The sequence below is a fragment of the Kitasatospora griseola genome, from assembly GCF_044999035.1.
GTDB lineage: Bacteria > Actinomycetota > Actinomycetes > Streptomycetales > Streptomycetaceae > Kitasatospora > Kitasatospora griseola.
In genome coordinates, this window is sequence record NZ_CP173360.1 from 4495513 (window position 1) to 4607221 (window position 111709).

Below are 111709 nucleotides of genomic sequence, written 5' to 3' on the forward strand. Positions count from 1 at the left end.
GGTTGCGCCGCAGCATGGTGGACGAGTCGCGGACGGCAAGGGCGAACGAGCTCATCGGGCGGCCTCCTCGGCGGAACCGGCCGCGACGGCCGGGGCAGTGGACAGGGTGGACGGGGCGGACTGGTGGGGGACGGCCGGGGCGCCGGTCAGGGCGAAGAACACGTCGTCCAGGTCGGGGGTGTGCACGGTCAGCGACTCGGCCTCGACACTCGCGGCGTCCAGCCGGTCGAGCACCGAGCGCAGCGCGCGCTGGCTGCCGTCGCTGGGGACCAGCAGGGTCAGCGACTCGTCGTCGCGGGCGCCCTCGGGGAGGGCGTCGGCGGCGGACCGGTACGCCGCCGGGTCGGTGAAGCGGAGTCGGACGTGGCCGCCCGGGACGAGCCGCTTGAGCTCCTCGGCGGTGCCTTCGGCGGCGATCACGCCGTTGTGCAGGACGGCGATGCGGTCGGCGAGCTCGTCCGCCTCGTCCAGGTACTGGGTGGTGAGGAAGACGGTGACGCCGCCGGTGACCAGCTCCCTGATGATCTGCCACATACCGTGCCGGCTGCGGGGGTCGAGGCCGGTGGTCGGCTCGTCCAGGAAGATGATCCGCGGGTTGCCGACCAGGGTCATCGCGATGTCGAGGCGGCGCTTCATGCCGCCGGAGTAGGTGGAGGCGGGCTTCTTCGCGGCCTCGGTGAGATCGAAGCGGGCGAGCAGGTCGGCGGCGACCCGGCGGCCCTCCGCCTTGGGCAGGTGGTGCAGGTCCGCCATCAGCAGCATGTTCTCCTCGCCGGTGATCAGCCCGTCGACGGCGGAGAACTGGCCGGTGACGCCGATCGCGGCGCGCACCGCCTGCGGGTCGGTGGCCAGGTCGTGCCCGCCGATCCGGATCGGCCCGCTGCCCCGGCCGGCCCGGACGAGGGTGGAGAGGATCTTGACCGCGGTGGTCTTGCCGGCCCCGTTCGGGCCGAGCAGGGCGAAGACGGTCCCTTCCGGGACGGACAGGTCGACACCGTCGAGGACGGTCTTGTCCCCGTAGGACTTGCGCAGCCCCTGTGCCGCGATGGCCAGGCCGGTCATGGGAGAACTCCTTCTACAACGGGGCGGGTTGGTGCCGGAGGTGGCCGCCGCCGGGCGGCGGCCGTGCGGTGCGGGGTGGAGCCGTGCGGTGTGGTGCGAGGTGGTGCGAGGTGGAGCCGTGCGGTCTGGTGCAGCGGTCAGACGGTGCGGGCGGTGATGTCGCCGTTGGAGGTGGTGGCGCGGATGGTCACCGCGGGCACGTCGTCCGCGTTGCGCAGCGCGTTGTGGATGCGGCCGTAGGAGGTGCCGGCGTCCAGCGACGCGGAGACGCCGCGGGCGGCGCCGACGGTGATCGAACCGGACTGGGTGGTGAGCACCAGGTCGCCGCGGACCGCCTCGTTGACGGTGAGGTCGCCGCGCTGGGTGTCGAGCCGGGCCGACCCGGTGAGGCGGCCGACCTCGATGCTGCCGTCCTGCAGGACGAATCGGCCGCCGGCCGCCTCGTCGACCTTGACCGGGCCCCGGGCGCTCTCGAAGGCGACCTCGCCGAGCCGTCCGACGCCGCGCAGGTCGGCGTCGGCGGCCTTCGCCTCGACCCGCGAGCCGCTCGGCAGCTGGACGGTCACCTCCAGCGCGCCGGTCGGACCGATCAGACGGTGGTTCGCGTCGGAGGTGACGATCCGCAGCACCCCGTCGGCGAGGACCACCTCGGTCTGCTCGGCGGCCTTCACGTCGCGGCTCTTCGACGGGTTCGCGGGGAGCACCTCGACGACGGTGTCGGTGCGGTCGGCGGCGATCAGGCGGAGGTGGCCGGCCGGGATGTCGATGACGGCGGTGATGGCGGTGGGGGTGGCGAACTTCTGCATCGTGGACTCCTCGTGCGCTTCGTTTCTGATGATGGAAACGCTACGTTGCGTTCAAGGGGTTGGCAACGCTGTTGTTGCAATCAAATGGCATCAGTGCAGGTGGGAGGCAATAAATCGTTGCAATGGAGAGCTGGATAACGCAACGTCAGGGTGATGGCCGTTGCAATGAAATGGGGGTGAACGCTATGCTGGGGGCGCACCGAGTACGCCGACGAAGGAGACCGCGATGCCGGGAGGCAGGCTCACCCAGCAGGAACGCCAGCAGATCGCGCTGGGACTGGCCGAGGACCTCGCGTACGCCGAGATCGCCCGCCGCCTCGACCGGCCGACCTCGACCGTCACCCGCGAGGTCATGCGCAACGGCGGCCCGGGCGGCTACCGGGCCGACCTCGCCCACCGCGCCACCGAGCACCGCGCCCAGCGCCGCTCGGCCCTGCCGCGTGACCCGTACGCCGACCGGCCCGCCGACGGGCGCGACCCGGACGCGGTGCGCGCCTACGAGGAGACCGTCACCACGGTCTTCATGCACTCCGGCATGAGCCGGATGCCCGCCCGGGTGCTGGCCGCCCTGATGGTCACCGACGAAGGCGTCCTCTCCGCGGCCGAACTCGCCCAGCGCCTCCAGGTCAGCCCGGCGTCCATCTCCAAGGCGGTCGCCTTCCTGGACGAGCAGACCATGATCCGTCGCGAGCGCGACGACCGCCGGCGCGAGCGGTACGTGATCGACGACGACATCTGGTACCAGGCCACCATTGCCAGCGCCCGCGCCAACGCCGCCGTGGTCGCCACCGTCCGCGAGGGCGTCCCCGTACTCGGCCCGGGCACCCCGGCCGCAGCCCGGCTGGAGAACATCGCGCGGTTCCTCGACTTCGTCTCCGACGGGCTGTTCCGGATGGCCGAGCAGGCCCGCGAGATCCTTTACGTCAAGCCCGAGGCGGAGGCCGACGCCGCCGAAGCCGCCGCAGCGCCCGAGGGCGGGGACGACGGCGGCAAGAGCTGAACTGAAGTGCTCTGTCAGGCCGTTGGTCGGGCCGGGCGGCGTCGCCCGGCAGTCCTCAGCGGTCGAACAGCTCCGCGAAGGTGACCGGCTCCGCGCGCGGCGGCAGCACCCGGTGCAGCACGAGCGCGTGGACCTCCGGGTCCGGGTCGGCGGTGCCGTCGGACAGGACGTGCAGGCGGTAGTCGCGGTCGGACGCGTCCAGAGCGGTGGACAGGACGGCGCCGCCGGTGGTGAGGCCGGCGACGATCAGGGCGTCGATGCCGCGGGCGCGCAGCCGCCGGTCGAGGTCGGTGCCGGACAGCGCGGAGACGCGGGTCTTGCGAGCCACCAAGTCGCTTTCGCGCGGGGCAAGTTGCGGGTGGAAGGCGGTGGCCGGGTCCTCGTGGTGCAGGGCGCGGTGCCGGGCGACCGCCGCGAACACGGCGTTGCCGGCGGGGACGGCCGCCCAGTCGGCCTCGGTGAACGCGGTCCGCACGTGGGCCACCGTGCCGCCCCTCGCGCGGGTCGCGGCGACGGCCCGCTCCAGGCGGTCGAGCAGCGGCCCGGCGTCGGGCAGGGCGGACAGGACGGCGGGCTGGCAGTCCAGCAGGAGCAGCGCGGTGTTCCGCACGGTGGTGTCCTCGCTCTCGGTGGGGTTGGTCAGGCGCGGCTGTCGAGCAGCGCGGGCAGGTGCGGCGGCGCCGGTTCGCGGCGGGGGAGCAACAGCGGGGTGCCCAGGGCGAGCAGCCCGGCGACGGCCAGGGCGGTGCGCGGGCCGGTCAGGTCGGCGAGCAGGCCGCCGAGCGCGGTGAGGACGGCGATGGCGCCCTGCTGGCCGATCGACCAGGCCGTCAGGGTGCGGGCGACCAGGTGCTGCGGGGTGCGTTCCAGCCGGTAGGTGGCGAGCACCGGCGTGAACAGGCTCATGTTCACGATGATCGCCAGCTCGACGGCCATCACCGTGACCAGCCCGATCACTCCGGGCCGGACGAAGACCAGTCCGATCAGCCAGATCGCGCGCAGCGTGCCGACCGTCCGGAACACCCACGCCCGCCCGTACCGCGCCACCACCCGCCGGGCCAGCCGGGAGCCGACCAGCCCGCCCAGGCACGGGGCGGCGAACGCCAGGCCGTACTGCCAGGCGGGGAAGTGGAGTTGGCGCAGCAGCAGGACGGCCAGCACCGGTTCGGTGGCCATGATCAGGCCGGACACCAGCAGGTTGTTCAGGTACAGCGCGCGCAGCCCGGGGTCGCCGAACAGGTGCCGCCAGCCGTCGAGGAGCGATCCGGTCCGCCCTGCGCTCCGGGGCTGCGGCGCCTCCTCCCGGTCGCGGATCGCCGCCAGGCCGAGCGCCGAGAGCAGGTAGCTGCCCGCGTCCGCCAGCACCGTGCTGACCGGTCCGAACACACCGATCGCGGCCCCGCCGAGCGGCGGCCCGATCGCGATCGAACTCCAGTTGGTCGACTCGAAACGGGCGTTGGCGACCAGCAGGTCGTCCGGCCGGACCAGTGCCTTCAGGTACGCGCCACTGGCCGCGCCGAACGCGATCTTCGCCGCGGCGACCACCGCCGACACCGCGAACAGCTGGCCGAACCCGAGCACCCCGAACACGTACGCGAGCGGGATCGACGCCATCGCGGCGAACCGCACCAGGTCGGCCGCGACCATCACCGGCCGCTTGCGCCGGAACTCCACCCACGGCGCGAGCGGCACCGCCAGCAGCGCCCCCACCGCCGGGCCCACCGCCGACAGCGCCGACACCTCGGCCGGGCCGGCGTGCAGCACCAGCACCGCGATCAGCGGCAGCGCCCCGAACCCCAGCCCCGACCCGTACGCGCTCACCGCGTACGACGCCCACAGCCACCCGAACTGCCGCCCCAAGGGACGTCGCCTGCCCACCCTGCCCCCTGCCCTGCACAAAGCCGCGTTGACCAGGCAGAGCAAACCGGGCTGCCGAGCCGCAGGTCAAACAACCGTCGCAGGCCCAACGCACAACCAGCGGTTGTTCACTAAGGTGGGTCGGCGTGGACCTCGAAGCCGTACGCACCTACCTCGCCGTCGCCGAGGCGGGCCAGTTCCAGAAGGCCGCCGTCGACCTGGCGATCACCCAGCAGGCCGTCTCCAAGCGCATCGCCGCCCTCGAACGCGACCTCGGGGTACGGCTGTTCACCCGCACCCCGCGGGGCGCCGAGACCACCATCGACGGCCAGGCGTTCCTGCCGCACGCCCGCGAGCTGCTGCGGGTCGCCGACCGGGCCGTCGCCTCCGTGCACACCGCTCGCCGCCCCCTGCGGGTGGACGTGATCAACCTGCGCGGCGCCGCCTCCGGGCTGCTGCGCGACTTCCACCGCACCCACCCCGGGATCGAACTCGACGTGGTGAAGCTGCTGGACATCGACGAGGCCGTCCGCGCCGTCCGGTCCGGCGCCATCGACGCCACCTTCCGCGCCGTCGCCGCCCCCGGCCGGCCGCTGCCCGACGACCTGCTCTCCGCCCGGGTGATCGACGAACAGCTCCAGCTGCTCACCGGTCCTGCCCACGCCCTGGCCGGGGCCCATTCGGTGACGCTGCGTCAACTCGCCGGCCACCGGATCTGGATGCCGGGCATCCTCCCCGGCTCCGAGTGGGCGGCCTACTACGACGACCTGGTCGCCGAGTTCGGCCTCACCATCGAGGCCGCCGGCCCCAACTTCGGCTCCGACGCCCTGCTCGACACCGTCGCCGACACCCCGGCGCTGGCCACCTTCCTGAGCGACGGCACCCGCCTGGTCTGGCCGGCGAGCCACGGCCTGCGCCGGATCCCGCTCACCGATCCGACCCCCGTCTACCCGCACTCCCTGGTGTGGCACCGCGACAACCCGCACCCGGCGCTGGCCGCCCTGCGCGCGCACCTGGCCGCCACCAGGGCCGCCCACGACGCCCCCGGCACCTGGACGCCCGCCTGGGTGCACCGGGACTGACGGCCACTCAGAGCAGCGCGCGCAGGAACGCCTCGAACGCGGCCGGTGCCGACAGCATCGGATAGTGGTCCGCCCCCGGCAGCACCGTCAGGTCCGCGTCCGGTGCCTGCGCGGCCACCCGCCGGGCCCACAGCCGGGTGCTGGCCAGGTCGTGGCCGCCGACCAGGACGCTGACGGGGACGGCGAGTTCGGCGAACCGGGTGTTGACGGGCGGGTCCGGCTCGCGACCGAGGTACTCCTCGTCCGGCAGCGTGACCCAGTGCGAGTTCGCCACCTCCAGGCCGATCATCAGCCGCCGCTGGTCCGGCCCGAGCGCCGAACCCCACGCGTCGACGTCCACCGCCGCCGAGGCGTGCAGCCCCTCGGCCGCCCTGACCTCCGCGATCCGTGCGAACAGCGCCAGCAGCTCGGGGCGGGAGGCCGCCTCCCCCGCGTTCGGTTCGGGGAACGCCCCGAACGTGCCGCCCACGGCCACCACCCGGTCCACCCGCTCCGGGTACCGGTGCGCGAACGCCAGCGCGCGCCGCGCCCCGTCCGAGACGCCCACCAGCAGCGCGTCCGTCACCCCGGCCGCGTCGAACACCGCCGCGATGTCCTCGACCTCGCTGTACGGCTCCGTCCCCGCCGAGGACAAGCCGGTGTCGCGGTAGTCGAAGGTCGTCACCCGGGCCGCCCCGGCCAGCCACGGGAGCGTCGACCCCCACATCCGCAGGTCCGCCGCACCCGCGTTGCACAGCACCACGTCCCGGCCGGCGCCGACCGTCCGGCAGTGCAGGTAACCGCCGGGAACCTCAACGTACTTCGCCCTATGATCGTCCATCAGCATGTCCGAACTGTCGCAACGCCCGTCGGCTGCGGGGGAGCTGTGAGGCCGTGGGCCTCATAGCGACAAAACGCCCACCGGGCCCGCACCGGGGGAGACGCCCGTGATCGAACTCGTCCTCGACGTCCCCGACCTGGCCCGGACCAGCTTCAGCATCTCGCCGCTGGAACAGCTCCTGATCGGCTCCCTCGCCGTCTCCGCACACCGCCGCACCGGCCCGAGAGGCCGCTGGTGGCGGCGCATCCGCACCCGCGTCCCGCACCGCGCCGCACCCCTGCTCGACCTGCTCGCCGCCAGCCCGCGCGGCGTCCCCGACTTCCTGCTCGCCGACAGCACCGCCTACCTGCGCGGTTTCGCCGACGAACTCGACAGCGTGCTGACCGCCGCCGACGACCGCATCCGCGCCGAGCTGGACCACTGCTACGACCGCACCGCACCACCCGTCGTCCAGCGCCTGCGCGAGGACGGCGCCCGCGCGCTGCGGCCCGTGCTGCTGCCCGCCGGAGAGCTGCCCCGGCAGGTGGTCGAGCCGCCCGGACAGGCCGACCCGCTCGACCACCGCCGCCGGCTGCTTGCGGTGCGGCCGCCGACCCGCCAACCGGAGCGGCAGCTCGATGTTCTGCAGCACCGTCAGCGCCGGGAGCAGATTGAACGACTGGAACACGAACCCGATCCGGTCCCGCCGCAGCTTCGTCAACCGCACCTCGTCCCGCCCCGCGAGGTCGGTCCCCCCGACCAGCACCCGCCCCGAACTCGGCTTCACCAGCCCCGCCGCACAGTGCAGGAAGGTGCTCTTCCCCCTGCACCTGCACCGCGCAACCCTCCACCCGCCCGGTCACGCACCTCGCGTGAACACGCGACCAACGCCAGGAACGGCGGCCGACCGGCACACTGGCATTCCCTGGCGTCCACGAAGTAGAGATTTCTCCACCTCCCCGGCTTCGGAGCAGGCGGCGGTCAGGCGAAGGCGGCCGCCCAACGCTCGACGCCGAACCCGCCGCCCGGCCCCCGCCGAACCTCCAACGCGCCCGCCCTGCCGACGTGGAGGCGGCTTCACGCCCCGCCCGCAAGGTCGCGCAGCGTCGCCTCGGCCTTCGGGGTCGGGGTGAGCGGGCCGCTTCCGGTCGTCCACACGGCCTGGACGTCCAGGCGGCGCAGGCGCCAGCCGTCCGGGGTGCGGACCGCCTCGCCGGTGAAGGTGCCGCCGACGTCGAAGTGGCCGCCGGGGTCCTCGCCGCGGGCCTGCTGGGTGGTGGCGAGATGGACGTGGGTCATGAGGGCGTTCCAGCGCACCGCGGCCCGGTCGCCGTCCAGGTCGATCAGGTAGTTGGCGCCGACGTGCTGAGTCCGCTCGAACTTTCCGAGCGTGACCTGCTCGGCCTCGGCCAGCCCCGCGATCCCCTCGTGCTGCCCCACCGGCGTGCTGATCCGCACGTCGGACGTGAAGTACCGCCGCGCCCAGGCCTCGTCGAAGCGGCCGCCGCCCCGGGGCACCGTGTCGAGACTGATCAGATAACCGTCGATGAGCCCGGTGATCTCGGCGCGATCGGTCAGCACCCCGACCCGCCGCTCCAGAGCGGCGAACGCCTCCGTGCCGATGGTCATGTCGTGACTCCCCGGGTCGCGCGGCCAGTCGCGGCCGACCGGCCGCGTGGCACCGAGGCTAGAACCTCAAGCCCACTTGAGATCAAGACCTCGTCCGCCGACGCTCAGCCGCGCACGTGCAGCCCGAACCCCGTGCGGCCCGCGGGCTCCAGCCCCTCCTTCAGCTGCAGCGACGGGAGCTCGTAGTCGCCGAAGTTCTGCCGACGGAACGCGATCGGCTCGGTCGACTCCAGCGTGAGCAGACGCTGCTCCCAGGCCTCGGCGACGGCCGGGTAGTCCTCGTCGGTCATCCGGTCGGCGCCGTACAGCACGAACGGCGGCAGCACCTCGACGCCCGGGTAGTAGAGGATCCCGTGCTGGAACGGGAACAGCAGATCGTCGATCGGGCCGTTGATCCCGCGCGCCGCGTAGTGCGACTCCGGGCCGCCGACGGTCACCGACAGCAGCGCCCGCCGGCCCGCGAGAGTGCCCTCGCCGAAGCGCTCGCCGTACTTGGCAGCGCTGTGCTCGCCGACCCCGTACGCGAAGCGGTACGTGAACACCCGGTCCACCCAGCCCTTGAGGATCGCGGGCATCGTGTACCACCACAGCGGGAACTGGAAGACGATCGTGTCCGCCCACAGCAGCTTCTCCTGCTCGGCGCGCACGTCCGGCGAGAGCGCCCCCGTCTCGAACGCCCGCCCCGAGTCCAGCGCGACCTTCAACGGACTCGACGCCTCCGGGCCGTAGTCCGCGGCATCCACGCCGGCCTTCCAGTTCATCGCGTACAGGTCGCTCACCCGCACCTCGTGCCCGGCGCCCTCCAAGGTGGACACCGCGAGGTCCTTCAGCGAACCGTTGAGCGACCTCGGCTCCGGGTGGGCATGGACGATCAGCGTCTTCACAGCAGGACTCCCTCTCCAACGGATCGAACGCCTCCGATCCTGGCCGCCGCAACGCCCGGCGTTCAGGGGCTCCTCGTCCGTCGGACCGGACTTCCTGGTACTGACAGGGCCACTCTCAACCGCACCGACCGCGGCCATACTGACCGGCATGGACGATCTCGCGGGCTTCCTGCGGACCAGGCGTTCCCGGGTCGACCCGGCCGCTGCCGGCATCCCCACCGACAGCCGTCGCCGGGTCGACGGGCTCCGCCGCGAAGAGGTCGCCCACCTGTCCGGCGTCAGCGTCGACTACTACGTCCGTCTGGAACAGGGCCGCGCCACCCAGCCCTCCGAGCAGGTGCTCGACGCACTCGCCCGGGTCCTCGACCTCGGCGAGACCGAACGCGAACACCTCTACCGCCTCGCCCGGCAACGCCGCCGTCCCGCGAAGGCCCCGGCCACCCGGATCCGCCCCGAACTCCTGCGCGTCCTCGATCTGGTCCCCGACGCCCCCGCGCTGATCATCAACCACCGCCTGGACGTCCTCGCCACGAACCGGCTCGCCGCCCTCCTGCTCGGCCGCACCGCCCCCGGCCTCAACACGGCCCGCCACATCTTCCTCGACGAAGCCGAACGCGGCCTCTACGCCGACTGGGAAAGCTGCACCCTCGACGTCGTCGGCCACCTCCGCCTGGCCGCCGGCCAGTACCCCGACGACCCCCGCCTCGCCTCCCTCATCGGCGAACTCGCCATGGGCAGCGAACGCTTCCGCCGCCTCTGGGCCCGCGCCGACGTCCGCGCCCGCACCCACGGCCGCAAGGCCTACCACCACCCCCTGGTCGGCCCCCTCGAGCTCCACCAGGAGAACTTCGCCCTCCCCGACGAATCCGGCCTCGAACTCCTCGTCCTCTCCGCACCCCCGGGCACCCCCGCCGCCGACGGCCTCCGCCTCCTCGCCCGCCTGGCGACGGACCCGGACACCGGCACCGCACAGCCGCCGGCGGTCCCCCGAGTCTCCTGAGCGTCGTGCGCCTCGACCGGAGTCACGGGCCTCGCCGCGGGCGGCAAGATCGCGTCGGGCTCGCGGCTACCGGTTGTGCGCCCGGGACTTGGCGCCGCCCGAGCCGTCGGCGGTCGGGCGGGTGCGGGGGGCGGAGGCCGGGCGGCCGTAACGGTTCCGGCCGGTGGAGCGGTTGTGGCGGGGCCGCTCGACGACGGGGTCGGGGATCGTGACGGGCACGCCGGTGGGGACGCGGGCACCGGTGATCCGGGTGAGTTCCTCGTCGCCGGCCCGGACCGTGGTGGTGACGGGGGTGATGCCGGCCGTGGACATCATTCGGGCGGTCCCGCGGCGCTGGTTGGGGAGGACCAGCGTGACGACGGTGCCGGACTCGCCGGCCCGGGCGGTGCGTCCGCCGCGGTGCAGGTAGTCCTTGTGGTCTGCGGGCGGGTCCAGGTTGACGACCAGGTCGAGGCCGTCGATGTGGATGCCCCGGGCGGCGACGTCGGTCGCGACGAGCGCGGCCACCTGACCGGTGCGGAACTGCTCCAGGGTGCGGGTGCGCTGCGGCTGGGACTTGCCCCCGTGCAGGGCCGCGGCCTTCACGCCGCTCGCCAGCAGGGTCTCGACCAGCCGGTCCGCGCCGCTCTTGGTGTCGATGAACATGATCACCCTGCCGTCGCGGGAGGCGATGTGGGCGATCGTGGCGGTCTTGTCGTAGTTCTGCACGTGCAGCACGTGGTGCTCCATCGTGCTGACCGCTCCCGCGGACGGATCCACCGAGTGCGTGACCGGGTCCTTCAGGAAACGCCGCACCAGGCTGTCGACGTTGCGGTCCAGGGTGGCGGAGAACAGCATCGTCTGGCCGCCCTCGGCGACCTGTTCGAGGAGCGCGGTGACATCGGGCAGGAAGCCCATGTCGGTCATCTGGTCGGCTTCGTCGAGGACGGTGATACCGACCCGGTCCAGGCGGCAGAGCCTGCGCTCGATCAGGTCCCCCAGCCGCCCGGGTGTGGCCACCACGATCTCCGCACCGCGGTTCAGCACCTGCGCCTGGCGGCGGACCGGCACCCCGCCGACCACGGTGGCCATCCGCAGACGCGCCGCGTGGGCGTACGGCGTGAGGGCTTCGGTGACCTGCTGGGCGAGCTCGCGGGTGGGGACCAGGACCAGCGCGAGCGGGCACCGCGGCTCGGCCTGCTGCCCGGTGGTGCGGGCGAGCACGGCGAGACCGAACGCGAGCGTCTTGCCGGAGCCGGTGCGTCCCCGTCCCAGCACGTCGCGGCCGGCCAGCGAGTTCGGCAGCGTCGCGGCCTGGATCGGGAAGGGGGTGGTGACGCCCCGCCGCGCCAGGATCGTCAGCAGCTCCCTCGGCAGGTCCAGTTCCTCGAAGGAACCGACGGGGGGCAGGGCCGGCACGGTACTCACCGGCACCGAGAACTCCCGCCGGGAGGCGGGTCCCGCGCTGCTGCCCGATGCGGAGCCGGAACCGGTGCGTCGGCGCGGAGGGCGGCTGGAACGGTTCAATGCGGGAGACCCTTCTTCAAAAAAGCCGAGGGGCCCGCACCGGGCACCATGTGCGCGGCGCGGGCCCCTCGCTGCCAGGCGATTGCCAGGGCAGTGGGAACTACAGCGGGCGGATGTTCTCGGCCTGCGGGCCCTTCTGGCCCTGCGTGACGTCGAACTCGACCTTCTGGCCCTCGAGCAGCTCGCGGAAGCCGCTGGCGTTGATGTTCGAGTAGTGGGCGAACACGTCCGGGCCGCCACCCTCCTGCTCGATGAAGCCGAAGCCCTTTTCCGCGTTGAACCACTTCACGGTGCCATTAGCCATGTAAAAATCTCCTTCAAGGGACCTTCCGGAACCCGCACGATACGGGCACCGAGTCACCGCGATGAGCGCCCGCCCGGAAAACTTCCGGGAAACAGAAATGCGCCTGCGATACATCAGCAGGCGCACACAAAGTTCATGGGAACCACTACTGCAACTCCTTCGACTGTAGCAGCCCCGAGCCCGCAACGGGGGGACATTTCGACCCCGGTTTCGGTGGACGTCACCCCGGCGCCGGCGGTCCGGAGCCGCCCTGTACGCCAACATCGCCGCTGATCGGGGCGGTTGGCCCGACCGGTGCGCGGCGGCCCGGCGCGGCGGCCGGTTCGCGGCGCCCCTCCGGGCTCGCGCGCCCGGGAAAGCGCCGTTCGATGAACCCGGCATTTCAGGCATCCAGGATTCGGGCCGTCAGAAAGGGTCGCTGCGGCGGTCCGAGGAGCATACTGGCCTGGATGAGAAAGCCTGAAGCAGTTCGCCGACACCTGCCCACCAGCCCCTTCAAGGCCAAGGCCGAAGCGCCGCGCAAGCACTTCGCCCTCGGCGACCGTGTGACTCACGACGCCTACGGCCTCGGCCGGGTCATCGGAGTCGAAGGCGACACCGCGGTACTGGTCGACTTCGGATCACGGCAGGAGCGCATCTCCGAGCCGTACCGCGGGATGTTCAACCTCTGACCCGCCCGCCACCGGCGCCGTGACCCGCTCCGGTGCCGCGAGCACCCCGGCCGCCGGAGGAGCTCGGCGGCGCCGGAGCGGGTCGGACGCCGGGCGGCGGCGTCAGGTCGAAGCGCGAGACGACGTCGGGCAGGGCGGGCAGCCCGAACCCGAGCCCGTATTCGGCGGCGAGCGCCGGTACCGCGTCCTCCGGCTGCGGCGGTCCGTCGGCGAGCACCTCGGCCGGCTCGCGGAAGAAGTGCTCGAACCCGGCCGGACCGGTGATCTCGATCGTTCGCGCCGGTGCCGGGCCGGCGTTCCCCATGGTGTGGAGTTCCCCGCGCGGCCAAGAGATCCGCAAAACGCGCCGAGGACGTGGAACGGACGCGGCAGCGCATCGTCGACGCCGCCGTGGACCCGCACGGCACCGCGGGCCCGGCGTCGACCGGCATCGCGGCCGTCGCCGAGCGCGTCGGCGTCACCCGACTGACGCGCCGGGGGCACCCGATGGATCGTCCACCGGCACTTCCCGGACGGGACGGCGCTGTTCGAGGCGCGCTCGGGGCACTGGCTGTCGCAGCAGAAGCCGCCCCGCCCCGAGGAGTGGGGCGCGATCGAGAACCCCCTTGAGCGGCCGGCGGTCGGGCTCGCCGACAACTACCGCTTCCACCGCGCGGGCGAGCAGATGCTGACGCTGGTCGTCCGCGACCAGCACGCTGTGCCCGCGCCGGTCCGCGAGGCTCGGGAGGCCCGGGAGGTCCGCGAGGCCCGGGAGGCCCGGGAGGCCCGGGAGGAGACGACCAGGCAGGACGTCGAGATGCTGACCGGTGCCTGGCCGGAGGCCGGCGACCCGGCCCGGCGGGCGGCGATCGGCCACGCCGCGGCGTTCTCGACCTGGCGCCCCCTGTGCCGGGAGCAAGGGCTCACCGACCGCGAGGCGGTCGAGCTCATGGTCGCGCCGGCGGGAGCGGTCGGGGTCGAGTGCTGACACCGGGGCTCGGCGCGTCCCCGCACTGCCCGTGTTCGGCCGTGCCGTCCTCGTCCGGCAGGAGTTCGACGACGATCTCGATGCCGAGCGCGTAGGCCGGCGTGCCCGAGGTGATGAGCGCGGTCTCGGCGACCCCGATGAGGTCGGCGATGCCGGCGCCCGCGTGGAGTGCTCCCCGGGCGTGGATCCGGGCCGGTTCCGCTCGGCCGAGAGCCAGCAACTGCCCGAAGTGGACCAGCTGTTGCACCCGACCGCCGAGCGGGCTGTCGGCCAGCACGATGTGGCGCAGCGCCGTGAACGCCTCCTCCGTGGGGAGCCGGTCGAAGGCCCGGGCCACCCGCAGACGGTCCTCCACTGCGCGAGGGACGGCCCCGAGCGTCGTGCGGTAGCGATCCCGCAGGGCTTCGGAACGCTCCGCGAAGGCGTGCTCGGTCATGACGCGACCCGGGCGATCGAGGCCCGGACCGCCTCCAGCGCGCCCTCGGGGAAGTCCACCGCCCCGCCGATCGCCGCAGCGGCGATCTCGGCCTCGGCGCTCTCCTCGATCGCCACCACGAGGTGGGCGGCAGCCGCCGCGTCCGGCCCGAACACCAGCAACCCGTGGTTGGCCAGGAGGACCGCGGCCGTCGTCGGCCGTCGCTCCAGCACGTCGGCGATGCCCCGGACCGACACGTCCGACCCGCGCGGCCCCCACGGCACCACCGGTACGTCCTCGGGCTGTCCGAAGCGCAGCATCGGCTCGGTGCGGCACGGCAGCGGCCGGTGGGCCACCGCGAAGGCTGTCGCGGACGGCGAGTGGGTGTGGATGATCGCGCCCACGTGCGGGCGAGCGCGGTAGACGACGCTGTGCATGGTGATGATCTCGGCGCTGACGGAGCGCAGTTCACCCTCCAGCACCCGCCCGTCGAGCCCGACGATCGCCAACTGGTGGGGCTCCAGGTCACGGACGAACCCCGGGGTCAGCAGGAAGCGCTCGGCGTCGAGCCTGACGCTCAGGTTGGCGTGCCCGGAGTGCGACATCACCCCCGCCGCGAACAGCTGCCGGGCAGCCTCGACGAGCTGGTGTTCTGGTGCGCCTGCCATCTCTTCATCTCCCAATTCCCTGTCGGCGGTGGCCGGTTCGCCGCCGCCGCACGTGCCTGCCACTCTGCGACTTGAACTAAGGTTCAAGTCAAGCGTCGGGCCGGCCGGGTGAGAGGGAGCGAAGGATGCGCATGACGATCGGTCAGCTCGCCGAGCTCACCAACGTCCCCGCGTCGGCCATCCGCTTCTGGGAACGCCACGGCCTGCTTCCCGCACCCGAACGCCGGAGCGGGCAGCGGCGCTATCCGCCACAGGCCGCAGACCGGATCGTGCTGCTGCGCAAGTTCCAGCAGGCCGGCCTGAGCCTGGCCGAGGTCAGGGAGTTCCAACAGGACCAGCCGCAGCGGCAGGCGATGATCCGCGCCAAGGTCGCCGAGATCGAACAGCGCATGCTCGACCTCGACCACGCCCACCAACTCCTGACCCACGCCCTCCAGTGCAGCAGGACCGACATCGTCACCTGCCCGACCTTCCGCGACCGGATGGCAACGTGGAGCCACTCCGACTGACGCCCATCGACGGGCGACGCAGCTGACGAAGGCCTGGTCAGGACTTCGCGTCGTGGTGGGTGCGGCCGGCCTTCCCCCGAGTCGTGCGCCAGCGTGACCGGGCCTGTTGCAGGACCGCAGCCCATTGCCGGCGCACCTCGTTGTCCGGCGGGCGTTCGCCCCGACCGATCCGGGCGATCTCGACGCGCACTTCGTTGCCGATCGCCGTCGAGGCGACGATCGTGAGCATGGCCCCGAAGAGAGCGGAGAGCATCGCGAAGACCGCCCCGACCGCGCCGTAGCGGTTCGCGTAGGAGTCGAACAGGCGGGGCAGGTAGGCAGTCATGGCCACCGAGTAGCCGGTCAGCGCGACGGCGCAGACGACGGCGAACGGCATCAAGTCGCGTCCGGGGATCCGGTGGGCGGACAGCAGGCGGCCGCTCCACAGCAGGAACGCCAAGGTCAGGGGCGCTTCCACCAGGGCCGCTCCCAGTTCACGGCGGCTGAACGTCGCGTGGGCGAGTCCGCTCAGCGCGACGTACGCGGCGAGCAGCAGGATCCATCTGAGCCCGTTGACGGTGTTGCGGACACTCAGCGGCGGCAGGTCCCAGCCCTGCTCGAAGAGCCGCTGTGCGGCGCGCGCGAGGCTCAGGACAGAGATCAGGAGGAAGACGCCGCCGAACAACCCCAGCGTGGTCCAGTCGCTCGACTCCGGGAGGAGCCGACGCACGGCCTCGGCGCCGTCACCGGTGAGGCCGTAGCGCTCGACGACGCGTTCCGCGATGTCCTTGGCCCCGAGTCGGGCTGCCAGGCCGCCGCACAGCAGGGCCAGCGGAATCAGCGCCGTCAGCGCGGCGGAGGCCAAGGCCATCGAGCGGTCGAAACCGACGAGGCGTTGGAACCGGCTGTAGACGCGCAGCGCGAACGCCGGGCGGAGCCAGAACGTCACCGACCGAGCGATGGTGTGGCGGTTGACCCGGGCCGTGTGCCCCTCCGGACGTAGCTGATGCGAGCCGGTGCACCAGGCAGGCGCGGGACCACGCTGGGCGGCTGCTGCGGGTCGTGGGGTCCCGGCGCGCAGGACGAGGTCGAACTGCCGCCTCGGGCCGCACATCGTTGACATATCCGAAGGGCCCTGGGAAGTGCCGCCGCGTGGGGGCACAAGCCGATCGTGTGGGTGTTGACTGTCGGAAGCCGTCGCGACGTTCATCGCAACCTGTAGGCGTCGCGCACCGCCGAGTTCGATCGTTCCCGGTCCACGAGCCGGACTCGGAACATCGGACCCGGACCGGACGGGGGTGGACGTGCCCAGCATCGAACTGAGCCACAGCTACGACATCGCGGCAACGCCCGCCGCAGTACTCGCACATCTGGCAGACCCCGAGAACTACATCGGGCTCTCCCCGCTGCTCGTGGACGTGCGGGACGTGCAGTACGAGGCCGGGGTCACGCACTACGTGGCCGTCGAGCGCTTCCGGTTCCTCGGACTGGTCCAGCACGACAACGTCATCCGGGTCAGCCTGCGCATCGAGGACGCCGGGCTGCCGGCCGAGGCGACGGTCAGCGGCAAGGTGGTCAGCCCGGGCGGTGTGCGGATGGACTACCGCTTCGCCGTCACCGCCCGAGGCGCCGACGGCTCCCTGGTGGTCGATCGACTGCGGCTCCACGCGCCGTTCGGCCTGCTCCGCTACGCGGCCGGGAAGGCCGGAGCAGTGCAGGCCGAACGCGGCCGAGTCCTGGCCCGGCGGCTGGGCGGCGGCAACTGACGCGGGCGGAGCCGCGAAGCCACCGACAGGTCCGTCGAGACTGCAGATGAGCCGGTGAACGACGAAGGCCCGGGCCGCTGTCGCGGTCCGGGCCTTCGATCGAGGCGGAGGATACGAGATTCGAACTCGTGAGGGGTTGCCCCCAACACGCCTTCCAATTCTCCTCACCCAGGTCCGCCGGGGTTCAAGGCCGTTCTGACCTGCGGCAGAGCAAATCGGTGGACAGTGCCTGAAGCCGGTTGGACGGAGGTGGATGAGGCCAAAACTGAGACCAGGCCCTGTCCGCCGGCGTTCGTCCTTGCCGGCTCAGGTTCTCCCGGCGTGTGTGGACAGGTCAGACCTTCATCACCACGATGTGGTCCGGCAGCAGTCTCTCCAGGTCCTCCGGATCGGAGGTGAAGACCGTCACTTGGCCCCGCTGCCGCATCGCCACCACCGCGAGCACGGCGTCGATCGCGTACTTGTGTCCGTGCAGGCCGGCGTCCGCCAGTAGCCGACGTGCCTGTCGCGCCTCGTCCTTACCCAGTGCGGCGACGTTCACCCGCGACAGGACCCAGTCCCAGCGCTGCTCCGTGGTGCGCGCGTCGTACGCCTCGACCAAGGTCATCGGCGAGGTGACGATCTCCGCCTCGCCGCGGGCGGCGAGATCGAGCCGAGCGATCATCATCCGGTCGCCGCGAACCGCGAGCGACAGTGCCTCGCTGTCCAGCACGAAGATGCGCAGCCGCCGGTCTTCCGCAGCGCGCTTCTTCACGCGGCCGCCCCGCTGCTCTTGTCACGGGCCGCGCGACGCCGGTCGTGTTCCGCGTCGAGGTCGTCCAGTTCCGAGTAGGCGGCAGCCCGTTCGTCGCTGCTGACCGGCCCGTGTTCTTCCTCCAGCCAGACGACCAGCTCCTGCAGACGGTCGCGGTCGCGCTTGGCCCGGAGCGCGTCGGCGACGTAGGCGGAGAGGCCGCGGTCGGCACTGTCCGCGCGGATCTCGTCCAGCAGTTCCTCGGGGAGCGTGACGGTGACCTTCTTGGATGCCATACATGCCACCATACTTGCCATATCGCAGGGTGGCCTGGCTTCTCGGGAAACGACGAAGGCCCGGGCCGCTGAGCGGTCCGGGCCTTCAATCAAGGCGGAGGATGCGAGATTCGAACTCATGAGGGGTTGCCCCCAACACGCTTTCCAATTCTTCCCGGCACCGTCCGCCGGGGTTCGCTCCTGTCCTGAACTGCAACGGAGCAAGCCGTTGGGTGGTGGCCGTACCTGGTTGGACGGCGATGAATGAGACCAAAACTGAGACCACGCTGCCTGGCACCTGCGGCCGGATCGCCCATCTTGCTCAGGGTCAGCTATCCGTGTCCTTGGGGTGCCGAGGCGAGGCGTAGACGAGATGGACGGTCCGCCCCGGCTCGTCGACGAGGTAGCGCACGCGCCCGCCGGCAGTCACCTCGTACTCCCACTGCGGTAGCTCGTCCCCGCCGAGAACGCGCGTCGCCAGGCGGCCTCGGAGCCGGTGCTGTCGATCGGGGTCACGCGTGGACAGGGGGTCGGCGCGGAGCGCTTCGAAGCAACGACGAGTGTTCCCCGGCACCTCCGTGCAGAGGTCGCCCCACCCCTTGGCGGCCTCGCTGGTGGCGAATCGAAGCCGCCACTCGTCATCGATCGGTGGCGGCGGGACGTCGTCTCCACGCTTGGGGCTCACGGGACGAGTACCTCGCCGTGGTCATCGCCCGGGAGCGGTCCGGTGAGCTGGGCGCTCAGTTCGGGGTCCGCCAGGATCCTGGCGGTGGCCCGCCACTCGACGATCACACGGTGCAGGTTGGCGTGAACGTCCAATTCCACCACGTCGCGGGTGGCGTTCACGAGGTCGACGACGAACTCGCGTACCTCCTCGGCCGACAGGTGCCGGGTCCAGGGGAAGACCTCGGGGAGGGCGAGGAGAACCGCGCGCGCACCCTCATCACTGGTGATCAGCGCTGCGAACAGCCGCGCGGTGACGTCGGCGGTTTCCTCACGCTGGCGGTCGTGGCGCTCGGTGGTGAGGTACAGGTCCTCGCCGTCGCGACGGGTGACGTGAACGCGGTGCGCCTGCTCGACGGTGTCCGCGACACGCTTCGAGTTCTTCGACAGGTCGGAGAACGACACGGTGAGAGTGGACATGGCTCGACGCTACTTCGGAATATGTTCCGAAGTCAATGCCGCCGGTCTGATCGCACGTCCGATCAGACGCTGTGCGGTGCGTACGAACGACGAAGGCCCGGACCGTGCGAGACGGTCCGGGCCTTCGATCAAGGCGAAGGATGCGAGATTCGAACTCGTGAGGGGTTGCCCCCAATGCGCTTTCCAGATGTTCGTCCGGCTGTCCGGGCGTAGCCGTGTGCGCCCTGACCTGCGGCGGAGTGTCTCGTTGGCCGGAGGCTGAACACCCCCGAACGGAGGTGAATGCAACCAGAACTGCAACCACAGCTGGTTGCCTCATGCATCTCCCGCGCGGTTGGGCCCATCTCAGTCGCCATCAGTCCTGCGCGCGAACCTCCCGCCACCGCGCGGCGGTGGTCTCGCTCACCGTGTAGTAGAACTCGGACTTGAAGTCGGCGCCATCACTGGGAGCCTCTACCCAGGTCATGGGCCAGTTTCGTCGACCGTAGTGCTTGTGCACGACGCGGGTGAAGGCGGACAGGACGCCTCGTAGGCGCTTTCGGTCCACGCTGAGCAGTTCTACGAGAGACGTGTAGCTCACTCGCTGACCGGGCTGCTTGGCCAAGATGTCGAGTACGCCGGTGACTACCTGCACGGAGTCCAGTGAGTCCTGCGTCAGCTTGCGCAGGTCTTGCAGGCTCCACTCGACGAAGGGCCATTCGCCGTCGTCCAGCGGAGTGGCGGCAGCCTCAGCCGAGGGAGCTGTTGTGATGCCGGCGAGTTCCGCGAGGAGCGCGTACACCTGCGTGACGTGCTGGCTCGGAACCGGTACCGAGATGAACTGCTGTTCCTGAGACATGCCATTCCCTCCCATGCTTCAGACGTCTGGCGGACATCTGAATACTTGCACGCCGCATGTTCAGGTGTCTAGGTGCTAGTGGGTGCTACTAGTCCACCTTTATTGCCCTGTCTTGCGTTAGCTGCTTCGAGGGTCAGGTGCGGGGCGCTGCCGCAGCGCGAGCACCGGGCTTCACCTCACTCCGGTCCAGCCCTCCGCGTGGCGGGCTGGACCGGCCGCACTGGCGCGAGGATGTCCTCGGTGTCTTCGATGCCGACAGGGCTGTTCCCGCTCTTCCGCGTGGTGTGCAGGACCTCGCTCAGCACCTCCTGTCGCCGTTCAGCGGCAGTCCAGGTTGTTCCAGGGAGTTCCCTGTCCTCGACCGCCATGAGGACGGCGACCTCTCACGGCATGAGCGCTGTGCGGGCATGCCGGACGACGGCCCGGGCAAGCTCCCGCGCTGCGATCGTGGCGAGCACGGCTGGAACGGTGACGGACCTGACGGCAGCCATGTTCTTCGTGCAGTCCAACAGAGCGCGCAGGGATATGGCGATCCGGGGTGCACAGACGCGGGTCGATCACCGGGAAGCACGCGATATCACGGTGGCCATGGAGGTTCTCGACGGGCTGGAGGACTCGATGAGGCTGCGGAGGTGCACGGAGAGCTGGTCTTGAGGCTCATTACCCGCCGGTCCATCCCGCCGGAGCCTCCTGAGTCGTAACAGCGGATCATCACTGCCGACCTCGACGCAGTGCGGCTGGAGTATTAGGCCGCGGAGCGTCCACCTGCTTGCCGGTGGGCTGATTGTGGCGGGTGCATCCACTTGGGCTTCCGCAGCCCCGAACTGTGCGATGGAGGGCAAGCCGTAGAGCGCCGATCGGTGCGAGCTCAGCGAGATGGTCGAGTGGCATGGGGCGCCCATCACCCAGCTGAAGTTGTCGCATGCAGGTGCCGGGCTGCCCGGGGCGGGTCGGCGAGGTGCGACTGCAACCAGAACTGCAATTACAGAACGACGAAGGCCCGGGCCGCTGTTGCGGTCCGGGCCTTCGATCGAGGCGGAGGATACGAGATTCGAACTCGTGAGGGGTTGCCCCCAACACGCTTTCCAAGCGTGCGCCCTAGGCCTCTAGGCGAATCCTCCGTGGGAGAGCTTAGTACATGTTGAGGGGTGGTTGCGACCACGGTCTCGCAGGTGGGTGGCGGGGGTGGCCTGCGGATCGGAGATCGGGGTGGGTGGGGGGAGTGGGGGCCGGGATCCGCTACTCTTGGGGCAGCCCCTCGTGTGGCGTCATCTCTCTGAACCCCCCCAGGGCCGGAAGGCAGCAAGGGTAGGAGGGCTCTGGCGGGTGCGCGAGGGGTCCTTGCGTTTCCGGGGGCGTGGTGGGTGGGGGAGCCACGTTTGTCCGTTGGTCCCGATATCGTCGGTGGCGTGTCCCTAGCCCTGTACCGCCGCTACCGCCCCGAGACCTTCGCGGAGGTCATCGGGCAGGAGCACGTGACCGTCCCGCTCCAGCAGGCCCTGCGAAACAACCGGGTCAACCATGCGTACCTGTTCAGCGGGCCGCGGGGGTGTGGAAAGACGACCAGTGCCCGCATCCTGGCCCGCTGCCTGAACTGTGAGCAGGGGCCGACCCCCGAGCCGTGCGGGGAGTGTCAGTCGTGTCGTGATCTGGCGACCGGCGGGCCGGGGTCGATCGATGTGATCGAGATCGACGCGGCGTCGCACGGTGGTGTGGACGACGCGCGTGAGCTGCGGGAGCGGGCGTTCTTCGCGCCGGTGCACAGCCGCTACAAGATTTTCATCCTGGACGAGGCGCACATGGTGACCTCGGCCGGCTTCAACGCGCTGCTGAAGGTGGTGGAGGAGCCGCCGGAGCACCTGAAGTTCATCTTCGCCACCACCGAGCCGGAGAAGGTGATCGGGACGATCCGGTCCCGCACCCACCACTACCCGTTCCGGCTGGTGCCTCCCGGCACGCTGCGCGACTACCTGGCACAGGTGTGCGGGCGCGAGGGCATTCAGGTCGAGGACTCGGTGTTCCCGTTGGTGGTGCGGGCCGGCGCCGGGTCGGTGCGTGACTCGATGTCGGTGATGGACCAGCTGCTGGCGGGTGCCGGCGAGGCTGGCGTGACGTACCAGATGGCGACCGCGCTGCTCGGGTACACCGACTCCTCGCTGCTGGACGAGGTGGTGGACGCGTTCGCGGCGCAGGACGGCGCGACGGTGTTCCAGGTGGTCGACCGGGTGGTCGAGGGCGGGCACGACCCGCGGCGTTTCGTCACGGACCTGCTGGAGCGGCTGCGCGACCTGGTGATCCTGGCCACAGTGCCGGACGCGGGGGAGAAGGGCCTGATCGACGCCCCGGCCGACCGGGTCGCGGTGATGCAGGCGCAGGCCGACCGCTTCGGCCGGGCCGAGCTGAGCCGTGCCGCCGACCTGGTCAACACCGGCCTGACGGAGATGCGCGGCAACGCCGCCCCCCGGCTGCAGCTGGAGCTGATCTGCGCCCGGGTGATGCTGCCCGGCGCGTACGGGGACGAGCTGTCGACGCAGGCCCGGCTGGACAAGCTGGAGCGCCGGGCCGCCACCGGCGGGTTCGCCGCACCGATGGCGTTCCAGCCCGCGCCGGTGGAGACGCCGGTGCAGCAGCCGGTCGTCCCGCAGGCCCAGCCTCCCGTGCAACCGGTGCCGGCCCCCGTGCAGCAGGCCCCGGCACCGGCTGCCGCCCCCGCTCCCGCATCGTCGGGCCCGGCGCCGGGCGCCTGGCCGATCCCGCGCAGCTTCCCCTCGGCGGACCAGACCCCGCCGCCCGCCCCGACCCCGCAGCCGCAGGCCCAGCAGGCGCAGCCGGTCCAGCAGCCCCCGCAAGCACAGCCGCAGCCGCCGCAGGCCCCGGCCCCGCAGCCGGCCGCCGCGCCGCCCACCGGCCAGCCCACGGCGGCCGCGCAGCAGGGCGCGGCGCAGATCCGGCAGATGTGGCCGCAGATCCTGGAGGCGGTGAAGAACCGCCGCCGGTTCACCTGGATCCTGCTCAGCCAGAACGGCCAGGTGGCGGGCTTCGACGGCAGCACGCTGCAGGTGTCGTTCGTGAACGCGGGCGCCCGGGACAGCTTCGTCGGCAGCCACAGCGACGAGGTGCTGCGGCAGGCGCTGACGGACGCGCTGGGCGTGGACTGGCGGGTCGAGTGCATCGTCGACCCGTCCGGTGGCACTTCCTCGCCGTCCGGACAGTCCGCATCGGCCTCGTACGCGCCCCCGGCCCCGCCGGCCGGTGGCGGCTGGGGCGCCCCGGCGCGGGCCCCGCAGCCCGCCGCGCCCGCTCCGGCCCCGCAGCCGTCGGCACCTGTCGCGCCGCCCGTCCAGCAGGCCCCGGTCGCCCCGGCGGCACCGGCTCCGCAGCCGTCGGCGCCCACGCCGCCCGCCGCGGCGCCGTCCGCGCCGCCCGCTCCGCCGGTGCAGGCCGCGCCTGCGGTCGCGCCGGAGGACGACATCCCGGAGGAGGACGACCCGGACCTGAACGAGGAGGCGTTCTCGGCGCGAGACCTGATCGTCCGCGAGCTGGGGGCGACGGTGCTGGAGGAGATCCACCACCGTCCGGGCTGAGTCGTCGCCGGTGGCGGCCTTGCGGAACTGACGTGGGGCCGACGGGCGGCCGCGTAGGCTCGGGGGCAGGTGCCGGCGCGGGTGCTTGCGGTGGTTCGCGTCGGCCGTGTGAGTGCCGATGGATCGAGGAGAGTGCCGTGTTCCCTGGTGGCCAGCCGAACATGCAGCAGTTGCTGAAGCAGGCGCAGAAGATGCAGGAGGAGCTCGGCCGGGCTCAGAAGGAGCTCGCCGAGACCGTGGTCCGCGGCTCCGCGGGCGGCGGTCTGGTGGAGGTCACGGTGACGGGCGCCGGCGAGCTGACGTCGGTGACCATCTCCCCGGAGGCGGTCGACCCGGAGGACACCGAGACCCTGGGCGACCTGGTGCTGGCCGCGGTGCGCGACGCCAACGCGGCGGCGCAGAAGCTCCAGGCGGAGCGGATGGGCCCGCTGGCCCAGGGCCTGGGCGGCGCGGGCATCCCGGGCCTCCCGTTCTGAACGCCCACAGCAACTGGGCCGCCCACGGCAACTGGGCCGCCCACGGCAACTGGGCCGCGCACAGCAACTGAACTGCACGCGGTGACCGCGCACAGCAGCCGAGACGCACGTGGCAGCCGAGCCGCGCACAGCCGCCGAGCGGCACGTGGCAGCCGAGCCGCACAAGGCAGCCGAGCCGCACAAAGCGGCCGAGCCGCCCGCGGCCCTGCCGCGCGTGACACCGAGCAACGCTGAACAACTCTGAGCAGTGGCCCGGCAGTTCCTGAACGCTTGCTGGCAATGAGTTGTGTGATTTATGAGCCAGTAGGGCGTCGGGCGGTGTGTCCGGCGCCCGATTCGTTGGATGATGGCACCGGAGTGCGAACCCCGGTCGAAGGAAGGCGTGGCGGTGTACGAGGGCGTGGTGCAGGACCTGATCGACGAGCTGGGCAGGCTGCCCGGAGTCGGTCCGAAGAGCGCCCAGCGGATCGCCTTCCACATCCTGCAGTCCGATCCGGTGGACGTGCGGCGGCTGGCGTATGCGCTGCAGCAGGTGAAGGAGAAGGTGCGGTTCTGCGTGGTCTGCGGCAACGTCGCGGAGTCCGAGCAGTGCCGGGTCTGCCTGGATCCGCGTCGCGACCTCGCGGTGATCTGCGTGGTGGAGGAGCCCAAGGACGTGGTGGCGATCGAGCGGACGCGTGAGTTCCGCGGCCGATACCACGTGCTGGGCGGGGCGATCAGCCCGATCGAGGGGGTCGGCCCGGACGATCTGCGGATCCGTGAGCTGATGACCAGGCTCGCGGACGGCACGGTCACCGAGCTGATCCTGGCCACCGACCCCAATCTGGAGGGGGAGGCGACCGCGACCTACCTGGCCCGGCTGTGCAAGCCGATGGGCCTCAAGGTCACCCGGCTGGCGAGCGGACTGCCCGTCGGCGGGGACTTGGAGTACGCCGACGAGGTCACCCTCGGCCGGGCGTTCGAAGGGAGACGACTGCTCGATGTCTGACCGAACCGACACCGCTGACCGAACCCACCCGTCGGACCCGTCCCGGCTGCTGGGCCGGACCGAGGCCCCGGACGACTTCGCGGTGCAGATCGCGGACTCGGTGGAGAGCTTCGTGCTGGCCGTCACCGAGGTCGCCAAGGGCGACGAGCCGGGCAGTGCGATCTCGCTGCTGCTGCTGGAGGTGTCGCAGCTGCTGCTGGCCGGCGGTCGGCTGGGCGCCATCGAGGACGTGCTGCCGGAGGACCGCTTCGAGCCGGACGCCGGCCCGGAGCCGGACGGGGTGGAGCTGCGCGAGCGGCTCGCCGAGCTGCTGGCGCCGATCGACGTCTACCACGAGGTGTTCGACCCGTACGGCCCGCCGGAGAAGCCGAGCGCGTTCCGGATCTCGGACGACCTGGCGGGGGTGGTCAGCGAGCTGCGGCACGGCCTGACGCACTACCGCGAGGGCCGGGTGTCGGAGGCGCTGTGGTGGTGGCAGTTCTCGTACCTGTCCAACTGGGGTTCGACCTGCACGGCGGTGCTGCGGGCGCTGCAGTCGCTGATCGCGCACGTCCGGCTGGACTCGCCGCTGGGTGCGGTGCCGGACGGGGCGGACACCGACGACGACGGGCTGACGGACGAGCAGCTGGAGCAGCAGGCGGGCGACCTGATGGCGGCCGAGCTCGGTCTGTAGCCGCACACCGGGCGCGGCAGCGCCCGACGGGGGAGTGTGACGCACCAGTCACCCGTGGGCCGGAGGAGAAGATTCCGGACGCGGAGACGGTGCGTGGGCGGCGATTCTTCGGATCGGGTGGCCGGAGCCCGCAGACCTGACGGTCCGCGGTGATCAGAGTTCGATATTCGTATCTCACGATGTGGAAGACGTCGGTCGGGACATCCCTGCTCGTTAGACTGGCGGCGACCTACCACCCCAAGTCGAGGAGCCCCCGTGGGCCTTGTCGTGCAGAAGTACGGCGGCTCATCCGTCGCGGATGCCGAAGGCATCAAGCGCGTCGCCCGCCGAATCGTGGACACCCGGAAGGCCGGCCATGAGGTCGTCGTCGTGGTCTCCGCGATGGGTGACACCACGGACGAGCTCATCGAACTCGCGGAACAGGTGACGCCTATTCCGTCCGGCCGTGAGTTCGACATGCTGCTGACCGCCGGAGAGCGCATCTCCATGGCGCTGCTGGCGATGGCGATCAAAACGCTGGGCTTCGACGCCCAGTCGTTCACCGGCAGCCAGGCCGGTGTGATCACCGACGCGACGCACAACAAGGCGCGGATCATCGACGTGACGCCGGGTCGGATCCGCAACGCCCTGGACGAGGGCAACGTCGCGATCGTGGCCGGCTTCCAGGGTGTCTCGCAGGTCTCCAAGGACATCACCACGCTGGGCCGCGGCGGCTCCGACACCACTGCGGTGGCGCTGGCGGCCGCGCTGGGCGCCGAGGTGTGCGAGATCTACACCGACGTGGACGGCGTGTTCACCGCCGACCCGCGGGTGGTCAAGAAGGCCCGGAAGATCGACTGGATCGCCTTCGAGGACATGCTGGAGCTGGCCTCGTCCGGCTCCAAGGTGCTGCTCGACCGCTGTGTGGAGTACGCCCGGCGCTACAACATCCCGATTCACGTACGATCCTCGTTCTCCGGTCTGCCGGGGACTATCGTCAGCGGCACCAACCCGAACCAGCCCGAAGGGGGCGAGATGGAGCAGGCCATCATCTCCGGAGTCGCCCACGACACGTCGGAGGCCAAGGTCACCGTCGTCGGCGTGCCGGACAAGCCGGGCGAGGCGGCCCGGATCTTCCGCGCCATCGCGGACGCCGAGGTCAACATCGACATGGTGGTGCAGAACGTCTCCGCCGCCGCCACCGGCCTCACCGACATCTCCTTCACCCTGCCCAGCACCGAGGGCCAGAAGGCCATCGACGCGCTGAACCGGGTCAAGGCGGGCATCGGCTACGAGTCGCTGCGCTACGACGACGCGATCGGCAAGATCTCGCTGGTCGGCGCCGGCATGCGCTCCAACCCGGGCGTCACCGCGACGTTCTTCGAGGCGCTGTCCGAGGCGGGCGTGAACATCGAGCTGATCTCCACCTCGGAGATCCGGATCTCGGTGGTCACCCGCGCCGAGGACGTGCCGGAGGCGGTCCGCGCCGTGCACACCGCCTTCGGGCTGGACAGCTCCGGCGACGAGGCGGTCGTCTACGGCGGCACCGGCCGCTGACCCCCGACAGGATCCCCCGCGCACAGCGCAGAGGTTGTGTGCGGGACGGGTGAAGCGGACCCTGATCGTCCGCCGGGTCTGCCAGAATCCCCCTTCGGAGCGACGTGCTCCGGAGGGGATTCCCGCTCTGCGGAAGAACTCCCCCGACGTGGGGCAACCAGGACAGGGGATCGGGTGTCCAACCAGCGTGATGAACGTGACAGGGGCGGCGGTGGCGATCACCCTGCCCGGGGCGGCCCGGCGGGCCGGTAGTCGGATGGGCTTTGCTGCGGCGGCAGCGGACGCGACCGGGGCCAGCGTCGACCAGCTCACCGACACCTACCGGGCCCACTACCGTTCCCTGCTGCGGCTCGCCGCACTGCTGCTGGACGACATGTCCTCCTGCGAGGACGTCGTGCAGGAGGCGTTCATCCGGGTGCACGCCGCCCGGCGTCGGGTCCGTGACCCCGAGAAGACCCTGGCGTACCTGCGGCAGACCGTGGTCAACCTGTCCCGCTCCACGCTGCGCCGCCGGCTGCTCGGCCTGCGCCTGCTGCCCAAGCCGATGCCTGACATGGCCAGTGCAGAAGAGGGGGCATACGATGCGCTGGAGCGCGATGCACTGAAGGCCGCGCTACGGGGGTTGCAACGCCGTCAGCGGGAGGTGCTGGTGCTGCGCTACTACGCCGATCTGACGGAGGCACAGGTCGCGGAGGTGCTCGGCATCTCCATCGGCTCGGTCAAGGCCTACGGGTCGCGCGGACTGGCCGCCCTGCGGGTGCGGCTGGGGACCGACGATGACTGACCAGCACCGACCCCACCCGCTCGGCGAACTGACCGAGGATCAGCTCCGCGACCTGCTGCACCGCGCCGTCGCCGACGTCCAGCCCGAACCCGGGGCGCTGCCCCGGCTGCGCACCGCGGTGCCCCGCCGCCGGGCCGCCCGGCGGCGCGCCCTGGGCGGCGCGGCGGTGCTGGCCGCCGCCGTCGCCGTGCTGCCCGTGGTGCACGCCGCCCAGCCGTTCCACCTGTCCGGCGACCCCACCGGCGGTCAGGCCGCGCCCGACGGCCACGCGGTCGGCCCGGGCAACTCCGCGGCCGCCCCGGGCGTCCCGCACAGCGCCGCCACCGCGACCGTCGCCGGGCGCGACGGCACCGGCCCCGAGGCCTCCGTCGGCCCGAGCGCCGACAGCAGCCCGGGCGCCTCGCCCGCCGCCGTGCCGCAGTGCACCCGCGCCGACCTCGGCCGGGCCCAGGCCCAGCAGGGCGACGCCGCCCCGGCCGACGGCCGGATCTACGGCTCGTTCCGGCTCACCAACATCGCCGGCCACCCGTGCCGGGCCACCGACCCGGGCACCCTCCAACTCGGCTCCGGCGCCGTCGGCGTCCGCCTGACCGCCCACACCGTCGGCGACCAGGCCGGCGGGCTGCCCGACCCGGCCGGGCTGCCGCACGAGCTGCTGCTCGGGCCCGGAGCCTCCTTCCTGGTCCGGTTCGCCTGGGTGCCCACCCACTGCGCCACCCCCTCGCCGTCCCCCACCGCCACCGGCCTGCCGCCCGCCGTCGGCACCGCCGAACTTCCCGCCGCCGCCGCCGTCGACGGCCCGGCCGGCAGCGCCCCCGCGATCGCCGCGGTCGCCGACTCCAGCCCCACCGCCGAGCCCACCCCCGCCGTCCCCCCGGCGGCCGCCACCTTCGCGCTCGGCTACGCCCTCGACCCGAACGCCGGGCCCGTCGCCACCACCGTCCTCCCCGCCGGCTGCGGCGGCACGGTCTACCACACCGCCCCCGAACCGGCCCCCGCCACCGGCAGCGGCCCGACCCCGTCGCCGAGCGCCACCCCCTGAGCGGCGGTCAGGCCTGACGGGTCGGCAGCACCACCACGTGGCGCAGGTTGACGTGCCGCGGGCGGCCGACGACGTACCCGACCAGGTCGGCGACGTCGGCGGGGGAGAGCGCGCCGATCGCGTCGAACATCGCGCCGAGCTGGCCGTCCGGGCCGAGCGCGGGGTTGTCGATGTGGCTGCCCAGCTCGGTGTCGGTCAGCCCGGGCTCGACGGTGGTGACCCGCACGTCGCGCGGGCCGTACTCGGAGCGCAGCGCCGCCGACAGCTGGGTGACGGCGGCCTTGGTGGCGCCGTACACCGCGTAGTTCGGGAACACCACGTGGGCGCCGATCGAGGAGACGTTCAGCAGGTCGGCGGTGGCCCCGGCGGCCGCGGTGGCCACCAGGTCCGGGCCGAAGGCGCGGACGACGTGCAGCACGCCCGTCAGGTTGGTGTCGATCATGCGGGTCCACTCGTCGATCCGGCCGTCGTCCACCGGGTTGGGCAGCATCACGCCGGCCGCGTTCACCACCAGGTCCACCCGGCCGAGGGCGGTGTGCACCTGCTGCCGGGCGGCGTCCACCGAGGCCGGGTCGGTGACGTCGGCGGGCACCGCCAGCGCGTTCGGGCCGAGTTCGGCGGCCAGCCGCTCCAGGCGGTCCTTGCGGCGGGCGAGCAGCGCCACCCGGGCGCCGTCCGCGACGAGCTGCCGGGCGACGGCCTCGCCGATGCCGCTGGCCGCGCCGGTGACGACGGCGGTCCGGCCGTTCGGGGTCGGGTGTGCCATGGGATCCACGCTCCTGTCGGGTCTGCTGCGGTGACGTCCACGAGTCTCGGCGCCCGCCGTCCGCCGACCCAGGGGCGGGCTTTTCCTGGGTCTGCGAGAACCACCTTCGGGTCCGGCCGCCCGACGTATCGTCAGGGCATGAGCGAAGTGGGGGAGTTCCTGCGCCTGCGCCGGGCCCGGATCCGGCCGTCCGACGTCGGACTGCCGGAGTTCGGTCGGCGGCGCCGGGTGCCGGGGCTGCGCCGCGAGGAGGTCGCGCAGCTCGCCGGGGTGAGCGTCGACTACTACGTGCGGCTCGAACAGGGCCGCGGCGACGGCGTCTCGGCGGAGGTGCTGGACGCGGTGGCCCGGGTGCTGCGCCTGGACCGGACCGAGCGGCAGCACCTGCACGACCTGGCCCGGCCGCCGCGCGAGGCCGCCCGGCGCAGCCCGCGGCAGCTGCGGGGCGGTCTGCGGCTGGTGCTGGACGCGCTGGACGCGCCCGCGTTCGTGCTCGGCCGGTGCCTGGACGTGGTGGCCTGGAACGCGCCGGGCGACGCCGTGATGGGGTTCTCCGCGATGCCTCCCGGGCAGTGCAACGTGGCCCGGCACGCGTTCCTGTCGGCGGCCGGGCGCCGGCTCTACCCCGAGTTCGAGCGGGTCGCCGCCGAGACCGCGGCGTTCCTGCGGGTGGACGCCGCCCGGCACCCGGACGACCCGGAGCTGGCGGCGCTGCTCGCCGACCTCGCCGCCGACCCGCTGTTCGCCGAGCTGTGGGCGCGGCACGGCGTCCGGGAGAAGACCAGCGGCCGCAAGCTGCTGCTGCACCCGCGGGTGGGCGAGCTGGACGTCGGCTACGAGACGCTCACCCCGCCCGGCGAGAGCGGGCTGCAGCTGGTCGTCTACACCGCGGAGCCCGGCTCGCCCACCGCCGAGCGGCTGGCGCTGCTGGCGGACGCCGCCCGGCTCTGAGCCGGAGCGTCAGATGCCGAGCGACTCGGCGCGGGCCTCGGCGCGCAGCAGCAGGGCGTGCACCTCGGCCTGCCGGCGGCCCGGGCGGTCGTTCCACAGGTCGGGCGAGGCGGCCGGTCGGCCGGTGGCGTGCAGCACCTCCATGACCTGGGTGCGGGCCCGGCGCACCGTGTACGCGGTGCCGTAGCCGTGCGCGAGGACGGCGGTCTGCGCGCCGAGCAGGCAGACCCGGCCGGCCGCGTCCCACATCGCGCCCTGGATCCAGCCGGCCTCGGCGAGGTAGCGGGAGGTCAGCCGCAGGTGCCCGGCGACGGTGATCGCCACCGGGCGGGCGGGGCGGCGGACCAGCCGGTCCAGCAGGGTGCGGCGCGGCAGCGGGTACCCGAAGTTCCAGGCCTGTCGGGCGGAGCCGTACGGCCCGCCGTCCAGGTCGGGCTCCACCGCGGGCTGCGCGGGCAGCGGGAGCAGCGGCAGCCGCTCGGGGGCGGGGAGCCCGGCCAGGTACTGCTCGATCTCCTCGACCAGGCCGAGGTGCTGGGCGAGGACGGGCAGGTCGAGCCGGTCGAGCCGGTCGAACGGCGGCGCGGACGCGGGCATGGCACAACTCCTCCGGTCGGTATGTCGTATTTGTACCTCTTCCGCTGATCGTCCGTCGGTCGCCGCACCGCAGCCGTTCCGTGTCCTCATCGTTCGTCGCCACCGTTCCGTTCACCGCCCGGAATCGGGTTGGATGAGGGTATGAACGAGCAGACGAATGTCGTTCCGGCGTGGGAGCAGCGGTTCCGGGCAGCGCGGGTCTCGCTGCCCGACTGGGCGGACGAGGCACCGGAGCGGGCGCTGTACGTGTCCAACGCGACCGGCACCTACGAGGTGTACGCGTGGGACCGCGCCACCGACGAGCACCGCCGGGTCACCGACCGCCCCAATGGCACCACCGACGCCGAGCTCAGCCCGGACGGCGAGTGGATCTGGTGGTTCGACGACACCGACGGCGACGAGTTCGGCGTCTGGCGCCGCCAGCCGTTCGCCGGCGGCCCCGACCAGGAGGCCGTGCCCGGCGTCCCCGCCGCCTACGAGGCGGGCCTGGCGTTCGGCCGCGACGGCACCGTGGTGGTCGGCACCTCCACCGACGACGAGGGCACCACCCTGTACCTGCGCCGCCCCGGCGCCACCGAGCCCGAGGTGGTCTACCACCACGCCGAGTACGGCGGCGTCGGCGACCTGTCCCACGACAGCTCCCTGCTGGCCGTCGACCACACCGAGCACGGCGACGCCATGCACGGGGCGATCCGGGTGCTGCGGCTGTCCGACGGCGCCACCGTCGCCCAGCTCGACGAGGTCACCGGCCGCGCCGAGCCGCGCGGCGTGTCCTGCCTCGGCTTCGCGCCCGCCGCCGGCGACACCCGGCTGCTGGTCGCCCACCAGCGCACCGGCCGCTGGGAGCCGATGCTGTGGGACGTCGCCACCGGCACCGAGACCGAACTGGCCCTCCGCGACGAGCAGGGCCGCCCGTTCCCCGGCGACCTGTCCGCGCAGTGGCGGCCCGACGCCCGCTCGCTGCTGATCGAGCACGAGTACGAGGCCCGCTCCGAACTGTTCTCGTACCAGTTGGAGACCGGCGAGCTGACCCGGCTGGACACCCCGCGCGGCACCGTCGCCGGGGCCACCGCCCGCCCCGACGGCACGGTCGAGTTCCTGTGGTCCTCGGCCGCCGAGCCGTCCGCGGTGCGCTCCACCGCCGGCACCGTGGTGCTGCGCGCGCCCGGCCCGGTGCCGCCGGCCTCGGTCCCGGTCGAGGACGTCTGGGTGGACGGCCCCGGCGGCCGGGTGCACGCCCTGGTGCAGCGCCCCACCGGCGAAGGCCCGTACCCGACGGTGTTCGAGGTGCACGGCGGCCCCACCCACCACGACAGCGACTCCTTCGCGGCCGGCCCCGCCGCCTGGCTCGACCACGGCTTCGCGGTGGTCCGGGTCAACTACCGCGGCTCCACCGGCTACGGCCAGGCCTGGACCGACGCGCTCACCGAACGCGTCGGCCTGATCGAGCTGGAGGACATCGCCGCGGTCCGCGACTGGGCGGTCGCCTCCGGCCTGGCCGACGCCGACCGGCTGGTGCTGTCCGGCGGCTCCTGGGGCGGCTACCTGACCCTGCTCGGCCTCGGCACCCAGCCCGACCTGTGGACCCTCGGCCTGGCCGCTGTCCCGGTCGCCGACTACCTCACCGCGTACGCGGACGAGATGGAGGCACTGAAGTCGCTGGACCGGACGCTGTTCGGCGGCACCCCCGAGGAGGTCCCCGAGCGCTGGCACGCCTCCTCGCCGCTGTCGTACGTCGAGCAGGTCAAGGCCCCGGTCTACATCAGCGCCGGCGTCAACGACCCGCGCTGCCCGATCCGGCAGATCGACAACTACGTCCAGCGGCTGGCGGAGCTCGGCAAGGTCCACGAGGTGTACCGCTACGATGCCGGGCACGGTTCGCTGGTCGTCGACGAGCGGATCAAGCAGCTTCGTCTGGAGATCGACTTCGTCCGGCGACACCTGGCCCCCGGCACCGTCCGGTGACCCGGTAGACCCGGTCGGCTGGGGGGACAACCGATGGGTGGACGCGCCGCGCTGGCCGTCGCCGCGGTCGGCGCGATCGTGCTGACCGCGGCCGGCTGCTCGACGAACAGTCAGAAGTACGACTGCGTGGAGGCCGCCGCGCCCGCGCGCGCGGACACCGGCATCGACCTGCACGTCCTCGCCAAGGGGAAGAGCGGCAGCCGCAGCTCCAAGGGCTCCAGCGGCTCCAAGGGGTCGAGCGGCTCCAGCGGGTCCGGCGGGTCCGGCGTCTCGCCCCACACGGGCGGCGGCGGCACCCGAGTGGTCCACCACCACTACCACCACCGGCCGGGCTCCACCCGCAGCGACGACTACGTCGACGAGTGCGGCAACCCGTCGCCCGCACCGGGCTCGGGCTTCGGCGACTTCGACCCCGGCGGCTGCGCCGGGGCGAACCGGCTGCCCGCCGCGACCCCCGTCACCGGCTCGCCCTCGGCGTCGGCCGGGGCGGCGTCGCCGAGCGCCGCCGCCCCGCCGGCGCCCTGCCCGAGCGCCTCGCCGTCCGGGAGCGCCGCGGCCTCGCCGTCCGCCCTCCCGTCGGCGAAGGCGACGCCGTCCGCCTCGCGGTCCGGGACGCGCTGACGCTCCGGGAGAGCGGTGGGAGGTCAGTCCAGGGCCGGGTCCAGTCCGAGGGCCCGGTCCTGGGCGGCCTCGGCCTCGCGGCGCACCAGCCGGAACCACATGAAGACCACGAACCCGGCGAAGACGAACCACTCCAACGTGTAGCCCAGGTTCTGGAACGCCCGCAGGCTCAGCCCGTCGCCGCCCTGCGGCTGCACCGTCGGCACCGCCGTCAGCCCCGCCGGGACGTCGTCGGCCGCCACCCAGCCGTCGTACACCGGGTACGGCAGCACGTTCACCAGCGTCGCCGGGCTGATCGTGCCCAGCTGCCCGGCCGGCAGGCCGCCCGCCACCGCGCCGCCGCTGCCGCTGTTCTCCGGGGCCTGCAGCCGGCCGGTGACGCTGACCTGCCCGGACGGCACCTCCGGCGCCGCCCCCGGGGAGCCCGCCACCCAGCCGCGCACCACGGGCACCGCCGGGCCGCCGTCGGTGCGCAGCGGCGTGAGCACGTAGTAGCCCGAGCGGCCGTCCACCGTGCGGTTCGGCACCAGCAGCTGGTGCGCGGCGTCGTACGAGCCCGTGAAGCTCACCGTCCGGCCCAGGGTGTCGGTGCCGACCTTCGCCGCGGTGTCCGGCAGGATCTCGGAAAGCGGGCGGGCCCGGCTCTCGGCGGAGACCGCCTTGTTGATCTCCTGGTGCGTCGACACCCGGCTCTCGAACCGGCCCAACTGCCAGGAGCCGAGCATCAGGCAGACCCCGATCGCCGCCACCGCGACCACCGTGCCGACAAGCCAACGCGGGCTGAACAGGAACCGGTACACCCCACCACGGTAACCATTCCTGACATCGCCCCCGACCGCCGGGTGCGCCCGTCGTAGGGTGGCGCGGTGACCGTGCTCATCGCCCCGCTGGCCGCCGACCATCTCCACGCCCGCTCCGAGGCCCTCGCCGACCTGCTGCTGGACGCCGTGGACGACGGCGCCTCGGTCGGCTTCCTGGCCGGCACCGGCCGCGACGAGGCGGCCGCCTGGTGGCGGACCCTGCACCCGTCCGTCGCCGACGGCAGCCGACTGCTGTGGACGGCGTCCGGCCCCGACGGCCGCCTGCTGGGCACCGTGGCCCTGGTCCGCGAGACCCGGCCGAACGGCACGCACCGCGCCGAGGTCTCCAAGCTGCTGGTGCACCGCGACGCCCGCGGCGCGGGCCTGGGGCGGCGGCTGCTGACCACCGCAGAGCAGGCCGCCCGGGACGCCGGCGCCACCCTGCTGCTGCTCGACACCCAGACCGGCAGCGCCGCCGAACACCTCTACCGCGGCGCCGGCTGGACGGCCTTCGGCACCGTCCCCGGCCATGCCGCCACTCCGGACGGGGTCCTCGCCGACACCACCTACTACTACAAGCAGCTCATCGGCTGACTGGCCGCTGCCTGCTCAGACGGAGCTGTCCGGCCGGAGGAACTCGGGCTGGTCCAGCAGCCGCAGCCAGCTGCCGTCCGGCTGCTGCCGCACCACCTGGGCGCGGGCCCCGGCGCCGTCCTTCGGCGGCGTGGCGGTCAGCGCGATGCCGTCCGCGGCCAGCGTCGGCAGCGGCGGCTCCGGGGTGAACCGCGGACGGTTCGTCAGCACCCGCTCCCACAGCGCCCGGATCGCCTCCCGGCCGACCGTGAGCTGCCCCGGCGGGTACGCCACCACGGCGTGCTCCTCGTACAGCGCGGCGACCCCGGCGGCGTCGCCCGCGTTGGAGCGCTCCACGAACAGCCGGGTCAGGTCCTCCGGGCGCATCGCCTTCTCGTACTCGCTCATCACGGCCTCCTCATCGTCGTCGTGCCTCCAGCTTTCCGTGGGCCCTACCAGAAGTCCAACAGCTTGTTCTGTTCAGAACTAGAATCTGTGGTTATGGAACTCAGGCAGCTGGAGTACTTCCTTGCCGTCGCCGAGGAGCGCAACTTCACCCGCGCCGCCGAGCGGGTGCACATCAGCCAGTCCGGGGTCAGCGCCCAGATCCGGCAGCTGGAACGCGAACTCGGCGCCGAACTCTTCGACCGCTCGACCCGCACCGTCACCCTCACCGTGGCCGGCAAGGCCGCCCTCGAACACGCCCGGCAGGCGGTGGCCGCCGCCCGCGCCGTCGGCCAGGCGGTCGGCGAGGTCAGCGACCTGATCCGCGGCAGCCTCACCGTCGGCATGGTGGCCGGCTGCACCCTCACCCCGCTCTTCGACGGCCTGGCCGCCTTCCACCGCGCCCATCCCGGCGTCGAACTCGCCCTGCTGGAGGACGACTCCGACCACCTCGCCGACGCCGTCCGCACCGGCGCCCTCGACCTCGCACTGATCGGCTGCGCCGGCACCGCCCCCGACGGCCTGGACGCGCACACCCTGATCCGCGAACCCCTGGTCGCCGCCGTCCCGCCCGGCCACCCGCTCGCCCGGCCCGCCGTCACCCTCGCCGAACTGCTCGCCCACCCGCTGATCTGCCTGCCGCCCGGCACCGGCGTCCGCACCGTCCTCGACCGCGACTGCGCCGCCGCCGGACTCGCCCCGCGGATCGCCCTGCAGGCCTCCGCCGCCTCCGCGATCGCCGACCTCGCCGCCCGCGGCCTCGGCGTCGCCGTGCTCAGCCGCTCCATGGCCGAGGCCTTCCCCGCCCTGGTGCCGGTCGCCGTCACCGACCTCACCACCCCGGGCCTGCTCGCCCTGGTCTCCCGCCCCGGCCCCGCCCCCGCGCTGCGCGCGCTGCTCACCGAACTGCGCCGGGCGTTCAGCGGCTGAACGCCCGGCTCCAGGCCGTTGAACGCCCGGCGGGGGTCGGTCAGTTCACGAACGCCAGCTCGTGCGGCGTCCCGTTGAACCGCAGGCCGCCGTCCTCCGTCACCGTCACGATGTCCTCGATCCGGACGCCGAACCGGCCCGGCAGGTAGACGCCCGGCTCGATGGAGAAGCACATCCCCGGCACCAGCGGCCGGGTCTCGCCCTCGATCATGTACGGCGGCTCGTGCGTGGTCAGGCCGATGCCGTGGCCGGTGCGGTGGATGAAGTACTCGCCGTACCCGCCCTCGGTGATCACCGCCCGGGCCACCCGGTCGATCTCCTGGCACGTCACCCCCGGCGCCACCGCGTCGAACGCGGCCTGCTGGGCCCGCCGCACCAGGTCGTGCACCTCCTGCACCTCCTTGGGCGGCTCGATGCCGACGAACACCGTGCGGGTGGTGTCCGAGCCGTAGCCGTCCTTCAGCCCGCCGAAGTCCAGCACCACCGTGTCACCGCGCTGGATCACCCGGTCCCCGGCCTCGTGGTGCGGGTTCGCCCCGTTCGGACCGGAACCCACCACCGTGAAGTCCACCTGGCTGTGCCCGTGCTCGATCAGCAGCGCCGCCAGGTCCGCGGCCACCTCCCGCTCGGTGCGGCCCGCGAACGGCACGCCCAGGATCGCCCCGTACGTCAGGTCCGCCGCCGCGCCCGCCGCCGCCAACCGGGCCAGCTCGTCCGGCTCCTTCACCGCCCGCAGCATCGGCAGCACCGACGTCAACGAGGCGTACGAGGTGCCCGGTAGCGTCTCCTGGAAGCCCAGCAGGTGCATCGCCCAGGCGTTGTCGGAGATCCCGTACCGGCCAGCCGGGTCCAGATTCGGCGCCAGCACCGCGTACGGGTCCTGGCCGTCGATCCAATCGGCCATCCGGACCGCCTCCGCACCCGCCGCGCGCTCCGCGTCCGGGCGCTCCAGCTTCGGCACCAGCAGCACCGGCTCGGCGCCCGGCGCGACCACCAGCGCGGTCAGCCGCTCGGTGCCCACCGGGAGATAGCCCGTCAGATACGTCAGATCGGGACCGGGCGTGACGACCAGTCCGGCCAGTCCCGCATCGGCGGCGGCCGTCGCGGCACGGGCCATCCGGGCCTGGAAATCGGCCGTGGTGAACGGCTCGGGCATCAGGATCCCCTCCCTCGGGGTCAGCGGCCGGCGGCCGCGTAGTGACGCAGGAACAGCGCCTCGACCAGGGCCATGTGCTCGATCTCGCCCGGGTCGACGCTCTCATTGGGCGCGTGGATCAGCGAACGGGGCTCCTCCACACCCATCAGGATGATCTCCGACTCCGGGTACTGCGCGGCAAGAGCGCTGCACAGCGGAATCGAACCGCCCTGCCCGAGGAACGACAGCGGCCGGCCGTACGCCTCCCGCGCCGCCAGGTCCAACGCCGCGTACGCCTTCCCGTCCGTCGCCGCCCGGAACGGCGAACCCTTCGCCTCCGGCTCCACCTCCACCCGCGCACCCCACGGCGCGGCCGCCACCAGATGCGCCGTCAACGCCCGCTGCGCCGCCTCCGGATCCATCCCCGGCGGCACCCGCAGACTCACCCGCGCCCGGGCCTCCGCCGGCACCGCCGACGCCGAACCCACCACCGGCGCACAGTCGATGCCCAGCACCGTCACCGCCGGACGGGCCCACAGCCGGTCCGCGACCGTCCCCGACCCCGTCAGCCCGACGCCGTCCAACACCCCGGCGTCCGACCTGAACTGCTGCTCGTCGTACCCCACGCCCTCCCAGCTGCCGTCCGCCGGGAGACCCTCGATCCGCGTCCCGCCGTGCACATCGCGCAGCGAGTCCAGGATCCGGATCAACGCCGCGAGGGCGTCCGGGGCCGGGCCGCCGAACATCCCCGAATGCAGATCCGACTCCAGCGTCCGTACCGTCACCACCACGTTCGCCATCCCGCGCAACGAGACGGTGGCCGTCGGCACTCCCACCGCCGCGTTGCCGGTGTCGCAGATCAGCAGCGCATCGGCGTGCAACTCGTCCGGATGCTCCGCCAGATACGCCTCCAGACCGCCCGTCCCCTGCTCCTCCGAGCCCTCGACCACCAGCTTCACCCCCACCGGCAAGTCGTCCCCCAACGCCCGCAACGCCGTCAGGTGCATCACCACATTGCCCTTGCAGTCCGCCGCACCCCGCCCGAACCACCTCCCCTCCCGCTCCGTCAGCTCGAACGGGGGCGACACCCACGCCGCGTCGTCCAACGGCGGCTGCACGTCGTAGTGGCAGTACAGCAACACCGTCGGAGCCCCCGGCGGCGGCGGACGGTGCCCCAGCACCGCGAAGCTCCCGTCCGGCGTCTCCACCAACCGCACGTCCCGCAGCCCCACCTCCGCGAACGCCGCAGCCACCCACTCCGCAGCCTCCCGACACCGCTCCACCGGCTGCTGCCGCGGATCCGCCACCGACGGAATCGCCACCAACTCCGCCAAGTCCCCCCAGGCCCGCCCCATCAACCCGGCCACCCGCCCGGCCAACCCGTCGTCCACCACACCCGTCCCCTTCGCCACACCCGACCCGACCCACCGATCATGCCCCGCCCGACGAACGGACGGCCCGACGACACCGGCGAACCCCGACGACGGCCACGCTCCCGAAGTTCTCCCGAGAACGCCCAAAACGCAGTCAGGGCCGGTGACTCTTACGAGTCACCGGCCCTGAGCTGGTGTTACGAAGTCGGGGTAGCGGGATTTGAACCCACGGCCTCTTCGTCCCGAACGAAGCGCGCTACCAAGCTGCGCTATACCCCGGTCCTGCTTTGTTGCTTTCCGTCTCCGGTGCAACGAGTAGAACTCTACAGGAGGTGGGGCCAGACACGAAATCCGGTTTAGGGGCTGGTCAGCGAGGGGCGGGGGTGAGGGTGAGGAGGGTGGCTTCGGGGGGGCAGGCGAAGCGGATGGGGGTGTAGCGGTTGGTGCCGCAGCCGGCGGAGACGTGGAGGTGGGAGCGGTGGCCAGCGGCGGTGTGGGTGGAGAGGCCCTTGACGCGGTCGGTGTCGAGGTCGCAGTTGGTGACGAGGGCGCCGTAGAAGGGGATGCAGAGCTGGCCGCCGTGGGTGTGGCCGGCCAGGATCAAGGGGTAGCCGTCGGCGGTGAAGGCGTCGAGGGTGCGCAGGTAGGGGGCGTGGACGACGGCGAGGGAGAGGTCGGCGTCGGGGGAGGGGCCGCCGGCCACCGCGGCGTAGTCGTCGAGGCGGATGTGCGGGTCGTCGAGGCCGGTGAACTCGATGTCGAGGCCGGCGACGGTGAGGCGGCCGCGGGCGTTGTTGAGGTCGAGCCAGCCGGCCCGGTCGAAGCCGTCGCGGAGTTTCTGCCAGGGGTTGTGGACGGCGCCGCTGATGCCGCGGCGGCCGCTGCCGTCGGGGTTGTTGAGGCCGTGGACGCCGCTGCGCAGGGCCTTGAGGTAGCGGGTGGGCGACTTTCGGGCGGGGCCGTAGTAGTCGTTGGAGCCGAAGACGTAGACGCCGGGGAAGTCCATCAGCGGGCCGAGCGCGTCCAGCGTGGCGGGGACGCCGAGCGGGTCGGAGAGGTTGTCGCCGGTGTTGACGACCAGGTCGGGGCGGAGCCCGGCGAGGCTCTGCAGCCAGCGCTGCTTCTTGGTCTGTCCGGTGACCATGTGGATGTCGGACACCTGGAGGATCCGGATCGGCCGCGCCCCGGCGGGCAGGATCGGAACCTCCACGCGGCGCAGGCGGAACGAGCGGACCTCGTACCCGGCGGCGTAGACGAGACAGGCGGCGCCGGTGGCGGCGACACCGAGCGGGACGGAGTACAGCGGTCGCATCGGTCCATGGTCGCAGACTGTTCGAAAAGTCGGGCAAGCGCCCGGGGGTCGGCGGAGGATGACGGGCCGTCAGCACGAACCGGCAGGTAAAGGTGCGGCGGCGGGGCGGGACAGGTGTCAGAATCGGCGGCATGACGACGCTCAAGGAGCAGCTGCACGAGGACCTGACGGCTGCCATCAAGGCACGGGACGAGCTGCGCTCGTCCACCCTTCGGTTGACGCTGGCCTCGGTGACGAGCGCCGAGGTGGCGGGCAAGCAGAAGCGCGAGCTGTCCGACGCCGAGGTGCTTCAGGTGATCGGCAAGGAGGCGAAGAAGCGGCGGGAGGCCGCGGAGGCGTTCGAGGGTGCCGGTCGTACGGAGCAGGCGGCGCGCGAGCGGGCAGAGGGCGAGCTGCTGGACGCGTACCTGCCGAAGCAGCTGACGGACGAGGAGCTGGCCGCGATCGTGGCCGCCGCGGTGGCGGAGTCCGGGGCGAGCGGCCCGCAGGGCATGGGCGCCGTGATGAAGCTGGTGCGTCCGAAGGTCGAGGGCAAGGCGGAGGGCGGCCGGGTGGCCGCCGCGGTGAAGGCCGCCCTGGCCGGCTGACGCCGGTCGCCCCGCCCGGAGACGCACCGACACAGGCAGAACAAGCGGATACAGCTGAAGCCGCCCGCCCGGAGAGGATCTCCGGGCGGGCGGCTTCAGCTGTACGAGTGGCGTCGGTCAGCGGTGGCCGGGCTTGCCGGAGTTGCCGCCGGTGGGCGGGAAGGTGAAGCCTCCGGTCCCGCCGGTCGGCCAGCCGGGGTTCCCGCCGCCGTTGCCGCCGCCGTTGTTCCCACCGCCGTTGCCGCCGCCGGCGTTGTCACCGGAGGGGTCGCCGGGGTTGTCGGTGGCCGGCGGGGTGGTGGTGGTCGGCGGGGCGATGTTGACGACCTGGAAGGTGCTCTTGGAGGTGCCGTCCAGTGCGTCGTTCATGGCCATCTGCCAGATCGGGCCGGGGCCGTCGGCGCCGTAGACGGAGCTGAAGTACTTGCCGCCGATGGTGATGTCCTTCATCGACACGTTGCCGCCGACGCCGCCGAGCCAGACCGAGGTGGCGAGGTCGGGGGTGTAGCCGGTGAACCAGGCGGCGTACCGGTAGTCGGTGGTACCGGTCTTGCCGGCGATCTGGCGGCCGTCGTCGAGGCCGAGGGAGGAGCCGGTGCCCTTCTCGGTCACGCCGAGCAGCAGGGTGTTGACGCCGTCCGCGGTGCTCTCGGACATCGCCGGGCCGCAGTTGGCCTTCGGCACGTCGAGCTTCTTGTTGTCGCTGGTGACCACGGAGGTCAGCGCGATTGGGGTGCAGTAGGTGCCGCGGGCGGCGAAGGCCGCGTAGACCGAGGCCATCTGGAGCGGGCTGACCTCCTGGGTGCCGAGCACCATGGAGGGGACCTCCTCCAGCTTCTTGCCGTTGGCCAGGGTGCCGACGCCGAGCTTGTCGGCCATCTGCTTCATCGGGCACAGGCCGGTCTGCTGCTCCAGCTGCACGAAGTAGGTGTTGACCGACTTCTGCATGGCGACCTGCATGCTGTACGGCCCGATCTCCTTGTCGGACTCGTTCGACACGGTGGCGATGGGCTTGGTGTTGTTGACCCAGGTGCCCTCGCAGGTGGAGACCTTGGGGTAGTCCATCTTCGGCGGCGAGGAGAGCTCCTGGGTGATCGGCACCCCGTTCTCCAGGGCGGCCGCGGCCAGGATCGGCTTGAAGGTCGAGCCGGGGGAGAAGCCGCTGCCGCCGCCCATGGACGAGCCGACGTTCAGGTTGAGGACGGTCTGCTTCTTGGACTCGTCCAGGCCGTACGGGCGGGTCTGCGCCATCGCGAGGATCTCGCCGGTGCCGGGCTTGACCATGGTGCCGGCGGCGGACACCTTGTCGGTCACGTAGACCTTCTTGGTGACCGCGTTGTACATGTCGTGCTGCTTGTCCGGGTCGATCGTGGTGTTGATCCGCAGGCCGCCCTGCGTCCAGACCTTCTGCCGCTCGGCGGCGGTCTTGCCGAACACCGGGTCCTGCTTGATCACGTGGCGCACGTAGTCGCAGAAGTAGCCCATGCCGTTCTGCGCGGTGATGCAGCCGTTCTGCGGCTCGGAGTACTTGATGCCGAGCGGGGCGGCGATCGCGGCCTTCGCGTCGTCCGGCGAGATGTGCTTGTACTCCAGCAGCTTGTTGATCACCGTGTTGCGGCGGGTCTGCGCGGCCTGCGGGTGGGTGATCGGGTCGTACGCCGAGGGGTTCTGCACCAGGCCGGCCAGCATCGCGGCCTCGGGGATGGTGAGGTCCTTGGCGCTCTTGCTGAAGTAGCGGTTGGAGGCGGCTTCGATGCCGTACGCCTGGTGGCCGTAGAACGTGATGTTCAGGTAGTTGGTGAGGATCTGATCCTTGCTCAGGTCCTCCTCCAGCTTGATGGCGTACTTCAGCTCCTGGATCTTGCGACCCATGCTCTTCTTGGTGGCTTCCAGGAAGGCCTGCTGGTCGTCGCCGGCCTGCTCGACGAAGACGTTCTTCACGTACTGCTGGGTGAGCGTGGAGGCGCCCTGGGCGGTGGTGCCGGACTCGGCGTTCTTGGTGGCCGCGCGCAGCACGCCCTTGAGGTCGACGGCGCCGTGCTCGTAGAAGCGGGCGTCCTCGATGTCGACCTGGGCCTGGCGCATCACCGGAGCCATCTGCTCGGCGGTGAGGATGGTGCGGTCGCGGTCGTACACCTTGGCGATCAGGCCGCCCTTGGCGTCGTAGATCATCGACGCCTGCGACAGGGTGGGCGTCTTGAAGTCGTCCGGGATGTTGTCGAACGACTCGGCGGTGTCCTTGGCGGTCAGGCCGAACGCTCCGACGGCCGGCAGCGCCATTCCGGCGACCAGGATGCCGGCCAGCACGGCGCTGCCCAGGAACTTGACGCCGAGACCTGCCTTGTCCAGAGCGGTACCCGTGGATCGCGTAGCTGCCATGGGGAGAACCCTACGTTGCGGAATCCCGTACAGGGGGGCAGGTGTTCGCCTACGCTTGTCACAAGACTGCGACAGCTTCGCTCCGTTCATCACCATCACTCTTGTGAGTGATGAGCTTTGTCCGATTCGGGGGATTCTGTACCGAATTCCGGCAGCTGCACGGCGGGCCGCTGTTGCACACCGTGACGAAAACGTACCATTCCGCCCCGGCAAGGCCCGCGACCTGCAATCACTCCAACGAGTGAGCTGTCGGACACCCATAGTCCGATCGGGTCATTCGAGATTGGGCCGACAGGGGCTGTTGCGTTGTGTCGTTCTTCCGTAACGTCCTCAACTGGCAACGGTGAATATGCCGTTGCCGCCGTGGGGGAGCCCCGAATCGGGAGAGGACGGCGCCGGGATGGGCTGGGTGGACGACTGGAGCGCGCAGGCCGCGTGCCGCACGAGCGATCCGGATGAACTGTTCGTGCAGGGGGCGGCGCAGAACCGCGCCAAGGCGGTGTGCAGCGGGTGTCCGGTGCGCACCGAGTGCCTCGCGGACGCACTCGACAACCGTGTCGAGTTCGGCGTGTGGGGCGGAATGACGGAGCGCGAGCGTCGGGCGCTGCTGCGGCGGCGTCCGACCGTGGGGTCCTGGCGCAGGCTGCTGGAGACCGCGCGCACCGAGTACGAGGAGTCGCTGGCCACCGGGGTGGTCCTGCGGGACTACGCCCAGGCGGGCTGACGGTTCGTCACGAAGAGCGGTGCGGCGGGCCTTCGGCTCACTCGGCGGGGGAGCCGAGGCGGTGGCCGATGGCCCGCAGTCCGTCCAGGTCGTGGACGTCCCCGGGCAGTGCGGGCACCTCGACGATCGGCACATCCGGGTAGACCGACGCGAAGCGGTCGCGGGTGCGCCGTTCCCGAGCCATGACCTGCATCCGTTCGGCGTGCAGGCGCAGCAGTCCGGCGGCCAGGGTCTCGGCCTCGACGGTCGAGGTGGCGGTGCCGTTCTCCTCCAGGGCCTCGGCGGCGGCCAGCGCGCGCTCGGAGGTGAGCTGCGGGGCGCCGGTGGCGTGCACCCGGTTGAGCACCAGGCCGGCCAGCGGCATGGCGTCGGCGGCGAGCCGGTCGACGAAGTACGCGGCCTCGCGCAGCGCGTCCCGTTCGGGCGCGGCGACCACCAGGAACGCGGTGCCGTCGTCCTTCAGCAGCTGGTAGGTGCGGTCGGCGCGTTCCCGGAAGCCGCCGAACATCGAGTCCGTCGCGGAGACGAACGTCTGGATGTCGGTGAGCAGTTGGGCCCCGAAGATCTTGCCGAGGGTGCCGGTGATCAGCCCCATGCCGACGTTCAGGAACTTCATCGCGGACCGGCCGCCGACCTTGGCGGGGGCGGTGAGCAGCCGGATCACCTTGCCGTCCAGGAACGACCCGAGGCGGCTGGGGGCGTCCAGGAAGTCCAGCGCGGAGCGGGACGGCGGGGTGTCGACGACGATCAGGTCCCAGCGGTCCTCGGCGCGGAGCTGGCCGAGCTTCTCCATCGCCATGTACTCCTGGGTGCCCGCGAAACCGGCCGACAGCGACTGGTAGAACGGGTTCTCCAGGATGGCCCGGGCGCGGTCGGGTTCGGCGTGGGCGAGCACGACCTCGTCGAAGGTCCGCTTCATGTCCAGCATCATCGCCTGGAGCTCGCCGTCCCCCCGGGTGCCCTTGACGATCCGCGGGGTGTTGTCGAGCTCGGTAAGCCCCATCGACTGGGCGAGCCGGCGGGCCGGGTCGATGGTCAGCACCACGACGCGGCGGCCGCGTTCGGCGGCGCGCAGGCCGATCGCCGCGGCGGTGGTGGTCTTGCCGACGCCGCCGGAGCCGCAGCAGACCACGATCCGGGTCGCCGGGTCGTCGATCAGGGTGTCGATGTCCAGCCCGGTCATGCCGCTCCCTGCCGCTTCAGTTCGCCCGCCAGCCGGTACAGGCCGCCCAGGTCCACGCCCTCGCCGAGCAGGGGCAACTCGTAACTGGGGAGCCGTAGTTGTTGCAGGTCGATGCGCTGGGTGCGTTCCAGCTCGACCCGTTCGGCGTGCTCCCGGGCCTGCTCCAGCAGCGGGTCGAGCAGCGGCTCCACGGCGGCCCGCACCGTCTCCGGCTTGCGCGAGCGCCCGCCGAGGCCGGCCTCGCCGAGGGCCAGCGCGACCTCCTCGCGGTGGTCGCCGTGGGCGGCCTCGACCGCCGCCGCGTCCAGTATCGGCGGGCGCACCATGTTCACCAGCACGCCGCCGACCGGCAGCCCGGCCTCGCGCAGGTCGGCGATCCCGTCCACCGTCTCCTGCACCGGCATCTCCTCCAGCAGCGTGGTGAAGTGCACCGCCGTCTCCGGGGAGCGCAGCACCCGCATCACGGCCTGCGCCTGGCTGTGGATCGGGCCGAACCTGGCCAGGCCGGCCACCTCGGAGTTGACGTTCAGGAAGCGGGTCAGCCGACCGGTCGGCGGGGCGTCCATCACCACCGCGTCGTACGCCCGCCGGCCGTCCGGGCCCTTGCGGCGGGCCGCCTCGCAGGCCTTGCCGGTGAGCAGCACGTCGCGCACGCCCGGGGCGATGGTGGTGGCGAAGTCCACGAAGCCGACCTTCTGCAGGGCCTTCCCCGCCCGGCCCAGCTTGTAGAACATCTCCAGGTACTCCAGCAGCGCCTGCTCGGTGTCGATGGCCAGCGCGTGCACCTCGCCGTGGCCCTTGCCGGGCAGCCCCAGCTGGGCCGGCGTCACGGTGGCCACCCGGCGCTCCTCGTACGGCAGCGCGGCGATCTGGAACAGCTCGGCGATGCCCTGCCGGCCCTCCACCTCGATCAGCAGGGTGCGGCCGCCGTCGGCGGCCAGCGCCAGCGCCAGCGCGGCGGCCAGCGTGGTCTTGCCGGTGCCGCCCTTGCCGCTGACCACGTGCAGCCTGACGCCCTCCCAGTCCGGCTCCCGTGGCGACCGGTCCGGATCCCGCGGCGACGCCTGCCCGGTCGGCCCCGCCGTACCGCTGCTGCCCGCCACGCCCGCTCTCCGTCCGTCGCTGCCTGCTTCTGCCGAGGGGGGCCCAACGGGCATCCCTCACCGCGAGGGTAACGAGCGAGCGCTCCGGATGACGGGAGCATCCCGGCCACCCCGACGATTGACGGCCCCTTTGTGTCCCACCTCACACCGGCCGGGGCGGCTAGAGTCACCCCATGACCAAGTGGGAATACGCAACCGTGCCGCTGCTCGTGCACGCGACCAAGCAGATCCTCGACACCTGGGGCCAGGACGGCTGGGAGCTCGTCCAGGTCGTTCCCGGGCCGAACCCGGAGCAGCTGGTGGCGTACCTGAAGCGCGAGAAGGAGTAGTCATGGGCCAGGTAGAGCAGAAGCTCGCCGAGCTCGGGCTGACCCTGCCCGAGGTGGCGGCCCCGGTCGCCGCGTACGTCCCCGCGCTGCGCACCGGCCACTACGTGATGACCTCCGGGCAGCTGCCGATGGTCGGCGGCAAGCTCCAGCTGACCGGCAAGGTCGGCGCCGAGGTCACCGCCGAGGAGGCCAAGGACCTGGCCCGGATCTGCGCGCTGAACGCGCTGGCCGCGATCAAGTCCGTGATCGGCGACCTGGACAAGGTCGAGCAGGTCGTCAAGGTGGTCGGCTTCGTCGCCTCCGCCCCCGACTTCACCGGCCAGCCCGGCGTCGTCAACGGCACCAGCGAACTGCTGGGCGAGGTCTTCGGCGACAAGGGCGTGCACGCCCGCAGCGCCGTCGGCGTGGCCGTGCTGCCGCTGGACGCGCCGGTCGAGGTCGAGCTGATGGTCCGCTTCCGCGACTGACCGTGCGGTCGAGGGGCCCGCTGCCGCACCGCGGTGGCGGGCCCCTCGCATTTCGGGCCTGTCGGCCCGGGGCGACGGCGGTTAACATCCGTGAACATGCCCGAGATGCCGCCGTCCTGGCCTGCCCGAATCCGCGCCCTGGCCGCCGGGGAACTCACCCCGGCCGCACCCAGGGCCGCCGCCACCGTGGTGCTGCTGCGCGACGCCGCCCCGGGCCCGGAGGCCTACCTGCTGCGCCGGCGCACCACGATGGCCTTCGCCGGCGGCATGTACGCCTACCCGGGCGGCGGCGTCGACCCGCGCGACCGCGAGGTGCGCCCGCCGTGGGCCGGCCCGTCGACCGCGGAGTGGGCCGAGCGACTGGGCGTGGACGAGTCGACCGCCTGCGCGGTGGTCTGCGCCGCCGTCCGGGAGACCTTCGAGGAGGCCGGCGTGCTGCTGGCCGGCCCCGACGCCCGGACGCTGGTCGAACCCGGCGACTGGGCCGCCGAACGGGCCGCGCTGGAGTCGCACGAGCTGTCCCTGGCCGAGTTCCTGACCCGGCACCGACTCGTGCTGCGCAGCGACCTGCTGGCCGCCTGGGCGCGCTGGGTCACCCCCGAGTTCGAGGAACGCCGCTTCGACACCTGGTTCTTCGTCGCCGCCCTGCCGACCGGACAGGCCGCCGCGGACACCGTCGGCGAGGCCGACCGGGTCGCCTGGATGACGCCCGCCGACGCGGTGACCGGCTTCCACGAAGGCCGTTTCGGGATGATGCCGCCGACCGTCACGGTGCTGCGCGAGCTGACGCCGATGCGCGACGCCGCCGAGGCGCTGACCGCCGCCGCGGACCGCGACATCACCCCCGTGCTGGGGCGGGCCGAGCTGGCCGGGGACCGTATGACGGTGCGCTGGCCCGGGTATGACGAACTGACTGTCGACGGCGTGTTCCCGGCGTGAGAACCTTCCCCCGGAAAGCTCGGCAGTCGCCGCGCCGACCAGTGCTTTTCCGCTGCGACAGCACCGCCCGCGTACACCCCGGAAGGAGACCTCCGATGACTCACAACGACGTGGCTCGCCGGACCTCGGCCATGCCCGCCCGCACCGTCACCCCCCGCGCCGCCGCCTGCGACACACCGGCGCCCGAGGCCGCCACCGCCCGCCTGCTGGTCCGCGAGCTGCCCTCCCGGGCGCTGCTGCGGCCGCTGCCGCTGCGACGACTCGGCCGGGCCGAGGCGGACGCCGCGTGAGCGGTCTGCTTCCGGGCGACCCCGCCGACCACGTCGGCGGGGCCGCCACCCCGCGCGCGCAGTGCGTGCTCGCACCCAACCCGTCCCCGATGACGCTGGACGGCACCAACACCTGGCTGCTGTCCGAACCCGGCTCCGACCTGGCCGTGGTGATCGACCCCGGCCCGCTCGACGAGACCCACCTGCGACGGGTCGTCAGCACCGCCGAACAACAGGGCAAACGCATCGCCCTCACCCTGCTCACCCACGGCCACGCCGACCACGCCGAAGGCGCCGCCAGGTTCGCCGAACTCACCGGCACCGCGGTACGCGCCCTCGACCCGGCGCTGCGACTCGGCGAAGAGGGCCTGCACGGCGGCCAGCGCCTGGAGATCGGCGGCCTCGACCTGCGGGTGGTCGCCACCCCCGGGCACACCTCCGACTCGCTGACCTTCCACCTGCCCGCCGACGGCGCGATCCTCACCGGCGACACCGTCCTCGGCCGCGGCACCACCATGGTCGCCCACCCCGACGGCCGCCTCGGCGACTACCTCGCCTCGCTGCGCCGCCTGCACGCGATGGCCGCGGAGCACGGGGTCCGCACCGTACTGCCCGGCCACGGCCCGGTCCTCGCGGACGCCCTCGGCGCCGTCGACTACTACCTCGCCCACCGGGCCGGCCGCCTCGCCCAGGTCGAGACCGCCGTCGAGGCCGGCTGCCGCACGGCGGCCGAGGTGGTCGCCCGGGTCTACGCGGACGTGGACCGCGCGCTGTGGCCTGCGGCGGAGCTCTCGGTGCGGGCGCAGCTCAAGTACCTGGAGGAGCACGGGCTCATCTAGGAGTGCGGGGCCAGTAGACGCACAACCAGGGGCGCTGGGGGTACCCCCAGGCGAAGCCGAGGGGGCGGAACTGCGCGAAGCGGAAGGCGCCCGTCCGCAAGATCGCAACGCAGGACAATGACCTGCACTTGATCGCGACCTTGCGGACGGGCCTTGCGCTCGTCGCGCAGTTCTCCCCCGGCCCTCAGCGCGAGCGGCGCGACAGCCGTTCCACGTCCAGCAGGACGACCGCGCGGGCCTCCAGCTTGAGCCAGCCGCGGCCGGCGAAGTCGGCGAGGGCCTTGTTGACCGTCTCGCGGGAGGCGCCGACCAGCTGGGCCAGCTCTTCCTGGGTGAGGTCGTGGGCGACGTGGATGCCCTCGTCGGACTGGACGCCGAAGCGGCGGGAGAGGTCGAGCAGGGCCTTGGCGACGCGGCCGGGAACGTCGGAGAAGACCAGGTCGGACATCACGTCGTTGGTGCGGCGCAGGCGGCGGGCGATCGCGCGCAGGAGGGCGATGGAGACCTCGGGGCGGGCGTGCAGCAGCGGGAGCAGGTCGCCGTGGCCGAGGCCGAGGAGCTTGACCTCGGTGAGGGCGGTGGCGGTGGCGGTGCGCGGGCCCGGGTCGAACAGCGAGAGTTCGCCGATCATCTCGGAGGGGCCGAGCACGGCGAGCATGTTCTCGCGGCCGTCGGGCGAAGCGCGGTGCAGCTTGACCTTGCCCTCGACGACGACGTACAGCCGGTCGCCCGGGTCGCCCTCGTGGAACAGCGACTCGCCACGGGCGAGCGTCACCTCGGTCATGGAAGCGCGGAGCTCGGCAGCCTGGTCGTCGTCGAGTGCCGCAAACAGCGCGGCGCGCCGCAGAACGTCGTCCACGAGCTTCCTCCTGCTGGTGTCATGGGCAGTGCTATTCACCACCAAGGATGACGCATGTCGCTCCGATCATATGAGGAGGGGGTGTGCCCGGGTGCGGCCTACGCGGCCATTCGCGCACTTCGGGTGACGGTCGCGACGGCTCCGACGGCGGTTGTCCGACGGCGGGTCAGCGGCCGGGCGTCTGGCGGCCGAGCACCTGGAGGGCGAACGCCCGGGTCCCGGCGACGTGGTGGCGGGCCAGTACGGCGGCGGCCTCCGGGTCGCGGGCCTTGATGGCGTCCAGCAGTTGCTGGTGCTCGGTGCACATGGGGGCGCTGGTCTCGGCGTCCGAGGTGAGGCGGAACAGGCGGCGCAGGCGGCCGTCGAGCGGGGCCATCATGTCGCGCAGCAGCGGGTTGCCGGAGAGGTCGACGATCGCGCGGTGGAAGTCGGCGTTCAGGTCCGCGCTCTCGCGCACCCGGCCGGCCTCGGCGGCCTTGCGGGTGCGGGCGAGCAGGCGCTCCAGGCCGCGGATTCCGGTGGCGGTGGCGTTCCGGGCGGCGAGGCTGGCGGCGAGGGCCTCCAGGGATTCGCGGACGGCGAAGAAGTGCTCGGCGTCGGCGGGCCCGAAGTCGGCGACGAAGGCGCCGCGGCGGGCCTGGACGGTGAGGAAGCCCTCGCGTTCCAGGCGCTGCATGGCCTCCCGGACGGGGATCCGGGAAACGCCCAGGCCGTCGGCGAGTTCGCGTTCCACCAGGCGCTGCCCGGCGGGGTACTCGCCCTCGATGATCTGCTCGCGCAGCCGGAGGTAGACGAGGTCCGCCAGCGACTGGTGGGCGTCGCCGAGGGTGTCGGGCATCGGGGGCTCCAGGCGGAAGCGGGCGGACCGAGCGGTCTGAGGATCAGATCATTCCAGATCGCTTCGTGCCACCCTCTTGTCCGGTATTCGGTATACCAGATAGCTTGGCCGCCCAGCGGGTCCGAGCGGTGCCCCACGCCGCGCCCGCACCCCCATCCCGCCGAGCTTTCGCCGAGCCGAGGAGGCCCCCGTGGCGACCCGACCGACCCCAGGCCCGCAGCTGCTGCTGGACGCCACGCTGCCCGACGGCACCCGCGCCGACCTGCGGATCGAGGACGGCCGGATCGCGGCCGTCACACCCGTGCCGCCCGGCCGGGAGCTTCCTGCCGCCGCCGGCCCCGGCGAGCGCCGGCTGAACGGCGCACTGCTGCTGCCCGCGCTGGTGGACGGCCATGCCCACCTGGACAAGACCTTCCTCAGCGTGCCCTGGCAGCCGCACCGGGAGACCGCCGACCTGCGCGCCCAGATCGCCTCCGAGCGGCAGCAGCGCCGCGAGGTGGCCGACCGGCTGCCGGTGGCGGACCGGGCAGAGGCGCTGGCCCGCCGGATGGCGGCGCTCGGCACCGGCCACGTCCGCTCGCACGTGGACGTCGACCCGGACACCGGCCTCGACCACCTGTACGCGGTGCTGGAGGCCCGTGAGCGGGTGCGCGAGCTGATCGACGTGCAGCTGGTGGCGTTCCCGCAGAGCGGCGTGGTCGCCGAGCCCGGCGTGGCGCAGCTGCTCGACGCGGCGCTCCGGGAGGGCGCCGAACTGATCGGCGGGCTCGACCCGTTCGGGTTCGACGGCGACGTGGACGGCCAGCTGGACGTGGTCTTCGAGCTGGCGGAGCGGCACGGCGCGGGCGTCGACATCCACCTGCACGACGGCGGCGCGCCCGGCGTGGCGCAGCTGCGGGCGATCGCCGCGCGGACGGCCGCGCTGGGTCTGGGCGGCCGGGTCGCGGTCAGCCACGCGTACTGCCTCGGGCAGCTGGAGCCGCGTGAACTCGACTCCGTCGCCTCCGTGTTGAAGGATGCCGGGGTGGCCGTGATGACCAACGGCCCGGCCCGGTCGATGCCGCCGGTCAAGCGCCTGCACGAGCGCGGGGTGCTGGTGTTCGCCGGCTCGGACAACATCCGCGACGCGTGGTGGCCGTACGGCACCGGCGACATGCTGGAGCGGGCCACCGTCATCGGCCTGCAGGGCGACCTGATGACCGATCAGGACCTGTGCCTCGCCGCCGACCTGGCGACCGCTCATGCCGCCCGGGCGCTCGGGCTGGCCGAGTACGGGATCGCCGTCGGGGGACGCGCGGACCTGGTCGCGGTGGCCGCCCACTCGGTGCCGGAGGCGGTCGCGGCACACCCCGAACGGCTGCTGGTGCTGCACCGCGGCCACCCGATGCTCGACCGGCTCGCCCCCTGACACACCCGAACTCCCCCCGTACCACCCCGTGTTCGGAAGGACCCCCACGCCATGACCACCGTCACCACCCCCACCGGAAGACCGCCCGCCGAGCCCGCCGCCGAGACCTCCGGGCGACTCGCCAAGGGCCTGATCGGCACCACCGACCTGGTGTTCTTCGTGGTCGCCGCGGCCGCGCCGCTGACCGTGCTGGCCGGCATCGCGCCGTTCGCGATCGGCGTCGGCGGGGCGTCCGCGCCGGCCGCGTACCTGGTCTCCGGCGCGCTGCTGGTGCTGTTCGCCGCCGGGTTCACCGCGATGAGCCGGTACGTGCGCAACGCGGGCGCGTTCTACGCGTACGTGGCGCGCGGGCTGGGACGCACCCTCGGGGTGGTCACCGCTTATGTGGCGGTGGTCAGTTACAACCTGATCACCCCGGGCGTGGCGGCCGCGTTCGGCTACTTCGCCGCCGGGCACATCGAGCAGCGGACCGGCGCGCAGGTGCCGTGGTGGCTGCTGTCCGGCGGCTGCGTGGCAGTGGTCGGCGTGCTCGGCTGGCTGAAGGTCACGCTGTCGGCGAAGGTGCTCGGCGTGGCGCTGGTGCTGGAGGTGCTGTCGCTGCTGCTGATGGAGGGCGGGGTGCTGGCCGACCGGGGGACGGCCGCGCTCGACCCGGTGTCCTTCGACCCGTCGCTGCTCACCCAGGCCGGCGTGGCCGGCATGTTCGTGCTGGTGATCGGCGCGTTCACCGGCTTCGAGGCGACCGCGATCTACGCCGAGGAGGTCCGCGACCCGGCCCGTACCGTGCCGCGGGCGACGTTCGTCGCGATCGGCTTCCTGGCGGTGTTCTACGCGCTGGGCACCTGGATCGTGATGGGCGCGTACGGCACCGACCAGGCCGTCGCGCAGGCCCGCGCGGACGGCGGGCCCGACCTGACGTTCCGGGCCGCCGAGCGGTTCGTCGGACTGTGGCTGTCCGACACCATGCACGTGCTGATCATCGTCTCGGCGTTCGCCTCCGCGCTGGCCTTCCACAACGCGGCCGCCCGCTACCTGTACGCGCTGGGCCGGGAGGGGCTGCTGCCGCGCCGCCTGGGCCGGGTGTCGGGGCGCACCGGTTCGCCGGGGACGGCGGTGCTGGTGCAGTCGGGGTTCAACGTGCTGGTGGTGGGCCTGGGCGCGGTGCTCGCCGTCGACCCGTATCTGGTGGTGCTGCTCTGGTCGAACAGCGTCGGGGTGCTCGGCATCATGGCGATGCAGGGGCTGGCGGCGGTCGCGGTGTTCGCGTTCTTCCGCCGCGACCGGCGCGGGCTCTCCGCGTTCCGGGTGGTCTGGGCGCCGCTGCTGGCGGCCGCCGGGCTGGGCGTGCTCACCGTGCTCGCGGTGTTCAACTTCGACCTGCTGACCGGCCGTTCGGGCCTGGTGAACTGGCTGCTGCTGGTCCCGATGCCGCTGGTCGGCGGGGCCGGCTGGCTGGTCGCCCGGCGGATCCGGCGCACCGACCCGGAGCGGTTCGCCCGGCTCACCGAGGTCGATGTCGAACGCGACTGAGCGGAACGCGAAGCGGCGGTGCCGGCCCAGGACGGGCCGGCACCGCCGCTTCGGCGTGCCTCAGCCGACGAGTGCGCCGTGCTCGGCGACCACCCGGCCGGCCTTCACCACCAGCTCGCGCTCCGGCAGGTCGACCACCACCTGCGGCGGGCACTCGCCGTCCACCAGCAGGAAGTCGGCGGGCGCGCCGGGCGTCAGGTCGGCCCTCGGCAGGCCGAGCAGGTCGGCGCCGCCGTGCGCGGCCAGCTCCAGGCAGTCGGTCAGCTCCTGGTCGGTGCGGGCGTCGGTGGTCCAGCCCAGCAGGTGCGCCCGGTGCAGCATGTCGGCGTTGCCGAACGGGCTCCACGAGTCCCGCACCCCGTCCGAGCCGAGGCCCACCCGCAGGCCGTGCGCCTGCAGCGCGCGGAACGGCAGCACCTGGTGCGCGGACGGGGCGACGGTGGTCAGCGAGATCCCGGCGCCCGCCAACAGCTCGGCCATGGCGTCGAGTTCACCGGTCGGCAGCTCCGGCAGGCAGAACACGTGGCTGACCGTCACCCGGCCCTGCAGGCCCGCCGCGGCGGTTCGGGCGGCGAGGGTCCGCAGCGGGCCGAGGCCGGCCGCGCCACGGTCGTGCAGGTGGACGTCCAGCAGCACTCCGTACCGCTCGGCCAGGCCGAACAGCAGGTCGAGCTGCTCGCGGCCGTCCGCGCTGCCGCCGTCGAACCCGGCCGGGTCGATGCCGCCGACCGCGTCCACCAGGTGCTCGCGGGCCGCCTCGGTGAGCAGGTCGGCGGCACCCGGCGCGCGCACCACCCCGTGCTGCGGGAACGCCACCGACTGCACGTCGAGCTTCCCGGCGAGCCGGTCGGCGGCCTCCCGCAGGCCCGTCACGCCGGCCAGGCCGTACGCGGGCGCGACGTCGACGTGCGCGCGGACGGCGCGGGTGCCGCGGGTTACCGCGTGGGCCAGCAGGCGGTGGGCGCGCTCGCCGATCGGGCGGGTCTGGCTCCGGTACAGCTCGACGTCGCCCGCCACGTACTCCGGCAGGCTGCCCGCCGGGCGGCGGCTGTACCAGGGCTCGCCCCAGGCGGTCTTGTCCGGGTGGATGTGCGCGTCCACCAGCGTCGGCAGCGCGATCCGGCCGCCGCCCTCCACCACCGCCGGGCGGGCGTCGTCCGGCAGCTCGGCCACCAGGACGCCGTCCACGGCGGCCAGATCGGTGACCGGGCCGCCGAACGGGCGGACCTGGCGGAACAGCGTGGCGTGCATCGCTTCACTCCCGGGGAGGTGCTGAAAGGGTCTTCCGGGAGCAGTCGATCCGGTTTCACCGGTGCAGTCAACTCGGCATGTTTGCAGGCGAGTTGACGATTCGGGCTGCCGTCGTGCCGATCGGCGGGGCGGTGACGGTCAGCACCGGGCACGGGGCGTGACTGCGACAGTGTCGGGCGGTGCGGTCGCCGTGCGGGTGCGCCCGGCGGCGGTGCGGGGCGCCGAGCAGCAGCAGGTCGCCGGGGCCGCCGACCGCTGCGACCAGGGTCGGCCCGGGCAGGCCGGTGACCACGGTCGGGTGCACCAGGACGTCGCTCGGCCAGCCGCCGAGCGCGGCGTCGAAGGCGGCGTCCAGCAGCAGCCGGGCGGCCCGCTCGGGCACCCGGTCGGCCGGGCGGCGGGCGAGCACCGGGACCAGCACCGCGCCGCGCACCGCGGCCTCCAGCGCGGCCCGGCGCAGCGCGGCCAGGCTGTCCGGCGAACCGTCCACACCGACCACCACGCGGGTCTCGTCGCGTTCCATGGCCAGGCCTCCTCGCTCCCCCCACTCCAGTGAACGCCGGTGGCGGCGGCCCGGGCGTCAGGGCGGCGTAGGGAAGACGGCCGTGCGCGTCAGGGAGTCGTCAAGGGCGGCCGGGGACGGGGCCGGGACGCGATCTGCTGGGCCGTGCGGGCCGCACCGGGCCCGGGAGTTCCTGGACGGAGGACGCGTGATGGAGCAGCGGCCGCGCATCGTGGTCGGGGTCAGCGGATCGCTCGGCAGCCTGGCGGCCGTGCACCGCGCGGTGGCCGAGGCCCGGCGGCTGGGCGGCGAGGTGCTGGCCGTGCACGCCTGGGAGCCGCCGAGCGGCGAGTTCGGCCACCGCCGCTCGCCCTGCCCGCCGCTGCTGTCGGCGGTGCGCGAACTGGCCGAGACCACGCTGGCGGAGGCGATGGCGGAGGCGTTCGGCGGCACCGACCCCGGCGTCCCCGTCACCGCCCGCCTCGTCCGGGGCCGCACCGCCCCGGCCCTGCTGGCCGCCGCCGACCGGCCCGGCGACCTGCTGGTCCTCGGCCCGTCCGGCTCCTGGCTGCACCGCGGCCTGCGCGGCTCGGTGCCCAGGGCGTGCCTGCGCCGGGCGGGCTGCCCGGTGCTGGTCGTGCCGCGCCCCGAACTCGCCACCGCCCTCGACGAGATGACCGGCCACCTGTTCGCCGCCCGCGCCCTGGACGCGGAACTGCGGAGCCTGGTGGCGGTGTCCGACGGTGCGTGACCGGCTGCCGGTCGCCCTGTCCGGCGCGACCGCGCTGCTGCTGGGCGCGGCGACCGCGCTGGTCCTCGCCCCGCTCGGCGAACTGCGCGGCGGCTGGTTCGGCCTGACCGCCTTCGCCGCCGGCTGCGCGGCCCTCGGCACCCGCTCCCGGCCGGCCGCCGCGCCGTTCGTCGGCCTGGCGGCGTGGCTGTTCCACAACGGATTCGCGGAACACCGCTACGCCCAACTGGGCTGGGACGGGCCCGGCCACCTGGCGCTGTTCACTGCGTCGGCGCTGGTCGCCGCGCTGCCGTGGCGGCGCCTCGGGGCACACGACTAGAGACGGCGGCGACCTGGCTGTGGGGGCCCGGACGCTGCGAACCGGAACGGTCCGGGTGGTGCGTGGGGGCACCGCCCGGACCGTCTGTCTGCCGTTCCCGCTCCCGCCGTTCCACAATGGACGGTATGACTGCGCACGAGGACGGCCTGCCCGCGCTGGCCCGGCTGCTGGCCGGCGGCGGCGTGGCGGTGCTGAGCGGCGCCGGGCTGTCCACCGAGTCCGGCATCCCGGACTACCGCGGCCCGGACGGGATCCGCCGCCACCGGGCGCCGATGACGTACCAGGAGTTCCTGGCGGGGGAGCCGGCCCGCCGCCGCTACTGGGCGCGCAGCCACGCGGGGCGCGCCGTGATCGCCGGGGCCCGCCCGAACGCCGGCCACTTCGCGGTGGCCCGGCTGCGCGCCGCCGGCCGGCTCTCCGCCGTCATCACCCAGAACGTGGACGGCCTGCACCGCGCCGCGGGCACCGCCGACGCCGTCGAACTGCACGGCGGCCTGGACCGGGTGATCTGCCTGGGCTGCGCCGCCGTCAGCCCCCGCGCCGAACTCGACGAGCGCCTCGCCGCCCTCAACCCGGCCTTCCGGGACGCCGGTTCCCGCATCAACCCGGACGGCGACGTCGAACTCCCCGACGACCTGGTGGCGTCCTTCACCGTCGCCGACTGCGCCCGCTGCGGCGGCATCCTCAAGCCCGACGTGGTGTTCTTCGGCGAGAGCGTCCCCAAGGACCGCGTCGAGCACTGCTACCGCCTGGTCGACGAGGCCCGCGCCCTGCTCGTCCTCGGCTCCTCGCTGGCCGTCATGTCCGGCCTGCGCTTCGTCCGCCACACCGCCAAGTCCGGCAAACCGGTCGCCATCGTCACCCGGGGCACCACCCGCGCCGACGCCCTCGCCGCCCTCCGCCTCGACCGCCCGCTCGGCGAGACCCTGACGTCCTTGGCCACCCACCTCGGCGCGTAGCCCAGCCCGGGGCGCGGGCCCGGTTGGTCGCCGAGGCCTGCCCTTCCCCGCTCCCGCACTTGCTGCTGCACGGGTGCCCGGAGGCGGGGCGTCAAGGAGGCGTCAAGGGTGGGGGATCACCCGTATGGGGGGCGTCAGGAACCGTGAACGCGGGTGGTTGCGCTGCTTGGCTCAGTGGGCCGGCGAAATACGCAGGCCGTTGTCCCGAGCCACCTTGGTGGATGCCATGTCGGATCTGATCTATGTCGGTGTCACGGTCGCCGTGTTCGCCGTCATCGCCCTGATCGCGCGGGGGGTGGAGAAGCTGTGACCGCGGAGAACATCGTCGGTCTCATCGTCGCCGCCGCGCTGGTCGGCTACCTCGTTCTCGCGTTGATCCACCCGGAGAAGTTCTGACATGAGTGCCACTCTTGCCGGCTGGCTCCAGGCGATCGCCCTGGTCGGCGCGCTGGCCCTGTGCTACCGGCCGCTGGGCGACTACATCGCCGGGCTGCTGACGTCCGCGAAACACCTGAGAGCCGAGAAGGCCCTGTACCGACTGGTCGGCGTCGATGGCGACGCCGACCAGCGTTGGCCGGTGTACCTGCGGTCGGTGCTGGCGTTCTCGATGCTGTCGGTGCTGTTCCTGTACGGGCTGATCCGGTTGCAGACGCATCTGCTGCTGAGTCTGGGCGTGCCCGAGATGGAGGCGCACCAGGCGTGGAACACCGCGATCTCGTTCACCGCCAACACCAACTGGCAGTCGTACAGCGGCGAGTCCGCGATGGGCCACCTGGTGCAGATGGCGGGCCTGGCGGTGCAGAACTTCGTCTCCGCGGCCGTCGGCATCGCCGTGGTGGCGGCGCTGATCCGCGGGTTCACCCGCAACCGCACCGACCGGGTCGGCAACTTCTGGGTGGACCTGACCCGGATCTCGCTGCGCCTGCTGCTGCCCATCGCGATCCTGTTCGCGCTGGTGCTGGCCGCGAACGGCGTGGTGCAGAACTTCCACGGGTTCCACGAGGTGACCACCCTGACGGGCGGTCAGCAGGCGATCCCCGGCGGGCCGGTGGCCTCGCAGGAGGTCATCAAGCTGCTCGGCACCAACGGCGGCGGCTTCTACAACGCCAACTCGGCGCACCCGTTCGAGAACCCGACCGGCTTCACCAACCTGGTGGAGGTCTTCCTGCTGCTGGTGATCGCGTTCTCGCTGCCGCGCACCTTCGGGAAGATGGTCGGCGACCACCGGCAGGGCTACGCGATCGTCTCGGTGATGGGCCTGTTCTGGGTGGCCTCGGCCGCGCTGATCACCTTCTTCGAGCACCAGCACGCCGGCAGCGCCCTGCAGGCGGCCGGCGCGGCGATGGAGGGCAAGGAGCAGCGGCTCGGCATCGCCGGCTCCAGCCTGTTCGCGGCGTCCACCACACTCACCTCGACGGGTGCGGTGAACTCCTTCCACGACTCGTACTCGCCGTTCGGCGGCGGTCTGACGATCTTCAACATGATGCTCGGCGAGATCGCGCCCGGCGGTACCGGCTCCGGCCTGTACGGCATGCTGGTCCTGGCGATCGTCGCGGTGTTCGTCGCCGGTCTGATGGTCGGCCGCACCCCGGAGTACCTGGGCAAGAAGCTCGGCGGCCGGGAGATGAAGTTCGCCTCGCTGTACATCCTCACCACCCCGACGATCGTGCTGATCGGCGCGGGCACGGCGATCGCCCTGCCCGGCGAGCGCGCCGGGATGCTCAACTCCGGGGCGCACGGCTTCTCCGAGGTGCTGTACGCGTTCACCTCGGCCGCGAACAACAACGGTTCGGCGTTCGGCGGCATCACCGTGAACACCGCCTGGTACGACACGGCGCTGGGCCTGGCGATGGTGTTCGGCCGGTTCCTGCCGATGGTGTTCGTGCTGGCGCTGGCCGGCTCGCTGGCCCGGCAGCAGCCCGTCCCGGCGAGCGCGGGCACGCTGCCCACCCACAAGCCGCTGTTCGTCGGACTGCTCTCCGGGGTGGTGCTGATCGTCGTCGGCCTCACCTACTTCCCGGCCCTGGCCCTCGGGCCGATCGCAGAAGGTCTCCGCTGATGTCCACCACGCTTGAACCCGCACCGCACCGGGCCGCGGCCGGCCTGCTCGACCCGAAGCTGCTGCTCGCCTCGCTGCCCGACGCGGTGAAGAAGCTCGACCCCCGGGTGATGGTGAAGAACCCGGTGATGTTCGTGGTCGAGGTCGGCTCGGTGGTCACCACCGTCGCCGCGATCGCCGACCCGTCGGTGTTCGCCTGGGCGATCACCGCCTGGCTCTGGCTGACCACGGTGTTCGCCAACCTGGCCGAGGCGGTCGCCGAGGGCCGCGGCAAGGCGCAGGCCGACACGCTGCGCAAGGCCAAGACCGAGTCCGTCGCCCGCCGTCTGGTCGACTGGCCCGCCTCGCAGACCGAGGAGGAGGTGCCGGGCACCTCGCTGCGGCTGGGCGACCACGTGGTGGTCGAGGCCGGGGAGGTCGTTCCCGGTGACGGCGACGTCGTCCAGGGGGTGGCATCGGTCGACGAGTCGGCGATCACCGGCGAGTCCGCACCGGTGATCCGGGAGTCCGGCGGCGACCGGTCCGCGGTGACCGGCGGCACCAAGGTGCTGTCCGACCGGATCGTGGTGAGGATCAGCTCCGAGCCGGGCAAGACCTTCATCGACCGGATGATCGCCCTGGTGGAGGGCGCGGCCCGGCAGAAGACGCCGAACGAGATCGCGCTGAACATCCTGCTGGCGTCGCTGACCATCGTCTTCCTGATCGCGGTGGTCACCCTGCAGCCGATGGCGACCTACGCGGGCGCCCCGCAGCCCACCGTGGTGCTGGTGGCGCTGATCGTGGCGCTGATCCCGACCACCATCGGCGCGCTGCTCTCGGCGATCGGCATCGCCGGCATGGACCGGCTGGTGCAGCGCAACGTGCTGGCGATGTCGGGCCGGGCCGTGGAGGCCGCCGGCGACGTCAACACCCTGCTGCTCGACAAGACCGGCACCATCACCCTCGGCAACCGGCAGGCCGCCGAGTTCCTGCCCGCCGCGGGCGTCACCGTCGAGGAGCTGGCGGACGCCGCGCAGCTGTCCTCGCTGGCCGACGAGACCCCCGAGGGCCGCTCGATCGTGGTGCTCGCCAAGACCGGGTACGGCCTGCGGGCCCGCGCCCAGGGCGAGTTGGCGCACGCCGAGTGGGTGCCGTTCACCGCGCAGACCCGGATGTCGGGCGTGGACCTTCACGAAGGCGCCGGCAAGCAGGTCCGCAAGGGCGCGGCCGGCTCCGTCTCCAACTGGGTGACGGGCAACGGCGGTTCGGTCGGCGCCGAGGTCGCGCAGCTGGTCGACGGGATCTCCGCGGCCGGCGGCACGCCGCTGGTGGTGGCGGAGCAGGACGGCGCGAAGGCGCCGCGCGTCCTGGGGGTGATCCACCTGAAGGACGTGGTGAAGGAGGGCATGCGGGAGCGGTTCGCGGAGCTGCGCCGGATGGGCATCAAGACCGTGATGATCACCGGCGACAACCCGCTGACCGCACGGGCGATCGCCGAGGAGGCGGGCGTCGACGACTTCCTCGCCGAGGCCACCCCCGAGGACAAGATGGCCCTGATCCGCAAGGAGCAGGAGGGCGGAAAGCTGGTCGCGATGACCGGCGACGGCACCAACGACGCCCCGGCGCTCGCCCAGGCCGACGTCGGCGTGGCGATGAACACCGGCACCATGGCGGCCAAGGAGGCCGGCAACATGGTGGACCTGGACTCCAACCCGACCAAGCTGATCGAGATCGTCGAGATCGGCAAGCAACTGCTGATCACCCGCGGCGCGTTGACGACCTTCTCGATCGCCAACGACGTGGCCAAGTACTTCGCGATCATCCCGGCGATGTTCGCCGGCGTGTACCCGGGCCTCAGCCACCTGAACATCATGGGCCTGCACAGCCCGACCTCCGCGATCACCTCGGCGATCATCTTCAACGCCCTGGTCATCGTCGGCCTCATCCCGCTGGCCCTGCGCGGCGTCAAGTACCGTCCGTCCGACGCCGGTTCGCTGCTCTCCCGGAACATCGGGATCTACGGCCTGGGCGGCCTGGTGGTGCCGTTCGTCGGCATCAAGCTCATCGACCTGATCGTGCAGTTCGTCCCCGGCCTCAACTGACCCGAGAGGAGAACGAGACATGCCCACCTTTCTGCGCACCCACCTCACCGCGCTGCGGATGCTGCTGGTGATGACCGTGATCCTCGGCATCGCCTACCCGCTGCTGATCACCGGCATCAGCCAACTCGCCTTCCCCGCCAAGGCCAACGGCTCCGTCGTCGAGCGCGACGGCAAGGAGATCGGCTCCGGCCTGCTCGGCCAGAGCTTCGACCTGCCGAAGCAGAACCCCGACGACCCGGACGAGCAGGCGCAGCCCGACCCGAAGTGGTTCCAGCCCCGCCCGTCGGCCGGCGGCTACGACCCGAAGTCCTCCGGCGCCTCCAACCTCGGCCCGAACAGCGAGGACCTGCTGAAGGCCGTCGAGGAGCGCCGCGCCGCCGTCGCCGCGTTCGACGGCGTCGACCCGGCGAGCGTCCCGCCGGACGCGCTGACGGCCTCCGGCTCCGGGCTCGACCCGCAGATCTCCGTGGCCTACGCCAAGGAGCAGGTGCAGCGGGTCGCCAAGGCCCGCGGCGTCCCCGCCGAGCGGCTCGACCAGCTGATCGCCCAGTACACCGACGGCCGCTCGCTCGGCTTCCTCGGCCAGCCCGGCGTCAACGTGGTACTGCTCAACCGTGCGGTCGCCGACCTGACGTGACGACGCGTCAATTACCCAAGCAGGCCGACCCGGGCGCTCCCCCGCCCGGGTCGGCCGGCCGCGTCCCCGAACCCCTCCAACCCACCACCGTGAGACGAGCCGCCATGCCAGTCGACCCCGGACAGGCCCTCCGAGCGCAGCCGCCAGGCCACCGGCGGGGCCGGCTGCGGGTCTACCTGGGCGCGGCCCCCGGCGTGGGCAAGACCTACCGGATGCTCGACGAGGCGCACCGCCGGCAGGAACGCGGCACCGACGTGGTGGTCGGCTTCCTGGAGACCCACAACCGGCCGCGCACCGCCCGGCTGCTCGACGGCCTGGAGCAACTCCCGCGCACCGTGCGGCGCTACCGCGACACCGAGTTCGCCGAACTCGACCTGGACGCGCTGCTGGCCCGCCGCCCCGAACTCGCCCTGGTCGACGAACTCGCCCACACCAACATCCCCGGCGGCCGGCACGCCAAGCGCTGGCAGGACGTCGAGGAACTGCTCGCCGCCGGCATCGACGTGGTCACCACCGTCAACATCCAGCACCTGGAGTCGCTCAACGACGTGGTGCAGAAGATCACCGGCGTGCCGCAGCGCGAGACCGTCCCCGACGAGGTGGTGCGCCGCGCCGACCAGATCGAACTCGTCGACATGGCCCCGCAGGCGCTGCGCCGCCGGCTCGCGCACGGCAACGTCTACCAGGCCGAGAAGGTCGACGCCGCGCTCGCCAACTACTTCCGGGTCGGCAACCTCACCGCCCTGCGCGAACTCGCGCTGCTCTGGCTGGCCGGGCGGGTCGACGAAGGGCTGCGCGACTACCGGGCCGTGCACAACATCGACCGGGTCTGGGAGACCCGCGAACGCGTCGTCGTCGCCCTCACCGGCGGACCGGAGGGCCCCACCCTGATCCGGCGCGCCGCCCGGATCTGCGACCGCACCGCCGGCGGCGAACTGATCGCCGTGCACGTCACCCGCAGCGACGGCCTGGCCGGCGCCTCGCCCGGCCGGCTCGCCGAGCAGCGCAGCCTGGTCGAGTCGCTCGGCGGCAGCTACCACGTGGTGGTCGGCGACGACATCCCCGAGACGCTGCTGACCTTCGCCCGCGCCCGCGACGCCACCCAGCTGGTCCTCGGCACCAGCCGGCGCGGCCGCACCAACCGCTTCCTCACCGGCCCCGGCATCGGCGAGACCACCGTCGACCGGTCCGAGGACATCGACGTCCACATGGTCACCCACGCGTTCACCGGCCGCGGCCGGCTCCCCTCGCTGGGCCGCCGGCACTCCCGCCGCCGCACCCTCGCCGGGTACGCCGCCGGACTCGCCGTCCCCTGGGTGCTGACCGCCGTGCTCTCCCAGGCGCACACCGCGCTGAACCTCACCACCGACGCGCTGATCTTCCAACTCGGCGTCGTCGGCGTCGCGCTGCTCGGCGGCGCGATGTCCGCCCTGCTGGCCTCGCTGGTCGCCTCGCTGCTGCTGAACTACTACTTCATCCCGCCGGTGCACACCTTCACCATCAACGAGGCCAACAACTTCATCGCGCTCGCCGTGTTCGCCGCCGTCGCGCTGTGCGTGTCCACCGTCGTCGACCACTCCGCGCGGCAGACCGCCCGGGCCGCCCGCGCCACCGCCGAGGCCGAGACCCTCTCCACCCTGGCCGGCTCGGTGCTGCGCGGCGCCGACGCCGTCCCCGCCCTGCTGGAACGCACCCGCACCTCCTTCGGACTGGACACCGCCGCGCTGCTCGACCCCGCAAGCGGCGAGGTGCTCGCCCGCACCGACACCCCGGCCGCCGCCGAGGAACACCCCGAGGTCACCGAACTGCCGGTCGGCGCCGACGCGTTGCTGGTGCTCACCGGACGCCGGCTGCCGGACACCGACCACCGGGTGCTGGCCGCGTTCGCCGCCCACCTGGCCGCCGCCCTGGAACGCGACCGCCTCGCCACCGTCGCCGCCGAGGTCGAACCGATCCGGGCCGCCGACCGGATGCGCACCGCGCTGCTCGCCGCCGTCAGCCACGACCTGCGCACCCCGCTCGCCACCGCGCTCGCCTCGGTCGGCTCGCTGCGCAGTCCCGACGTCGACTTCTCCGCCGCCGACCGGGCCGAACTGCTCGCCCTCGCCGACGAATCGCTGGTCGAACTCACCCGGCTGGTCGACAACCTGCTCGACCTGAGCCGGCTGCAGGCCGGCGCGCTCACCCTGCACCTGCAACCCACCCACCTGGACGAGATCCTGCCGCGCGCCCTCGACTCGCTGCCCGACCCCGACGCGCCCGTCCAGCCGCTCGACCTCGACACCGCCCCGCCCGTCCTCGCCGACCCGCCACTGCTGGAACGCGTCCTCGCCAACGTCGTCACCAACGCGCTGCGGCACAACGCGCCCGGCGCACCCGTCCTGGTCACCGCCTCCGCGCACGCCGACCGGGTGGAGATCCGGATCGTCGACCGCGGACCCGGCATCCCGCCCGAGGACCGCGACCGGGTCTTCCTGCCGTTCCAGCGCCTCGGCGACACCGACAACACCACCGGCCTCGGCCTCGGCCTCGCGCTCTCCCGCGGCCTCGCCGAAGCCATGGGCGGCAGCCTCGACGTCGAGGACACCCCCGGCGGCGGCGCCACCATGCTGCTCACCCTGCCCGCCGCCACCGCCCACGAGGGAACCTCATGACCCGTGTCCTGGCCGTCGACGACGAACCCCGCCTGCTGCGCACCCTGCGCCTCAACCTGCTGGCCCGCCAGTACGCGGCGCTCACCGCCGGCACCGCCCGGCAGGCCCTGCAGCTGGCCGAGGAGACCCCGCCCGACGCTGTCCTGCTCGACCTGGGCCTGCCCGACCAGGACGGCATGGACGTGCTGCGCGCGCTGCGCCGGCACAGCGCCGCACCGATCATCGTGCTGTCCGGCCGCACCGACCCCGCCGACCGGATCCACGCCCTCGACGGCGGCGCCGACGACTACCTCACCAAACCCTTCGTCATGGACGAACTCTTCGCCCGGCTGCGCGCCGTCCTGCGCCGCCCCGCACCCGCCGCCGCCCCGCCGCTCGCCCGGATCGGCGACCACACCGTGGACGCGGCCGCCGCCCGCGCCACCGGACCGGACGGCCCCGTCCGGCTCACCCCCATCGAATGGCAGCTGCTCTCCGTGCTGCTCGCCGCCCCCGGCCGGCTGGTCGGCCGCCGGCAACTCCTCACCGCCGTCTGGGGACCCGGCCACGACCACCACAGCAACTACCTGCGGGTCCACTTCGCGGCCCTGCGCCGCAAACTCGAACGCGACCCGCACCGGCCCCGCCACCTGATCACCGAACCCGGCCTCGGCTACCGCTACCTGCCCTGACGGACCGTCAACAGCGCTGTGGCAGAATCCGCCGGGTGACCATCCGGGTGCTGCTCGCCGACGACCAGGAGATGGTGCGACGGGGCCTGCGTCGCATCCTCGAAACCCAACCGGACCTCCAGGTGGTCGGCGAGGCCGCCGACGGCGTCGCCACCGTCGAGGCCGCCCGCGCGCTGCGCCCGGACGTCGCCCTGGTCGACGTCCGGATGCCCCGGATGGACGGCCTGGAAGTCGTCCGGCAGCTCTGCGGGCCCACCGCCGACCCGCAGGTCAAGGTGGTCGTGGTGACCACCTTCGACCTCGACGAGTACGTGTACCCGGCGCTGCGCGGCGGCGCCTCCGGCTTCCTGCTCAAGCGCTCCGGGCCGGCCCTGCTGATCGAGGCCGTCCGCGCCGCGATGGCCGGCGACAGCCTGATCAGCCCGTCCGTCACCGTCCGGCTGCTCCAGCACGTCACCGGCCGCCGCCCCGACGCCGTGCCGCTCGCCGAACCGCTCACCGGCCGCGAGCAGGAGATCACCCGCGAGGTCGCCGCGGGCGGCACCAACGCCGACATCGCCGCCGCCCTGTTCATCTCGCCCGGCACCGTGAAGACCCACGTCGCGCACATCCAACGCAAGCTCGGCGTCCGCAACCGGGTCGGCATCGCCATGCGCGCCTTCGAACTCGGCTACCTCACCGACCTGCCCGGATGACCGCCCGCCGCGCCCTCACCGCCGCGGCGGCCGCGCTGCTGCTGCTGCCCGCGGCGCTCGGCCCGTGGACGGCCTGGTTCCCCGCTGCCGCCGCCGCCCTGGCGCTCGCCCTCGCCGTGCTCCGCCCGCCGCCCGCGCCGACCGCCGTCGCCGCCGCACTGGTCTCGCTCGCCGTCGACGCCGGCCTCCCGGGCGACCACGGCCTGGCGCTGCTCTGGATGCCCGTCGAGTTCGCCGCCCTGCTGGCGCTGCTGGTGCGCTCGGTGCGGCGGCTGACGGAGCGCCGGGCCTGGGCGGTCGGCGCGCTCACCGCCGCCGCCGCCCTGGCACTGCCGCTGCGCTTCGCACTGCGCCAGCCGCACCCGGCGGACGCCTCGGTGGCCGGCCTGCTGCTCGCCGCCGTCCCCGTCGCCGCCGCCCTGGGCGCCGCCCTCCACCTGCGCGGCCAGGACGCCCGCCGGACCCGCGCCGTCCGCGACGCCCGCCGCGAACAGCGCCTCGCCGTCGCCCGCGACCTGCACGACTACGTGGCCCACGAGCTCACCGGCATCCTGCTGGAGGTGCAGGCCGCCCAGGTCGGCGGCTACGACCAGGCGGAGAACACCCGGCTGCTGACCCGCCTGGAAGCCGCCGGACAGCGCGCCCTCGCCTCCATGGACCAGACCCTCGACACCCTTCGCGCCCCCGACGGCGCCGGCCCGCGCCGCCACACCCTCGCCGAACTGCCCGCCCTGCTCGACCGCTTCCCCGACCGCCCGGCCCTGCACGGCGTCGCCGAGCTGCCCGCGCTGCCGCCCGTCGTCGAGGACGCCGCCTACCGGGTCGCGCTGGAGGCCCTCACCAACATCCGCCGCCACGCGCCCGCCGCCGACCGGATCGCCGTCGCCCTCGCCCACCGCCCCGGCGCCGGACTGACCGTCACCGTCACCGACAGCGGCCCCGCCCACCCCCGCGCCCACTCCCGCGCCCGCCCCGGCGGCGGCACCGGCCTGGCCGCGCTGCGCACCCGGATCGCCGACCTCGGCGGCGAGCTCACGGCCGGCCCGCACGGCGCCGGCTGGCAGGTGGCGGCGACCCTGCCCACCGGCGGCTGAACGCACCGGCGGCCGAACGCACCGATGGCTGAACGCACCGACGGCGCGCGGCGAGGAGCCGCGCGCCGTCAGGTCGCGTTGTACCAGCGGGAGTTCTACTCCTCGACGGGGGTGCCGTCGGCGGCGATCCGGGTGAAGCCGAGGTACTTGTGCAGCGCCTTCGGCAGCAGCACCGAACCGTCGGCCTGCTGGTGCTGCTCCAGCACCGCCGCGATGGTGCGGCCCAGCGGCAGACCCGAACCGTTCACGGTCGCGGCCGGGGTCGGCCTGCCGTTCTCGTCCCGGGTGCGGATGCCGGCCCGGCGGCCCTGGAAGGTGCCGAAGTCCGACACCGAGGAGATCTCCCGGTAGGTGTCCTGGCTGGGCAGCCACACCTCCAGGTCGTACGTCAGCTGTGCCGAGAAGCCGGTGTCGCCGGCCGCCAACATGACCACCCGGTAGGAGAGTTCCAGCTCCTTCAGGCAGGCCTCGGCGTGCGACACCATCAGCAGCATCTGCTCCCGGGACTGCTCCGGGGCGCAGATCCGCACCATCTCCACCTTCGAGAACTGGTGCAGCCGGATCAGCCCGCGGGTGTCCCGCCCGTACGAGCCGGCCTCCGAACGGAAGCACGGAGTGTGCGCGGTGAGCGCCAGCGGCAGCTCGGCCGGCGGGACGATCTCGTCCGCGTACAGGTTGGTCAGCGGCACCTCGGCGGTCGGGATCAGGAACAGGTCCCGGTCGGCGACACCCGTCCGGAACAGGTCCTCCTCGAACTTCGGCAGCTGCCCGGTGCCGGTCATGGTGCGCCGGTTCACCAGGTACGGCACCGCGTGCTCGACGTAGCCGTGCCGACGGGTGTGCAGGTCCAGCAGCAGCGCGGCGATCGCCCGCTCCAGCGCCGCACCGGTGCCGCGCAGCACGCTGAACCGCGAGCCCGACAGCTTGGTGGCCCGGCCGAAGTCCATGATGCCCATGGTCTCGCCCAGGTCGACGTGGTCCTTGGGCGTGAAGTCGAACGACTGCGGCTCGCCGACCCGGCGCACCTCCAGGGCGTCCTCGTCCGAGAAGCCGTCCGGGGACTCGTCGGACGGCAGGTTCGGGATCGTCAGCAGCAGGTCCGTCAGCTCCTGCTGGACCTTCTCCAGCTCGCCCTCGTTCTGCTGCACCTGCTCCTTCAGCGAACGGGCGCTCTCCTTCAGCTCGGAGACGTCCCCGCCCTGCTTCGCCGTCCGCTGCACCTCCTGCGCGACCTGCTTCGAGCGGGCCCGCAGCTCGTCGCCGGCCTGGATGCCCGCGTTCCGCCGGGACTGCAGGGCGTCCAGTGCGGACAGGTCGAGGCGGTGGCCGCGGCGTGCGAGCCGCCGGACGGCTTCGTCCCCCAGGTCGATCAGGGCGCGGGCATCATGCATCGGAGTCTGCTCCTCGGGACAGCCAGATCGGAATCCCGACGGTAGCAGGGGCGCGGATCGCGTCGTAGTGCCTTTCTCCGCCATTGCGTCCCATGTCAGCCCCAGGTCAGCCCGTGGTCATGAACTCCGTGAGGACCGGGGCCAGCACCTCCGGCGCCACCTCGTGGGTCTGTCCCTCCAGGGTGCGGTACTCGGCGTTCGCGGCGGCCGCGGCCGCCCGGGCCGCGGCCCGCAGCGACTCCGGGCTGAGGCCGCCGTCCAGCACCAGCACCGGAACGGTCAGCGCCGCCAGCCGCTCGGCCGGCACCGGCGCGCCCACCGCGCCGTCCAGCACCTCGGTGTCGGTGGCCAGCGTCGGTGCGACCGACTCGAACACCGGCCAGACGGGCGACTGGCGCATCCCGTCGATCATCGGCTCGGGCATGCCGACGAACGCCATGAAGCGGGCGACCGCCGCGGCCCGGTCGTCGGCGGCGATGTCCTGCGCCACGCCCGTCCGGTAGTCGACGAACCGGGCCAGCTGCTCCTCGGTGGTGCTGAACGGCGGCTCGTACACGGCGACCCGCTCGACGCCGATGCCCGCACCGGCCGCCCGCAGCGCGAGCGCCCCGCCGGAGGACAGGCCGAACAGTGCCGCGGAGCCGCCGGCCGCCGCGACGAGCGCCGCCAGATCCTCGATCTCCCGCTCCAGGGCGTACCCGTCGAGCGGGCCGCTCTCGCCGCGGCCGCGCCGGTCGTAGCTGAACACCCGGTGGCCGTCGGCCAGTTGGGCGGCGATCCCGGCGGACGGGCCGAACGCGCGGTGGCAGAGCGCCCCGTCCACGATCACCACGGCGGGGCCCTCGCCCACCGCCTGGTAGGCGATCCGGGTGCCGTCGGCAGAGGTCACGAACTCGGTCATGGTCGAACTCCTGGGTGCGATGCGGGTGCGACGGGGGTGCGGTGCGGTCAGCGGGCGGCGGTGGCGAGCGTGTGGGCGACCAGCGCGTTGGCGTGGCCGTGGCCCAGACCGTGCTCGGTCTTCAGCCAGGCGACCAGCTCCATGTGCCTGGTCAGCGGCGAGCTGCGGACCAGCTCCTGCCAGTGGGCGATCGGGTGCCCGTACTTCTGCTCGATCGAGGGGAAGTAGCTGGCCGGTCCCTTGACGCTCATCCCGGGTTCCTCCGCGTTCCGTTGCGCTGCTGTCGTGCCGTCACAGGTATGGACGAGCGGCCCCGGCGGAACTCATCGGTCCCCGCGAAAGTTTTCTCGCGCCACTTCGCCAACACCGGACGCAGCCCCCTCGGGCCGCCTACGGTCGGGTCATGGCATGGATCGACGACAGCACGATCGAGCGCGCCGCCGGCTACCTGTGGACCTCGGGCCGGGTCCTGGAACAGCGGCGCTTCACCCACCTGTTCGACGCCCCCGACCCGGCGGGCGTCCTCGCCGCCCTGGACGCCCACCGCACCCCGGACGGTGGCTGGGCGTACGGCCTCGAACCCGACGTCCGCGGCCCGGCCGCCCAACCGCTGGCCGCCGGCGCCGCCGCCCGCATCCTCGGCGAGGCCGGCGCGCTGACCGGCCCGCGCGGCGGCGAACTCTGCGACTGGGCCGCCACCTTGACCACCCCGGACGGCGGCGTGCCCGCCGTGCTGCCCAGCCTGCGCGGCTACCCGCACCCGCCGTTCATCCCGATCGCCGACGACCCGCCGGCCGAGCTGCTCTCCACCGGCCAGATCGCCGCCCCGCTGCTGCGCCACGGCGTCGAGCACGCCTGGCTGGCGGGCGCCCAGGAGTTCTGCCGCCGCGCCGTCGAGGCGATCGACACCACCCACCCGTACGAGGTGTTCACCGCCGTCGGCATCCTGGACGCCTCGCCGGACCGCGCCTGGGCGACCGAACAGGCCGCCCGGCTCGGCGAACTGGTGCGCCGTCAGCAGTTGGTGCTGCTCGACCCGGCCCACCCGGAGCAGGTCCGGCTCGCCCCCGGGTACGCACCCCGCGAGTACCACCTGCCGCACGACTTCGCGCCCCGCCCGGACAGCCTGGCCCGCGCCTGGTTCTCCGACGCCGAGCTGGAACGCGGCCTGCTCCACCTGCTGTCCGCCCAACTCCCCGACGGCGGCTGGCCGATCAACTGGGCCCGCTGGTCGGAGTCCACCGAGCACGAGGCCCGTCCGGGCGTCACCCTCTCCGCCCTGCTCACCCTGCGCGCCTACTCGAACTGAGAACGGCGCTGGTTCAGCCGACGGCGCGCTTCACCAATTCGGCGATGCGCGCCGACTCGGCCTCGCCCAGATCGGCGACCGCGTAGGAGGTCGGCCACAGGTCGCCGTCGTCGAGGCGCGCCTGGTCGCTGAAACCGATGGTCGCGTACCGGGACTTGAACTTGGCGGCGCTCTGGAAGAAGCACACCGGCTTGCCGTCCTTGTTGTTGTACGCGGGCATGCCGTACCAGGTCTTCGGGGCCAGCTCCGGCGCGACCTCGGTGACGATCGCGTGGAAGCGCTCCGCCAGCAGCCGGTCCTCGGGCGGCATCTCGGCGATCTTCTCCAGCAGGTCCTGCTCCGCCTCCGCGGCCTTCGCGGCGGCCGACGCCCGCTTGGTCTCCGCCTTCAGCTCCTTGGCGCGCTCCTTCATCGCCGCGCGCTCGTCCGCCGTGAAACCCTCGTGCTTCTCCGCCATGACCGGCTCTCCCGTCCGCTGCCTCGGTGTCGTGTCCTCATCGTAGGAACGCGCCCGGCGCCCCGGCTTCTCGGAAACTGATCGCTTGTGCGAACGCCGAAGCCCGGCCCGGGGGACTCCCGGGCCGGGCTTCGGTGGGTGCGATCAGCGGGCCTTGAAGGTCCGCAGCCGCAGGCTGTTGCCGACCACGAAGACCGAGGAGAAGGCCATGGCCGCTCCTGCGATCATGGGGTTGAGCAGGCCGGTCGCGGCGAGCGGCAGGGCCGCCACGTTGTAGGCGAAGGCCCAGAACAGGTTGCCCTTGATGGTGGCGAGGGTGCGGCGGGAGAGGCGGATCGCGTCGGCGGCCGAGCGGAGGTCGCCGCGTACGAGGGTGAGGTCGGCGGCCTCGATGGCGGCGTCGGTGCCGGTGCCGATGGCCAGGCCCAGGTCGGCCTGGGCGAGGGCGGCGGCGTCGTTGACGCCGTCGCCGACCATTGCGACGGTGCGGCCCTCGGCCTGGAGGCGGCGGACGGTGGCGACCTTGTCCTCGGGCAGTACCTCGGCGATCACGTCCTCGGCGGGGATGCCGACCTCGGCCGCGACCGACTCCGCCACCAGCCGGTTGTCACCGGTCAGCAGCACGGGGCGCAGGCCCAGCGCCCGCAGTTCGGCGATCGCCTCCGCGCTGGTCGGCTTCACCGCGTCGGCGACCTCCAGGACGGCCCGCGCCGCGCCGTCCCAGCCGACCGCGATCGCGGTCCGGCCGGCCCGCTCGGCCTCGGCCTTGGCGACCAGCAGCTCCGCCGGCAGGTGCTGCGACCAGTCGGCCAGCAGCGCCTCGCGTCCGGCGACCACCGCGTGGCCGTCGACCACGCCCTGCACACCCAGGCCCGGGACGTTCTCGAAGCCCTCGACCGGCTCCAGCGTGCCGAACCTCTCCTGCGCGGCGGTGGCCACGGCCTGGGCGATCGGGTGCTCGGAGGCGTGCTCCAGCGCGCCGGCCAGCCGCAGCGCCTCGTCCTCGGTGGCGTTCTCGGCGGTGTGGACGCCGACCAGGGTCATCCGGCCGGTGGTCACGGTGCCGGTCTTGTCCAGCACGATGGTGTCGACCTTGCGGGTGTTCTCCAGGACCTCGGGGCCCTTGATCAGGATGCCCAGCTGGGCGCCGCGGCCGGTGCCGACCAGCAGCGCGGTCGGGGTGGCCAGGCCCAGGGCGCAGGGGCAGGCGATGATCAGCACGGCGACGGCGGCGGTGAAGGCGGCGGTCCAGCCCTCGCCGGTGCCCAGCCAGTAGCCCAGGGTGGCCAGCGCCAGGGTGATCACGACCGGCACGAACACGCCGGAGATCCGGTCGGCGAGGCGCTGGGCGGCGGCCTTGCCGTTCTGGGCGTCCTCGACCAGCTTCGCCATCCGGGCCAGCCGGGTGTCCGCGCCGACCCTGGTGGCCTCGACCACCAGCCGGCCGCCCGCGTTGACGGTCGCGCCGGTCACGGCGTCGCCCGGGCCGACCTCGACCGGCACCGACTCGCCGGTCAGCATCGAGGCGTCCACGGCGGAGCTGCCCTCGACGACCGTGCCGTCGGTGGCGATCTTCTCGCCGGGACGGACCACGAACCGGTCGCCGACGGCCAGCTGCCCGATCGGCAGCAGCACCTCGCGGCCGTCCCGCAGCACCGTCACGTCCTTCGCGCCCAGCTCCAGCAGCGCCTTCAGCGCCGCGCCCGCCGTCCGCTTCGACCGGGCCTCGAAGTACCGGCCGGCCAGGATGAACGCGGTGACGCCGGCCGCCGCCTCCAGGTAGATGTTCGACGCGCCGTCGGAGCGGGCGATGGTGAACTCGAAGCCGTGCCGCATGCCCGGCATGCCCGCGTCGCCGAAGAACAGCGCCCACAGCGACCACAGGAACGCGGCGCCGGTGCCCAGCGAGACCAGGGTGTCCATGGTCGCCGCGCCGTGCCGGGCGTTGGTCCAGGCGGCCCGGTGGAACGGCCAGGCCGCGTACGTGACGACCGGCGCGGCCAGCGTCAGCGACAGCCACTGCCAGTTGTCGAACTGCAGCGCCGGCACCATCGCCATCGCGATCACCGGCACGGCCAGCACCAGCGCGGTGATCAGCCGCTGCCGCAGCGGGGCCAGCTCGTCGTCCGCGCCGGCGGCCTGCTCGCCCTTCTCCTCGGCCGGGGGCTCCGGGAGGGCGGCCGTGTAGCCGGTGGCCTCCACGGTGGCGATCAGGTCGGAGACGTCCACGGGCCCGTCGACGACCACCTTGGCCTTCTCGGTGGCGTAGTTGACGCTGGCCCGGACGCCGTCCATGCGGTTGAGCTTCTTCTCGATCCGCGCGGCGCAAGAGGCACAGGTCATGCCGCCGATGCGGAGTTCCACCTCGGTGGAGGCGGGTGCTGCCTGGGTGGTCATCAGAGGCTCCTCGTGGTGTCGGACATCCCGGCCGGCGGCCGGGTTCCTACGGTTCTCAGGCGCGGCCGGTCAACTCGTAGCCGGCCTCGTCGACGGCGGCGCGCACCGTCTCGTCGTCGAGCTCGGCCGTCGAACCGACGGTGACCAGCCCGGTCTTCACGTCCACCTGCACGGCCTCGACGCCATCGAGTGCCCCGATCGCCTTGCCGACGGTCTTCTCGCAGTGCCCGCAGGTCATTCCGGACACCGTGAACACGGTGGTGACGGCGGCCGGCGCGGCGACGGTCGCGGTGGTGGAGCAGGTGCCGTCGCTGGAGCAGCAGGACATGGGATCCTCCGTTGAAGTTCTCGATACCTGGAGGGGGTATCCCTCCCGGCAACAACATTTATACCCCTGGGGGGTATGCCGTGCAAGCGTTTCCGCCCCTGGATCCGCGCCGCCGCCCCGATCTGCCGGGATGTCCCCTCCCTGTGTACGCCTCCTTATGCGCACCCCTTCGCACCCCGCTCCGCGTGCGGAGACTTTTTCCGGGCGACCTGCCGCCGCCCTGACCTCGCGGTTCCGTCCGATCGCCCGCCCGGTCGGTGTCGAGGCCGGTTCCACGTTGCTTGACACATACCCCTGGGGGGTATCTACTCCGTGATGTCGCCAGGCACCCCACCCCGTCAGAGGGAGTCCGCCATGAACACCGCACTCAAGGTCGCCGTCTTCACCTCGGGCCTCGCCCTCGCGTTCGGCGCCGCCTACGGAGTCGGCCGCGCCGTCGGCAGCACCCCGGCCCCGGCCGCCGGACACGCCCACCAGGCCAACGACGCCACGGCCGCGCCCGAGGGGCACGGCGGCCACGAGGAGCATCCGGTCGGCGGCCTGCAGATCTCGGACCGCGGCTACACGCTGAGCCTCGACCGCCCGGTGGTCCCGGCCGGCGGCCCGACCGAACTGAGCTTCCGGGTGCTGGCGCCGGACGGGAAGCCGCTCACCGCGTACCGGCCCGCACACGAGAAGGAGCTCCACCTGATCATCGCCGGCCGCGACCTGACGGACTTCCAGCACGTGCACCCGGTCCGCGCCGCGGACGGCACCTGGAGCGTCCCGGCGAACATCGCCAGGGCCGGCGACTACCGGGTGTTCGCCGACTTCGTCCCGGCCGCCGAGGCCGAGTCGCTGACCCTCGGCGCGGACCTGCACGCCACCGGCGACTACCGGCCGGCCGCCCTCCCGCAGACCGGCCGCTCGGTGACCGTCGACGGTTACACCGTGACCCTCACCGGCGACCTGACGGCCGGCCGGGCGGGCAGGCTCGCCTTCGCGGTGTCGAAGGACGGCCGTCCGGTCGACGACCTCGACCCGTACCTCGCCGCCTACGGCCACCTGGTGGTGCTGCGCGCCGGAGACCTCGGCTACCTGCACGTCCACCCGGACGGCGCGCCCGGCGACGGGGTCACCGAGCCGGGCCCGGAGGTCGACTTCGAGGCCACCGCGCCGAGCGCCGGCGAGTACCGCCTGTTCCTGGACTTCCAGCACGCGGGCGCCGTCCACACCGCCGCCTTCACCCTCGCCGCGGGCGGCGGCGCCCCGGCGGCCGCCGAGGCCCCGGCTCCGGCTCCGGCTTCGAGCGAGTCGGCGCACCACCACTGATCGAGCGCGCCACCCCCGCGCGGATTCCCGGTCCGCGCACACCCACGTCGCCTACATACCCCCTCCCGGTATTTCTCCAGAGGAGCCCCCGGCCGTGTCAGACCTCGCCGCACCCCCCGCACCCCGCCGCTGGACGGCGCTCGCCTTAATCGCCCTCGCCCAGTTCATGGTCATCATGGACACCTCGATCATCGGCGTGGCCCTGCCGAAGATGCAGACCGCGCTCGGGTTCTCGCAGGAGAACCTGTCCTGGGTGTTCAACGCCTACGTGATCGCCTTCGGCGGCCTGCTGCTGCTCGGCGGACGCCTGTCCGACCTGCTCGGCGCCAAGCGGATCTTCGCCGCCGGCTGGATCGTCCTCGCCGCCGGCTCCCTGGTGGCCGGCCTGGCCGGCACCGCCTGGGTCGAACTGGTCGGCCGCGCCGCCCAGGGCGCCGGCTCGGCGCTGATCGCCCCGGCCGCGCTCACCCTGCTGATGACCCTGTTCGGCGGCCGTCCCACCGAACTGCCCAAGGCCTTCGCCCTGTACGGCGCGGCCGCCCCGGCCGGCGGCACCGCGGGCGTGTTCCTCGGCGGCCTGATCACCCAGTACGCCAGCTGGGAGTGGGTGTTCTGGATCAACCTCCCGGTGGCTCTGCTGGTGCTGCTCGCCAGCCCGTCCGTGATGCCCGCCGCCGCGGCCCGCCGCGGATCGATCGACTGGCTGGGCGCGATCACCGTCACCGCCGGCCTCGCCGTCACCGTGTTCGCCATCGTCCGGGCCCCCGAGGTCGGCTGGGACTCCGCGCAGACCTGGCTGGTGCTGGCCGCCGGCCTCCTGCTGATCGCCGCGTTCGTCGGCATCCAGTCCCGCCGCAGCGAGCCGCTGATGCGCCTCGGCATCTGGCGCAGCCCCAACCTGGCGGGCGCCAACCTGGCGCAGCTGCTGATGGCGGCGGCCTGGATCCCGATGTGGTTCTTCCTCAACCTCTACCTGCAGCAGGTGCTCGGCCTGGAGGCCTTCGCCTCCGGTGCGGCGCTGCTGCCGATGACCGCCGCGATCATGCTGATGATGATCGTCCTGGCGCCCCGACTGATCGCCCGCTTCGGCCCGAATCCGCTGATCGTCACCGGCCTGGCCGCGCTCGCCGCCGGCATGTACTGGCTGTCGCTGGCCCGCCCGGACGGCAGCTTCGCGGTCGACGTCCTGCCGGCCTCGCTGCTCGCCGCCGTCGGCATGGCGCTCGCCTTCATCCCGTCGCTGGGCACCGCCCTCGCCGTCCCGAACCCCGCCGAGGGCGGCCTCGCCTCCGGCATCGTCAACACCTCCTACCAGGTGGGCTCCGCCCTCGGCCTGGCCGCGATGACCGCCGTCGCCGCCGCCAACGGCTCCCGCGAGCTCGGCAACCCGGTCGCCCTGACCCACGGCTTCTCCGCCGCCTTCACCGGCGCCGCCGCCCTGGCCCTGCTCGGCGCCCTGGCCTCGCTGCTCACCCTGCGCAGCCCGGCCCCCGCCGCCGAGCCCGTGGAGGCCGCCGCCTGATCCGCCGCCCCGTCCGGCGCTCCCTCGCGAGCGCCGGGCACTTCGCCGTCCTCCGGGCAAAGCGGCCGTCGGCCCGGCGGATCGGCGTAGCCTTCGTGCATGGCAGAGAGCAAGGTCGCGAAGGCCGGGCGGAAGAAGCCCGAGACGCACCTGGGGATGGTGCGCCGGGCCCGGAGGATCAACCGTGAGCTGGCGGAGCTGTACCCGTACGCGCACCCCGAGCTGGACTTCGACGGGCCGTTCCAACTGCTGGTGGCGACCGTGCTGTCGGCGCAGACCACCGACCTGAGGGTCAATCAGACCACCCCGGCGCTGTTCGCCAAGTACCCGACGCCGGAGGACCTCGCGGCGGCCGTCCCCGAGGAGCTGGAGGAGATCGTCCGCCCGACGGGCTTCTTTCGGGCCAAGTCGAAGTCGCTGATCGGCCTGTCGATCGCGCTCCGCGACCGCTACGACGGCGAGGTGCCGCGCAAGCTGGAGGATCTGGTCACCCTCCCCGGGGTGGGCCGCAAGACCGCCAACGTCGTGATCGGCAACGCCTTCGGCGGCGCCGGGATCACCGTCGACACCCACTTCGGACGCCTCGCCCGCCGGTTCGGCTGGACCACCGCCGAGGACCCGGAGCAGGTCGAGGCCGAGGTCGCGGCGATCTTCCCGAAGTCGGAGTGGACGATGCTCTCGCACCGGGTGGTGTTCCACGGCCGCCGGGTCTGCCACGCCCGCAAGCCCGCCTGCGGGGCGTGCCCGATCGCCCCGCTCTGCCCGTCCTACGGCATCGGCGAGACCGACCCGGAGCAGGCCCGCAAGCTGCTCAAGTACGAGCTCGCCGGACAGCCCGGCCAGCGCCTCCGGCCCCCGGCGGACCTCCCGGGCGAGGCGGCGGCCCGTGCCGAGGTCGCGGCCGGACACCCGCTGCCCGACACCGCCCCGGCCGCGGTGCGGGCCGCCCGGAAGAACGTGGGAGGCAAGGCATGACGATGCCCGCAGTGCTTCGGGACGGCCTGCCCGAGTGGCTGCTGCCGGTGCGCGACGCCGCCGAGCGGGCGGTGCCCGAGCAGCTGAGCCGGTTCCTGCCGCCCGCCGAGGGCGGCCGCCCGTCGGCGGTGCTGATGCTGTTCGGCGAGGGCCCGGCCGGCCCGGACCTGCTGCTGATCGAACGGGCCCGCAGCCTGCGCTCGCACGCCGGCCAGCCGTCCTTCCCCGGCGGCGCGCTGGACCCGGAGGACGGCGACCCGGCCGGCTCGGGCCCGCTGGCGGCGGCGCTGCGCGAGGCCACCGAGGAGACCGGCCTCGACCCGTCGGGCGTGCAGCTGTTCGCCCGGCTGCCCGCGCTGTACATCCCGGTGAGCGGCTTCGTGGTGACGCCGGTGCTCGGCTGGTGGCGGCGCGAGTCGCCGGTCGCGGTGGTCGACCCGGCGGAGACCGGCGCGGTGTTCCGGGTCCCGCTGGCGGAGCTGACCGACCCGGCGAACCGGGCCCGGCTGCGCCACCCGTCGGGGTTCACCGGCCCGGCGTTCCAGGTCGCCGACCGGCTGGTGTGGGGCTTCACGGCCGGGGTGATCGACCGGGTGCTGCACTTCAGCGGCCTGGAGCGGCCCTGGGACAGCGGGCGCACCGTGGAACTCTCCGAGGAGGCGGTGGCGCTGTCGCTGCGCCACCGCTCCTGACCGGTCCTCAGGGGCCGACGCGCAGCGGGGCGAGCGTCGTGACCACGTCCCCGGGGTTGTCGTCCTCGGAGTGCCACTCGTCGCTCGCCGAGCCCGCCGCCCACGAGGCCACCCCGAGCACCAGGTAGATCACCAGCAGCGCCTTCGCGGCCCCGGTCAGCACCAGCGGCCGGGTCGCGGAGCGCTGCGGCTCGGCGTTCGGCGGGTCGCCGAACACGCCCACGGGGTAGGAGGACGTGAGCATCATCAGGTACGCCTCGAACCGGACCCGGTAGCGCAGCACGGCGGCCGTGGCCTCGAACAGCGCCTGCGGCATCCGGCCCATGACCAGCACGACCAGCCAGTGGATCACCGACAGCGACCACCAGCCCGCCTGCAGCAGGCCCTGGACGATCGCGGCCGGAACGACCAGCAGCAGCCGGAAGAACACCGCTAGCCGGTTCAGCGGCTCGCCGGGGCGCACCTCGATCCGCACCGGGTGCTCGGGCGCGGCGAAGCGGAACGGCGGGTAGCGGTCGACCATCAGCAGCATCGAGGCGTAGACCCTGGTGTCGTACACCAGGAACCCGGACAGCCACTCGGCGGCGAACCGGGGGAGCCGGCCGGTGAACAGCGCGCCGAACCAGCCGATCACCGTGACCACGAAGGCCACGATCGACAGCAGCCACAGCACGATGAGCTGCGGGATCAGCAGCAGCAGGCGCAGCAGCACGGTGAGCCGGTTCTGGCGGGCGGACGGCGGGAGATCGAGGGCTGGCCGGAATTCGGTGCGGTCCACGACGGGCACGTCCCACCTGGGCTGTTCCATGGCGCGGCTCCCTGATCCCTGGTCAGCTGTCCGGATGGTCAGACAGTCCCAACCATTCCGGGCGGGCTGCTTGCCGGGCTGACCCGATCGGGCGACACCGGACGGCCGTTGTCCCCCGCCCGGTGGGTCGTGGGAGGGTATCCGGGTGAACGTCCTGGATCTGCTGCTGATCGCCGCCGCACTGGGCTTCGCCGTCTCCGGCTATCGGCAGGGATTCGTGGTCGGCGTGCTCTCGGTGCTCGGCTTCCTCGGCGGCGGCCTGATCGCCGTCCAGCTGCTCCCGCTGCTCCTGCGCCACCTCTCCCAGGGCACCACCGCCTCGGTGGTGGCGGTCGTGGTGGTGATCGTGCTCGCCGCGGTCGGCCAGGCCATCACCACCCACTTCGGCTGGAAGCTGCGCGGACGGATCGGCCGCGCCAAGGTCAAGACCCTGGACGCGGTCGGCGGCTCCCTGGTGAACGTGCTGTCCATGCTGCTGGTGGCCTGGCTGATCGGCTCGGCGCTGGCGGGCACCTCGCTGCCGACGGTCTCCAAGCAGGTCCGGACCTCCAAGGTGCTCGGCTCGGTGCAGTCGGCGCTGCCGTCCGACGCCCCGAACTGGTTCTCCGACTTCAGCAAGGAACTCGCCCGCAACGGCTTCCCGCAGGTGTTCAACCCGTTCGAGCAGGAGCCGATCACCGAGGTCGACCCGCCCGACCCGGCGCTGGCCGGCAGCGCGGGCGTGCAGAAGGCCAAGGGCTCGCTGGTGAAGGTGCTGGGCACCGCCCCCTCCTGCGGCAAGACCCTGGAGGGCTCCGGCTTCGTGTTCGCCCCGCACCGGGTGATGACCAACGCGCACGTGGTCGGCGGCGTCGACGAGCCGACCGTGCAGATCGGCGGCACCGGCCAGCTCTACGACGCCACCGTGGTCCGTTACGACTGGCAGCGCGACATCGCCGTGCTGGACGTCCCCCGGCTGAACGCCCCGCCGCTGACCTTCGCCGGCGAGGCCCGCAGCAACGACTCGGCGATCGTCGCGGGCTTCCCCGAGAACGGCGCCTTCAACGTCCAGCCCGCCCGCATCCGCGGCCGCATCCAGGCCAACGGCCCGGACATCTACCACCGCGGCCAGGTGGTCCGCGACGTCTACTCGATCCGCTCGCTGGTCCGCCAGGGCAACAGCGGCGGCCCGCTGCTCACCCCGGACGGTCAGGTGTACGGCGTGGTGTTCGCCAAGTCGCTGGACAGCTCCGACACCGGCTACGTGCTGACCGCCGCCGAGGTGAAGGAGGACGTCACCCAGGGCGCCACCGCCTCCGGCCGGGTCGACACCCAGGGCTGCGCGCTCTGACCGGCCGCCCGCCGCGCGTTCCCTGACGACCCGTCGGCGCTGCCTGGTAGCGTCGGCCGAGCTCACCCGAACGGCCCAGCCGGGTCGCCCCCGGCGGAGCCCGACGGGAGGTTCGACAGACGTCATGATGGGTCACTCGCACGCGGTCAGCGGCGCACTGCTCTTCGCGGCCACCGCGCCGTTCGTTCCACCGCTGATGGGGATCCATCTGTCGCCGGCCGAGGTGCTGATGGGCACCGTGCTGTGCGCCGGCGCGGCGCTGCTGCCGGACCTCGACCACCACGACGGGACGATCGCCAACTTCCTCGGCCCGGTCTCCAAGCTGCTGTGCCGCTTCGTCGCCTGGGCCTCCGGCGGCCACCGGCACGCCACCCACTCGCTGCTGTTCGTGGCCCTGATGGGCGGCGGCAGCTGGGCCGGCATCACCTTCCTGGGCCGCTGGTTCACCATCGGCCTGACCTTCTTCCTGCTCGCCATGGCGATCAAGGCGCTGCGCCTGCACCCGCCGGGCCACGGGCACGCGTCCTGGATCATCGTGGTCGGCCTGGCCGCGCTCGGCACCTTCGGCATGCTCACCTGGCTGCCCAACGCCCCGGGTTGGCTGCCGTACGCGGTGGCCCTGGGCACCCTGGCGCACCTGCTCGGCGACTGCCTGACCAAGCAGGGCTCACCGCTGCTGTGGCCGCACAAGGAGCGCTACGAGGTGGTCCTGATCAAGCGCACCGGCAATGACATGGAGACCAAGATCCTGGTCCCGGTGATGTCGGTGGCGACCTTCGGTCTGCTGCTGTGGTCCACCGCGATCTCGCCGAGCGTCCTGGGCTGAACCGGCGTCGGGGGCGAGCGCGGCCGGGGGCCGCGGGGAGAGCGGTCTCCTCGCGGCCCCCGGCCGTTCGCGGGTCGGGAGCGGGGCTACCCCTCCCGGCGGAGCCTCGCGCCGACCCAGCGGGCGCGCCGTCCGATGATCTTCGGAATGCCGAGCCGGTACCCCGTGCCGCGTGGCGTCCGCTCGGTGGGCCGGTAGGGCCACTCCGGCTGCGGGACGTGCTGCTGCGAGCTGCTGCTGCCACGGCGGCGTCGGCGCGGCTGGGCTTCTCGATCGGGCATCCAGGTCATACCGGAGGGATTCCCCTGGGCCGCCCGGAGTAACCGCCCCGCGCCATGCAACTGGCTTATGCGCTTGTCATATGAATATCGTCAAGTCCCGCGCGGCGCACCGGGATTGACGCCGAGTGGTCAGCCGTCCTTGTGCTGCCGGACCCACCCGATCAGCTCCGCCGTGAACTCCTCCGGCACCTCCTCGTGCGGGAAGTGCCCCACCCCCGGGAGCAGTCGCCACCGGTACGGCGCGGAGACGAACTCGCCCGCCCCCAGCGCGGTGCGCGACAGCAGCACCGGGTCGGAGGCGCCCTGCACGTGCAGCACCGGCGCGGTGATCTGCTTCTTCATCCGGCGCGCGAACTGGATGCCGTCCGGCCGGGCCATCGAGCGCATCAGCCAGCGGTACGGCTCGATCGAGCAGTGCGCGGTGCTCGGCACCTGGATCGCCCTGCGGTAGGACGTCACGGCCTCCTCGGGCAGCATGTTCGGCCCGGTCCAGGCCCGCAGGTAGTCGCCGACCAGCGCCCCGTCGTCCGCGACCAGCCGGCGCTCCGGGATCCACGGCCGCTGGAAGCCCAGCACGTGGTCGAACGCCGCGATCTGCTTCCGGTCGGTGAGCAGCGCCCGCCGCAGGTGCCGCGGGTGCGCGGCCGACACCACGGTCAGGCTGCGGATCACCGAGGGGCGCATCACCGCCGCCACCCAGGCCAGCGTGCCGCCGGTGCCGTGGCCCACCAGGTGCGCCTGCCGCTCGCCCAGCGAACGGATCACCCCGGTGACGTCCAGCGCCAGGTTGCCGGGGTCGTAGCCGCGCGGCGTGCGGTCCGAACCGCCCATCCCGCGCAGGTCCAGCGCCACCGCCCGGAAGCCCGCCTCGGCGAGCGCCGTCAGCTGGTGCCGCCACGCCCACCAGTACTCGGGCCAGCCGTGCACCAGCAGCACCAGCGGGCCCTCGCCGAGCTCGGCGATGTGGAAGCGCGCGCCGTTCGCGGCCAGATCGCGGTGCGTCCACGGCCCGGCCGAGCGGACGCTCCACGGCTCCCCGGCGCCCGGCCGGACGGGAACGGGGGCGGGCTCATCCACGGGCTTCTGGTCCAACGACATACCCGCAGCCTGTCATATCCGCGTCCTCCGTACCTGCCCGGCACTCACGGCCGGGCGCAAACCGTTACCGGCCGCCGGCTACTGGATCCGGCCCAGCGCCCGGTCGATCTCCTCCTTGGTGGCCGGCCGCGGCCGGGCGTTCTTCAGCACCTGCGCGGTGGCCTGCGCACCGGCGATGGTGCGCTCCGGCTTCCGGACCTTCTTGAAGTACCGGATCATCATGAACGCCAGGAACGCCGCGATCAGCACGTACGCGCCGCCGACGATGGCGAACGACCAGCCGGTCGTGATGCCCAGTGCCTGCAGGCCCCAGGCGAAGGCGAACGAGAACATCGGGATCGACGCCAGCGCCACCACGCCGGCCACCACTCCCGCCGCGGTGCCGATGCCGCCGCGCGTCACGTCCGCCTTGATCTCGGCCTTGGCCAGCGCGATCTCGTCGTGCACCAGGCTGGAGAGCTCGGCGGAGGCGGCGGCGAACAGTTCGCCGACGGTGCGCTCGCCCTCGTGCGGGATGCGGCCGTTGCCGTTCGGGTTGGTGGCTCCTGCGGCCATCGGCGGTCTCCACTTCGCGGGCTGGATGAGGCGTACTGAGGGTGCGTCACGCACGGGTGTCAGCTCAGCATCATGCCCCTACTGGCGAGTCGGGCACCACTCCGGGTCCCCGGCGGACGGCGTGTCACCGCTGTTGTTGGTACACATCGGGGATGCCGTCGCCGTCCGAGTCGCGGTCCTCGTCCTCGCACAGCTGCCGGTAGTACCGGTTGCGGCGCTTGAGCAGCAGGGTGCCGACCACCGCGCAGGTCAGCGAGCCCACCAGGACGGCCTCCTTGCACAGCTCGGCCAGGTGCGGGTCGTCGACGAACGCCAGGTCGCTGATCAGCAGCGACACCGTGAAGCCGATGCCCGCCACGGTGGACAGCGCGAACATGTCGGACCAGGTCAGCTGCGGGTTCAGGGTGGCCCGGGTGTAGCGGGCGGCCAGCCAGGTGCCGCCGAAGATGCCCACCGACTTGCCGACCAGCAGGCCGATCACGATGCCCAGCGGCGCGGCCTCGGTGAACACCTCGCCGAGCGCCTTCGCGGACACCGGCACCCCCGCCGCGAACAGCGCGAACATCGGCACCGCGAACCCCGCCGACAGCGGACGCACCAGGTGCTCGACGCGCTCGCCGGGGGAGTGCTCCTCGCCCTCCTCGCGGTGGCAGCGCAGGATCAGGCCCATCGCCACACCCGCCACCGTCGCGTGGATGCCGCTCTCGTGCATCAGCGCCCAGATCAGCACGCCCAGCGGCACGTACAGCCACCAGCCGCGCACCCCGCGCCGGTGCAGGAACCAGAACAGCACCAGCCCCGCCAGCGCCGCGCCCAGCGCCCAGAAGGTGATCCCGGTCGAGTAGAAGACCGCGATGATCAGGATCGCGATCAGGTCGTCCACCACCGCCAGGGTCAGCAGGAACGCTCGCAGCGCGGACGGCAGGTGACTGCCCACCACGGCCAGCACGCCCAGCGCGAACGCGATGTCGGTGGCGGTCGGGATCGCCCAGCCCGCCGGGTGCCCGTCGCCGACCACGTTCACCACCGTGTACAGCAGCGCCGGCAGCGCCACCCCGCAGACCGCCGCCACCACCGGCAGCAGCGCCGCGCTCGGGGTGCGCAGCTCCCCGGCCACGAACTCGCGCTTCAGCTCGATGCCCGCGACGAAGAAGAAGATCGTCAGCAGCCCGTCCTGCGCCCAGGCCTCCAGCGGCAGGTCCAGGTGCAGCGGCGCGGACGGGCCGAAGGTCACCTCGCGGACCGTCTCGTAGGCGTGCGGCCAGACGTTGGCCCAGATCAGCGCGGCGACGGCGGCGACCAGCAGCAGGATCCCGCCGACCGTCTCGGTGCGCAGCGCGTCGGCGATGAAGCGGCGTTCGGGCAGCGGGAGCAGGCCGAGGAACTGACGGCGCTCGTTGGACGGGCTTGCCACGGGGGGACCTCCTGAGGCGGGCGGCATGCGGACACACGGGTGGTGCAGTGCCGACCAGACTTCCCGGCGCGCCTCAGGACCTTGATGATTCCTTGACATCCTACGGGGCGCGGCAAGAGGTATGTCGTTCTGTCCTACTTTATGAGCGTTCGGGCCGCCGGGAACGGCAACGGGCCGGGCCCGCCCCGATGTCTCACGGAGCGGGCCCGGCCCGTTGCCTGACGGAGGATCAGCCCTCGGAGCCGTTGGCCGTCTGCTGGGACTGGATGAGGTTCATCACCGAGGAATCGGCCAGCGTGGTGGTGTCGCCCACCTCGCGGCCCTCGGCGATGTCACGCAGCAGGCGGCGCATGATCTTGCCGGAGCGGGTCTTCGGCAGCTCGGAGACCACGTTGATCTGCTTCGGCTTGGCGATCGGGCCGAGCGTCCGGCCCACGTGGTTGCGGAGCTCCGCGACCAGGTCGGCGCTGTCGGTGGCCGAGCCGCGCAGGATCACGAACGCCACGATCGCCTGGCCGGTGGTGGCGTCGGTCGCGCCGACCACCGCGGACTCGGCGACCGCCGGGTGGCCGACCAGCGCCGACTCGACCTCGGTGGTCGAGATGTTGTGGCCGGACACCAGCATCACGTCGTCCACCCGGCCGAGCAGCCAGATGTCGCCGTCCTCGTCCTTCTTCGCACCGTCACCGGCGAAGTAGCGGCCCTCGAACCGCGACCAGTAGGTGTCGATGTAGCGCTGGTCGTCGCCCCAGATGGTGCGCAGCATGGACGGCCACGGCTCGGTCAGCACCAGGTAGCCGCCGGAGCCGTTGGGCACCTCGCGGGCCTCGTCGTCCACCACGGTGGCGGCGATGCCCGGCAGTGCGCGCTGGGCCGAGCCCGGCTTGGTCTCGGTGACGCCCGGCAGCGGGCTGATCATCATCGCGCCGGTCTCGGTCTGCCACCAGGTGTCGACGATCGGGGTCTTGCCCGCGCCGATGTGCTCCCGGTACCAGACCCACGCCTCCGGGTTGATCGGCTCGCCGACCGAGCCCAGCACCCGCAGGCTCGACAGGTCGTAGCGGGCCGGGATGTCGTCGCCCCACTTCATGAAGGTGCGGATCGCGGTGGGCGCCGTGTAGAGGATGGTGACGCCGTACTTCTGCACGATCTCCCAGAACCGGCCCTGGTGCGGGGTGTCCGGGGTGCCTTCGTAGATCACCTGGGTGGCGCCGTTGGAGAGCGGGCCGTAGACGATGTACGAGTGGCCGGTGACCCAGCCGATGTCGGCGGTGCACCAGTAGACGTCGGTCTCCGGCTTCAGGTCGAACACCGCGTGGTGGGTGTAGCTCGCCTGGGTCAGGTAGCCGCCCGAGGTGTGCAGGATGCCCTTGGGCTTACCGGTGGTGCCCGAGGTGTACAGGATGAACAGCGGCTGCTCGGCGTCGTGCGCCTCGGGGGTGTGCTCGGCGGACTGGGCGTCGACCAACTCGTGCCACCAGACGTCGCGGCCCTCGGTCCAGGCCACCTCCTCGCCGGTGCGGCGGACGACCAGGACCTTCTCCACGCCGTCGACCTTGGTCAGCGCCTCGTCGATGGCCGGCTTCAGCGCGGACGGCTTGCCGCGGCGGTAGCCGCCGTCGGCGGTGATCACCACCTTGGCGTCGGCGTCCTGGATGCGGGAGGCCACCGCGTCGGCCGAGAAGCCGCCGAAGACCACCGAGTGGGCGGCGCCGATGCGGGCGCAGGCGAGCATCGAGACCACCGCCTCGGGGATCATCGGCAGGTAGACGGCGACCCGGTCGCCCTTGGCCACGCCCAGCTCCTGCAGCGCGTTGGCCGCCTTGGAGACCTCGTCCTTCAGCTGCGCGTAGGTGATCGCCCGGCTGTCGCCCGGCTCACCCTCGAAGTGGATCGCGACCCGGTCGCCGTTGCCCGCCTCGACGTGCCGGTCGACGCAGTTGTACGCCACGTTGAGCTTGCCGTCCGCGAACCACTTGGCGAACGGCGGGTTCGACCAGTCCAGGGTCTCGGTGGGCTCGACCGCCCAGCTCAGTCGGCGGGCCTGCTCGGCCCAGAAGGCCAGCCGGTCCTCGGAAGCCTGGGCGTAGGCGTCGGCGGTGACGTTGGCGGAGGCGGCGAGCTCCGCGGGCGGGGCGAAGCGCCGCTCCTCCTTGAGCAGGTTGGCCAGGCTCTCGTTGCTCAACGCGCACTCCTCATCGAGTCTCAAATACCGGGAACCCCGTGCGGAGGGATGGTCCCGTGTGTCCCAGCGCACAGCTCACCAGGCCAAGAGCCGTGTTGACAAGAGGCTCCGGAAAATTGGTGTAGACCTTTGACCGGCAGCAGGCTGCGCCCCTGGTGGATGCCCCCGATGCCGCTCGGCCGGTCCACCCCGACGCCTTCCCGCCCCCGGCTCCGATCAATCCCGCACAGCACCTTGACGACCCCCGGCCCCGGTACTCCACTGACGGTACGCAACCCATCACCGTACGCGACAGTGACGGGGGTTCTGCATGACCGACACCTCACCCCGGCCCGGCGACTTCGCGGTCGTCCGCATGGACGGCCGCACCGGCCGCCTGATCCGGATCGGCCAATTCCTCAACGGCGACGGATTCTCCGACTACGAACACGCCTTCGTCTTCGTCGGCGACGGCCTCGTGGTCGAGGCCCAGCCCGGCGGCGCGGCACTCGACCCGCTCGGCAACTACGACGGACACCCCGTGCTCTGGTCCACCGGCCACATCCCGCTCACCGACGACCAGCGCACCGCCATCACCACCGCCGCCCATTCCTACCTCGGCACCCCCTACTCCTTCGCCGACTACCTCGCCCTCGGCGCCGCCCGCCTGCGCCTCCCCGCGGGCCCGCTGCTGCGCAAGTACGTCGCCTCCACCAAGCACATGATCTGCTCGCAACTCGTCGATCAGTGCTACCAGGACGCCGGTGTCCACCTGTTCGACGACCACCGCTGGCCCGGCTACGTCACCCCGGCGGACCTCGCCAACCTGCTCCGCCGCCGCACCGGCGGCTGACGCACAACCAGGGGCGCTGGAGAACCCTCCACGCGCCCCTGTCTCCTTCTTCACGACCGGCAGTCGGCGGTCCCGCGAACGGTGACCCGCGACCGGCGATCGATCGCCGAACGGCCCGCTACGCGGCCAGTTCGGGTTCCGGCTCCCGCTCGGCCTCCGCGTGCACCGGTGCGAAGCGGCCGGACTGACCGTCCATCACATAGGCCTGCGCGGAGGCGAAGTCGAAGTACATCCCGACCAGGCGCAGCGACCCGTCCGACACCCGGCGCTCGACGGCCGGATTGGCCATCAGCTGGTCGAGCTGCTGCACCACATTGGTGATGCACAGCTGCTCGACCACATCCACTGCTGCGCGGCCCTCGAACTCCGCCGGGGCCCGGCGCAGTCGGGCCAGCGAGCCGCGGCCGTTGCGCAGCCACCTGGCCAGTGCCGTGGGCGGCCCGGGCTGCTCCGTCACGCCGTCCAGCAGGGCCTTCATCGCGCCGCAGCCGGAGTGCCCGCAGACCGTGATCGAGGCGACCTCCAGCACCTCCACCGCGTACTGGACGGCCGCGGCCACCGAGTCGTCCGCCGCGCCCGGCTCGTGCGGGGCGGGCACCAGGTTGCCGACGTTGCGGACGGTGAAGAGATCGCCCGGGCCGGAACTGGTGATCATGCTGGTGACCATCCGGGAATCCGCGCAGGTGAGGAAGAGCTGCGAGGGGGTCTGGCCGTCGCGCGCCAGCCGGGCCAGCTCGTGGCGGACCAGCGGGGCGGTGTGCTGCTGGAAGCCGCGCACCCCGTGCAGCAGCCGGACGTGCGGATCGTCCTCGTCCCGCTCGATGCAGTGGTGGCCCACCCAGGGCGTCCAGCCGCTGCAGCGGTGTGCCCCGGGGGCGTCGTCGACCAGGACGGTGCCGTCGGGATCGAGCACCTCCTGCGCCTGGGGGTCCGTCAGCATCGCGACCTGGGCGCCCGTGGCCTGATGGTCGGCACGCCAGGCGTGCAGCGCCTCGAACGCGGCGTGGTCGAGGAACGAGCCGTCGTGCCGGACCGTCACCCGGGCGCCGGCCGGGATCCGGGCGAAGGCCCGGCTCAGCTTGGGGACGGCCACGAACGTCAGCGGACCGTGGGTGCGGACGGTGCAGGAGCCGTCCGGCTCGGTGGTCACCTCGACGTGGGCCCGCGTCAGCCGGTAGAGGGCGAGCAGCACGGCGACCGAGCCGCCGAGGACCACCCCGAGCGGGACGCCGAGCAGCACCACGCCGAGCACGGTGGCCAGGTAGACCGGGAACTCGCGGTGCCGGTGCACCCGGCGGATGTGCGCGAAGCTCACCATCTGCACGCCGACCACCAGCACCAGCGCGGCCAGCGCCGCCAGTGGGATCCGGCGCAGCCCCGCGGTCAGCGCCAGCGCCGCGACCAGCACCCAGCAGCCGTGCAGCACCGCGGACGCCCGGGTGGCCGCCCCCGCCTGCACGTTGGCCGTGGAGCGCACCGCACCGCCGGCCACCGGAAGCCCGCCGAGGAGCCCGGAGAGCAGGTTGGACACGCCCTGGGCGCGCAGCTCGCGATCCAGGTCGCCGGCGCGGCGGGTCATCCGGTCGACGGCGACGGAGGACAGCAGGGACTCGACGCCGGCCACCGCGGCGACCGTGAGCACCAGGCCGAGCAGCGCCGCCCAGTGGTCGGCCAGCACGCCCGGCGAGGGTGGCGCGAAGAACTGGTGGTGCTCCCAGACCGGGAGCTCGACCCGGGCCAGGCTCAGTTCGGCGATCAGCGAGAGCGCAGTGGCGGCGGCGACCGCGACCAGTGCGGCGGGCAGCCGGGCCAGCCGGGCGCCGAACCGGCCGGCCGGGCCCGGCAGCCGAGCGAGCCTCGGCCAGCCGTACAGCACGGCGAGCGCCAGCAGGCCGACCATCAGCGCGGGTGGGTGCGGGCCGGCCAGCTCGGCGGGCAGCGAGCGCAGGTCGGCCAGGGCCGAACTGTGCGGCGAGCCGCCGAGGATGACGTGCAGTTGGGCGATCGCGATGGTGAGGCCCACCCCGGCCAGCAGGCCGTGCACCACGGCGGGGGAGACCGCGAGCGCGGCGCGGGCCACCCGCAGGGAGCCGAGCAGCAGTTGCAGCAGACCGGCGGCGATCGTCACCAGGCAGGCGATCTGCCAGCCGAACTGGGCGATCACCCCGGCGGTGACCACGGTGAGCGCGGCGGACGGCCCGCTGACCTGCAAATGGGTGCCGCCGAGCAGGCCGGCCACCAGCCCGCCCACGGCGGCGGCGACCAGACCGGACGTCAGCGGCGCGCCGGTGGCCAGCGCGATGCCGAGCGAGAACGGCACGGCGATCAGGAACACCGCGAGCGAGGCCGGCAGGTCGTGCGCCAGCAGCGCGCGCACCCGCCGCCCGGCCAGCGAAGCCAGACCGGCGGGCGGGGCGTGGCCGACCGGCGGGGCGTGGTCGGTGGTGTCGGAGGCGATGGGGGCACTGGAGATGTCGAGGGGCATGTCTCTTCCCGTCTTCTTCCGGGGGAGCGGACGCAGTCACGTCCGGCGGTGGGGTCTCGGTCGGATCGGCTGTCGTGGGTCGCAGCGGGCGTGGGGAGCGGCCGGACGACGGGTGGCCGCTCGGGCCCGGGAGGCGCGGCGACGGCCAGTGGCGACCCGGGTTCAAGACTTGGTAAACCGAGAGTAATGAGACCTTTGCACAGCGTGCGCGCGAGGTGGAAGCGCAAAAAGGGCTTTTCACCACATCGTGTGGTACCCGAACCAGACGGGAATTCGCCGGAAACGCCAAGGGCCGGCCCGTCCAGCAGGACGGACCGGCCCCTCGGGCGGGCGGGCTCAGACCCCGGCGGTCCGGGCCTGTTCGATGCCCAGCACGTAGTCCGGGGCCACCTGGGTGGCCAGGTCCGCGCCGATCTTGGCGTTGCCCCAGCTCTCCGCGTTGCGCAGGTGGAACCGGACCGCCTGGGCGCTGTAGCGACCCGGGTCGCGCAGCTGGTGCGCGGCGTCCGCGGCCGTCCGCAGCCGACCCAGCACCTCGCGGTTGGCCGGCTCCAGCTCGCGCAGCGGCGGCTCGTCCCCGCGCTCCAGCCGCCGCACCCAGTCGGAGTGCCCGAACGCGGCGTACAGGTCGTCGCCGACCTCGCGGCGCAGGAAGTCGAGGTCGTCCGCGCTCTGCACCTTGTTGCCGATCACCCGCAGGTGGACGTCGAAGTCCTGGGCGTACTCCTTGTACTGGCGGTACACCGAGACACCCTTGCGGGTCGGCTCGGCGACCAGGAAGGTCAGGTCGAAGCGGGTGAACAGGCCGGAGGCGAACGAGTCCGAGCCGGCCGTCATGTCGGTGACCAGGTACTCGTCCGGGCCGTCCAGCAGGTGGTTGAGCAGCAGTTCCACCGCGCCGACCTTGGAGTGGTAGCAGGCCACCCCGAGGTCCTCCTCGGTGAACGCGCCGGTCGCCATCAGCCGCACCGAGCCCTCGTCCAGGGCGATCGGTCGGGCGCAGGCCGCGTAGACCGGGTTCTCCTCGACGATCCGCAGCAGCCGGGAGCCGGGGCCGGGCGGGGTGGTCTTGATCATCTCCTCGGCGGAACGGATCAGCGGGTTGGCGCCGCGCAGGTACTCCTTGATCTCCGGCAGGTGAGCGCCGAGCGAGGGCAGCGCCGCGGCCTGGGCGTCCGTCAGGCCGAGCGCCGGGCCCAGATGTTGGTTGATGTCAGCGTCGACGGCGACCACCGGACAGCCGGCGGCGGCCAGGTGGCGGATGAACAGTGCGGACAGGGTGGTCTTGCCGCTGCCGCCCTTGCCGACGAAGGCGATCTTCATCTGAGTCTCCGGCTCTGTGGCTCTGTAGTGCTGTAGCTCTGCGGTGCCGCGGCTCTGTGTGCCGCGCGCTGCCTGGGGGTGCGGGGGTGCGGTGGCACTGCCGCCTGCGGGCGCGCTCATGGGGGCCGCGCTTGTTGGAAATCGTTATCGTCACCGATTGCGGCTCATGCTAGCGGTGGTTTGGGGTGCAGCACATGGGGGAAAGGCGGATTGCCACGAAAGGGTGACCCGGGGGTTGCCGCCCGGTCGCCCCGTCGATTCATTACTCTCGGGTAGGTGACCACAGGAACAGACCCGCTCGCCCCGCTGGCCCAGCTGGCCGGGGTCCCCGAGGCCGTCGCCGAGGTGCGCAAGAACGTCGACCGCCTCTACGGGCACCGCGTGATGCGGCGCCGGGCGGGCGAGGTGACGTCCGAGTCCGCACTGCGCGGCGCCCGCGCCTCCGCCGCCCTGGAAGGCGCCGACTGGCCGCTGGAGGAGGTCCGCCGTCGCACCGACTTCGGCGCCGACCCCGAGGCCCGGACGATCGGCGCCGCCCTGCGCCTCTCGGCCGAGGCCGGCCAGCTGCTCAGCATCTGGCGCACCTCCCCGCTCCAGGTGCTGGCCCGCCTCCACCTGCTCGCCGTCGGCGACGCCGACCCGTCCGCCGGCCGCCCGCGCCGCGCCGGGGAGAGCGCCGCGCCGCTGTTCCCGCGCGAAATCGCCGCCACCGAAGGCGTCGCGCCCGACGGACCGGTCGGCGAAATCCCGCCGCCGCCCGCCGCCGACGAGGTGGCCGCCCGCCTCGACCAGCTCGCCGGACTGCTGGCCGCCCGCGCCGAACGCCCCACCGGCGGCGCGCCCGCCCTGGTGGTGGCCGCCGTCGTGCACGGCGAACTGCTCGCGCTGCGCCCCTTCGGCGACTACAACGGCCTGGTCGCCCGCACCGCCCAGCGGATCGTGCTGACCGCCGAGGGCCTCGACCCGAAGGCGATCTGCCCCGCCGAGGTCGGCCTCGCCGAACTCGGCACCGACGCCTACCGGCAGGCGCTGCTGGGCTACCTGGAGGGCACCCCCGAGGGCATGGCCCGCTGGCTCACCCACTGCGCCGCCGGTCTCGGCCTCGGCGTTCGCGAGAGCACGGCGGTGTGCGAGGCGATGCAGCGCGGCATGGTCTGAACCGGCGGACGCCCCGGCGCAGTTGCGGTTGGTCCGGGAACACGGTCGCGGCCGCCTCGGAGGCGCGGCTGCGGCCGGTCCGCGGGTATGGCTGCGGCCGGTCCGCGGGTATGGCTGCGGTCGGTCCGGGGGGTGTGGCTGCGGTTGGTCCGTGAACGCGGTTGCGGCGACGTCCGAGACTTCCGGGCGTCGCCGCTGGCACGGAGACCGGGTTACCAGTGCATGCACCGTGCAATGCCCATCAGGCGGGGTCCTGTTGCCCTTCGCCTGGTGCGGCGGCCCGACAGCGGGTCGGCTGCATGTGGGTGCCCGATTGTCCGTGCGTGGGGTCCGTGGGGCCTGAACTGCGTTGTCGGATCGACCCTGTTGGGTCCTGACCGGGTCTCGCGGGCCTAACCCATTTCTACCGCAGATCGGACAAAAGGGGAACCCGGAAAAGGGTGGTTTACCGGGTTCCCATGCGGTTTGTCCGATTTGGTGAATCGCGGCCTCGTGCAGGGCCGTTCCGCCCGCTGCAGCCGGTGATGCTGCGGCCGATGGTGTCGCGGGATCAGGCCGTCGGGCGCCGCCGCCGTGCGCTGTACCAGAGCACCCCGGCCGTCAGCGCCGCCGCGCCGACCGCCACCGCGGCCAGTACCGAACGGCTGGGCGCGTGGAACTCCGGGAGCCTGCGCGTCAGTTCGACCGGCCGACTGAACACCAGCACCGGCCACTCGCGGGCCACCGCCTCCTTCCGCAGCGCCCGGTCCGGGTTCACCGCGGCCGGGTGGCCGACCGTCTCCAGCATCGGCAGGTCGGTCGAGGAGTCGCTGTACGCATAGCAGTTGGCGAGGTCGTAGCCCTCCCGCTCGGCCAGCTCGCGGATCGCGGCCGCCTTGTTCTCGGCGTACGCGTAGTACTCGATCTCGCCGGTGTAGCGGCCGTCCTCGACGTGCAGGCGAGTGGCGATCACGTGGTCCGCGCCCAGCAGTTGGCCGATCGGCTCGACCACCTCGGAGCCGGAGCTGCTGACGATCACCACGTCCCGCCCGGCCGCGTGGTGCTGCTCGATCAGCGAGGCGGCCTCGTCGTAGATGATCGGGTCGATCATGCCGTGCAGGGTCTCCGCGACGATCTCCCGCACCTGCTGGACGTTCCAGCCCCGGGTGAGCGCCGACAGGTAGGCCCGCATCTTCTCCATCTGGTCGTGGTCCGCGCCGCCGACCAGGAAGACGAACTGGGCGTAGGCGCTCTTCACCACCGAGCGACGGTTGATCAGGCCGCCCTGGTAGAACGGCCGGCTGAAGGCGAGCGCACTGGACTTGGCGATGATCGTCTTGTCGAGGTCGAAGAAGGCGGCGGTCCGCGGCACGCCGTACCCGGGTCGGGTGGGCCCTGTGGTGTCCGTCACGGGCTCGGCGGAGTCCGGTGCGTCGGAGTCGGCACCGCGGTCGGCGAAGTCGGCGTTCTCGGTGGTGTCCACGGGAACCGAGGATAGAGGGACCGGCAAAACAGGCGGCCATTCGGTGGACCCGTGGGCGTGCGGGTTTGTGTTTCTGAGCGGTCGGGTACACCATGGAAGTCACGGATCGTTCGCGCGACCGTGCTAACCCGGTCCGGCTCCTCCCCCCCGAGCCGGGCCGTGGATAGACGACCCCCGCTCTCCCCCCCGGCGGGGGTCGTCGCATGTCCGGGGCCATTTTCCTAGGCAATTGAGCCTCCAGGGAGTGGCGTGACGGGCGGTTCAAGGGGGGACTCCGGCGGTTTTTCGGCCGCCGTCGAGACTTCTTCGCGCCCACTCATTTGTCACTCTCCGTAGTGGATCGAACGTCATATTGGTATACCCGATGCGTCAATTCCGAACTGCTTTGGCCCCCGTCCGAGTGAGCTCGGTTATCCACAGGCTCGGGTTATCCACAGGCATTGCGAACTCGGCTGACGCATTCCGCGCCGTCCTCCACCGTGGTGTCCGCGACGCTGCGCCGACCCATTCGGGCCGCCGCGGTTGATGCGCCGTCAGACCGATCCCGCACCACGCGGAGGCCCGCCTTGTCCGCATTCGTCACCGATCCGCACGCCACCGGCCCCGAGCCCCCGCCCGGGCCGCTGATCCTCACCGCCGACGAGACCCTCGCCGAGCAGCTCACCCGCCTGTGCGCCGCCGCCGGAACCGAACCACGGCTGCTCGGCGGAGCCCCACCACCTGCCCGGCTGTGGGAGAACGCCCCACTGGTGCTGGTCGGCGACGACCTCGCCGAGCAGTGCGCCGGCCTGCCGCGCCGTCCCGGCGTACTGCTGCTCGGGCTCGACCTCGACGACGGGGAGATCTGGGTGCGCGCCGTCCGGCTCGGCGCGGAGCACGTGCTGTTCCTGCCGGACGCACAGCCCTGGCTGCTCGACCGGATCGCCGACGCCACCGAAGGCGTCGGGCCGCCCGCGCTCACCGTCGCCGTGCTCGGCGGGCGCGGCGGCGCCGGGGCCTCCACGCTGGCCTGTGCGCTCGCGGTCCGCGCCGCCCGGGCCGGGCACCGCACGATGCTGATCGACGGAGACCCGCTCGGCGGCGGACTCGACGTCCTGCTCGGCGCCGAACAGGCCGGCGGCCTGCGCTGGCCCGACCTGGCCGCCTCGCGCGGCCGGATCAGCGGTGCCGAGCTGGCCAAGGCGCTGCCCGAGCCGCACCGGCTCAGCGCCCTGTCCTGGGACCGCTCGGACATCCTGACCATCCCCGCCGAAGCCATGCGCAGCGTGCTGGCCGCGGCCCGCAGACGCGGCGGGCTGGTCGTCCTGGACCTGCCCAGACACCTCGACGAAGCGGCCGCCCAGGCCCTCGAACAGGCCGACACCGGGCTGCTCGTGGTCCCCGCCGAGCTGCGCGCGCTGGCCGCCGCCGACCGGGTCGCCGCAGCCGTCCGGATACGGCTCGCCGACCTGCGTGCCGTCGTCCGCACCCCCGGGCCGTCCGGCCTCACCGCCGCGGATGTCGCGCGCGGCCTGCACCTGCGCCTGGCCGGGGAGCTCGCCCCCGAGCCCGGCCTCGCCCTGGACGCCGAACGCGGCGCCCCGCCCGGCCTGCGGGACGGCGGGCCGCTGGCCCGGTTCTGCGGGCGATTCCTGACCGAAGCGATGCCGCCCGTCGTGGCGGCCTGAGGAGAACCCATGGCCAACCGTCTGCACGCCGTCGACACCCACGCCGTCGACCCCCACACCGGTGAGCTGCCGTCCGCCCGACAGCCCGTCACCCGCACCCACCGGCGCATCCCGGTGCCTCGCGCCCGGGCCCTGCTCGGCGCCCCGCCGGGGCCCGCCGAGGAGGTCGCCCCGACCGAAGCCGGCCCGCCCGTGCGCTATCTGGTCCGCCGAAAGCCGCCGGCCGCCCCCGAACGGGACGGACCGCCGGGCGGCCTGCCCGCCGACGGCGCCGCCGAACTCGTCGACGCCGTCCGGCTCCGGCTCGCCGAGGCGGGCGCCGCGCCCACCACGGGCTCGGTCGCGGCCGCGCTGCGCGCAGCCCGGCCGCCGCTGGGCGGGGCCGACGTGCTCAACACCGTCCGCAGCCTGCGCGCCGAGATCGTCGGCGCCGGGCCGCTCGATCCGCTGCTGGCCGAGCCCGACGTCACCGACGTCCTGGTCAACGGACCTGACCAGGTCTGGATCGACCGCGGCAAGGGCCTGGAACGCGCACCCCAGGTGCGCTTCCCGAACACCGACGCCGTCCGCCGGCTCGCCCACCGGCTGGCCACCGCTGCCGGGCGCCGCCTGGACGACGCCCGGCCCTGGGTGGACGCCCGGCTGTCGGACGGCACCCGACTGCACGCCGTCCTCCCGCCGATCGCCGCCGACTGCACCCACATCTCGCTGCGCACCTGCCGCAGCACGCCGTTCACCCTCGCCGAACTGGTGGCCGCCGGCGCCCTGCCGCCGGCCGGCGCCGACCTGCTGGCGGCCGTGCTCCGGGCCCGGCTGTCGCTGCTGATCTCCGGCGGCACCGGAAGCGGCAAGACCACCCTGCTCGCCGCGCTGCTCGGGCTCGTCCCGGTCAACGAACGCATCGTGCTGGCCGAGGACTCCGCCGAACTCCGACCGGACCATCCGCACGTCGTCCGGCTCCAGTCGCGCCCGCCCAACCAGGAGTCGCTGGGCGAACTGACCCTGCGCGACCTGGTCCGGCAGGCACTGCGGATGCGGCCCGACCGGCTGGTGGTCGGTGAAGTCCGCGGGGCCGAGGTGGTCGACCTGCTGGCCGCCCTCAACACCGGCCACGAAGGCGGCTGCGGCACCGTCCACGCCAACACCGCCACCGACGTGCCCGCCCGGCTGGAGGCCCTCGGCTCGCTCGCCGGCCTCGACCGGCAGTCGCTGCACAGCCAGCTCCGGGCCGGCCTCGACGCCGTCGTCCACCTCGGCCGCGATCGCGCCGACGGCCGCCGGCGGGTCACCGGCCTGCACCTGCTGGCCGCCGACCCGGACGGGCTGACCGCCACCACCACCGCCGTCCACTTCGACCGTGACGGGCGCAGCCGACCCGGCCCCGGGTGGGCCCGGCTGCGGGAGCTCTGCGCCGAACGCGGCGTCGAGCTGCTCCCGCACCCCGAGGCACCCGCCGAGGCCGACCCGATCGGGTCGACCGATTCTGCCGACCCGGCCGGCGCGGTTGACGCACCGGCAGGTGAACCCCGAGTGGAGGTGTCATGACGCTGCGTCAGATCGAGTTGGTGTGGGTGGTCGGGCTCTGCGTGATCGGGGTGGTGGCGTGGCGGCTGCTGCGCTCCGAGGTCAGGAGGTCGTGATGGCGGGGGAGTTCGAGGTCGTGGCGGCGATGGCGTCGGCCCGGGGCGCCGCCTGGGCGGCAACCCTGCTCGGCGCGGTTGCCGGGCTCGGGGCGGCGCTGCTCGGCGCGGCCTGGCTGACGGTGGCCCGGCGTCGACAGCGCGGTGACGGGCGGCTGCGACGCCTGCTGAACGGGCATCGGGGGCCGGGCTGCCGGCTCGCCCGGGTCCGGGCCGGGTGGCGGCGACGGCGGCCGCGCTGGCTGGTGCCCGAACTGCTGCTGCTCCCGGCCGGAGCGGCGGCCGGGCAGAGCACCGCCTCGGTGCTCCCGCTGATCGGGGCGGCCTGCGCGGTGGTTCCGGTCCACCGGTGGCGTGCCCGCTACGCCGCAGGCCGGGCGGCACGGCAACGGGCCGCAGCGGTGATCGACCTGTGCGCCGGCCTCGCGGCCGAACTGCGCAGCGGCGCGACGCCCGAGCAGGCCATGCACTCGGTGGTCTCCCGGTCCGCCCCCGACTGGGCCCGCAGGCTCGGCCCCGAGCCGACGGCCCGGTTGGCGGCGGGTCGCTACGGGGCGGACCTGCCCGCCGCCCTCCGACAGGTGGCCGAACTGCCCGGCGGGGAGGGCGCGGCGGCGGCCGCGGCCTGCTGGCGGGTCAGTACCGAGAGCGGCACCGGGTTGGCGTTCGGGCTGGAACAGGTCGCGGACGCGCTGCGCGCCGAACGGGCCCTCGCCGAGGAAATCGCGGGCGAACTCGCCGGTCCACGTACCACCGTGATCGTGCTGGCCGCCCTGCCCGCCGTGGGCATGGGCCTGGGCAGCGCACTCGGCGCCCATCCGGCGCAGGTCCTGCTGCACACCCCGGCCGGTCTGCTCAGCCTGCTCGCCGGCGCCGCCCTGGAGGTCGCCGGCGTCGTCTGGACCGCCCGGATCGTCCGGGCGGCCGAGGACGCCCCGACCCGGGCCCGGCAGGGGCCCGACGAGGCCGGGCCCGCTCCGGTCAGGCCCGCTCCGGCCGGGGCGGCGGCTTCCTCCGGGTGCGGGATCTCCCGCACCCGTCGGGACCGGTGGCTCACCGCCGTGCCACCCCTGACGGGGGAACACCCGACTGTTCGGGCGGACCAGTGGGCGTGAACGGGTGCGGCGGCCCGGTCCGGGTCCGGGGCGACCCAGCGGGCGGCGCGGGGCAGCCGCGCCAACTGCGGGACGAATGATCCGAGTTCGAGTCGACGGCGGTTCTGATGGCGGCTCTGATGACGGTTCCGATGGAGGTTTCCGTGGAGATTTCGGTGGAGGCGAGGTGGGCGGCGTGGTGATCCTGGTGCCGGTGGCCGCCGTGGGGCTGGTCGGCGAGGCGCTGGCGGTGGTGCGATGGCGGGCGGTCCGACGCCGGGCCGGGCACTGCGTCCCGGCGTTGACGGCCGACCCTGCGCGGGACGGCCGGGGTGCGCAGGTTGAGGAGGCCGCGCGGCGGGCGATCCGATGGCTGGCCGGCGACCGGCCGTCGGCCTTGCTGCTCGGGGTGTCCGCCGCGGTGCTGGTCGGCGGGTGGGCAGGTCTGGCGGTCGGGTTGCTGGCGGGCTGGGCGGGGTGGCGGTGGCTGCCCAGGGTCCGGTCGCCCGGCGAACGTCGGCGGGCCGCGGAGCAGGACTGGCTGGTCCGCCAACTGCCGCTGACTGCCGACCTGCTGGCGGCCTGCCTCGGGTCGAGCGGTTCCCCGGCCGGAGCGGCGTTCGCGGTCGCGGACAGCGTGCCGTCGCCGATGCGGGACCGCCTGTCCGGAGTCGCGGCCCAGCTCTCCCTCGGTGCCTCCCCGGAGCACTGCTGGGAGCAGCTGGCCGCCGACTGCCCGCCGATGGCCCCGCTCGCCCGCTGCCTGGCCCGCACCACCCTCAGCGGCGCGCCACCGGCCACCGCGCTCGTCGGCCTCGCCCAGTCCCAACGGGCGGCGGCCGCCCGGGCGGCGCACGCGCGGGTCCGCCGGGCGGGCGTGCTGGCGACCGCACCGCTCGGGCTCTGCTTCCTGCCCGCGTTCGTGCTGATCGGCGTCGTGCCGGTGGTGATGGGCCTGACCGGCACCTTCTCCCAGCGGCTCTGATCCGCACCCGTCGAATTACCACTCCTACGAAGGGATTTCACCAATGACGACTCTCTCCCTGCCGGTCCGACCGGCATCCGCGGTGCGCGTCGCCCGCAGGCTCGGCGACTGGCTGCGCCACCGGTACCGGACGATGGCGGAGGGGCCGCCGGACGCCGGAATGAGCACCGCCGAGTACGCGATCGGCACAGTGGCGGCATGCGCCTTCGCGGCGGTGCTCTACAAGGTGGTGACCAGCGGCACGGTCTCCGGCGCACTGTCGGAGATCCTCGACCGGGCCCTTCATGCGGCGTGAACGCCGGGCCGGGCGCGCCAGGTCGCCGGACTCGGGGATGGTCACCGCCGAGACGGCGGTGGCCCTGCCCGCGCTGGTGCTGCTCACGGCCATGTTGATCTGGGGCGTGGTCGCCGCCGGTGCCCAGATCCGGTGTGTGGACGCGGCCCGGGCCGGCGCCCGGGCCGCCGCCCGAGGGGACGGCGACGCCGCGGCGGTCGCCGCGGCAGCCGCCCCGCCGGGTGCCAAGGTCACGGTCGCCCTGGACGCCACCACTGCCCGCGTCACCGTCGAGGCCCCGTGCCCCGGCCCGGGCCGCCTTGCCGCCGTTCTGTCGGTCCGCCTCACCGCCACCGCGGTGAGCGCCCGGGAGGACGTGCTGATCGAAGACAGCTGAGATCCGAGAGGAGGTAACCGCCATGAGGCAGCACGAGCAGCCCGGCGGAGAGGTCTCGCCCGACCGCGGGTCGGCGACGGTGTGGCTGGTCGCCCTGGGCATGCTGGGGACGGTGGTGTTCTCGGCCTGCCTGATGGTCGGCCAGGTGGTGGTGGCCCGCCACCGCGCCGAGTCGGCGGCGGACCTGGCCGCGCTGGCCGCCGCTCAGCGGCTGCTGCTCGACCCGGACGGCGGCTGCGGCCGGGCGGCCGGGCTGATGCAGGCCCAGGAGCACGCCGAGCTCGTCTCCTGTCGCGTCCTGCCGGGCGAGGACGCCGTGGAGGTGGTCGTCCAGGTCCCGATTCGTGGCCTGCCCGTCCCACTCGGGCCGGCCCGAGCCCGGTCCCGGGCCGGCCCGCTGTGGGCCTGGGGCGACAGCGCCGCCGAAACGGACGCGCCATCAGCCGGCCGCGTCACCGGTCGCGTCATCAGCCGCACCATCGGCCGGGCCGGTCGAGCCTTCGTCGGGAGCGTCGGGAGCGTCGGGAGCGTCGGGAGCGTCGGAAGCACCGGAAGTGCCGGAAGCGCCGGGGGAGCCGACCGCGTCGGGCGCGTCGGCGGGGTCCGGCCGGTTGGGGGCGTGGGCGAGGAGGGTGGTGAGGAGGCGGATCGCGGCGGCCTTGTCGAGGGGTTCGTTGCCGTTGCCGCACTTGGGGGACTGGACGCAGGACGGGCAACCGCGGTCGCACTCGCAGGCGGCGATGGCGTCCCGGGTCGCGGTCAGCCACACCACGGCGCGGTGGAAGCCGCGTTCGGCGAAGCCCGCGCCGCCGGAGTGGCCGTCGTAGACGAAGACGGTGGGGAGGCCGGTGTCGGGGTGCAGCGGGACGGAGACGCCGCCGATGTCCCAGCGGTCGCAGGTGGCGAACAGCGGAAGGAGGCCGATCGAGGCGTGTTCGGCGGCGTGGGCCGCTCCGGGGAGCTGGTCGAACGGGATGGTCGCGTCGAGGAGTTGGTCCTCGGTGACGGACCACCAGACGGCCCGGGTGCGCAGGGTGCGGGGCGGCAGGTCGAGCTTGCTCTCGCCGAGGATCTCGCCGGTGGAGATCCGCTTGCGCAGATAGCCGACGACCTGGTTGACCACCTCCACCGAGCCGAAGCTGAGCTGCGCCTCGCCCCACTCCTCGGTGGTGTCGGTGGACAGGATCGAGATCGAGGTGACGTCCCGGGCGGAGGTGGTGTACGGCGGATTCGCGGGGGAGACCAGGGCGACGGAGGACTCCAGGTCGAACTCGCGGACCAGGTAGGTGCGCCCCTGGTGCAGGTGGACGGCGCCGGTGTGCACGGTGGTGTGCGCGGCCTCGGCGTCGACGGTGCCGAGCAGCCGCCCGGTGTCCGCCTCGACGATCTGCACGGGGCTGCCGCCGCTGCCGCGCAGGTCGACGCCGTCCACGGCACGCTCCCGGCGGGTCCAGTACCAGGAGCCGTCGCTCCGGCGGCGCAGCAGCCCGCGGCGCTCCAGCACCGGGAGCAGCGGCTCGCTGGACGGGCCGAAGAGCTCCAGGTCGGCGTCGGTGAGCGGCAGTTCCGCGGCGGCCGCGCACAGGTGCGGGGCGAGCACGTGCGGGTTGTCGGGGTCGAGGACGGTGGCCTCCACCGGGGTGGCGAACAGCGCGTCGGGGTGGTGGACCAGGTAGGTGTCCAGCGGGTCGTCGCGGGCGATCAGCACCGCCAGCGCGCCCTGGCCCTCCCGTCCGGCGCGGCCGGCCTGCTGCCAGAGCGAGGCCCGGGTGCCGGGGTAGCCGGCCAGCAGGACGGCGTCCAGGCCGGAGACGTCCACGCCGAGTTCCAGCGCGGAGGTGGAGGCCAGACCGAGCAGCCGGCCGGTGTGCAGGTCGCGCTCCAGGGCACGGCGCTCCTCGGCCAGGTAGCCACCGCGGTAGGCGGCGACCCGGGCGGCGAGCGGGTGGCCGAGCTGCTCCTGGGCCTGCAGGGCGACCAGTTCCGCCGCCCGGCGGGAGCGGACGAAGACCACGGTCCGGGTGCCGTCGTGGACCAGGTCGGTGAGCAGGTAGCCGGCCTCCGCGGTGGCGGAGCGGCGGACGGGCGCGCCGTGCTCGCCGACGTTCTCGGTCAGCGGCGGCTCCCACAGCGCGAACACCAGCGGGCCGCGCGGCGAGCAGTCCTCGGTGACGGCCGTGGCGGGCAGCCCGGTGAGCCGTTGCGCGGTGACGGCCGGCTCGGCGGTGGTGGCGGAGGCCAGCAGGAAGGTCGGCGAGGCCCCGTAGCGGGCGCACAGCCGCCGCAGCCGGCGCAGCACCTGGGCGACGTGCGAGCCGAACACGCCGCGGTAGGTGTGGCACTCGTCGATCACCACGTACTTCAGCGCCTTCAGGAAGGACGACCAGCGCGGGTGGGCGGGGAGTATCCCCCGGTGCAGCATGTCGGGGTTGGTCAGCACGTACGAGGCGTACTGACGGACCCACTCGCGCTCCTGTGGCGGCGTGTCGCCGTCGTAGAGCGCCACCCGGACCCGGTCGGGGACGAGCTCGGCGGCGCGGCGGCGCTGGTCGGCGGCCAGCGCCTTGGTCGGGGCGAGGTACAGCGCGGTGGCGCCGCGCCCGTTGCGGGCCTCGGTGCCGGTCAGCAGTTCGCTCAGCACGGGGGCCAGATAGCCCAGCGACTTGCCCGAGGCGGTGCCGGTCGCGATCACCGTGGTCCGCCCGGCCGCGGCCAGGTCCATGGCCTCGGCCTGGTGCGCCCAGGGCAGCAGCACGCCGAGCTCGGCGGCGGCCGCGACCACCTCCTGGCGGATTCCTTCCGGCCAAGGGGCGTAGCGCGCCTCGCGCGCGGGCAATTGCTCCGTATGGGTGAGGCGATCCGACCTGCCACGCTCGGTGGAAAGGCTTGCGAGCAGGGCCTCGGGCTGGTGGTGACGGGGCGGCATGAAGACCCAGTGTGTCACCGGCGTGACGGAGAATCGCTGTTAACCATCGTGCGCCCATGGTCGCAAGTGGTTGAATGAAGCCCGTGACGGCCGCACGGCCGAGGGCCGCAACACCGAGGCTCCGACCTGACGGTTTGCCGCGCCCTGGGCGTGTGACCATGTGGTCGCAGCCCCTGGGCTGAAGATCGCAATGACGTAGCAAGGCAAGGTGCTGGAGGTTCCGTGGACCTGTCCCTGTCGACCCGTACTGTCGGCGATCGCACGGTCGTCGAGGTTGGCGGCGAGATCGATGTGTACACCGCCCCCAAGCTGCGCGAGCAGCTTGTCGAGCTCGTCAACGACGGCAACTACCACTTGGTCGTGGACATGGAGGGCGTGGACTTCCTCGACTCCACCGGCCTCGGTGTGCTGGTCGGCGGCCTGAAGCGGGTGCGTGCGCACGAGGGTTCGCTGCGCCTGGTGTGCAACCAGGAGCGCATCCTGAAGATCTTCCGGATCACCGGTCTGACCAAGGTCTTCCCGATCCACAACTCGGTGGACGACGCCGTCTCGGCGACCGACTGACGTTCCGTCGGTCCGCCGTTCCGACCGAATCTTCTCGATCGACCGTCGCCGGTCGGCCGGGCGATGAGCCCTGCCCGGCCGGCGTGGTCGGTGTTCCCGCCTCCGCCGTGCGGGCCGGTGTGCCCGGCGGTGGGGAGCAACCCCGGAGGGGAGACATGGCAACCGTCGAACTTCGATTCAGCGCACTGCCTGAGCACGTCCGCACCGCCCGGCTGGTGGCCGCCGCGGTGGCCAGACGCGCGGGGGTGGACGAGTCGGTGCTCGACGAGTTGCGACTCGCCGTGGGCGAGGCCTGCTCCCGCGCGGTGGCGCTGCACCAGCGCAGCGGCGTGGACGGTGCGGTCCGGGTCGCGCTGACCGAGCAGGAGAAGCGCTTTCTCATCGAGGTCGCCGACGAGGCCGGCCCGGCGCAGGCCGCCGGTGCCGAGGGCGGCGGCCCGGAGGACGAGGACGCGCTCGGCCTGGCGGTCATCACCGGCCTGGTCGAGGACGTCGAGGTCGGCAACGGCGCGGACGGCGGCGTGATCCGGATGAGCTGGCCGGTCGCCCCGGCCTCCGCCGACGCCTGAGAGCGCCTCGGCGCGTCCGCTCGCTCCGACCTGCCCGAGCCCGTCCGCTCGCCCCATCCCGCCCACGCGTCCCCACCGAGGGCTGCGGGCCGCTCTGAGCTGGGCGGATGCCCGGGGTCGCGGCCTTCCCAGCATCCCGATGCGGGTGGCCGTGTAGGTTCGCTGGTCGATGCCCGGGACCGGGTGTCAGCGACCGAAAGGGCCCCGGTGAATAAGCGACTGGTCACCGTCTCCGCGCTCGGCGCGCTGCTCGCGCTCGCCGCCGTCGGCTGTTCCGCCGACGACTCGGCGAAGCTCGACGGCTGGGCGAAGAACGTCTGCGATGCCGCGCGGGACCCGATCGCGCAGTCCCGGACGGCGCTCGCCGACACCGGGAACGTCAAGGAGGGCGAGTCCCCCGTCGACCTGCAGAAGCGGCTGTCCACCGACCTGGCCGCGCTGGCCGCCACCAACCAGCAGCTGGCGGACGCGGTGGAGAAGGCCGGTGCGCCGAAGATCGACAGCGGGGCGAAGGTCCAGCAGGACGCCGTCAACGAGCTGAAGCAGGTCGCGCAGGGCTACCTGGACGCGCAGAAGAAGCTGGACGGCCTGACCAACGCCGACCAGGCCAAGTTCGCGGACGGCCTGCGCAGCGTCGGCGACCAGGTGCAGCGGCTGTCCCAGGTGTCCACCGGCGCGCTCGCCACCCTGCAGAGCGGCGACCTCGGCGACGCGATCAAGAAGCAGCCCGGCTGCAAGGCGGCCGCCGCCGGCGCGCCCGCCGCCGCTCCGTCCGGAAGTGCCAGTCCGTCGGCCGGCACCAACCCGTCCGGCGGAACCCAGAGCAACGCGCCGGACCAGGGCGCCGGATCGCCCTCCCCGAGCAGGAGCTGACGTCCGGTCGGCCCGTCGCCGGGTGCGGTGGCCGGGCGGGGCCGGTCGGCGGGGGAGAATGGCGGGGTGACGAACAGCCCCGTTCTTGATTCCGGCCGGACGGCGGAACTGCGGGAGGCGCTGCTCAAGGCCTCCTTCACCGCCGACGGATTGCTCGACCTGCTCGGCCCGGCCGCGTACGCGGCGCTGGCCCGCAGCGAGGCCGTTCCGGCGCTGCGGGCGACCCGCGGCGGCTCGCCGCTGGAGACCCTGGTGCGGCTGTTCCTGCTGCAGCAGCCGGTGCCGGAGAGCGCCGCCGCGGCCGCCCTGCCCGTCGAGGGCCTGCTGGCGGACGGCTGGCTGGTGCGCGACGGCGCCGAGCTGCGCGCCACCGTGGACGTGCGGCCGTACGCCGACGAGGTGGCCGGCCTGCCCAGTGCGGACGCCTGGGTGGTGTCCGACCTCGGCTGCGCCGTCGGCGGCGCGGGCGGCATCGGCTCCGGGCGGACGGACGCCGGCATCGAGCGCCGCGACCTGGTGCTCGGGGTGGGCGGCGCGTCCACCACGCTGGCCAACCTGACGGTGCGTCGACCGGTCCGCGAGGTGCTGGACCTGGGCTCCGGCTCCGGTGTGCAGGCGCTGCACGCCGCCCGGCACGCCCAGCGGGTCACCGCCACCGACCTCAACCCGCGGGCCCTGCACTTCACCCGGCTGACCGCCGCGCTGTCCGGTTTCGACAACGTGACCACCGCCGAGGGCAGCCTGTACGAGCCGATCGGCGAGCGGCGCTTCGACCTGATCGTCTCCAACCCGCCGTTCGTGATCTCCCCGGCCGGCCGGTTCACCTACCGGGACGGCGGAATGGCCGGCGACGAGCTGTGCCGCAGCGTGGTGCGCGGCGCCGCCGCCCACCTGGAGCCCGGCGGCTACTGCCAGCTGCTGGCGAACTGGCAGCACGTCAAGGGCGAGGACTGGCGCGACCGGCTGGCCGGCTGGGTGGCCGGCACCGGCCTGGACGCCTGGGTGGTGCAGCGCGAGGTGCAGGACGTCGCCCAGTACGCCGAGCTGTGGCTGCGCGACGGCGGCGACCACCGCGGCGACGAGTACCGGGCCCGGTACGAGGAGTGGCTGGACAGCTTCGAGGCGGCCGGCGTGGAGGGCATCGGCTTCGGCTGGATCACCCTGCGGGCGTCCGGCGCGGCCGACCCGGTGGTGCGGATCGAGGAGTGGCCGCACCCGGTGGAGCAGCCGCTCGGCCCGCACATCGAGGAGTGGTTCGCCCGCCAGGACTTCCTGCGCGGCCACGACGACGCCGGCCTGCTGGCCGCCCGCTACCTGCTCGCCGACGAGGTGGTGCAGGAGCAGATCGGCGCACCCGGCTCCGAGGACCCCGAGCACGTGGTGCTCCGCCACAACCGGGGCATGCGGCGCGCCACCAAGGTGGACACCGTCGGCGCGGGCTTCGTCGGCGTCTGCGACGGCACGCTGGCCGCCGGGGAGATCGTCGATGCGATCGCCCAACTGCTCGGCGAGGACGCGGCGCAGCTGCGGGCCCGGGTGCCCGAGTCGCTGCGGCTGCTCACCGAACAGGGGTTCATCGAGCCGGTCCGCTGACACGACCGCGGCTGACAGACCGCTGCCGACACGGCCGCCGCGGACGCGACTCCCGGGCCCGTCGCCGTCGAATCACGTCGAATCGGGTGCCGCCCGGGCGGTGACATTGATCACCCGGTGGGTGGACGGGCGGTCCGGGACTCCCGGGTGACCATCGCGGCCCGGCCGCGTTGAACACCCGGGAGCCGGGGCCTTCGGCGGCCGCGTTCACCCGGGCGTTCCCCGTGCGTGGCCCGTCGGACGCCCGGTGTCCGCCGCAGGTTGTCCACTGGCTGCCAGGGTGCTGTCCACAGGCTGTGGGCAGTGCAGGGGAGGACCGGGTGGAGACGCCGACGACGCTGGTGGGCGGGGCGGTCCTGGTGGCCTTCGGGAGCGCGCTGCTGCTGTGGTGCGCCGTGGAACTGCGCCTTCGCCACCACCTGCGCCGCCACGGCGTGCCCGCCACCGCCCAGGTGGTCGCCGACCGCGCCCGGGCCGACGCGATGGACAGCAGCCCGCTGCTCTCCTACCCCGTGGACACCGTCGGCGGGCCGACCGACGCCGGACTCGGCACCGTCCACGAGCTGCGCCCCGACCCGGTGGGCCGCCTGGTGCTGTCCCGCCCGCGCGGGCACACCCCGCTGCGCCGCCCGCCGCGCCTGGCCGCCGGCGCGGCCGTCCAGGTCGCCTACGACCCGCGGCGGCCGTCCCGGGTGGTGCTGGCCGCCCACGAGGAGCTGCCCTCGCTGCCCGCGGACCTGTTCTGGGCGCTGCTCGGCACCTCGGCGCTGGCGGGCGGCCTGACCCTGCTCGCGCTCGCCCTGCGCTGAGCGAACGGAAGCCGAGTGAACGGCAGCTGAGCGGACGGAAGCCGAGCGGACGGAAGCCGAGCGGACGGAAGCCGAGCGAACCGGCGCCGAACGCACCCGGGTCGGCCGGACACGCCCCCGGCGAAGCCTGCGTCGGCCGGCCCTGACCCCGATCGCCCGCGTCCGCCGCCCCGGCGCGGCCCGGCCCGTCCGGTTACGGAGCGCACTGTTCCGTTCCGTCTCCCCGCCGCCGTCCGGTCCTCTTTCCGTGGCGTCCGAGCCTCGGGGAAACTCGCCCGGGCGGCGCGCGGAGTGCACGGGCCGGATCGGGCGGAAGGCCCGCTTGCCCGGGAAAGACATGCCCCGGGACCGGCCATCGGGTTACCGTTCGAGTGGCGTCGGTCGGCCTTGCCGGTGAAAAAGCGGCATCCGTCCGTTTGACAAGGGTGGCCAGGGTACGGTCACACTCCGCTGGTGGGACCGTCGCTTGTGCGACTGCCCAGGAGCTTTGGTAAACGACCGGGAGAGAAGAGCGAAGGTGTCCCCGAGCAGCGAGACCGCGCACGGCAAGCGACTCGTCATCGTCGAGTCGCCGGCCAAGGCCAAGACGATCAAGGGCTACCTCGGGCCCGGCTACATCGTCGAGGCCAGTGTCGGTCACATCCGCGACCTGCCCGGCACGGCCGCCGAGGTTCCGGACGAGTACACCGGCGAGGTGCGTCGTCTCGGGGTCGACGTGGATCATGACTTCGCTCCGATCTACGTGGTCAACCCGGACAAGAAGTCCCAGGTCACGAAGCTGAAGTCGCTGCTCAAGGAGTCCGACGAGCTCTTCCTGGCCACCGATGAGGACCGCGAGGGCGAGGCCATCGCGTGGCACCTGCAGGAAGTGCTGAAGCCCAAGGTGCCGGTACACCGGATGGTCTTCCACGAGATCACCAAGGACGCCATCCAGGAGGCCGTGCGCAACCCGCGGCACCTGAACAAGCGCCTGGTCGACGCGCAGGAGACCCGCCGCATCCTGGACCGCCTCTACGGCTACGAGGTCTCCCCGGTGCTGTGGAAGAAGGTCATGCCGAAGCTGTCGGCGGGCCGGGTCCAGTCGGTCGCCACCCGTCTGGTGGTCGAGCGCGAGCGTGAGCGGATCGCCTTCACCTCCGCCTCGTACTGGGACCTGGTCGGCACCTTCGGCACCGGCCGCACCGCCGCCGACGCCGCCAACCCGGAGACCTTCGGCGCCCGGCTGATCTCGGTCGACGGCAAGCGGGTCGCCACCGGTCGCGACTTCGGCACCGACGGCCGGCTGAAGTCCGCCGCCAACACCCTGCACCTGGACGAGCAGGCCGCCCGCACGCTGGCCGCCGCGCTGGAGCAGACCGCGTTCAGCGTCCGCAGCGTCGAGTCCAAGCCGTACCGCCGCTCCCCGTACGCGCCGTTCCGCACCACCACGCTGCAGCAGGAGGCCAGCCGCAAGCTGGGCTTCGGCGCGAAGCGGACCATGCAGGTCGCGCAGAAGCTGTACGAGAACGGCTTCATCACCTATATGCGTACCGACTCGACCACGCTGTCGGACACCGCCGTCACCGCCGCCCGCGCCCAGGTCACCCAGCTGTACGGGGCCGACTACCTGCCGGCCGCGCCGCGCACCTACGCCTCCAAGGTGAAGAACGCGCAGGAGGCGCACGAGGCGATCCGCCCGTCCGGCGACCGGTTCCGCACGCCCGCCGAGACCGGGCTGGCCGGCGACGACTTCCGGCTGTACGAGCTGATCTGGATGCGCACCGTCGCCTCCCAGATGAAGGACGCGGTCGGCCAGTCCGTCACCGTCAAGGTCGGCGGCCGTTCCGCCGACGGCCGGGACGCCGAGTTCTCCGCCTCCGGCAAGATCATCACCTTCCACGGCTTCCTGAAGGCCTACGTCGAGGGCGCCGACGACCCGAACGCCGAGCTGGACGACCGCGAGCGCCGCCTGCCGCAGGTCTCCGAGGGCGACCCGCTGGCCGCCGACCGGCTGACCCCCGAGGGCCACGCCACCAAGCCGCCGGCCCGCTACACCGAGGCCTCGCTGGTCAAGGAGCTGGAAGACCGCGAGATCGGCCGCCCGTCCACGTACGCGTCGATCATCGACACGATCATCAACCGCAAGTACGTGTTCAAGAAGGGCACCGCCCTGGTGCCCTCGTTCCTCTCCTTCGCCGTGGTCAACCTGCTGGAGAAGCACTTCGGCCGGCTGGTCGACTACGACTTCACCGCGAAGATGGAGGACGACCTCGACCGGATCGCGGCCGGCCAGGCCGAGTCCGTGCCGTGGCTCAAGCGCTTCTACTTCGGCGAGGGCGAGGCCACCGGCGCCGCCGTCGGCGCCGCCGACGCGGGCAACGGCGACGGCGACCACCTCGGCGGCCTGAAGGAACTGGTCACCGACCTCGGCGCGATCGACGCCCGGGAGATCAGCTCCTTCCCGATCGGCGACGGCATCGTGCTCCGGGTCGGCCGCTACGGCCCGTACGTGGAGCGCCCCACCGCCGTCGAGGGCGAGCCCGGCCAGCGCGCCGACGTCCCCGACGAGCTGCCGCCGGACGAGCTGACCGTCGAACTCGCCGAGGAGCTGTTCGCCAAGCCCAGCGGCGAGCGCGAGCTCGGCACCGACCCGATCAGCGGCAACCCGCTGGTCGCCAAGGCCGGCCGGTTCGGCCCGTACGTCACCGAGGTGCTCCCCGAGGGCACCCCGAAGACCGGCAAGAACGCCGTCAAGCCGCGCACCGCGTCGCTGTTCAAGTCCATGGACCTGGACACCGTCACCCTCGAGGACGCGCTGCGCCTGCTCTCGCTGCCCCGGGTGGTCGGCGCCGACGCCGAGGGCAACGAGATCACCGCGCAGAACGGCCGCTACGGCCCGTACCTCAAGCGCGGCACCGACTCGCGCTCGCTGACCAGCGAGGACCAGCTGCTCAGCATCACCCTGGACGAGGCGCTGGCGATCTACGCCCAGCCCAAGCAGCGCGGCCGGGCCGCCGCGGCCGCCCCGCTGAAGGAGCTCGGCAACGACCCGGTCAGCGAGAAGCCGGTGGTGGTCAAGGACGGCCGGTTCGGTCCGTACGTCACCGACGGGGAGACCAACGCGACGCTCCGCAAGGACGACGAGGTGGAGACCATCACCCCGGAGCGGGCGTTCGAGCTGCTCGCCGAGAAGCGCGCCCGCGGACCGGTGAAGAAGGCCGCCAAGAAGGCCCCCGCGAAGAAGACCGCCACGGCCGCCAAGAAGACCACGGCGACCAAGACCGCAGCGGCCAAGAAGACGGCGGCCAAGAAGACCACCGCGGTGAAGAAGACCACGGCAGCCAAGAAGACCACCGCGGCGAAGACCGCGGCGGCCGAGAAGTCCGCCTCGGAGAACACATCCGAGGAGAGCTGACGGACACTGCGTAACGGGCCTGTTCGAATCCGGGCGGGCCCGTTAAGGTCGGGGCCGTGCACTCGCTACGCTGACGGTATGACGAGCGAGGAGCCGCCCCCCACCGCACGCGCCGCCGCGAGCGGCCTCCCCGAGGTCGCCCCCGCCGGGACACCCGGCGAACGGGCCCGCGCGCTGCTCCGGCTGCGGCCCTACCGGAAACTCTGGACCACCCAGCTGCTCGGCGGCACCGCCGACCGGCTGTCGGTCCTGGTGCTCGTCCCGCTCACCGTGGTCGCCACCGTGCTCGGCGGGCAGTTCGGCCACGGCTACCG

General features: G+C 73.1%; 110 protein-coding genes, 2 tRNA genes, 1 other RNA gene and 2 pseudogenes (2 of these 115 running past the window's edge). 64 read left to right on the forward strand and 51 right to left on the reverse strand.

Annotated elements, in window-relative coordinates:
• The 3 genes from ACI1MP_RS20340 to ACI1MP_RS20350 all read right to left on the reverse strand — a co-directional run.
• Window positions 1–55: the beginning of an ABC transporter permease gene (locus ACI1MP_RS20340; RefSeq protein ID WP_380339114.1), read on the reverse strand. The gene continues 722 nt to the left of window position 1, outside the view; 55 of the gene's 777 nt are visible here — the first part of the coding sequence; its start codon is at window positions 53–55; the stop codon falls past the left edge of the window.
• Window positions 52–1062 carry an ATP-binding cassette domain-containing protein gene (locus ACI1MP_RS20345; RefSeq protein WP_404869193.1) on the reverse strand — a complete coding sequence of 337 codons (1011 nt, stop codon included), beginning with the start codon at window positions 1060–1062 and terminating at the stop codon, window positions 52–54. The genes ACI1MP_RS20340 and ACI1MP_RS20345 overlap by 4 nt, the downstream gene beginning before the upstream one ends.
• A 137-nt stretch (window positions 1063–1199) precedes the next feature.
• Complete coding sequence (locus ACI1MP_RS20350) at window positions 1200–1868, reverse strand: DUF4097 family beta strand repeat-containing protein (protein WP_404869194.1); 669 nt, start codon at window positions 1866–1868, stop codon at window positions 1200–1202.
• Window positions 1869–2094: 226 nt separating this feature from the next.
• Here ACI1MP_RS20350 and ACI1MP_RS20355 point away from each other — a divergent pair, with 226 nt between their 5' ends.
• Window positions 2095–2868 (forward strand): helix-turn-helix domain-containing protein, encoded by a 774-nt coding sequence (locus tag ACI1MP_RS20355; RefSeq protein ID WP_380339123.1) that lies wholly within the window; start codon window positions 2095–2097, stop codon window positions 2866–2868.
• 55 nt (window positions 2869–2923) lie between these two features.
• Here the strand turns inward: ACI1MP_RS20355 and ACI1MP_RS20360 are convergent, their stop codons facing one another.
• Together ACI1MP_RS20360 and ACI1MP_RS20365 are read right to left on the reverse strand one after the other, a co-directional pair.
• Window positions 2924–3478, reverse strand: coding sequence for a cysteine hydrolase family protein (locus tag ACI1MP_RS20360; RefSeq protein ID WP_404869195.1), 555 nt, complete (start codon window positions 3476–3478; stop codon window positions 2924–2926).
• Window positions 3479–3507: 29 nt separating this feature from the next.
• Window positions 3508–4728, reverse strand: coding sequence for an MFS transporter (locus tag ACI1MP_RS20365; RefSeq protein ID WP_380339126.1), 1221 nt, complete (start codon window positions 4726–4728; stop codon window positions 3508–3510).
• A 143-nt stretch (window positions 4729–4871) separates the two neighbouring features.
• Here ACI1MP_RS20365 and ACI1MP_RS20370 point away from each other — a divergent pair, with 143 nt between their 5' ends.
• Window positions 4872–5807 (forward strand): LysR family transcriptional regulator, encoded by a 936-nt coding sequence (locus tag ACI1MP_RS20370; RefSeq protein WP_404869196.1) that lies wholly within the window; start codon window positions 4872–4874, stop codon window positions 5805–5807.
• A gap of 7 nt (window positions 5808–5814) precedes the next feature.
• On the opposite strand, the gene ACI1MP_RS20375 is transcribed toward ACI1MP_RS20370, so the two are convergent.
• The 4 genes and pseudogenes from ACI1MP_RS20375 to ACI1MP_RS20390 form a co-directional block, all read right to left on the reverse strand.
• A complete protein-coding gene (locus tag ACI1MP_RS20375) occupies window positions 5815–6627 on the reverse strand; it encodes an alpha/beta fold hydrolase (RefSeq protein WP_404869197.1) in 813 nt (270 codons plus the stop codon).
• A gap of 457 nt (window positions 6628–7084) precedes the next feature.
• Window positions 7085–7429: pseudogene (locus ACI1MP_RS20380) on the reverse strand (ATP-binding cassette domain-containing protein); the annotation flags it as partial.
• A gap of 254 nt (window positions 7430–7683) precedes the next feature.
• Window positions 7684–8235: a nuclear transport factor 2 family protein gene (locus ACI1MP_RS20385; RefSeq protein WP_404869198.1), complete on the reverse strand. Its 552-nt coding sequence runs from the start codon at window positions 8233–8235 to the stop codon at window positions 7684–7686.
• A 104-nt stretch (window positions 8236–8339) separates the two neighbouring features.
• On the reverse strand, window positions 8340–9119 hold the full coding sequence (locus tag ACI1MP_RS20390) for an NAD(P)H-dependent oxidoreductase (protein WP_380339138.1): 780 nt from the start codon (window positions 9117–9119) through the stop codon (window positions 8340–8342).
• Between the two features lie 148 nt (window positions 9120–9267).
• Here ACI1MP_RS20390 and ACI1MP_RS20395 point away from each other — a divergent pair, with 148 nt between their 5' ends.
• Complete coding sequence (locus ACI1MP_RS20395; protein ID WP_404869199.1) at window positions 9268–10119, forward strand: helix-turn-helix transcriptional regulator; 852 nt, start codon at window positions 9268–9270, stop codon at window positions 10117–10119.
• A 66-nt stretch (window positions 10120–10185) separates the two neighbouring features.
• Here ACI1MP_RS20395 and ACI1MP_RS20400 read toward each other — a convergent pair whose 3' ends face one another.
• Window positions 10186–11625, reverse strand: coding sequence for a DEAD/DEAH box helicase (locus ACI1MP_RS20400; RefSeq protein WP_404869200.1), 1440 nt, complete (start codon window positions 11623–11625; stop codon window positions 10186–10188).
• A 100-nt stretch (window positions 11626–11725) separates the two neighbouring features.
• Window positions 11726–11929: a cold-shock protein gene (locus ACI1MP_RS20405; protein WP_030916923.1), complete on the reverse strand. Its 204-nt coding sequence runs from the start codon at window positions 11927–11929 to the stop codon at window positions 11726–11728.
• A gap of 449 nt (window positions 11930–12378) precedes the next feature.
• Here ACI1MP_RS20405 and ACI1MP_RS20410 point away from each other — a divergent pair, with 449 nt between their 5' ends.
• Entirely contained in the window at window positions 12379–12600 is a 222-nt protein-coding gene (locus ACI1MP_RS20410) for a hypothetical protein (RefSeq protein WP_100589219.1), read from the forward strand.
• Here ACI1MP_RS20410 and ACI1MP_RS20415 read toward each other — a convergent pair.
• Entirely contained in the window at window positions 12590–12904 is a 315-nt protein-coding gene (locus ACI1MP_RS20415; RefSeq protein ID WP_404869201.1) for a hypothetical protein, read from the reverse strand. The genes ACI1MP_RS20410 and ACI1MP_RS20415 overlap by 11 nt on opposite strands.
• Window positions 12905–13264: 360 nt before the next feature.
• Between ACI1MP_RS20415 and ACI1MP_RS20420 the strand changes: the two genes are divergently transcribed.
• Entirely contained in the window at window positions 13265–13567 is a 303-nt protein-coding gene (locus tag ACI1MP_RS20420) for a hypothetical protein (RefSeq protein WP_404869202.1), read from the forward strand.
• Here ACI1MP_RS20420 and ACI1MP_RS20425 read toward each other — a convergent pair.
• Window positions 13527–14003 carry a carboxymuconolactone decarboxylase family protein gene (locus tag ACI1MP_RS20425; RefSeq protein WP_404869203.1) on the reverse strand — a complete coding sequence of 159 codons (477 nt, stop codon included), beginning with the start codon at window positions 14001–14003 and terminating at the stop codon, window positions 13527–13529. The genes ACI1MP_RS20420 and ACI1MP_RS20425 overlap by 41 nt on opposite strands.
• Window positions 14000–14650 (reverse strand): class II aldolase/adducin family protein, encoded by a 651-nt coding sequence (locus ACI1MP_RS20430; RefSeq protein ID WP_404869204.1) that lies wholly within the window; start codon window positions 14648–14650, stop codon window positions 14000–14002. Before ACI1MP_RS20430 ends, ACI1MP_RS20425 begins: the two co-directional genes overlap by 4 nt.
• Before the next feature lie 131 nt (window positions 14651–14781).
• Between ACI1MP_RS20430 and ACI1MP_RS20435 the strand changes: the two genes are divergently transcribed.
• Window positions 14782–15159, forward strand: coding sequence for a MerR family transcriptional regulator (locus ACI1MP_RS20435; protein ID WP_404869205.1), 378 nt, complete (start codon window positions 14782–14784; stop codon window positions 15157–15159).
• 37 nt (window positions 15160–15196) lie between these two features.
• On the opposite strand, the gene ACI1MP_RS20440 is transcribed toward ACI1MP_RS20435, so the two are convergent.
• Complete coding sequence (locus ACI1MP_RS20440) at window positions 15197–16087, reverse strand: YhjD/YihY/BrkB family envelope integrity protein (RefSeq protein ID WP_404869206.1); 891 nt, start codon at window positions 16085–16087, stop codon at window positions 15197–15199.
• Window positions 16088–16442: 355 nt separating this feature from the next.
• Here ACI1MP_RS20440 and ACI1MP_RS20445 point away from each other — a divergent pair, with 355 nt between their 5' ends.
• The gene (locus ACI1MP_RS20445; protein WP_404869207.1) at window positions 16443–16904 is read left to right on the forward strand and encodes an SRPBCC family protein; all 462 of its coding nucleotides are present in this window, start codon (window positions 16443–16445) and stop codon (window positions 16902–16904) included.
• Between the two features lie 334 nt (window positions 16905–17238).
• On the opposite strand, the gene ACI1MP_RS20450 is transcribed toward ACI1MP_RS20445, so the two are convergent.
• The 5 genes from ACI1MP_RS20450 to ACI1MP_RS20470 form a co-directional block, all read right to left on the reverse strand.
• Window positions 17239–17658, reverse strand: coding sequence for a hypothetical protein (locus tag ACI1MP_RS20450; protein ID WP_380339157.1), 420 nt, complete (start codon window positions 17656–17658; stop codon window positions 17239–17241).
• A complete protein-coding gene (locus ACI1MP_RS20455) occupies window positions 17655–17933 on the reverse strand; it encodes a CopG family transcriptional regulator (protein WP_380339160.1) in 279 nt (92 codons plus the stop codon). The genes ACI1MP_RS20450 and ACI1MP_RS20455 overlap by 4 nt, the downstream gene beginning before the upstream one ends.
• Window positions 17934–18593: 660 nt before the next feature.
• Window positions 18594–19055: a prevent-host-death family protein gene (locus tag ACI1MP_RS20460; RefSeq protein ID WP_363482935.1), complete on the reverse strand. Its 462-nt coding sequence runs from the start codon at window positions 19053–19055 to the stop codon at window positions 18594–18596.
• 355 nt (window positions 19056–19410) lie between these two features.
• Window positions 19411–19893 carry a hypothetical protein gene (locus ACI1MP_RS20465; RefSeq protein WP_380339163.1) on the reverse strand — a complete coding sequence of 161 codons (483 nt, stop codon included), beginning with the start codon at window positions 19891–19893 and terminating at the stop codon, window positions 19411–19413.
• A 1036-nt stretch (window positions 19894–20929) separates the two neighbouring features.
• Window positions 20930–21014 (reverse strand) — tRNA-Ser (locus ACI1MP_RS20470).
• Between the two features lie 131 nt (window positions 21015–21145).
• Here ACI1MP_RS20470 and ffs point away from each other — a divergent pair.
• The 8 genes from ffs to ACI1MP_RS20510 all read left to right on the forward strand — a co-directional run bounded on the left by ffs (window position 21146) and on the right by ACI1MP_RS20510 (window position 28976).
• Window positions 21146–21236: signal recognition particle sRNA small type (ffs, locus tag ACI1MP_RS20475), an RNA gene on the forward strand.
• A 66-nt stretch (window positions 21237–21302) separates the two neighbouring features.
• Window positions 21303–23477: a DNA polymerase III subunit gamma and tau gene (locus ACI1MP_RS20480; RefSeq protein WP_380339238.1), complete on the forward strand. Its 2175-nt coding sequence runs from the start codon at window positions 21303–21305 to the stop codon at window positions 23475–23477.
• 161 nt (window positions 23478–23638) lie between these two features.
• Window positions 23639–23953 carry a YbaB/EbfC family nucleoid-associated protein gene (locus ACI1MP_RS20485; protein ID WP_043915119.1) on the forward strand — a complete coding sequence of 105 codons (315 nt, stop codon included), beginning with the start codon at window positions 23639–23641 and terminating at the stop codon, window positions 23951–23953.
• A gap of 388 nt (window positions 23954–24341) precedes the next feature.
• Entirely contained in the window at window positions 24342–24941 is a 600-nt protein-coding gene (gene recR, locus ACI1MP_RS20490) for a recombination mediator RecR (RefSeq protein WP_043916551.1), read from the forward strand.
• Window positions 24934–25614 carry a DUF5063 domain-containing protein gene (locus ACI1MP_RS20495; protein WP_100588131.1) on the forward strand — a complete coding sequence of 227 codons (681 nt, stop codon included), beginning with the start codon at window positions 24934–24936 and terminating at the stop codon, window positions 25612–25614. The genes recR and ACI1MP_RS20495 overlap by 8 nt, the downstream gene beginning before the upstream one ends.
• 255 nt (window positions 25615–25869) lie before the next feature.
• Window positions 25870–27150 (forward strand): aspartate kinase, encoded by a 1281-nt coding sequence (locus ACI1MP_RS20500; protein WP_100588132.1) that lies wholly within the window; start codon window positions 25870–25872, stop codon window positions 27148–27150.
• A gap of 256 nt (window positions 27151–27406) precedes the next feature.
• Window positions 27407–27934, forward strand: coding sequence for a SigE family RNA polymerase sigma factor (locus tag ACI1MP_RS20505; protein WP_404870811.1), 528 nt, complete (start codon window positions 27407–27409; stop codon window positions 27932–27934).
• Entirely contained in the window at window positions 27927–28976 is a 1050-nt protein-coding gene (locus ACI1MP_RS20510; protein WP_404869208.1) for a hypothetical protein, read from the forward strand. Before ACI1MP_RS20505 ends, ACI1MP_RS20510 begins: the two co-directional genes overlap by 8 nt.
• A gap of 7 nt (window positions 28977–28983) precedes the next feature.
• Here ACI1MP_RS20510 and ACI1MP_RS20515 read toward each other — a convergent pair whose 3' ends face one another.
• On the reverse strand, window positions 28984–29742 hold the full coding sequence (locus tag ACI1MP_RS20515) for an SDR family oxidoreductase (RefSeq protein ID WP_404869209.1): 759 nt from the start codon (window positions 29740–29742) through the stop codon (window positions 28984–28986).
• Window positions 29743–29880: 138 nt separating this feature from the next.
• Between ACI1MP_RS20515 and ACI1MP_RS20520 the strand changes: the two genes are divergently transcribed.
• Window positions 29881–30693, forward strand: coding sequence for a helix-turn-helix transcriptional regulator (locus ACI1MP_RS20520; RefSeq protein ID WP_404869210.1), 813 nt, complete (start codon window positions 29881–29883; stop codon window positions 30691–30693).
• Window positions 30694–30702: 9 nt separating this feature from the next.
• Here ACI1MP_RS20520 and ACI1MP_RS20525 read toward each other — a convergent pair whose 3' ends face one another.
• Window positions 30703–31290, reverse strand: coding sequence for a hypothetical protein (locus tag ACI1MP_RS20525; RefSeq protein ID WP_404869211.1), 588 nt, complete (start codon window positions 31288–31290; stop codon window positions 30703–30705).
• Between the two features lie 141 nt (window positions 31291–31431).
• On the opposite strand from ACI1MP_RS20525, the gene ACI1MP_RS20530 reads away from it, so the two are divergent.
• Window positions 31432–33255, forward strand: a complete 1824-nt coding sequence (locus tag ACI1MP_RS20530; RefSeq protein ID WP_380339253.1) for a prolyl oligopeptidase family serine peptidase — start codon at window positions 31432–31434, stop codon at window positions 33253–33255.
• A 33-nt stretch (window positions 33256–33288) separates the two neighbouring features.
• On the forward strand, window positions 33289–33876 hold the full coding sequence (locus tag ACI1MP_RS20535; RefSeq protein ID WP_404869212.1) for a hypothetical protein: 588 nt from the start codon (window positions 33289–33291) through the stop codon (window positions 33874–33876).
• A 23-nt stretch (window positions 33877–33899) separates the two neighbouring features.
• Here the strand turns inward: ACI1MP_RS20535 and ACI1MP_RS20540 are convergent, their stop codons facing one another.
• Complete coding sequence (locus ACI1MP_RS20540) at window positions 33900–34676, reverse strand: SURF1 family protein (RefSeq protein WP_189273215.1); 777 nt, start codon at window positions 34674–34676, stop codon at window positions 33900–33902.
• Window positions 34677–34742: 66 nt separating this feature from the next.
• On the opposite strand from ACI1MP_RS20540, the gene ACI1MP_RS20545 reads away from it, so the two are divergent.
• A complete protein-coding gene (locus ACI1MP_RS20545) occupies window positions 34743–35270 on the forward strand; it encodes a GNAT family N-acetyltransferase (protein ID WP_380339260.1) in 528 nt (175 codons plus the stop codon).
• Between the two features lie 15 nt (window positions 35271–35285).
• On the opposite strand, the gene ACI1MP_RS20550 is transcribed toward ACI1MP_RS20545, so the two are convergent.
• Window positions 35286–35657 (reverse strand): YybH family protein, encoded by a 372-nt coding sequence (locus tag ACI1MP_RS20550; protein ID WP_404869213.1) that lies wholly within the window; start codon window positions 35655–35657, stop codon window positions 35286–35288.
• A 93-nt stretch (window positions 35658–35750) separates the two neighbouring features.
• Here ACI1MP_RS20550 and ACI1MP_RS20555 point away from each other — a divergent pair, with 93 nt between their 5' ends.
• The gene (locus ACI1MP_RS20555; protein WP_380339266.1) at window positions 35751–36623 is read left to right on the forward strand and encodes a LysR family transcriptional regulator; all 873 of its coding nucleotides are present in this window, start codon (window positions 35751–35753) and stop codon (window positions 36621–36623) included.
• A 40-nt stretch (window positions 36624–36663) separates the two neighbouring features.
• Here the strand turns inward: ACI1MP_RS20555 and ACI1MP_RS20560 are convergent, their stop codons facing one another.
• From ACI1MP_RS20560 to ACI1MP_RS20575, 4 genes are all read right to left on the reverse strand, one after another.
• A complete protein-coding gene (locus tag ACI1MP_RS20560) occupies window positions 36664–37779 on the reverse strand; it encodes an aminopeptidase P family protein (RefSeq protein WP_363472303.1) in 1116 nt (371 codons plus the stop codon).
• A 20-nt stretch (window positions 37780–37799) separates the two neighbouring features.
• The gene (locus ACI1MP_RS20565; RefSeq protein WP_380339269.1) at window positions 37800–39152 is read right to left on the reverse strand and encodes a dipeptidase; all 1353 of its coding nucleotides are present in this window, start codon (window positions 39150–39152) and stop codon (window positions 37800–37802) included.
• 184 nt (window positions 39153–39336) lie between these two features.
• A tRNA-Pro gene (locus ACI1MP_RS20570) sits at window positions 39337–39410 on the reverse strand.
• Between the two features lie 88 nt (window positions 39411–39498).
• Complete coding sequence (locus ACI1MP_RS20575; protein WP_404869214.1) at window positions 39499–40443, reverse strand: metallophosphoesterase; 945 nt, start codon at window positions 40441–40443, stop codon at window positions 39499–39501.
• 131 nt (window positions 40444–40574) lie between these two features.
• Between ACI1MP_RS20575 and ACI1MP_RS20580 the strand changes: the two genes are divergently transcribed.
• On the forward strand, window positions 40575–41030 hold the full coding sequence (locus ACI1MP_RS20580; RefSeq protein WP_380339319.1) for a GatB/YqeY domain-containing protein: 456 nt from the start codon (window positions 40575–40577) through the stop codon (window positions 41028–41030).
• A 117-nt stretch (window positions 41031–41147) separates the two neighbouring features.
• On the opposite strand, the gene ACI1MP_RS20585 is transcribed toward ACI1MP_RS20580, so the two are convergent.
• A complete protein-coding gene (locus tag ACI1MP_RS20585) occupies window positions 41148–43409 on the reverse strand; it encodes a transglycosylase domain-containing protein (protein ID WP_380339322.1) in 2262 nt (753 codons plus the stop codon).
• A 400-nt stretch (window positions 43410–43809) separates the two neighbouring features.
• On the opposite strand from ACI1MP_RS20585, the gene ACI1MP_RS20590 reads away from it, so the two are divergent.
• Entirely contained in the window at window positions 43810–44133 is a 324-nt protein-coding gene (locus ACI1MP_RS20590) for a WhiB family transcriptional regulator (protein ID WP_035864045.1), read from the forward strand.
• A 37-nt stretch (window positions 44134–44170) separates the two neighbouring features.
• On the opposite strand, the gene ACI1MP_RS20595 is transcribed toward ACI1MP_RS20590, so the two are convergent.
• Together ACI1MP_RS20595 and ACI1MP_RS20600 are read right to left on the reverse strand one after the other, a co-directional pair.
• Window positions 44171–45316, reverse strand: coding sequence for an ArsA family ATPase (locus ACI1MP_RS20595; protein ID WP_380339326.1), 1146 nt, complete (start codon window positions 45314–45316; stop codon window positions 44171–44173).
• Window positions 45313–46323 carry an ArsA-related P-loop ATPase gene (locus ACI1MP_RS20600; protein WP_043916545.1) on the reverse strand — a complete coding sequence of 337 codons (1011 nt, stop codon included), beginning with the start codon at window positions 46321–46323 and terminating at the stop codon, window positions 45313–45315. Before ACI1MP_RS20600 ends, ACI1MP_RS20595 begins: the two co-directional genes overlap by 4 nt.
• 269 nt (window positions 46324–46592) lie before the next feature.
• Between ACI1MP_RS20600 and ACI1MP_RS20605 the strand changes: the two genes are divergently transcribed.
• From ACI1MP_RS20605 to ACI1MP_RS20625, 5 genes are all read left to right on the forward strand, one after another.
• A complete protein-coding gene (locus ACI1MP_RS20605) occupies window positions 46593–46748 on the forward strand; it encodes a DUF4177 domain-containing protein (protein WP_152645221.1) in 156 nt (51 codons plus the stop codon).
• A gap of 2 nt (window positions 46749–46750) precedes the next feature.
• Entirely contained in the window at window positions 46751–47215 is a 465-nt protein-coding gene (locus tag ACI1MP_RS20610; RefSeq protein WP_043915102.1) for a RidA family protein, read from the forward strand.
• A gap of 96 nt (window positions 47216–47311) precedes the next feature.
• On the forward strand, window positions 47312–48154 hold the full coding sequence (locus ACI1MP_RS20615; RefSeq protein ID WP_404869215.1) for an NUDIX hydrolase: 843 nt from the start codon (window positions 47312–47314) through the stop codon (window positions 48152–48154).
• Window positions 48155–48249: 95 nt separating this feature from the next.
• On the forward strand, window positions 48250–48444 hold the full coding sequence (locus tag ACI1MP_RS20620) for a hypothetical protein (RefSeq protein WP_404869216.1): 195 nt from the start codon (window positions 48250–48252) through the stop codon (window positions 48442–48444).
• A complete protein-coding gene (locus ACI1MP_RS20625; RefSeq protein ID WP_380339336.1) occupies window positions 48441–49262 on the forward strand; it encodes an MBL fold metallo-hydrolase in 822 nt (273 codons plus the stop codon). The genes ACI1MP_RS20620 and ACI1MP_RS20625 overlap by 4 nt, the downstream gene beginning before the upstream one ends.
• Before the next feature lie 184 nt (window positions 49263–49446).
• Here the strand turns inward: ACI1MP_RS20625 and ACI1MP_RS20630 are convergent, their stop codons facing one another.
• Together ACI1MP_RS20630 and ACI1MP_RS20635 are read right to left on the reverse strand one after the other, a co-directional pair.
• Window positions 49447–50121 carry a Crp/Fnr family transcriptional regulator gene (locus tag ACI1MP_RS20630; protein ID WP_014136744.1) on the reverse strand — a complete coding sequence of 225 codons (675 nt, stop codon included), beginning with the start codon at window positions 50119–50121 and terminating at the stop codon, window positions 49447–49449.
• Between the two features lie 166 nt (window positions 50122–50287).
• Entirely contained in the window at window positions 50288–50959 is a 672-nt protein-coding gene (locus ACI1MP_RS20635) for a GntR family transcriptional regulator (protein ID WP_380339339.1), read from the reverse strand.
• A 190-nt stretch (window positions 50960–51149) separates the two neighbouring features.
• Here ACI1MP_RS20635 and ACI1MP_RS20640 point away from each other — a divergent pair, with 190 nt between their 5' ends.
• Entirely contained in the window at window positions 51150–52367 is a 1218-nt protein-coding gene (locus ACI1MP_RS20640; RefSeq protein WP_404869217.1) for an amidohydrolase family protein, read from the forward strand.
• 51 nt (window positions 52368–52418) lie between these two features.
• On the forward strand, window positions 52419–53897 hold the full coding sequence (locus ACI1MP_RS20645) for an APC family permease (RefSeq protein WP_404869218.1): 1479 nt from the start codon (window positions 52419–52421) through the stop codon (window positions 53895–53897).
• Window positions 53898–53957: 60 nt separating this feature from the next.
• On the opposite strand, the gene ACI1MP_RS20650 is transcribed toward ACI1MP_RS20645, so the two are convergent.
• Both ACI1MP_RS20650 and ACI1MP_RS20655 read right to left on the reverse strand, forming a co-directional pair.
• Window positions 53958–55235, reverse strand: coding sequence for an amidohydrolase (locus ACI1MP_RS20650; protein ID WP_404870812.1), 1278 nt, complete (start codon window positions 55233–55235; stop codon window positions 53958–53960).
• Window positions 55216–55671, reverse strand: coding sequence for a universal stress protein (locus tag ACI1MP_RS20655; protein WP_404869219.1), 456 nt, complete (start codon window positions 55669–55671; stop codon window positions 55216–55218). Before ACI1MP_RS20655 ends, ACI1MP_RS20650 begins: the two co-directional genes overlap by 20 nt.
• 190 nt (window positions 55672–55861) lie before the next feature.
• Between ACI1MP_RS20655 and ACI1MP_RS20660 the strand changes: the two genes are divergently transcribed.
• From ACI1MP_RS20660 to ACI1MP_RS20715, 12 genes are all read left to right on the forward strand, one after another.
• Complete coding sequence (locus ACI1MP_RS20660; RefSeq protein ID WP_100588154.1) at window positions 55862–56401, forward strand: universal stress protein; 540 nt, start codon at window positions 55862–55864, stop codon at window positions 56399–56401.
• Entirely contained in the window at window positions 56394–56720 is a 327-nt protein-coding gene (locus ACI1MP_RS20665; protein WP_380339350.1) for a hypothetical protein, read from the forward strand. Before ACI1MP_RS20660 ends, ACI1MP_RS20665 begins: the two co-directional genes overlap by 8 nt.
• Before the next feature lie 116 nt (window positions 56721–56836).
• Window positions 56837–57679: an NAD-dependent protein deacetylase gene (locus tag ACI1MP_RS20670; RefSeq protein WP_380339353.1), complete on the forward strand. Its 843-nt coding sequence runs from the start codon at window positions 56837–56839 to the stop codon at window positions 57677–57679.
• Between the two features lie 166 nt (window positions 57680–57845).
• Window positions 57846–57989, forward strand: a complete 144-nt coding sequence (locus ACI1MP_RS20675) for a hypothetical protein (RefSeq protein ID WP_157815694.1) — start codon at window positions 57846–57848, stop codon at window positions 57987–57989.
• On the forward strand, window positions 57986–58075 hold the full coding sequence (kdpF, locus tag ACI1MP_RS20680) for a K(+)-transporting ATPase subunit F (protein WP_043915087.1): 90 nt from the start codon (window positions 57986–57988) through the stop codon (window positions 58073–58075). Before ACI1MP_RS20675 ends, kdpF begins: the two co-directional genes overlap by 4 nt.
• Window position 58076: 1 nt before the next feature.
• On the forward strand, window positions 58077–59738 hold the full coding sequence (kdpA, locus tag ACI1MP_RS20685; RefSeq protein ID WP_404869220.1) for a potassium-transporting ATPase subunit KdpA: 1662 nt from the start codon (window positions 58077–58079) through the stop codon (window positions 59736–59738).
• On the forward strand, window positions 59738–61819 hold the full coding sequence (kdpB, locus tag ACI1MP_RS20690; RefSeq protein WP_380339361.1) for a potassium-transporting ATPase subunit KdpB: 2082 nt from the start codon (window positions 59738–59740) through the stop codon (window positions 61817–61819). The genes kdpA and kdpB overlap by 1 nt, the downstream gene beginning before the upstream one ends.
• Before the next feature lie 19 nt (window positions 61820–61838).
• On the forward strand, window positions 61839–62456 hold the full coding sequence (gene kdpC / locus ACI1MP_RS20695; RefSeq protein ID WP_100588161.1) for a K(+)-transporting ATPase subunit C: 618 nt from the start codon (window positions 61839–61841) through the stop codon (window positions 62454–62456).
• A 104-nt stretch (window positions 62457–62560) separates the two neighbouring features.
• Complete coding sequence (locus ACI1MP_RS20700) at window positions 62561–65110, forward strand: ATP-binding protein (protein WP_380339364.1); 2550 nt, start codon at window positions 62561–62563, stop codon at window positions 65108–65110.
• Entirely contained in the window at window positions 65107–65781 is a 675-nt protein-coding gene (locus ACI1MP_RS20705) for a response regulator (RefSeq protein WP_380339367.1), read from the forward strand. Before ACI1MP_RS20700 ends, ACI1MP_RS20705 begins: the two co-directional genes overlap by 4 nt.
• Before the next feature lie 35 nt (window positions 65782–65816).
• Complete coding sequence (locus tag ACI1MP_RS20710; protein ID WP_404869221.1) at window positions 65817–66476, forward strand: response regulator; 660 nt, start codon at window positions 65817–65819, stop codon at window positions 66474–66476.
• A complete protein-coding gene (locus ACI1MP_RS20715; RefSeq protein ID WP_404869222.1) occupies window positions 66473–67570 on the forward strand; it encodes a sensor histidine kinase in 1098 nt (365 codons plus the stop codon). The genes ACI1MP_RS20710 and ACI1MP_RS20715 overlap by 4 nt, the downstream gene beginning before the upstream one ends.
• 95 nt (window positions 67571–67665) lie before the next feature.
• Here the strand turns inward: ACI1MP_RS20715 and serS are convergent, their stop codons facing one another.
• The 3 genes from serS to ACI1MP_RS20730 form a co-directional block, all read right to left on the reverse strand.
• Window positions 67666–68961, reverse strand: a complete 1296-nt coding sequence (gene serS, locus ACI1MP_RS20720; protein ID WP_380339375.1) for a serine--tRNA ligase — start codon at window positions 68959–68961, stop codon at window positions 67666–67668.
• A gap of 106 nt (window positions 68962–69067) precedes the next feature.
• Window positions 69068–69862, reverse strand: a complete 795-nt coding sequence (locus tag ACI1MP_RS20725; protein ID WP_380339378.1) for an alpha/beta fold hydrolase — start codon at window positions 69860–69862, stop codon at window positions 69068–69070.
• 47 nt (window positions 69863–69909) lie between these two features.
• Window positions 69910–70113, reverse strand: a complete 204-nt coding sequence (locus ACI1MP_RS20730) for a DUF4287 domain-containing protein (protein ID WP_380339381.1) — start codon at window positions 70111–70113, stop codon at window positions 69910–69912.
• 152 nt (window positions 70114–70265) lie between these two features.
• Between ACI1MP_RS20730 and ACI1MP_RS20735 the strand changes: the two genes are divergently transcribed.
• Window positions 70266–71171, forward strand: a complete 906-nt coding sequence (locus ACI1MP_RS20735; protein WP_380339384.1) for a hypothetical protein — start codon at window positions 70266–70268, stop codon at window positions 71169–71171.
• 13 nt (window positions 71172–71184) lie between these two features.
• Here the strand turns inward: ACI1MP_RS20735 and ACI1MP_RS20740 are convergent, their stop codons facing one another.
• The 3 genes from ACI1MP_RS20740 to ACI1MP_RS20750 form a co-directional block, all read right to left on the reverse strand.
• Entirely contained in the window at window positions 71185–71628 is a 444-nt protein-coding gene (locus ACI1MP_RS20740) for an iron chaperone (protein WP_380339386.1), read from the reverse strand.
• Window positions 71629–71772: 144 nt separating this feature from the next.
• On the reverse strand, window positions 71773–74025 hold the full coding sequence (locus ACI1MP_RS20745; RefSeq protein ID WP_404869223.1) for a heavy metal translocating P-type ATPase: 2253 nt from the start codon (window positions 74023–74025) through the stop codon (window positions 71773–71775).
• 55 nt (window positions 74026–74080) lie between these two features.
• On the reverse strand, window positions 74081–74353 hold the full coding sequence (locus ACI1MP_RS20750; RefSeq protein WP_380335657.1) for a heavy-metal-associated domain-containing protein: 273 nt from the start codon (window positions 74351–74353) through the stop codon (window positions 74081–74083).
• Window positions 74354–74707: 354 nt separating this feature from the next.
• Between ACI1MP_RS20750 and ACI1MP_RS20755 the strand changes: the two genes are divergently transcribed.
• The 4 genes from ACI1MP_RS20755 (at window position 74708) to ACI1MP_RS20770 (ending at window position 78853) form a co-directional block, all read left to right on the forward strand.
• Window positions 74708–75664 (forward strand): hypothetical protein, encoded by a 957-nt coding sequence (locus ACI1MP_RS20755; protein ID WP_380335659.1) that lies wholly within the window; start codon window positions 74708–74710, stop codon window positions 75662–75664.
• Window positions 75665–75758: 94 nt separating this feature from the next.
• A complete protein-coding gene (locus ACI1MP_RS20760) occupies window positions 75759–77186 on the forward strand; it encodes an MFS transporter (RefSeq protein WP_380335662.1) in 1428 nt (475 codons plus the stop codon).
• Window positions 77187–77285: 99 nt separating this feature from the next.
• Window positions 77286–78161 carry an endonuclease III gene (nth, locus tag ACI1MP_RS20765; RefSeq protein WP_404869224.1) on the forward strand — a complete coding sequence of 292 codons (876 nt, stop codon included), beginning with the start codon at window positions 77286–77288 and terminating at the stop codon, window positions 78159–78161.
• Window positions 78158–78853, forward strand: coding sequence for a CoA pyrophosphatase (locus tag ACI1MP_RS20770; protein WP_100588175.1), 696 nt, complete (start codon window positions 78158–78160; stop codon window positions 78851–78853). The genes nth and ACI1MP_RS20770 overlap by 4 nt, the downstream gene beginning before the upstream one ends.
• A 7-nt stretch (window positions 78854–78860) precedes the next feature.
• Here ACI1MP_RS20770 and ACI1MP_RS20775 read toward each other — a convergent pair whose 3' ends face one another.
• Window positions 78861–79661 carry a DUF4389 domain-containing protein gene (locus ACI1MP_RS20775; protein WP_380335668.1) on the reverse strand — a complete coding sequence of 267 codons (801 nt, stop codon included), beginning with the start codon at window positions 79659–79661 and terminating at the stop codon, window positions 78861–78863.
• 145 nt (window positions 79662–79806) lie between these two features.
• Here ACI1MP_RS20775 and ACI1MP_RS20780 point away from each other — a divergent pair, with 145 nt between their 5' ends.
• Window positions 79807–80991: a MarP family serine protease gene (locus ACI1MP_RS20780; protein WP_380335670.1), complete on the forward strand. Its 1185-nt coding sequence runs from the start codon at window positions 79807–79809 to the stop codon at window positions 80989–80991.
• A 124-nt stretch (window positions 80992–81115) separates the two neighbouring features.
• Complete coding sequence (locus ACI1MP_RS20785) at window positions 81116–81817, forward strand: metal-dependent hydrolase (RefSeq protein ID WP_232734126.1); 702 nt, start codon at window positions 81116–81118, stop codon at window positions 81815–81817.
• An 86-nt stretch (window positions 81818–81903) separates the two neighbouring features.
• On the opposite strand, the gene ACI1MP_RS20790 is transcribed toward ACI1MP_RS20785, so the two are convergent.
• From ACI1MP_RS20790 to acs, 5 genes are all read right to left on the reverse strand, one after another.
• Entirely contained in the window at window positions 81904–82098 is a 195-nt protein-coding gene (locus ACI1MP_RS20790; RefSeq protein WP_229848338.1) for a hypothetical protein, read from the reverse strand.
• A 129-nt stretch (window positions 82099–82227) separates the two neighbouring features.
• Window positions 82228–83175, reverse strand: coding sequence for an alpha/beta fold hydrolase (locus ACI1MP_RS20795; protein WP_043916541.1), 948 nt, complete (start codon window positions 83173–83175; stop codon window positions 82228–82230).
• A gap of 99 nt (window positions 83176–83274) precedes the next feature.
• Window positions 83275–83751 carry a phage holin family protein gene (locus ACI1MP_RS20800; protein WP_043915054.1) on the reverse strand — a complete coding sequence of 159 codons (477 nt, stop codon included), beginning with the start codon at window positions 83749–83751 and terminating at the stop codon, window positions 83275–83277.
• A 124-nt stretch (window positions 83752–83875) separates the two neighbouring features.
• Window positions 83876–85165 carry a Na+/H+ antiporter NhaA gene (gene nhaA, locus ACI1MP_RS20805; RefSeq protein ID WP_198520586.1) on the reverse strand — a complete coding sequence of 430 codons (1290 nt, stop codon included), beginning with the start codon at window positions 85163–85165 and terminating at the stop codon, window positions 83876–83878.
• Window positions 85166–85394: 229 nt separating this feature from the next.
• Window positions 85395–87350: an acetate--CoA ligase gene (gene acs / locus ACI1MP_RS20810; protein ID WP_380335678.1), complete on the reverse strand. Its 1956-nt coding sequence runs from the start codon at window positions 87348–87350 to the stop codon at window positions 85395–85397.
• A gap of 310 nt (window positions 87351–87660) precedes the next feature.
• Here acs and ACI1MP_RS20815 point away from each other — a divergent pair, with 310 nt between their 5' ends.
• Complete coding sequence (locus tag ACI1MP_RS20815; protein WP_404869225.1) at window positions 87661–88182, forward strand: hypothetical protein; 522 nt, start codon at window positions 87661–87663, stop codon at window positions 88180–88182.
• A 118-nt stretch (window positions 88183–88300) separates the two neighbouring features.
• Here the strand turns inward: ACI1MP_RS20815 and ACI1MP_RS20820 are convergent, their stop codons facing one another.
• Both ACI1MP_RS20820 and ACI1MP_RS20825 read right to left on the reverse strand, forming a co-directional pair.
• Window positions 88301–90667 carry a SulP family inorganic anion transporter gene (locus ACI1MP_RS20820; RefSeq protein WP_380335682.1) on the reverse strand — a complete coding sequence of 789 codons (2367 nt, stop codon included), beginning with the start codon at window positions 90665–90667 and terminating at the stop codon, window positions 88301–88303.
• Window positions 90668–91003: 336 nt separating this feature from the next.
• A complete protein-coding gene (locus tag ACI1MP_RS20825; RefSeq protein WP_100588183.1) occupies window positions 91004–91990 on the reverse strand; it encodes an ATP-binding protein in 987 nt (328 codons plus the stop codon).
• A gap of 276 nt (window positions 91991–92266) precedes the next feature.
• On the opposite strand from ACI1MP_RS20825, the gene ACI1MP_RS20830 reads away from it, so the two are divergent.
• A complete protein-coding gene (locus tag ACI1MP_RS20830) occupies window positions 92267–93148 on the forward strand; it encodes an oxidoreductase (RefSeq protein WP_404869226.1) in 882 nt (293 codons plus the stop codon).
• A 550-nt stretch (window positions 93149–93698) separates the two neighbouring features.
• Here ACI1MP_RS20830 and ACI1MP_RS20835 read toward each other — a convergent pair.
• Complete coding sequence (locus ACI1MP_RS20835; RefSeq protein WP_100588331.1) at window positions 93699–94499, reverse strand: HAD family phosphatase; 801 nt, start codon at window positions 94497–94499, stop codon at window positions 93699–93701.
• A gap of 677 nt (window positions 94500–95176) precedes the next feature.
• Between ACI1MP_RS20835 and ssd the strand changes: the two genes are divergently transcribed.
• The 7 genes and pseudogenes from ssd to ACI1MP_RS20870 all read left to right on the forward strand — a co-directional run.
• Entirely contained in the window at window positions 95177–96277 is a 1101-nt protein-coding gene (ssd, locus tag ACI1MP_RS20840) for a septum site-determining protein Ssd (protein WP_380335687.1), read from the forward strand.
• Between the two features lie 9 nt (window positions 96278–96286).
• Window positions 96287–97822 carry a TadA family conjugal transfer-associated ATPase gene (locus tag ACI1MP_RS20845; RefSeq protein WP_404869227.1) on the forward strand — a complete coding sequence of 512 codons (1536 nt, stop codon included), beginning with the start codon at window positions 96287–96289 and terminating at the stop codon, window positions 97820–97822.
• Between the two features lie 94 nt (window positions 97823–97916).
• Window positions 97917–99032, forward strand: a complete 1116-nt coding sequence (locus tag ACI1MP_RS20850; RefSeq protein WP_404869228.1) for a type II secretion system F family protein — start codon at window positions 97917–97919, stop codon at window positions 99030–99032.
• A 175-nt stretch (window positions 99033–99207) separates the two neighbouring features.
• Window positions 99208–99996, forward strand: a complete 789-nt coding sequence (locus ACI1MP_RS20855) for a type II secretion system F family protein (RefSeq protein ID WP_404869229.1) — start codon at window positions 99208–99210, stop codon at window positions 99994–99996.
• A gap of 43 nt (window positions 99997–100039) precedes the next feature.
• Complete coding sequence (locus ACI1MP_RS20860; RefSeq protein WP_100588188.1) at window positions 100040–100291, forward strand: DUF4244 domain-containing protein; 252 nt, start codon at window positions 100040–100042, stop codon at window positions 100289–100291.
• 37 nt (window positions 100292–100328) lie between these two features.
• Window positions 100329–100667 carry a TadE family type IV pilus minor pilin gene (locus ACI1MP_RS20865; RefSeq protein ID WP_369880351.1) on the forward strand — a complete coding sequence of 113 codons (339 nt, stop codon included), beginning with the start codon at window positions 100329–100331 and terminating at the stop codon, window positions 100665–100667.
• Window positions 100668–100689: 22 nt separating this feature from the next.
• Window positions 100690–101052, forward strand: a pseudogene (locus tag ACI1MP_RS20870) (Rv3654c family TadE-like protein); the annotation flags it as partial.
• Window positions 101053–101106: 54 nt separating this feature from the next.
• Here the strand turns inward: ACI1MP_RS20870 and ACI1MP_RS20875 are convergent.
• Complete coding sequence (locus ACI1MP_RS20875) at window positions 101107–103593, reverse strand: DEAD/DEAH box helicase (protein ID WP_404869230.1); 2487 nt, start codon at window positions 103591–103593, stop codon at window positions 101107–101109.
• A 222-nt stretch (window positions 103594–103815) separates the two neighbouring features.
• Here ACI1MP_RS20875 and bldG point away from each other — a divergent pair, with 222 nt between their 5' ends.
• The 7 genes from bldG to tmk form a co-directional block, all read left to right on the forward strand.
• Complete coding sequence (gene bldG / locus ACI1MP_RS20880) at window positions 103816–104157, forward strand: anti-sigma factor antagonist BldG (protein ID WP_043915042.1); 342 nt, start codon at window positions 103816–103818, stop codon at window positions 104155–104157.
• A 155-nt stretch (window positions 104158–104312) separates the two neighbouring features.
• Window positions 104313–104726, forward strand: a complete 414-nt coding sequence (locus tag ACI1MP_RS20885) for an ATP-binding protein (RefSeq protein ID WP_100588191.1) — start codon at window positions 104313–104315, stop codon at window positions 104724–104726.
• A 207-nt stretch (window positions 104727–104933) separates the two neighbouring features.
• Complete coding sequence (locus ACI1MP_RS20890; protein WP_404869231.1) at window positions 104934–105599, forward strand: small secreted protein; 666 nt, start codon at window positions 104934–104936, stop codon at window positions 105597–105599.
• 66 nt (window positions 105600–105665) lie between these two features.
• Complete coding sequence (locus ACI1MP_RS20895; RefSeq protein WP_380335706.1) at window positions 105666–107192, forward strand: methyltransferase; 1527 nt, start codon at window positions 105666–105668, stop codon at window positions 107190–107192.
• A 320-nt stretch (window positions 107193–107512) separates the two neighbouring features.
• Window positions 107513–108001 carry a DUF3592 domain-containing protein gene (locus ACI1MP_RS20900; protein ID WP_100588193.1) on the forward strand — a complete coding sequence of 163 codons (489 nt, stop codon included), beginning with the start codon at window positions 107513–107515 and terminating at the stop codon, window positions 107999–108001.
• Between the two features lie 517 nt (window positions 108002–108518).
• Window positions 108519–111395, forward strand: a complete 2877-nt coding sequence (topA, locus tag ACI1MP_RS20905; protein ID WP_380335708.1) for a type I DNA topoisomerase — start codon at window positions 108519–108521, stop codon at window positions 111393–111395.
• Between the two features lie 78 nt (window positions 111396–111473).
• Window positions 111474–111709 carry the beginning of a dTMP kinase gene (gene tmk / locus ACI1MP_RS20910; protein WP_404869232.1) on the forward strand. Its footprint extends 2899 nt past the window's final position, so the window shows 236 of its 3135 coding nt (coding positions 1–236); its start codon is at window positions 111474–111476; its stop codon lies beyond the right edge, outside the window.

Coding starts and splice junctions, on each gene's coding strand:
- ACI1MP_RS20755 (WP_380335659.1), top strand. CDS start 74,708: ATGAACACCGCACTCAAGGTCGCCGTCTTCACCTCGGGCCTCGCCCTC.
- ACI1MP_RS20595 (WP_380339326.1), bottom strand. CDS start 45,316: ATGACCGGGCTGGACATCGACACCCTGATCGACGACCCGGCGACCCGG.
- serS (WP_380339375.1), bottom strand. CDS start 68,961: ATGCATGATGCCCGCGCCCTGATCGACCTGGGGGACGAAGCCGTCCGG.
- ACI1MP_RS20635 (WP_380339339.1), bottom strand. CDS start 50,959: ATGCCCGACACCCTCGGCGACGCCCACCAGTCGCTGGCGGACCTCGTC.
- ACI1MP_RS20845 (WP_404869227.1), top strand. CDS start 96,287: ATGGCCAACCGTCTGCACGCCGTCGACACCCACGCCGTCGACCCCCAC.
- ACI1MP_RS20350 (WP_404869194.1), bottom strand. CDS start 1,868: ATGCAGAAGTTCGCCACCCCCACCGCCATCACCGCCGTCATCGACATC.
- ACI1MP_RS20730 (WP_380339381.1), bottom strand. CDS start 70,113: ATGAGCGTCAAGGGACCGGCCAGCTACTTCCCCTCGATCGAGCAGAAG.
- ACI1MP_RS20580 (WP_380339319.1), top strand. CDS start 40,575: ATGACGACGCTCAAGGAGCAGCTGCACGAGGACCTGACGGCTGCCATC.
- ACI1MP_RS20395 (WP_404869199.1), top strand. CDS start 9,268: ATGGACGATCTCGCGGGCTTCCTGCGGACCAGGCGTTCCCGGGTCGAC.
- ACI1MP_RS20485 (WP_043915119.1), top strand. CDS start 23,639: ATGCAGCAGTTGCTGAAGCAGGCGCAGAAGATGCAGGAGGAGCTCGGC.
- ACI1MP_RS20345 (WP_404869193.1), bottom strand. CDS start 1,062: ATGACCGGCCTGGCCATCGCGGCACAGGGGCTGCGCAAGTCCTACGGG.
- ACI1MP_RS20465 (WP_380339163.1), bottom strand. CDS start 19,893: ATGTCTCAGGAACAGCAGTTCATCTCGGTACCGGTTCCGAGCCAGCAC.
- ACI1MP_RS20850 (WP_404869228.1), top strand. CDS start 97,917: ATGGCGGGGGAGTTCGAGGTCGTGGCGGCGATGGCGTCGGCCCGGGGC.
- ACI1MP_RS20550 (WP_404869213.1), bottom strand. CDS start 35,657: ATGAGCGAGTACGAGAAGGCGATGCGCCCGGAGGACCTGACCCGGCTG.
- ACI1MP_RS20770 (WP_100588175.1), top strand. CDS start 78,158: ATGACGATGCCCGCAGTGCTTCGGGACGGCCTGCCCGAGTGGCTGCTG.
- ACI1MP_RS20605 (WP_152645221.1), top strand. CDS start 46,593: ATGACCAAGTGGGAATACGCAACCGTGCCGCTGCTCGTGCACGCGACC.
- ACI1MP_RS20505 (WP_404870811.1), top strand. CDS start 27,407: ATGGGCTTTGCTGCGGCGGCAGCGGACGCGACCGGGGCCAGCGTCGAC.
- ACI1MP_RS20585 (WP_380339322.1), bottom strand. CDS start 43,409: ATGGCAGCTACGCGATCCACGGGTACCGCTCTGGACAAGGCAGGTCTC.
- ACI1MP_RS20435 (WP_404869205.1), top strand. CDS start 14,782: ATGACGATCGGTCAGCTCGCCGAGCTCACCAACGTCCCCGCGTCGGCC.
- kdpA (WP_404869220.1), top strand. CDS start 58,077: ATGAGTGCCACTCTTGCCGGCTGGCTCCAGGCGATCGCCCTGGTCGGC.
- ACI1MP_RS20735 (WP_380339384.1), top strand. CDS start 70,266: ATGGCATGGATCGACGACAGCACGATCGAGCGCGCCGCCGGCTACCTG.
- ACI1MP_RS20800 (WP_043915054.1), bottom strand. CDS start 83,751: ATGGCCGCAGGAGCCACCAACCCGAACGGCAACGGCCGCATCCCGCAC.
- kdpB (WP_380339361.1), top strand. CDS start 59,738: ATGTCCACCACGCTTGAACCCGCACCGCACCGGGCCGCGGCCGGCCTG.
- ACI1MP_RS20385 (WP_404869198.1), bottom strand. CDS start 8,235: ATGACCATCGGCACGGAGGCGTTCGCCGCTCTGGAGCGGCGGGTCGGG.
- ACI1MP_RS20825 (WP_100588183.1), bottom strand. CDS start 91,990: ATGAAGATCGCCTTCGTCGGCAAGGGCGGCAGCGGCAAGACCACCCTG.
- ACI1MP_RS20655 (WP_404869219.1), bottom strand. CDS start 55,671: ATGGAACGCGACGAGACCCGCGTGGTGGTCGGTGTGGACGGTTCGCCG.
- ACI1MP_RS20520 (WP_404869210.1), top strand. CDS start 29,881: ATGAGCGAAGTGGGGGAGTTCCTGCGCCTGCGCCGGGCCCGGATCCGG.
- ACI1MP_RS20705 (WP_380339367.1), top strand. CDS start 65,107: ATGACCCGTGTCCTGGCCGTCGACGACGAACCCCGCCTGCTGCGCACC.
- ACI1MP_RS20405 (WP_030916923.1), bottom strand. CDS start 11,929: ATGGCTAATGGCACCGTGAAGTGGTTCAACGCGGAAAAGGGCTTCGGC.
- nth (WP_404869224.1), top strand. CDS start 77,286: ATGGCAGAGAGCAAGGTCGCGAAGGCCGGGCGGAAGAAGCCCGAGACG.
- ACI1MP_RS20425 (WP_404869203.1), bottom strand. CDS start 14,003: ATGACCGAGCACGCCTTCGCGGAGCGTTCCGAAGCCCTGCGGGATCGC.
- ACI1MP_RS20460 (WP_363482935.1), bottom strand. CDS start 19,055: ATGTCCACTCTCACCGTGTCGTTCTCCGACCTGTCGAAGAACTCGAAG.
- ACI1MP_RS20555 (WP_380339266.1), top strand. CDS start 35,751: ATGGAACTCAGGCAGCTGGAGTACTTCCTTGCCGTCGCCGAGGAGCGC.
- ACI1MP_RS20725 (WP_380339378.1), bottom strand. CDS start 69,862: ATGACCGAGTTCGTGACCTCTGCCGACGGCACCCGGATCGCCTACCAG.
- ACI1MP_RS20415 (WP_404869201.1), bottom strand. CDS start 12,904: ATGGGGAACGCCGGCCCGGCACCGGCGCGAACGATCGAGATCACCGGT.
- ACI1MP_RS20820 (WP_380335682.1), bottom strand. CDS start 90,667: ATGCCCCTCGACATCTCCAGTGCCCCCATCGCCTCCGACACCACCGAC.
- ACI1MP_RS20700 (WP_380339364.1), top strand. CDS start 62,561: ATGCCAGTCGACCCCGGACAGGCCCTCCGAGCGCAGCCGCCAGGCCAC.
- ACI1MP_RS20815 (WP_404869225.1), top strand. CDS start 87,661: ATGACCGACACCTCACCCCGGCCCGGCGACTTCGCGGTCGTCCGCATG.
- ACI1MP_RS20455 (WP_380339160.1), bottom strand. CDS start 17,933: ATGGCATCCAAGAAGGTCACCGTCACGCTCCCCGAGGAACTGCTGGAC.
- ACI1MP_RS20375 (WP_404869197.1), bottom strand. CDS start 6,627: ATGGACGATCATAGGGCGAAGTACGTTGAGGTTCCCGGCGGTTACCTG.
- ACI1MP_RS20865 (WP_369880351.1), top strand. CDS start 100,329: ATGGTCACCGCCGAGACGGCGGTGGCCCTGCCCGCGCTGGTGCTGCTC.
- ACI1MP_RS20790 (WP_229848338.1), bottom strand. CDS start 82,098: ATGCCCGATCGAGAAGCCCAGCCGCGCCGACGCCGCCGTGGCAGCAGC.
- ACI1MP_RS20575 (WP_404869214.1), bottom strand. CDS start 40,443: ATGCGACCGCTGTACTCCGTCCCGCTCGGTGTCGCCGCCACCGGCGCC.
- ACI1MP_RS20775 (WP_380335668.1), bottom strand. CDS start 79,661: ATGGAACAGCCCAGGTGGGACGTGCCCGTCGTGGACCGCACCGAATTC.
- ACI1MP_RS20590 (WP_035864045.1), top strand. CDS start 43,810: ATGGGCTGGGTGGACGACTGGAGCGCGCAGGCCGCGTGCCGCACGAGC.
- ACI1MP_RS20875 (WP_404869230.1), bottom strand. CDS start 103,593: ATGCCGCCCCGTCACCACCAGCCCGAGGCCCTGCTCGCAAGCCTTTCC.
- ACI1MP_RS20525 (WP_404869211.1), bottom strand. CDS start 31,290: ATGCCCGCGTCCGCGCCGCCGTTCGACCGGCTCGACCGGCTCGACCTG.
- ACI1MP_RS20750 (WP_380335657.1), bottom strand. CDS start 74,353: ATGTCCTGCTGCTCCAGCGACGGCACCTGCTCCACCACCGCGACCGTC.
- ACI1MP_RS20610 (WP_043915102.1), top strand. CDS start 46,751: ATGGGCCAGGTAGAGCAGAAGCTCGCCGAGCTCGGGCTGACCCTGCCC.
- kdpC (WP_100588161.1), top strand. CDS start 61,839: ATGCCCACCTTTCTGCGCACCCACCTCACCGCGCTGCGGATGCTGCTG.
- ACI1MP_RS20715 (WP_404869222.1), top strand. CDS start 66,473: ATGACCGCCCGCCGCGCCCTCACCGCCGCGGCGGCCGCGCTGCTGCTG.
- ACI1MP_RS20615 (WP_404869215.1), top strand. CDS start 47,312: ATGCCCGAGATGCCGCCGTCCTGGCCTGCCCGAATCCGCGCCCTGGCC.
- ACI1MP_RS20430 (WP_404869204.1), bottom strand. CDS start 14,650: ATGGCAGGCGCACCAGAACACCAGCTCGTCGAGGCTGCCCGGCAGCTG.
- ACI1MP_RS20420 (WP_404869202.1), top strand. CDS start 13,265: ATGCTGACGCTGGTCGTCCGCGACCAGCACGCTGTGCCCGCGCCGGTC.
- ACI1MP_RS20355 (WP_380339123.1), top strand. CDS start 2,095: ATGCCGGGAGGCAGGCTCACCCAGCAGGAACGCCAGCAGATCGCGCTG.
- ACI1MP_RS20515 (WP_404869209.1), bottom strand. CDS start 29,742: ATGGCACACCCGACCCCGAACGGCCGGACCGCCGTCGTCACCGGCGCG.
- ACI1MP_RS20410 (WP_100589219.1), top strand. CDS start 12,379: ATGAGAAAGCCTGAAGCAGTTCGCCGACACCTGCCCACCAGCCCCTTC.
- ACI1MP_RS20785 (WP_232734126.1), top strand. CDS start 81,116: ATGATGGGTCACTCGCACGCGGTCAGCGGCGCACTGCTCTTCGCGGCC.
- ACI1MP_RS20745 (WP_404869223.1), bottom strand. CDS start 74,025: ATGACCACCCAGGCAGCACCCGCCTCCACCGAGGTGGAACTCCGCATC.
- ACI1MP_RS20670 (WP_380339353.1), top strand. CDS start 56,837: ATGGACGGTATGACTGCGCACGAGGACGGCCTGCCCGCGCTGGCCCGG.
- ACI1MP_RS20740 (WP_380339386.1), bottom strand. CDS start 71,628: ATGGCGGAGAAGCACGAGGGTTTCACGGCGGACGAGCGCGCGGCGATG.
- ACI1MP_RS20645 (WP_404869218.1), top strand. CDS start 52,419: ATGACCACCGTCACCACCCCCACCGGAAGACCGCCCGCCGAGCCCGCC.
- ACI1MP_RS20560 (WP_363472303.1), bottom strand. CDS start 37,779: ATGCCCGAGCCGTTCACCACGGCCGATTTCCAGGCCCGGATGGCCCGT.
- ACI1MP_RS20535 (WP_404869212.1), top strand. CDS start 33,289: ATGGGTGGACGCGCCGCGCTGGCCGTCGCCGCGGTCGGCGCGATCGTG.
- ACI1MP_RS20510 (WP_404869208.1), top strand. CDS start 27,927: ATGACTGACCAGCACCGACCCCACCCGCTCGGCGAACTGACCGAGGAT.
- ACI1MP_RS20885 (WP_100588191.1), top strand. CDS start 104,313: ATGGCAACCGTCGAACTTCGATTCAGCGCACTGCCTGAGCACGTCCGC.
- ACI1MP_RS20660 (WP_100588154.1), top strand. CDS start 55,862: ATGGAGCAGCGGCCGCGCATCGTGGTCGGGGTCAGCGGATCGCTCGGC.
- ACI1MP_RS20620 (WP_404869216.1), top strand. CDS start 48,250: ATGACTCACAACGACGTGGCTCGCCGGACCTCGGCCATGCCCGCCCGC.
- ACI1MP_RS20530 (WP_380339253.1), top strand. CDS start 31,432: ATGAACGAGCAGACGAATGTCGTTCCGGCGTGGGAGCAGCGGTTCCGG.
- ACI1MP_RS20860 (WP_100588188.1), top strand. CDS start 100,040: ATGACGACTCTCTCCCTGCCGGTCCGACCGGCATCCGCGGTGCGCGTC.
- ACI1MP_RS20495 (WP_100588131.1), top strand. CDS start 24,934: ATGTCTGACCGAACCGACACCGCTGACCGAACCCACCCGTCGGACCCG.